Source organism: Micromonospora sp. CPCC 206060 (genome assembly GCF_036906895.1).
In the GTDB taxonomy this organism is placed as follows: domain Bacteria; phylum Actinomycetota; class Actinomycetes; order Mycobacteriales; family Micromonosporaceae; genus Micromonospora.
Genome location: NZ_JBAKHU010000012.1, coordinates 1 through 115343 on the forward strand (window position 1 = coordinate 1; position 115343 = coordinate 115343).

At 71.2% G+C, this 115343-nt stretch carries 101 protein-coding genes, 2 tRNA genes, 1 other RNA gene and 3 pseudogenes (1 of these 107 running past the window's edge); 59 read left to right on the plus strand and 48 right to left on the minus strand.

Annotated elements, in window-relative coordinates:
• The first annotated feature begins 519 nt into the window (after positions 1–519).
• Complete coding sequence (locus V6U90_RS11215) at positions 520–1380, plus strand: GntR family transcriptional regulator (protein ID WP_334434241.1); 861 nt, start codon at positions 520–522, stop codon at positions 1378–1380.
• Entirely contained in the window at positions 1377–1901 is a 525-nt protein-coding gene (locus V6U90_RS11220; RefSeq protein WP_334434243.1) for a phosphotransferase-like protein, read from the plus strand. The genes V6U90_RS11215 and V6U90_RS11220 overlap by 4 nt, the downstream gene beginning before the upstream one ends.
• A gap of 246 nt (positions 1902–2147) precedes the next feature.
• Here the strand turns inward: V6U90_RS11220 and V6U90_RS11225 are convergent, their stop codons facing one another.
• The 3 genes from V6U90_RS11225 to V6U90_RS11235 form a co-directional block, all read right to left on the minus strand.
• Positions 2148–2675, minus strand: a complete 528-nt coding sequence (locus V6U90_RS11225; RefSeq protein ID WP_442933566.1) for a hypothetical protein — start codon at positions 2673–2675, stop codon at positions 2148–2150.
• 12 nt (positions 2676–2687) lie between these two features.
• Positions 2688–3290, minus strand: a complete 603-nt coding sequence (locus V6U90_RS11230; RefSeq protein ID WP_334434245.1) for a hypothetical protein — start codon at positions 3288–3290, stop codon at positions 2688–2690.
• Between the two features lie 173 nt (positions 3291–3463).
• The gene (locus V6U90_RS11235; protein ID WP_334434247.1) at positions 3464–4462 is read right to left on the minus strand and encodes an NAD-dependent epimerase/dehydratase family protein; all 999 of its coding nucleotides are present in this window, start codon (positions 4460–4462) and stop codon (positions 3464–3466) included.
• A 263-nt stretch (positions 4463–4725) separates the two neighbouring features.
• On the opposite strand from V6U90_RS11235, the gene V6U90_RS11240 reads away from it, so the two are divergent.
• A complete protein-coding gene (locus V6U90_RS11240; RefSeq protein ID WP_334434249.1) occupies positions 4726–4863 on the plus strand; it encodes a hypothetical protein in 138 nt (45 codons plus the stop codon).
• 133 nt (positions 4864–4996) lie between these two features.
• On the opposite strand, the gene V6U90_RS11245 is transcribed toward V6U90_RS11240, so the two are convergent.
• Positions 4997–5081, minus strand: a tRNA-Ser gene (locus tag V6U90_RS11245).
• A 98-nt stretch (positions 5082–5179) separates the two neighbouring features.
• On the opposite strand from V6U90_RS11245, the gene ffs reads away from it, so the two are divergent.
• From ffs to V6U90_RS11290, 9 genes and pseudogenes are all read left to right on the plus strand, one after another.
• An RNA gene (ffs, locus tag V6U90_RS11250) (signal recognition particle sRNA small type) lies at positions 5180–5270 on the plus strand.
• Between the two features lie 194 nt (positions 5271–5464).
• On the plus strand, positions 5465–7837 hold the full coding sequence (locus V6U90_RS11255) for a DNA polymerase III subunit gamma and tau (protein WP_334434251.1): 2373 nt from the start codon (positions 5465–5467) through the stop codon (positions 7835–7837).
• 145 nt (positions 7838–7982) lie between these two features.
• Positions 7983–8291 (plus strand): YbaB/EbfC family nucleoid-associated protein, encoded by a 309-nt coding sequence (locus V6U90_RS11260; protein WP_334434448.1) that lies wholly within the window; start codon positions 7983–7985, stop codon positions 8289–8291.
• Positions 8292–8299: 8 nt separating this feature from the next.
• Positions 8300–8893, plus strand: a complete 594-nt coding sequence (gene recR / locus V6U90_RS11265; RefSeq protein WP_334434253.1) for a recombination mediator RecR — start codon at positions 8300–8302, stop codon at positions 8891–8893.
• 402 nt (positions 8894–9295) lie between these two features.
• Positions 9296–10957, plus strand: coding sequence for an ABC transporter substrate-binding protein (locus V6U90_RS11270; RefSeq protein WP_334434255.1), 1662 nt, complete (start codon positions 9296–9298; stop codon positions 10955–10957).
• A gap of 245 nt (positions 10958–11202) precedes the next feature.
• Positions 11203–12207, plus strand: a complete 1005-nt coding sequence (locus V6U90_RS11275; RefSeq protein WP_334434257.1) for an ABC transporter permease — start codon at positions 11203–11205, stop codon at positions 12205–12207.
• Positions 12204–13175, plus strand: a complete 972-nt coding sequence (locus V6U90_RS11280) for an ABC transporter permease (protein WP_334434259.1) — start codon at positions 12204–12206, stop codon at positions 13173–13175. The genes V6U90_RS11275 and V6U90_RS11280 overlap by 4 nt, the downstream gene beginning before the upstream one ends.
• Before the next feature lie 42 nt (positions 13176–13217).
• Positions 13218–14249, plus strand: a pseudogene (locus V6U90_RS11285) (ABC transporter ATP-binding protein); the annotation flags it as partial.
• Between the two features lie 236 nt (positions 14250–14485).
• Positions 14486–15589 carry an ABC transporter ATP-binding protein gene (locus V6U90_RS11290; RefSeq protein WP_334434261.1) on the plus strand — a complete coding sequence of 368 codons (1104 nt, stop codon included), beginning with the start codon at positions 14486–14488 and terminating at the stop codon, positions 15587–15589.
• A gap of 86 nt (positions 15590–15675) precedes the next feature.
• On the opposite strand, the gene V6U90_RS11295 is transcribed toward V6U90_RS11290, so the two are convergent.
• Complete coding sequence (locus V6U90_RS11295) at positions 15676–16026, minus strand: hypothetical protein (RefSeq protein ID WP_442933567.1); 351 nt, start codon at positions 16024–16026, stop codon at positions 15676–15678.
• The gene (locus V6U90_RS11300) at positions 16008–16625 is read right to left on the minus strand and encodes an HNH endonuclease family protein (RefSeq protein WP_442933568.1); all 618 of its coding nucleotides are present in this window, start codon (positions 16623–16625) and stop codon (positions 16008–16010) included. Before V6U90_RS11300 ends, V6U90_RS11295 begins: the two co-directional genes overlap by 19 nt.
• A 141-nt stretch (positions 16626–16766) precedes the next feature.
• Between V6U90_RS11300 and V6U90_RS11305 the strand changes: the two genes are divergently transcribed.
• A complete protein-coding gene (locus V6U90_RS11305; protein WP_334434263.1) occupies positions 16767–18221 on the plus strand; it encodes an MFS transporter in 1455 nt (484 codons plus the stop codon).
• 52 nt (positions 18222–18273) lie between these two features.
• Here V6U90_RS11305 and leuA read toward each other — a convergent pair whose 3' ends face one another.
• From leuA to V6U90_RS11320, 3 genes are all read right to left on the minus strand, one after another.
• On the minus strand, positions 18274–20025 hold the full coding sequence (leuA, locus tag V6U90_RS11310) for a 2-isopropylmalate synthase (protein WP_334434265.1): 1752 nt from the start codon (positions 20023–20025) through the stop codon (positions 18274–18276).
• A gap of 259 nt (positions 20026–20284) precedes the next feature.
• Entirely contained in the window at positions 20285–20809 is a 525-nt protein-coding gene (locus V6U90_RS11315; protein WP_334434267.1) for a nitroreductase family protein, read from the minus strand.
• 82 nt (positions 20810–20891) lie between these two features.
• Positions 20892–21809 carry a hypothetical protein gene (locus V6U90_RS11320; protein ID WP_334434269.1) on the minus strand — a complete coding sequence of 306 codons (918 nt, stop codon included), beginning with the start codon at positions 21807–21809 and terminating at the stop codon, positions 20892–20894.
• A gap of 261 nt (positions 21810–22070) precedes the next feature.
• On the opposite strand from V6U90_RS11320, the gene V6U90_RS11325 reads away from it, so the two are divergent.
• Together V6U90_RS11325 and V6U90_RS11330 are read left to right on the plus strand one after the other, a co-directional pair.
• Positions 22071–23336, plus strand: a complete 1266-nt coding sequence (locus V6U90_RS11325; protein WP_334434271.1) for an aspartate kinase — start codon at positions 22071–22073, stop codon at positions 23334–23336.
• Positions 23337–23341: 5 nt separating this feature from the next.
• A complete protein-coding gene (locus tag V6U90_RS11330; RefSeq protein ID WP_334434273.1) occupies positions 23342–24409 on the plus strand; it encodes an aspartate-semialdehyde dehydrogenase in 1068 nt (355 codons plus the stop codon).
• Between the two features lie 18 nt (positions 24410–24427).
• Here V6U90_RS11330 and V6U90_RS11335 read toward each other — a convergent pair whose 3' ends face one another.
• Positions 24428–25852 (minus strand): diguanylate cyclase, encoded by a 1425-nt coding sequence (locus V6U90_RS11335; RefSeq protein ID WP_442933569.1) that lies wholly within the window; start codon positions 25850–25852, stop codon positions 24428–24430.
• A gap of 213 nt (positions 25853–26065) precedes the next feature.
• Here V6U90_RS11335 and V6U90_RS11340 point away from each other — a divergent pair, with 213 nt between their 5' ends.
• Positions 26066–26896 carry a phosphodiesterase gene (locus V6U90_RS11340; protein WP_334434275.1) on the plus strand — a complete coding sequence of 277 codons (831 nt, stop codon included), beginning with the start codon at positions 26066–26068 and terminating at the stop codon, positions 26894–26896.
• 16 nt (positions 26897–26912) lie between these two features.
• Here V6U90_RS11340 and V6U90_RS11345 read toward each other — a convergent pair whose 3' ends face one another.
• Together V6U90_RS11345 and V6U90_RS11350 are read right to left on the minus strand one after the other, a co-directional pair.
• The gene (locus tag V6U90_RS11345) at positions 26913–27113 is read right to left on the minus strand and encodes a DNA-binding protein (protein WP_334434277.1); all 201 of its coding nucleotides are present in this window, start codon (positions 27111–27113) and stop codon (positions 26913–26915) included.
• 55 nt (positions 27114–27168) lie between these two features.
• Entirely contained in the window at positions 27169–27504 is a 336-nt protein-coding gene (locus tag V6U90_RS11350; protein WP_334434279.1) for a hypothetical protein, read from the minus strand.
• Between the two features lie 92 nt (positions 27505–27596).
• Between V6U90_RS11350 and V6U90_RS11355 the strand changes: the two genes are divergently transcribed.
• Positions 27597–27998, plus strand: a complete 402-nt coding sequence (locus V6U90_RS11355; RefSeq protein ID WP_334434280.1) for a winged helix-turn-helix domain-containing protein — start codon at positions 27597–27599, stop codon at positions 27996–27998.
• A 67-nt stretch (positions 27999–28065) separates the two neighbouring features.
• On the opposite strand, the gene V6U90_RS11360 is transcribed toward V6U90_RS11355, so the two are convergent.
• The 4 genes from V6U90_RS11360 to V6U90_RS11375 all read right to left on the minus strand — a co-directional run bounded on the left by V6U90_RS11360 (position 28066) and on the right by V6U90_RS11375 (position 29064).
• Positions 28066–28410 (minus strand): DUF6086 family protein, encoded by a 345-nt coding sequence (locus tag V6U90_RS11360; protein WP_334434282.1) that lies wholly within the window; start codon positions 28408–28410, stop codon positions 28066–28068.
• Positions 28411–28493: 83 nt separating this feature from the next.
• A complete protein-coding gene (locus V6U90_RS11365) occupies positions 28494–28667 on the minus strand; it encodes a hypothetical protein (protein WP_334434284.1) in 174 nt (57 codons plus the stop codon).
• On the minus strand, positions 28664–28882 hold the full coding sequence (locus tag V6U90_RS11370; RefSeq protein WP_334434286.1) for a hypothetical protein: 219 nt from the start codon (positions 28880–28882) through the stop codon (positions 28664–28666). Before V6U90_RS11370 ends, V6U90_RS11365 begins: the two co-directional genes overlap by 4 nt.
• Positions 28879–29064, minus strand: a complete 186-nt coding sequence (locus V6U90_RS11375; RefSeq protein ID WP_334434288.1) for a hypothetical protein — start codon at positions 29062–29064, stop codon at positions 28879–28881. Before V6U90_RS11375 ends, V6U90_RS11370 begins: the two co-directional genes overlap by 4 nt.
• A 131-nt stretch (positions 29065–29195) precedes the next feature.
• Here V6U90_RS11375 and V6U90_RS11380 point away from each other — a divergent pair, with 131 nt between their 5' ends.
• A complete protein-coding gene (locus V6U90_RS11380) occupies positions 29196–30368 on the plus strand; it encodes a helix-turn-helix domain-containing protein (RefSeq protein WP_334434290.1) in 1173 nt (390 codons plus the stop codon).
• Between the two features lie 113 nt (positions 30369–30481).
• Here the strand turns inward: V6U90_RS11380 and V6U90_RS11385 are convergent, their stop codons facing one another.
• The 3 genes from V6U90_RS11385 to V6U90_RS11395 all read right to left on the minus strand — a co-directional run bounded on the left by V6U90_RS11385 (position 30482) and on the right by V6U90_RS11395 (position 33561).
• The gene (locus V6U90_RS11385) at positions 30482–31348 is read right to left on the minus strand and encodes a T6SS immunity protein Tdi1 domain-containing protein (RefSeq protein WP_334434292.1); all 867 of its coding nucleotides are present in this window, start codon (positions 31346–31348) and stop codon (positions 30482–30484) included.
• 500 nt (positions 31349–31848) lie between these two features.
• Positions 31849–33210 (minus strand): hypothetical protein, encoded by a 1362-nt coding sequence (locus tag V6U90_RS11390; RefSeq protein WP_334434294.1) that lies wholly within the window; start codon positions 33208–33210, stop codon positions 31849–31851.
• A 153-nt stretch (positions 33211–33363) separates the two neighbouring features.
• Positions 33364–33561: a hypothetical protein gene (locus V6U90_RS11395; RefSeq protein WP_334434296.1), complete on the minus strand. Its 198-nt coding sequence runs from the start codon at positions 33559–33561 to the stop codon at positions 33364–33366.
• A gap of 151 nt (positions 33562–33712) precedes the next feature.
• Between V6U90_RS11395 and V6U90_RS11400 the strand changes: the two genes are divergently transcribed.
• The 3 genes from V6U90_RS11400 to V6U90_RS11410 all read left to right on the plus strand — a co-directional run bounded on the left by V6U90_RS11400 (position 33713) and on the right by V6U90_RS11410 (position 38455).
• Positions 33713–34765 (plus strand): RNA polymerase sigma factor, encoded by a 1053-nt coding sequence (locus V6U90_RS11400; RefSeq protein WP_334434298.1) that lies wholly within the window; start codon positions 33713–33715, stop codon positions 34763–34765.
• 1537 nt (positions 34766–36302) lie between these two features.
• Positions 36303–36638 carry a helix-turn-helix domain-containing protein gene (locus V6U90_RS11405; protein WP_334434300.1) on the plus strand — a complete coding sequence of 112 codons (336 nt, stop codon included), beginning with the start codon at positions 36303–36305 and terminating at the stop codon, positions 36636–36638.
• A 581-nt stretch (positions 36639–37219) separates the two neighbouring features.
• Positions 37220–38455, plus strand: a complete 1236-nt coding sequence (locus tag V6U90_RS11410) for a tyrosine-type recombinase/integrase (RefSeq protein ID WP_334434302.1) — start codon at positions 37220–37222, stop codon at positions 38453–38455.
• 85 nt (positions 38456–38540) lie between these two features.
• Here V6U90_RS11410 and V6U90_RS11415 read toward each other — a convergent pair.
• Both V6U90_RS11415 and V6U90_RS11420 read right to left on the minus strand, forming a co-directional pair.
• Positions 38541–38617, minus strand: a tRNA-Pro gene (locus V6U90_RS11415).
• Between the two features lie 97 nt (positions 38618–38714).
• Positions 38715–39608 carry a metallophosphoesterase gene (locus V6U90_RS11420; RefSeq protein WP_334434304.1) on the minus strand — a complete coding sequence of 298 codons (894 nt, stop codon included), beginning with the start codon at positions 39606–39608 and terminating at the stop codon, positions 38715–38717.
• 25 nt (positions 39609–39633) lie between these two features.
• On the opposite strand from V6U90_RS11420, the gene V6U90_RS11425 reads away from it, so the two are divergent.
• On the plus strand, positions 39634–40089 hold the full coding sequence (locus V6U90_RS11425; RefSeq protein WP_334434306.1) for a GatB/YqeY domain-containing protein: 456 nt from the start codon (positions 39634–39636) through the stop codon (positions 40087–40089).
• Between the two features lie 95 nt (positions 40090–40184).
• Here V6U90_RS11425 and V6U90_RS11430 read toward each other — a convergent pair whose 3' ends face one another.
• Positions 40185–42614, minus strand: coding sequence for a penicillin-binding protein (locus tag V6U90_RS11430; protein WP_334434308.1), 2430 nt, complete (start codon positions 42612–42614; stop codon positions 40185–40187).
• 406 nt (positions 42615–43020) lie between these two features.
• Between V6U90_RS11430 and V6U90_RS11435 the strand changes: the two genes are divergently transcribed.
• Positions 43021–43317, plus strand: a complete 297-nt coding sequence (locus V6U90_RS11435) for a WhiB family transcriptional regulator (RefSeq protein WP_208816049.1) — start codon at positions 43021–43023, stop codon at positions 43315–43317.
• On the opposite strand, the gene V6U90_RS11440 is transcribed toward V6U90_RS11435, so the two are convergent.
• Genes V6U90_RS11440 through V6U90_RS11450 form a run of 3 tightly spaced genes read right to left on the minus strand, consistent with a single transcriptional unit; the run spans position 43304 to position 46139 of the window.
• Positions 43304–44533 (minus strand): ArsA family ATPase, encoded by a 1230-nt coding sequence (locus V6U90_RS11440; RefSeq protein ID WP_442933570.1) that lies wholly within the window; start codon positions 44531–44533, stop codon positions 43304–43306. The two genes, V6U90_RS11435 and V6U90_RS11440, sit on opposite strands and share 14 nt — an antisense overlap.
• Complete coding sequence (locus V6U90_RS11445) at positions 44530–45504, minus strand: ArsA-related P-loop ATPase (protein ID WP_334434314.1); 975 nt, start codon at positions 45502–45504, stop codon at positions 44530–44532. The genes V6U90_RS11440 and V6U90_RS11445 overlap by 4 nt, the downstream gene beginning before the upstream one ends.
• A gap of 26 nt (positions 45505–45530) precedes the next feature.
• A complete protein-coding gene (locus tag V6U90_RS11450) occupies positions 45531–46139 on the minus strand; it encodes an Rv0361 family membrane protein (protein WP_334434316.1) in 609 nt (202 codons plus the stop codon).
• A 477-nt stretch (positions 46140–46616) separates the two neighbouring features.
• On the opposite strand from V6U90_RS11450, the gene V6U90_RS11455 reads away from it, so the two are divergent.
• The 7 genes from V6U90_RS11455 to V6U90_RS11485 all read left to right on the plus strand — a co-directional run bounded on the left by V6U90_RS11455 (position 46617) and on the right by V6U90_RS11485 (position 54543).
• Positions 46617–47081: a hypothetical protein gene (locus tag V6U90_RS11455; protein ID WP_334434318.1), complete on the plus strand. Its 465-nt coding sequence runs from the start codon at positions 46617–46619 to the stop codon at positions 47079–47081.
• A gap of 40 nt (positions 47082–47121) precedes the next feature.
• Positions 47122–47277, plus strand: a complete 156-nt coding sequence (locus tag V6U90_RS11460; protein ID WP_208814341.1) for a hypothetical protein — start codon at positions 47122–47124, stop codon at positions 47275–47277.
• Complete coding sequence (locus tag V6U90_RS11465; RefSeq protein ID WP_334434321.1) at positions 47274–47735, plus strand: RidA family protein; 462 nt, start codon at positions 47274–47276, stop codon at positions 47733–47735. Before V6U90_RS11460 ends, V6U90_RS11465 begins: the two co-directional genes overlap by 4 nt.
• Before the next feature lie 121 nt (positions 47736–47856).
• On the plus strand, positions 47857–48684 hold the full coding sequence (locus V6U90_RS11470) for an MBL fold metallo-hydrolase (protein ID WP_334434323.1): 828 nt from the start codon (positions 47857–47859) through the stop codon (positions 48682–48684).
• Entirely contained in the window at positions 48681–52427 is a 3747-nt protein-coding gene (locus V6U90_RS11475; protein WP_334434325.1) for an adenylate/guanylate cyclase domain-containing protein, read from the plus strand. The genes V6U90_RS11470 and V6U90_RS11475 overlap by 4 nt, the downstream gene beginning before the upstream one ends.
• A 90-nt stretch (positions 52428–52517) precedes the next feature.
• The gene (locus V6U90_RS11480) at positions 52518–52973 is read left to right on the plus strand and encodes a hypothetical protein (protein WP_334434327.1); all 456 of its coding nucleotides are present in this window, start codon (positions 52518–52520) and stop codon (positions 52971–52973) included.
• A 31-nt stretch (positions 52974–53004) separates the two neighbouring features.
• Positions 53005–54543: a serine/threonine-protein kinase gene (locus V6U90_RS11485; RefSeq protein ID WP_334434329.1), complete on the plus strand. Its 1539-nt coding sequence runs from the start codon at positions 53005–53007 to the stop codon at positions 54541–54543.
• 109 nt (positions 54544–54652) lie between these two features.
• On the opposite strand, the gene V6U90_RS11490 is transcribed toward V6U90_RS11485, so the two are convergent.
• On the minus strand, positions 54653–54985 hold the full coding sequence (locus V6U90_RS11490) for a hypothetical protein (RefSeq protein ID WP_334434331.1): 333 nt from the start codon (positions 54983–54985) through the stop codon (positions 54653–54655).
• Between the two features lie 90 nt (positions 54986–55075).
• Between V6U90_RS11490 and V6U90_RS11495 the strand changes: the two genes are divergently transcribed.
• The 3 genes from V6U90_RS11495 (at position 55076) to V6U90_RS11505 (ending at position 57708) form a co-directional block, all read left to right on the plus strand.
• On the plus strand, positions 55076–55555 hold the full coding sequence (locus V6U90_RS11495; RefSeq protein ID WP_334434333.1) for a hypothetical protein: 480 nt from the start codon (positions 55076–55078) through the stop codon (positions 55553–55555).
• Positions 55556–55732: 177 nt separating this feature from the next.
• Positions 55733–56686 (plus strand): transporter substrate-binding domain-containing protein, encoded by a 954-nt coding sequence (locus tag V6U90_RS11500; RefSeq protein ID WP_334434335.1) that lies wholly within the window; start codon positions 55733–55735, stop codon positions 56684–56686.
• 8 nt (positions 56687–56694) lie between these two features.
• The gene (locus V6U90_RS11505; protein ID WP_334434337.1) at positions 56695–57708 is read left to right on the plus strand and encodes a hypothetical protein; all 1014 of its coding nucleotides are present in this window, start codon (positions 56695–56697) and stop codon (positions 57706–57708) included.
• Positions 57709–57882: 174 nt separating this feature from the next.
• Here the strand turns inward: V6U90_RS11505 and V6U90_RS11510 are convergent, their stop codons facing one another.
• The 9 genes from V6U90_RS11510 to V6U90_RS11550 all read right to left on the minus strand — a co-directional run bounded on the left by V6U90_RS11510 (position 57883) and on the right by V6U90_RS11550 (position 68907).
• Positions 57883–59043, minus strand: a complete 1161-nt coding sequence (locus V6U90_RS11510; protein ID WP_334434339.1) for an acyl-CoA dehydrogenase family protein — start codon at positions 59041–59043, stop codon at positions 57883–57885.
• Positions 59044–59062: 19 nt separating this feature from the next.
• Complete coding sequence (locus V6U90_RS11515) at positions 59063–61102, minus strand: acetyl/propionyl/methylcrotonyl-CoA carboxylase subunit alpha (protein WP_334434341.1); 2040 nt, start codon at positions 61100–61102, stop codon at positions 59063–59065.
• 12 nt (positions 61103–61114) lie between these two features.
• A complete protein-coding gene (locus V6U90_RS11520) occupies positions 61115–62716 on the minus strand; it encodes an acyl-CoA carboxylase subunit beta (protein ID WP_334434343.1) in 1602 nt (533 codons plus the stop codon).
• Positions 62717–62744: 28 nt separating this feature from the next.
• Entirely contained in the window at positions 62745–63884 is a 1140-nt protein-coding gene (locus tag V6U90_RS11525; protein ID WP_334434345.1) for an acyl-CoA dehydrogenase family protein, read from the minus strand.
• Complete coding sequence (locus V6U90_RS11530; protein WP_334434347.1) at positions 63881–65581, minus strand: acyclic terpene utilization AtuA family protein; 1701 nt, start codon at positions 65579–65581, stop codon at positions 63881–63883. Before V6U90_RS11530 ends, V6U90_RS11525 begins: the two co-directional genes overlap by 4 nt.
• Positions 65578–66387, minus strand: a complete 810-nt coding sequence (locus tag V6U90_RS11535) for a TIGR03084 family metal-binding protein (protein WP_334434349.1) — start codon at positions 66385–66387, stop codon at positions 65578–65580. The genes V6U90_RS11530 and V6U90_RS11535 overlap by 4 nt, the downstream gene beginning before the upstream one ends.
• A gap of 112 nt (positions 66388–66499) precedes the next feature.
• Entirely contained in the window at positions 66500–67123 is a 624-nt protein-coding gene (locus V6U90_RS11540) for a TetR/AcrR family transcriptional regulator (RefSeq protein ID WP_334434351.1), read from the minus strand.
• Between the two features lie 245 nt (positions 67124–67368).
• On the minus strand, positions 67369–68118 hold the full coding sequence (locus tag V6U90_RS11545; RefSeq protein ID WP_334434353.1) for a metallophosphoesterase family protein: 750 nt from the start codon (positions 68116–68118) through the stop codon (positions 67369–67371).
• Between the two features lie 111 nt (positions 68119–68229).
• Positions 68230–68907 (minus strand): Crp/Fnr family transcriptional regulator, encoded by a 678-nt coding sequence (locus tag V6U90_RS11550; protein ID WP_007073398.1) that lies wholly within the window; start codon positions 68905–68907, stop codon positions 68230–68232.
• Between the two features lie 218 nt (positions 68908–69125).
• Here V6U90_RS11550 and V6U90_RS11555 point away from each other — a divergent pair, with 218 nt between their 5' ends.
• The 6 genes from V6U90_RS11555 to V6U90_RS11580 all read left to right on the plus strand — a co-directional run bounded on the left by V6U90_RS11555 (position 69126) and on the right by V6U90_RS11580 (position 74613).
• On the plus strand, positions 69126–69818 hold the full coding sequence (locus V6U90_RS11555; RefSeq protein ID WP_334434381.1) for an adenosylcobinamide amidohydrolase: 693 nt from the start codon (positions 69126–69128) through the stop codon (positions 69816–69818).
• 142 nt (positions 69819–69960) lie between these two features.
• Entirely contained in the window at positions 69961–71121 is a 1161-nt protein-coding gene (locus tag V6U90_RS11560; protein ID WP_334434383.1) for a CapA family protein, read from the plus strand.
• A 102-nt stretch (positions 71122–71223) separates the two neighbouring features.
• Positions 71224–72021, plus strand: a complete 798-nt coding sequence (gene nth / locus V6U90_RS11565; protein WP_442933572.1) for an endonuclease III — start codon at positions 71224–71226, stop codon at positions 72019–72021.
• Positions 72018–72620 carry a TlpA family protein disulfide reductase gene (locus V6U90_RS11570; RefSeq protein WP_334434387.1) on the plus strand — a complete coding sequence of 201 codons (603 nt, stop codon included), beginning with the start codon at positions 72018–72020 and terminating at the stop codon, positions 72618–72620. The genes nth and V6U90_RS11570 overlap by 4 nt, the downstream gene beginning before the upstream one ends.
• Entirely contained in the window at positions 72617–73318 is a 702-nt protein-coding gene (locus V6U90_RS11575) for an NUDIX hydrolase (RefSeq protein ID WP_334434389.1), read from the plus strand. The genes V6U90_RS11570 and V6U90_RS11575 overlap by 4 nt, the downstream gene beginning before the upstream one ends.
• A 116-nt stretch (positions 73319–73434) precedes the next feature.
• Positions 73435–74613, plus strand: a complete 1179-nt coding sequence (locus tag V6U90_RS11580) for a MarP family serine protease (protein ID WP_334434391.1) — start codon at positions 73435–73437, stop codon at positions 74611–74613.
• Positions 74614–75201: 588 nt separating this feature from the next.
• Here the strand turns inward: V6U90_RS11580 and mycP are convergent.
• Entirely contained in the window at positions 75202–76527 is a 1326-nt protein-coding gene (gene mycP, locus V6U90_RS11585) for a type VII secretion-associated serine protease mycosin (RefSeq protein WP_334434393.1), read from the minus strand.
• Between the two features lie 112 nt (positions 76528–76639).
• Positions 76640–80668, minus strand: a complete 4029-nt coding sequence (gene eccCa, locus V6U90_RS11590) for a type VII secretion protein EccCa (RefSeq protein WP_334434395.1) — start codon at positions 80666–80668, stop codon at positions 76640–76642.
• 118 nt (positions 80669–80786) lie between these two features.
• On the opposite strand from eccCa, the gene eccD reads away from it, so the two are divergent.
• Positions 80787–82190 (plus strand): type VII secretion integral membrane protein EccD, encoded by a 1404-nt coding sequence (gene eccD, locus V6U90_RS11595; protein ID WP_334434397.1) that lies wholly within the window; start codon positions 80787–80789, stop codon positions 82188–82190.
• 34 nt (positions 82191–82224) lie between these two features.
• Here the strand turns inward: eccD and V6U90_RS11600 are convergent, their stop codons facing one another.
• On the minus strand, positions 82225–82734 hold the full coding sequence (locus tag V6U90_RS11600) for an inorganic diphosphatase (protein WP_334434399.1): 510 nt from the start codon (positions 82732–82734) through the stop codon (positions 82225–82227).
• A gap of 520 nt (positions 82735–83254) precedes the next feature.
• Here V6U90_RS11600 and dacB point away from each other — a divergent pair.
• From dacB to folE, 7 genes and pseudogenes are all read left to right on the plus strand, one after another.
• On the plus strand, positions 83255–84676 hold the full coding sequence (gene dacB / locus V6U90_RS11605) for a D-alanyl-D-alanine carboxypeptidase/D-alanyl-D-alanine endopeptidase (RefSeq protein ID WP_334434454.1): 1422 nt from the start codon (positions 83255–83257) through the stop codon (positions 84674–84676).
• A 158-nt stretch (positions 84677–84834) separates the two neighbouring features.
• Positions 84835–85923, plus strand: a complete 1089-nt coding sequence (locus V6U90_RS11610) for a zinc-dependent metalloprotease (protein ID WP_334434401.1) — start codon at positions 84835–84837, stop codon at positions 85921–85923.
• Positions 85924–85933: 10 nt separating this feature from the next.
• A complete protein-coding gene (tilS, locus tag V6U90_RS11615; protein ID WP_334434403.1) occupies positions 85934–86917 on the plus strand; it encodes a tRNA lysidine(34) synthetase TilS in 984 nt (327 codons plus the stop codon).
• Positions 86918–86989: 72 nt separating this feature from the next.
• Positions 86990–88632 (plus strand): annotated as a pseudogene (locus tag V6U90_RS11620) (gamma-glutamyltransferase family protein).
• A 151-nt stretch (positions 88633–88783) separates the two neighbouring features.
• Entirely contained in the window at positions 88784–89359 is a 576-nt protein-coding gene (gene hpt, locus V6U90_RS11625; protein ID WP_208811175.1) for a hypoxanthine phosphoribosyltransferase, read from the plus strand.
• Between the two features lie 489 nt (positions 89360–89848).
• Positions 89849–91864: an ATP-dependent zinc metalloprotease FtsH gene (ftsH, locus tag V6U90_RS11630; protein WP_334434407.1), complete on the plus strand. Its 2016-nt coding sequence runs from the start codon at positions 89849–89851 to the stop codon at positions 91862–91864.
• Between the two features lie 44 nt (positions 91865–91908).
• Positions 91909–92574: a GTP cyclohydrolase I FolE gene (gene folE, locus V6U90_RS11635; protein WP_334434456.1), complete on the plus strand. Its 666-nt coding sequence runs from the start codon at positions 91909–91911 to the stop codon at positions 92572–92574.
• A 634-nt stretch (positions 92575–93208) separates the two neighbouring features.
• Here the strand turns inward: folE and V6U90_RS11640 are convergent.
• Positions 93209–93901 carry a hypothetical protein gene (locus V6U90_RS11640; RefSeq protein ID WP_442933571.1) on the minus strand — a complete coding sequence of 231 codons (693 nt, stop codon included), beginning with the start codon at positions 93899–93901 and terminating at the stop codon, positions 93209–93211.
• Positions 93898–96519, minus strand: coding sequence for an FtsK/SpoIIIE domain-containing protein (locus V6U90_RS11645; RefSeq protein ID WP_334434409.1), 2622 nt, complete (start codon positions 96517–96519; stop codon positions 93898–93900). Before V6U90_RS11645 ends, V6U90_RS11640 begins: the two co-directional genes overlap by 4 nt.
• Positions 96520–96720: 201 nt before the next feature.
• Here V6U90_RS11645 and V6U90_RS11650 point away from each other — a divergent pair, with 201 nt between their 5' ends.
• Entirely contained in the window at positions 96721–97281 is a 561-nt protein-coding gene (locus V6U90_RS11650) for a hypothetical protein (protein ID WP_334434460.1), read from the plus strand.
• A gap of 4 nt (positions 97282–97285) precedes the next feature.
• On the opposite strand, the gene V6U90_RS11655 is transcribed toward V6U90_RS11650, so the two are convergent.
• The 7 genes from V6U90_RS11655 to V6U90_RS11685 all read right to left on the minus strand — a co-directional run bounded on the left by V6U90_RS11655 (position 97286) and on the right by V6U90_RS11685 (position 105789).
• On the minus strand, positions 97286–97885 hold the full coding sequence (locus tag V6U90_RS11655) for a hypothetical protein (protein ID WP_334434462.1): 600 nt from the start codon (positions 97883–97885) through the stop codon (positions 97286–97288).
• Positions 97886–97901: 16 nt separating this feature from the next.
• A complete protein-coding gene (locus V6U90_RS11660) occupies positions 97902–99041 on the minus strand; it encodes a peptidoglycan DD-metalloendopeptidase family protein (protein WP_334434464.1) in 1140 nt (379 codons plus the stop codon).
• An 8-nt stretch (positions 99042–99049) separates the two neighbouring features.
• Positions 99050–99598 carry a hypothetical protein gene (locus tag V6U90_RS11665; protein ID WP_334434411.1) on the minus strand — a complete coding sequence of 183 codons (549 nt, stop codon included), beginning with the start codon at positions 99596–99598 and terminating at the stop codon, positions 99050–99052.
• A 2-nt stretch (positions 99599–99600) separates the two neighbouring features.
• Complete coding sequence (locus tag V6U90_RS11670; RefSeq protein ID WP_334434413.1) at positions 99601–101541, minus strand: MFS transporter; 1941 nt, start codon at positions 101539–101541, stop codon at positions 99601–99603.
• Between the two features lie 2 nt (positions 101542–101543).
• Entirely contained in the window at positions 101544–104960 is a 3417-nt protein-coding gene (locus V6U90_RS11675; protein WP_334434415.1) for an ATP-binding protein, read from the minus strand.
• 145 nt (positions 104961–105105) lie between these two features.
• The gene (locus V6U90_RS11680; protein ID WP_334434417.1) at positions 105106–105468 is read right to left on the minus strand and encodes a hypothetical protein; all 363 of its coding nucleotides are present in this window, start codon (positions 105466–105468) and stop codon (positions 105106–105108) included.
• Positions 105469–105480: 12 nt separating this feature from the next.
• On the minus strand, positions 105481–105789 hold the full coding sequence (locus V6U90_RS11685; RefSeq protein WP_334434419.1) for a hypothetical protein: 309 nt from the start codon (positions 105787–105789) through the stop codon (positions 105481–105483).
• Positions 105790–106174: 385 nt separating this feature from the next.
• Here V6U90_RS11685 and folP point away from each other — a divergent pair, with 385 nt between their 5' ends.
• From folP to V6U90_RS11720, 7 genes and pseudogenes are all read left to right on the plus strand, one after another.
• A complete protein-coding gene (gene folP / locus V6U90_RS11690) occupies positions 106175–107071 on the plus strand; it encodes a dihydropteroate synthase (protein ID WP_334434421.1) in 897 nt (298 codons plus the stop codon).
• Positions 107068–107424 (plus strand): annotated as a pseudogene (gene folB, locus V6U90_RS11695) (dihydroneopterin aldolase); the annotation flags it as partial. The gene folP and the pseudogene folB, both read left to right, overlap by 4 nt.
• Before the next feature lie 68 nt (positions 107425–107492).
• Positions 107493–108020, plus strand: a complete 528-nt coding sequence (gene folK / locus V6U90_RS11700) for a 2-amino-4-hydroxy-6-hydroxymethyldihydropteridine diphosphokinase (RefSeq protein ID WP_334434423.1) — start codon at positions 107493–107495, stop codon at positions 108018–108020.
• Positions 108017–108538, plus strand: coding sequence for a DUF3180 domain-containing protein (locus tag V6U90_RS11705; RefSeq protein WP_334434425.1), 522 nt, complete (start codon positions 108017–108019; stop codon positions 108536–108538). The genes folK and V6U90_RS11705 overlap by 4 nt, the downstream gene beginning before the upstream one ends.
• Positions 108539–108678: 140 nt before the next feature.
• On the plus strand, positions 108679–109968 hold the full coding sequence (locus tag V6U90_RS11710) for an ABC transporter permease (RefSeq protein ID WP_334434427.1): 1290 nt from the start codon (positions 108679–108681) through the stop codon (positions 109966–109968).
• Between the two features lie 104 nt (positions 109969–110072).
• A complete protein-coding gene (locus V6U90_RS11715; protein WP_334434429.1) occupies positions 110073–110387 on the plus strand; it encodes a hypothetical protein in 315 nt (104 codons plus the stop codon).
• Between the two features lie 60 nt (positions 110388–110447).
• Positions 110448–110939: a hypothetical protein gene (locus tag V6U90_RS11720; RefSeq protein WP_334434431.1), complete on the plus strand. Its 492-nt coding sequence runs from the start codon at positions 110448–110450 to the stop codon at positions 110937–110939.
• 61 nt (positions 110940–111000) lie between these two features.
• Here V6U90_RS11720 and V6U90_RS11725 read toward each other — a convergent pair whose 3' ends face one another.
• Entirely contained in the window at positions 111001–111945 is a 945-nt protein-coding gene (locus V6U90_RS11725; RefSeq protein ID WP_334434466.1) for an ABC transporter ATP-binding protein, read from the minus strand.
• Positions 111946–112049: 104 nt separating this feature from the next.
• Between V6U90_RS11725 and V6U90_RS11730 the strand changes: the two genes are divergently transcribed.
• From V6U90_RS11730 to V6U90_RS11745, 4 genes are all read left to right on the plus strand, one after another.
• Positions 112050–112739 carry an ABC transporter permease gene (locus V6U90_RS11730; RefSeq protein WP_334434433.1) on the plus strand — a complete coding sequence of 230 codons (690 nt, stop codon included), beginning with the start codon at positions 112050–112052 and terminating at the stop codon, positions 112737–112739.
• Positions 112712–113470, plus strand: a complete 759-nt coding sequence (locus V6U90_RS11735; protein WP_334434435.1) for an ABC transporter permease — start codon at positions 112712–112714, stop codon at positions 113468–113470. The genes V6U90_RS11730 and V6U90_RS11735 overlap by 28 nt, the downstream gene beginning before the upstream one ends.
• A gap of 311 nt (positions 113471–113781) precedes the next feature.
• Complete coding sequence (locus V6U90_RS11740) at positions 113782–114786, plus strand: glycine betaine ABC transporter substrate-binding protein (protein ID WP_334434437.1); 1005 nt, start codon at positions 113782–113784, stop codon at positions 114784–114786.
• A 174-nt stretch (positions 114787–114960) separates the two neighbouring features.
• A protein-coding gene (locus V6U90_RS11745) for a hypothetical protein (protein WP_334434439.1) crosses the window boundary here: on the plus strand, positions 114961–115343 show its 5' portion. Its footprint extends 145 nt past the window's final position; only the first 383 of its 528 coding nucleotides appear in the window; it begins with the start codon at positions 114961–114963; its stop codon lies off the right edge, out of view.

The following is a 115343-nucleotide window of genomic DNA, read 5'->3' on the forward strand; positions in this document are numbered from 1 at the left end:
ACCACGGACGCGATGTTCACGGTCACGACGACTCCTCAGTCAGTCCGAACGGGAGAGAAGAGAGGGAGGCCGGCGGCGCGGGCCACGACCCGGCCCAACGCCACCGCGCCAGCAAGAGATGAGCTGCACGGACATCACCCGTGCCGAGTAGTGCGCGCGGACATCGCCCTTGCCCAACACCCCGCTCGCCCCGGCTCTGCACCGGGGGTCGGCCACGCCGTGTGGCTCAAGGCAGGGGCCTACCGAGGGCGATTCTGTCCACGCTTCGTACGAAACGTCGCTATTGAGTTCTCACAGAACGACCAGGCACGGCGGTCCGTAGGCGTGCGGCACATCAGTGCCGCCTTCCCCGGGCTTCCGACCGGCTGTGACGCAGGCAACCTAACAACTGGTAGGCCGCCAGGTCAACTGTTATGCCCAAAGTTGGCTCTGACCAGGCAGGACGGCTGGCAGCGACCTACCATCTGATAGGTCGCTGATAGGCTCGTGGCTGCTGTGACGACGTGCGAGAGGACTGCCATGCCCACCCCTGAGCCCCGGCTTGCTAGATCTGAGGCACTGCACCAGCAGGTCGCGCGAAACATTCGCAACGACATCGAATCGGGCGTGCTGCGCGACGGTGACGTCCTCAAGACGACGCGTGAGCTGGCCGAACAGTGGGGCGTGAGTGTCTTCACGATCACTGAGGCAATGCGCTTGCTGGCTGAGGAAGGACTAGTGGTCAGCAAGTCGCGTTCTAAGCGGGTTGTAAACGCGCCGGATCAGGCAAAGCGGAAGGAGATTAGACTGCATGCGCCGCGTGTCCTGATTGTTGGAGGATATGCCGGCAGCGGAAAAACCGAGTTGGGCCGCATTCTGGCAAAGGAGACCGGGTGGCCGATGCTCGACAAGGACACGCTAACCCGCCCGATCGTTGAAGCTGGACTCGAAATTCTCGGACTGTCTCCAAATGACCGAGAGTCAGAGCAGTATCTCAAGCTAATGAGGCCACGTGAGTATGAGTGCCTGATGGCAGCGGCCAACGAAAACGTCTCCTGTGGAAACAGCGCCATAGTTACAGCGCCTTTTCTGATCGAATTCAGGGACCATGCTTGGCTGGAACGCACTCGGGCGTCATTCGCTGCAATGAACGCGTCAACGACGTTCGTCTGGGTGCACTGCGATGCAAGCACGATGCGCACCTACATTCGTCATCGTGGCGCGGCTAGAGATGCAGCCAAGTTGGCGGACTGGCCGGGCTACCTTGCGCGCATTGACGTTGATTTCCGGCCGCAGGTACCGCACCTAGTAGTGAATAACTGCACGTCTGGAGCGCCGCTACAGGCGCAAGCGCGGGAATTGCTACGTGAGGTGATCGGCGGAAACGGCGATACCCCGTGAGGAGAGGCGTAATTCTCTACGGTCCGCCAGCGGCCGGCAAGGACACGGTTACCTCTGTTTTGCAGCAGCTAGACGGGCGGTTCGCTCTGTTTCAACGGTTGAAGGCGGGGGCGGGGCGGTGCGACGGTTACCGGATGACCTCTCACGCGGAGCTATCTCGGTTGAGAGATCAGGGTGACCTGATCTGGGAAAATCAGAGGTACGAATCGGTATACGCGGTCGACCGCAGCGGGCTATCCGCCTTATTGGCGGAAAAGGTTCCGGTTCTTCATCTGGGACAGATCGCAGCAATCGATGCGGTGAAGCAAGCAACGCCAGACACTGACTGGCTGGTTGTTGGTCTCTGGTGTCCACGAGACATCGCAGAGCGCCGAGTCATTGACCGCAACACGGGTGACGCAGCTCAGCGCATGAGGGCTTGGGATGAGACCGAACGACCGGGCGGCGCGAACCTCATGTTCGACACGGCTCGCACGAGCGCTGAGCAGGTCGCGTCAGCAATCCTTGCGCGCGTGGCGTAGTGGTCTCAGTTGTGGTCTCATTCGCCACCGTGCGGGACCGTTCGCGGGTGTATCTGACGGAGCTGGACCGCAGGTCACGGACGGTGCTGGATGATGCCGGACGAGGAATCGCAGACCTCGAAAGCGTGTGAGGGTTTACGCCCTCCGCGGGTTCAAATCCCGCCGCCACCGCTCATGCGATGCGAGAACGCCCGGTCGGTCCTGACGGACTGACCGGGCGTTCCGCTTCTCGTCCCGGTTTTCGTCTCAGCAGGGGCTGTACCCCTCGTCGAAGAGTCTGCGGGCGTGTTCGGCGTACCCGGCGATGGTCTTGCGGACCGTCCGTCCGTCGTGGAGGAACAGGTACGCGCGGTCGCCGTCGCGGGCCAGCAGCCCGTCGAACCGGTACGTCCCGGCCGGTGCGGACAGCCCGGTGGCGTCCGGGTACGCGGCGCGTACCCGGTTGACCGGGGTGCCCACGGTGACGCCTTCCGGGGTCCGCATGGGTGGGCTGGCCCAGAGCAGCACCAGGCGCTCGTCGGCGAAGATCGGGCTGACCGTGTCGAGCCCGGCCAGGCCCGGACCGCAGGGCGCCTCCGGTTCGAGTACGCCCCGACGGGCCAGTTCCTGCTCGGTGTCGCCGAACTCGACGGTCCCCAGGCCGTCCAGGTCGATGACCTCCGGTACCGTGGCGTCCAGCGGTGGTGCTGCCGTCGGTCCGGGATTACCGCCGCTTCCGGCGATGGCTGCCGCAGTGAGCAGGGCAGCGATGAATGACAGTTGTCGTAGCTTCACGTGATCCCCCAGCTACCCAACGTGGCTGGATGGATATGGTTGCTGCCCATCTGGGAGGTTTTGCCGGGATTCCCACTCCTCGGCCAGTTCCTCGTAGTGGTCGGGGGTCAACCCGCGCCGCCCATGCGCGAGCCAGCCGTCCGTGTTCGACATCAGATGTAGTCCCACCTCGGCGAAGAGGTCGATCCACGGGCCCGGTTCCACGCCGAGTCGGTTCAGCGCGCCGTTGATCGGCCAGTCCGGGCGCGGGGCGGTGAACCCGTCGTCGAAGGCGGGACCCCAGACCATCCGGCCGTCCAGCCAGACGGTGGCCGCCTGGTACCCGGTGCCACCGGAGAACCCGGCCTCCAGGTAGCCGACCTGCCCCAGGTGCGACCACTCGGCGAGTACCCGGGTGAGGCCGGGCCCGAGGACCAGGTGGAAGGGGCGGTCGACGCTGCGTGCCTCGTTGTCGAAGTCCGGCAGGTGGCCGGTCAGTTCCTCGACCAGCAGCGGTGTGACCGGGAGCAGGACCATCTCCTGGCGCAGTTCGGCGAGTACTGCGTGGTCGAGATCCGCCGTCTGCCCGCGCAGCAGATCGGCGTCGGCGATCACCGCGCTGAGTTCGTAGCCCATCGTGCCCTCCACAGGTGTTGCCCACAGCCTGTGGATAGAACATGTGTACGACGGTGGTGGGTCCGGGTGGGTTCAGCCACGGGCGGCGAACCAGACCGCGAGCGCCAGCCCCAGACGGACAGCTCCGGGTCGGCCCCCGGCTCCGTCGCCGACGATTCGATCACCAGGGCACGTTACCGCCGGTGGGCGACAGCCGGGGCCGCTCCGCCGTCCAGAGCCTGCTCGTCCTCGGTGAAGTCGGTAGACGCGTCGGCCGGCGGATGGTCGAGGTGCCAACGTACCGAGGCGGCGATCGAGGCCAGCGGGTCCGCCGGCCGCCAGTCCAGCAGGGTTTCGGCCCTGCCGCTGGTGTAGAGGACGTGCTGGGCCAGGTTCCGGGTGAGTCCCAGGTCGGCGGGGACCAGGTCGTCCGGTACCCGGACCAGTTCGGCCTCGTGGCCGGCGGCGGCCAGGACCAGCTTCAGCCAGGACCGCATGCTGTAGGTGACGGACTCGCCCAGGTTGAACACCTCGCCCCGGGCGGCCGCCGGACGGTCCAGGGCCGCGAGCACCCCACCGGCCGCGTCGTCCACGTGCAGCCGGGTGAGCAGGGTGCCCGCCGAGCCGACCGGGATCCTGGTACGCCCGGCGCGTACCCGCCGCAGCACCGGTTCCTCGCGCCGCTGCTGGTCGTGTGGGCCGTAGACCATGCCGAGCCGCAGCACGGTGCCGCCCCGGGCCAGGTACGCCGGTTCGACGTCGAGCTTGTCGTAGTCGTCGAGGCCGGCCCCCCGGCCCCGGTATGGGTACCGTCCGGTGCGCAGCGGGGCGGTCTCGTCCAGCGGCAGCGGGGTGGGGGTGTCGTCGTCGGCGAGCAGCAGTTCCCACACCCGGTAGACGTCCACGCTGGAGAGCAGGACCAGATGTACGTCCGGCAGGTGCGGCAGCACCGCGTCGACGTCGGCCCGGCTCAGCGCGTACGAATCGACCACCGCGTCCGGCGCGAAGGCGCGTACCTGATCGGCAACGCTGGCGAAGTCCCGCCGGTCGACGTGTAGGTGGGCGCAGGGCGGCAGGTCCGCCGGCTCGGTGTGGCCCCGGTGGATCACCAGGACCTCGTCCCCCCGTTCCGTCAGCCGCTCGACCACCCGTCGTCCGATGAACTCGGTACCGCCGATCACCGCCACCCGCATGTCCGTCAGCCGACCACACGGCCCGGGCGGTTGCCAAGGTCGGTACGCCCCCAGCAGAACGCTGTCGAGCTGCACCGTCTGTGCGAGCGCGCCGGGACATGCACTGCGGTCGTCTGGCCATCCGCCGCGAAGCCGGGTAGCCGGGTAGCCGCCGTCGCCGTAACCAGACTGGTCCGTCACGACGTTTCCCGGGCGGCCGGGTAGCGGGTGGCCCCACCTTGTATCCCGACAACTGGCGGCGCAGCGTCTGCGGTCACCTCGTCATGACCGCACCAACGTCGATCATGGCGCCTGCGGACGTCTACGATCCCACCGCCGCCATGGAGTTGGCCGCAACCGCGTCACGCACCGAGGGGCGTGCTGTGGTGCTGCACGGGTACGACGCTCACAACTGGCACTGACACAGTTCGGTCGAACAGCTCGATGGCGGCGCGGTACCAGCACCTCGACGGTCCCGTACGAAGACTGGGACCGCAACGAGCGCCGGGCCGGCCCTACGAAGGACCGACCCGGCGTTTACGCTGCTCAGAAGAGCGGAGGATACGAGATTCGAACTCGTGAGGGTGTAAACCCAACACGCTTTCCAAGCGTGCGCCCTAGGCCTCTAGGCGAATCCTCCGTGGGACAGGATACAGGTCCCTCGCGGGTTGCCCACCCCACCCCACCCCACCCCACCCACCCTCGGAGATCCACAAGAGTACCGGGTAGACTCTGTGGTACCCCCCGTGCGGCGTGCATCTCGTGAACCTCCCCAGGGCCGGAAGGCAGCAAGGATAAGCGGGCTCTGACGGGTGCACGGGGGGCCTTTCTGTTTCCGGTGCCGGTCCGACCCGACTGACCCGGCCGGCCTCGTAGGGGCCCGGCCAGGAGCGATCGGGCCGCACCGGATGTCCGGCACACCGGTCACCCCACGGGCAGGATCATCGCGGTCGTGCCTGCGGGGCGGGTGGTCACCCAGGCCGGACCGGCGCAGAATGGCTCGGTCGAGAGGAGGCGGAACGGGTGGCACTGGCGCTCTACCGCAAGTACCGGCCCCGGACGTTCGCCGAGGTGATCGGCCAGGAACATGTGACCGAGCCGCTGTCGCAGGCGTTGCGCAGCGGGCGGCTCAACCACGCCTACCTCTTCTCCGGCCCCCGAGGCTGTGGCAAGACCTCCAGCGCCCGCATCCTGGCCCGCTCGCTCAACTGCGAGCAGGGCCCGACCCCGGATCCCTGCGGCACCTGTGAGTCCTGTCGCTCGCTGGTCACCGACGGTGGCGGGTCGATCGACGTCATCGAGATCGACGCGGCCAGCCACGGTGGCGTCGACGACGCCCGGGAACTGCGCGAACGGGCCTTCTTCGCCCCGGCCAGCAGCCGCTTCAAGATCTACGTCATCGACGAGGCGCACATGGTCTCGTCGGCCGGCTTCAACGCCCTGCTCAAGCTGGTCGAGGAGCCGCCGGAGTTCGTCAAGTTCATCTTCGCGACCACCGAGCCGGAGAAGGTGCTCGGCACGATCAAGTCGCGTACCCACCACTATCCGTTCCGGCTGATCCCACCCGGGGTGCTCCGGCCCTACCTTGAGCAGTTGTGCGAGGCCGAGGGGGCCCGGATCGACCCGGCGGTCTTCCCGCTGGTGGTGCGGGCCGGCGGCGGCAGCGCCCGGGACAGCCTCTCCGTGCTCGACCAGCTCATCGCCGGGGCAGGCCCGGAGGGGGTCACCTACGCGCGGGCGGTAGCTCTGCTCGGGGTCACCGACGCCGCCCTGATCGACGAGATGTGCGACGCGCTCGCCGCCGGGGACGGCGCAGCAGCGTACGCCACCGTCGACCGGGTGGCGGAGGCCGGGCACGATCCGCGCCGGTTCGCCTCCGACCTGCTGGAGCGGCTGCGCGACCTGATCATCATTCAGCAGGTACCGGATGCGGCGGCCAAGGGCCTGATCGACGGCCCGGCGGACCAGTTGGAGCGGATGGCCGCGCAGGCGCAGCGGCTGGGCCCGGCGACGCTGTCCCGCTGTGCGGACATCGTGCACAACGGCCTGGTGGAGATGCGGGGCGCCACCGCGCCCCGGCTGCTGCTGGAGTTGGTCTGCGCCCGGATGCTGCTGCCCGGGGTGGACGAGTCGACCGGCGGCCTGCTGCAACGGCTGGAACGGATGGAGCGCCGGTTGGCCTCCGCCGGTCCGGCGGCGCCGCTCTCCGCCACGTCCGCCACCGGATCCGCGCCCGCCATGTCCACCACTGTCGGACCCGCCGCGCCCGCGCTGGTGCCCGCTGCCGTCCCGGTACGTTCCGAGCCGGCTTCCGCCGTGTCCCAGCCTGGTCCGGTGGCCGGCCCGGAGTCGGCGCCGGCTGCCATTCAGCCGGCACACCCGGTACCGGCCGGCCCGTCCCTGGCTCCGGCGCGCCCGCCGGTGCCCCCGGCGGCGGTGATGCCCGACCCGGCCACCCCGCCCCCGCCCCGTCCGGGTGCCCAGCAGGCCGGCACGCTCGACGTGGTGACCGTGCGCAACGAATGGCCGGAGATCGTCACCCGGGTCAACCGCGTCAGTAAGCGGGCCGCTGGGCTGATGCGCGACGCGGTGGTCCGCAACCTGGACGGCGACACCCTGGTGCTCACCATGAAGTCGCCGCAGGTCGCCCAGATGCTGGCCAGCTTCGCGACGATGATGACCGACGCGCTCTACGAGGAGTTCGGGGTGCGCTGGCAGGTCCGCTGCGAGGTGGCCGGCGAGCGGGGCGGGACGGTGCTGTCCGGCCCTGCCCGGTCGGCCCCCGCGTCCCCCGCCCCCCGGGAACAGCCCCGGCCGGCCACGCCGCCACAGGCCCCGGCCATGCCGCCGGCCGGCGGAGACGACTGGCCCGAGGCGGCCCGGCCGGGTGGTGCCGCACCGGCACCGGTACCGGAGGGCGGCGCCGCCGACTGGCCGGAACCGGCCCGCCCCGGCGGTGCGGCCCCGGCCCAGCCGGCCTCCGCGCCGCCTTCCGCCCCGTCGGTGGGTACGCCCGGAGCGGCTGGTGCGGCGGCGACCGTGACCCCGCCCAACCAGGCCGGTACCGGCGGACCCCGGGCGGCGGCGGGCAGCGGCCTGGCGGCGGCCCGCGCGGCGGCAGCCGGTCGTGGCCCGCGCCCCCAGGCGGCGGCGCGGAAGACCGCGGACGCCGACTGGGCCGGTGAGCCGCCCTACGACCCGGAGTACGACGGTCCGCCGCGCGCCACAGCCGCAGCGGCTCCGGTCCCTGCCTACGAGGGGTTCGATCCGGGGGACGAGCCGCTCGACGACGTGATCGACGAGAAGACCGCCCGGCAGTCCAGTGAGCAGCAGGCCATCCAGTTGCTCCGGGACGCCCTGGGCGCCGAGCGGATCACCGAGATCGAGGTCCGCTGACCGCTGCCCGGTCGGGCGGGCGCGTGCCGGGCGCCGTCCGCCCTGCGGGTTAGGCTGGTCGGCGGTCGGTCAGACGAGTACGGGGACCGGTCGGTCGGACGAGTGCGAGAAGGAGCCATCCGTGCGCCCAGGTGGACAGCCGAACATGCAGCAGATGCTGAAGCAGGCGCAGAAGATGCAGAAGCAGATCGCCGCCGCGCAGGCCGAGCTGGCCGAGGCGGAGCTGACCGGCACGGCCGGCGGTGGGCTGGTCACCGCGACGGTCGCCGGTACCGGTGAGCTGAAGTCCATCAAGATCGACCCGAAGGCGGTCGATCCGGAGGACGTCGAGACGCTGGAGGACCTGGTCGTGGCGGCGGTACGCAACGCCAGCGAGGCGGCCCAGCAGCTGACCGAGCAGAAGATGGGTCCGGTCTCCGGCGGCCTGGGCGGCTTCGGCCTGCCCGGTTTCTGAGCCGTCAGATGTACGAGGGTGCCATCCAGGACCTGATCGACGAGCTGGGCCGGCTGCCCGGGGTGGGCCCGAAGAGCGCCCAGCGGATCGCCTTCCACGTCCTCTCCGCCGATCCGGCGGATGTCAACCGGCTGGCCGGTGCACTGCGCAAGGTGAAGGACCTGGTCCGGTTCTGCACCACGTGCTTCAACGTGGCCGAGTCCGAGCAGTGCCGGATCTGCCGTGACTCGCGCCGTACCGAAGAGGTGCTCTGCGTGGTCGAGGAGCCCAAGGACGTGGTCGCGATCGAGCGGACCGGCGAGTTCCGGGGCCGCTACCACGTGCTCGGTGGGGCGATCAATCCGTTGGAAGGTATCGGTCCGGACAATCTGCGCATCCGTGAGCTGCTGGGGCGGCTCGGCGGTGGCACGGTACGCGAGCTGATCCTGGCCACCGACCCGAACACCGAGGGCGAGGCGACCGCCACCTACCTCGCGCTGATGGTCAAGCCGATGGGGATCGCGGTCACCCGGTTGGCCAGTGGCCTGCCGGTCGGCGGGGACCTGGAGTACGCCGACGAGATCACCCTGGGTCGGGCCTTCGAGGGCCGCCGCGCAGTCTGAGGCCGAGGCGTTGGGCCTGAGGACGGGGGGCGCCGCGCGGTCTGAGGCCGAGGGGCGCCGGCCCGAGGGGCGCCACGCGGTCTGGGCCCCGAGAGGCTGCTGGACGGTCCTGAGGGGTGCCGCGCTGTCCGAGGCGTGGCCCGGTGTCCGGTTCGGGTCTGACATGAGGCGACCGGCCCGGGTCGGCGACGTAACAAATTTGTCTCGCTGAACCGGGACGTATCGTCATCTACTGCACACGTCGGCGCCGGTTCGGGCGCTCGCCGCAGCGGTAAAGACACGATCCGATACCAACCGGTTGGGCAACAGTTTCCGGGGGGTCCAAACGGAGGCTAAGGTCACCGCCATCGGTGACCCCTGTCACCACGTTGTCCGTACCCCCTAGGACGAGGTGAAAGCACCATGCGTGCACCCAGGCCGAAGGTCGCGCTAGCGGCCGTCGCGGTCGCGGCCCTCGCGGTAGCAGGCTGCGCCGAGAGCAACCGCGACGAAGGATCCGGCGAGAGTAAGAAGGACACCCTCGTCTTCGGCGTCGCCGGGGACCCGAAGGTGCTGGACCCGAGCTTCGCCAGCGACGGTGAGTCGCTGCGTGTCGCGCGTCAGGTCTTCGAAACCCTGGTCCGCCCCGAGGAGGGTGGCACCAAGGTCAGCCCCGGCCTGGCCGAGTCCTGGACCCCGGACGCAGCCGGTACGACCTGGACGTTCAAGCTCCGGTCCGGCGTGAAGTTCCACGACGGCACCGACTTCAACGCCGAGGCGGTCTGCGTCAACTTCAACCGCTGGTACAACGCCAAGGGTCTCATGCAGAGCCCGGACGTGACGGCGTACTGGCAGGACGTCATGGGTGGCTTCGCCAAGAACGAGAACCCGGACCTGCCGCCGAGCCTCTTCAAGTCCTGCACCGCCAAGGACGCCACCACTGTGGACCTGGCCTTCACCCGGGTCTCCAGCAAGATCCCGGCCGCCCTGATGCTGCCCTCGTTCTCCATGCACAGCCCCAAGGCGCTGGAGCAGTACGACGCCAGCAACGTCAGCGGCAGCGCGACGGACATCAAGTACCCGTCGTACGCGATGGAGCACCCGACCGGTACCGGCCCGTTCAAGTTCAAGACCTGGGACGTGGCCAACAAGACGCTGACCCTGGAGCGCAACGAGGACTACTCGGGCACCAAGGCCAAGCTGAAGTCCCTGATCTACAAGACCATCTCGGACGAGAACGCCCGCAAGCAGGCGCTGCGTTCCGGTGACATCCAGGGCTACGACCTGGTCGGCCCGGCCGACGTCGAACCGCTGAAGGGCGAGGGCTTCAACGTCCTCACCCGCCCGGCGTTCAACGTTCTCTACCTGGCGATCAACCAGAAGGGGAACCCGAAGCTGGCCGACCTCAAGGTCCGGCAGGCGATCGCCCACGCGCTGAACCGCCAGGCGCTGGTCGACTCCAAGCTGCCCCCGGGCGCGAAGGTCGCCACCAACTTCCTCCCGGACACGGTCGAGGGCTTCAACGGCGAGGTCACCAAGTACGACTACAACCCGGAGAAGGCCAAGCAGTTGCTGGCCGAGGCGGGCGCGTCGAACCTGACCCTGCGGTTCCACTACCCGACCGAGGTCACCCGGCCGTACATGCCGAACCCGAAGGACATCTTCGAGCTGCTCTCGGCGGACCTGAAGGCGGTCGGCATCAACGTCCAGGCCATCCCGCTCAAGTGGAGCCCGGACTACCTCAACGCCACCACCTCGGGCAGCGCGCACGACGTGCACTTCCTGGGTTGGACCGGTGACTACGGCGACGCCTACAACTTCATCGGTACCTTCTTCGACCGGCCGAAGGACGAGTGGGGCTACAGCAACCCGGCGCTGTTCGAAAAGTTCAAGAAGGCCGACACCACCGCCGACCAGGCGGCCCGGGTCGCGCTCTACAAGGAACTGAACGCGGACATCATGAACTTCCTCCCGGGTGTGCCGATCTCGCACTCGCCGCCGGCGATCGTCTTCGGTAAGGACGTGACCGGGGTCAAGGCGAGCCCGCTCACCGACGAGCGGTTCGCCACCGCCGAGTTCAAGTAAGAGTGACCGGCAACAGGTCGGTGGAGGCGAGGCGGGTTCTGGCCGAGGGTGGCAGGGCGGCGGAGGAGGTCATGCCGGTGTTGCATGGCCGACGACGACAACGCCGCCGGCCGACGCGCCAGGGCGCGCCGCAGCCCCGCCAGTCCTGTTGCCGGACGCTCTAAGTCCTGACCTGAGGCAAGGAATGCGGGCGGGCGCTGCACGGCAGCGCCCGCCCGCACCCTCCGCACCCCTTCGAGGCCGCCGTGTTCCGGTTCATCGTCAGACGCCTGCTACAGCTGATACCCACCCTGTTCGGGCTCTCCATCCTGCTGTTCATCTGGCTCCGCCGCCTGCCCGGCGGTCCCGAGACCGCGATTCTCGGGGAACGGGGCACGCCTGAGATGCGCGCCGCCATCCGCCGCAACCTTGGCCTGGACGAGCCGATCCTGGTGCAGTACGGACGGTTCATGCGGCGGATGCTCCAGCTCGACCTGGGCACCTCGATCTCCACCAAGCGCGAGGTCACCACCGAGTTCCTCCAGCGCTTTCCCGGTACCGTCGAACTGACCATCATGGCCATGGTCATCGCGATCGGGATCGGCATCCCGTTGGGCTACCTGGCCGCCCGCCGCCGGGGTCGGTTCCTCGACCACGCGTCGGTCGCCGGTTCGCTGATCGGTATCTGCATCCCGGTCTTCTTCCTGGCGTACGTCCTCAAGGCGATCTTCGCGGAGAATCTCGGCTGGTTCCCGTCGAGCGGCCGGCAGGACCCGACGATCGAAGCGACCCGGGTGACAAACTTCTTCGTCCTGGACGGACTGCTGACCCGGGAGTGGGACGCCACAGCCGACGCGCTCTGGCACCTGGTGCTGCCGGGCGTCGCGCTGGCCAGCATCCCGCTGGCGATCATCGTGCGGATCACCCGGGCCAGCGTGCTGGAGGTACTGGGCGAGGACTTCGTCCGTACCGCCGAGGCCAAGGGCCTGACCGAGCAGACGGTCCGCCGCCGCCACGTGCTGCGGAACGCGATGCTGCCGGTGGCGACCTCGATCGGCCTCCTCACCGGCGGTCTGCTCTCCGGTGCCGTGCTCACCGAGACGGTCTTCGCCTTCAGCGGCATCGGGGCGTTCGTCGCCGAATCGATCAGCCAGCGTGACTACCCGGTACTGATGGGCTTCATCATGATCATCGCGGTGATGTACGTGCTGGTGAACCTCCTGGTTGACGTCTCCTACAGCATCATCGACCCGAGAGTGAGGGTCCGATGACCATCACCAGCGGCAAGAAGGGCGAGAAGATCGACCGGCTCGCCGAGCTGGCGGCCGTCCGGGACGACGAGCGCGGGGTCAGTCTCTGGCAGGAGGCGTTCCGCCGGTTGCGGCGTAACCCGGCCGCCATCGTCGGCGCCGCCATCCTGGCCGTGTTCGTCCTCGTGGCGGTCGTCGGCCCGTTCTTCGTCCCGTACGGGCCGACCGACGCGATCGGCATCCGGGAGGGCGTGGTCAAGTCCGGTCAGGGCCTGATCCCGGGCTCCTCGGGTGAACACTGGCTCGGCTTCGACCACCAGGGCCGGGACGTGTTCAGCCGGATGATCGTCGGGGCCCGGCAGACCCTGCTGGTCGGCGTGGTCTCCACACTGATCGGTCTGGCCGTCGGCGCGCTGATCGGTGGCGTGGCCGGTGCCGCCGCCGGTCTCGGTGGCCGGTGGGGCCGCTGGATCGACACCACCCTGATGCGCTTCGTCGACATGCTGCTGGCGATGCCCAGCCTGCTGCTCGCGGTGAGCATCGCCGCCCTGCTGGGTGCCAGCCTGACCACGGTGATGATCGCCGTCGGCGTGGTCTCGGTACCGGTCTTCGCCCGGCTGCTGCGCGGCTCGATGATCTCCCAGGCGAACAGTGACTACGTGCTGGCGGCGACCTCGCTCGGGGTACGCAGGTCCCGGATCGCCCTGACCCACGTGGTGCCCAACTCGCTCGCCCCGGTGATCGTGCAGGCCACCCTGACGCTGGCCACCGCGATCATCGAGGCCGCCGCGCTCTCCTTCCTGGGCCTCGGCAACCCCGACTCGGCGGTACCCGAGTGGGGCGTGATGCTCGCCGACGCGCAGCCGTACCTGGGGATCCGGCCGGCCCTGGCGGTCTACCCGGCGGTCGCGATCATCATCACCGCGCTCGGCTTCACGCTGCTCGGTGAGGCAATGCGTGAGGCCCTCGACCCCAAGCTGCGGAAGTAGGTCTGCGGTGAGTGAAGAGTCGCGAACGGAGGGGTGGTTCTGATGGCACTGCTGGAGGTGAACGACCTCTCCGTCACGTTCGCCCGCCGCGGGCAGCGGACGGTGCACGCCGTGGACGGGGTTTCCTTCGCGGTGGACGCCGGTGAGGTGGTCGGTCTGGTCGGCGAGTCAGGCTGCGGCAAGAGCGTGACCTCACTGGCGATCATGGGGCTGCTGCCCAAGCAGCCCGGCCTGCGGGTGGGCGGGAAGGCCGTCTTCGACGGCACGGACCTGCTCCAGCTCGACGAGCGGTCACGCCGGGACATCCGGGGCCGGGACATCGCGATGATCTTCCAGGACCCGCTCTCCTCGCTGAACCCGGTGATCCCGATCGGGCTCCAGGTGACCGAGGTGCTCACCCGGCACCGGGGCATGAAGGGTGAAGCGGCGGCCAAGGAGGCGGCCGAGCTGCTCGACCGGGTCGGCATCCCCGACCCCCGGCGGCGCCTCAAGGAGTACCCGCACCAGCTCTCCGGCGGGATGCGGCAGCGGGCCCTGATCGCGATGGCGGTGGCCTGCCAGCCCCGGCTGCTGATCGCCGACGAGCCGACCACCGCCCTGGATGTGACCATCCAGGCGCAGATCCTGGAGCTGCTCAAGGACCTGGTCCGGGACTCCGGTACCGCCCTGGTCATGATCACCCACGACCTGGGTGTGGTGGCCGGCATGTGCGACACCATCAACGTGCTCTACGCCGGTCGGGTGGTGGAGACCGCACGCCGCCGGCCGCTCTTCGCCGCGCCGCGCCACCCGTACACGGTGGGTCTGCTCGGCTCGATTCCGCGCCTGGACTCCGGCCGGGGTGAGCGCCTGACGCCGATCCCCGGCTCGGTACGCGACCTGTTGCCCTGGCCGGACGGCTGTGCCTTCGCGCCGCGTTGCACCCGCCGGGTGGACGACTGCGTGGGCGCACCGCCAGAACTGGTACTGGCCCACGACGACCGCAGCTACCGGTGCGTGAACCCGGCGCCGGTACCGGGCCGGGAACCGGATCCGGCCTTCGCTCCGCCGGCCGGCGCGTCCGCCGCCGCCCCGGCAGCGGCAGCCCAGTCCGGCGCGTCCGCCGCCGCCCCGGCAGCGGCAGCCCAGTCCGGCGCGTCCGCCGCCGCCCCGGCAGCGGCAGCCCAGTCCGGCGCGTCCGCCGCCGCCCCGGCAGCGGCAGCCCAGTCCGGCGCGTCCGCCGCCGCCCCGGCAGCGGCAGCCCAGTCCGGCGCGTCCGCCGCCGTAGCCCCGGCAGCGGCGGAAGCCGCTTCGCGCGAGGAGGAGTCAGCGTGACCGAGAGCGAGAACCTCGTCGAGGTCCGTGATCTGAAGGTGCACTTTCCGATCAAGCGGGGGATGGTCTTCGACAAGGTCGTTGGCCACGTCAAGGCGGTCGACGGGGTCGATCTGAGCATCCCACGCGGCCGGACGTACGGCCTGGTCGGCGAGTCCGGCTGCGGGAAGTCGACCCTCGGTCGGGCCCTGTTGCAGCTCACCCCGCCGACCGGCGGTGAGGTCAGGTTCGACGGGGTGGACCTGACCACATTGCCGGCGGGCCGGTTGCGGACCATGCGCCGCCGGATGCAGATGATCTTCCAGGACCCGATGTCGAGCCTGGACCCCCGGCAGAACGTGGAGTCGATCCTGACCGAAGGGCTCCAGGCGCACGGCATCGGCGGCAGCCGGGACGAGCGGCGGCGGATCATCGCGGAGACGCTCGACGCGGTCGGCCTGCCCCGGTGGGCGCTCTCCCGCTATCCGCACGAGTTCTCCGGCGGCCAGCGGCAGCGGATCGGCATCGCCCGGGCTGTGGTGCTCGGGCCGGAGCTGATCGTGGCCGACGAGCCGGTCTCCGCGCTGGACGTCTCGATCCAGGCCCAGGTGGTCAACCTGCTGGACGAGCTACAGGAGCGGCTCGGGCTCACCTACCTGGTGATCGCGCACGACCTGGCGGTGGTCCGGCACATCTCCGACGTGGTCGGCGTGATGTACCTCGGCGCCCTCGTGGAGGAGGCGTCCGGCGACCAGTTGTACCAGGAGCCGCTGCACCCGTACACCCGGGCGCTGATGTCCGCGGTGCCGGTGCCGGATCCGGACGTGGAGGACCAGCGGGAGCGGATCCTGCTCTCCGGTGACCTGCCGTCGCCGGCCAACCCGCCGTCGGGCTGCCGGTTCCACACCCGCTGCCCGTGGGCCCAGCCGACCCGCTGTGCAGACGAGCGACCGATACTGCGCCAGATCAGTGGCAGCAAGGTGGCCTGCCACTTCGCCGAGCAGATCGCCAGCGGCGAACTGCGCCCGCACCAGGTCCGCGCCGAGGTGGTCCGGCCCGTCGACGAGGGCGACGCGCCGGGTGTGGTCTCCGCGCCCAGCGAGCCGGGTTCGTACGTGTAATTGAGTTAGGAAGGGCCCCTTCTTATCGCTTTCGGTAGAGGAAGGGGCCCTTCCTAACCACTCAGTCTGCCGGCGCGGTACGGCCCTCAGCCCTCCGGGCGGTTCAACAGCCCGACCGCGACCGTGTGCACCGCGTCCAGCCCGCCCGGGTCGGGCAGGGGTGCCCGGCCACCGGTGACGGTGTACCACTCGTCGGCGTCCCGGTACTGCACCCGCAGCACGACCTGCCCGCCGGTCGACTCGGTCCGCAGGGTCAACTCGCCGGTGACCACACCGACCTCGTCGGTCATCACCCCGCCCGGCCCAGGGACGATGTCGGCCGTTCGGCTCTCCCCGCCCGCAGCGGCGTCAGCTCCGGCGGCGCCGGGCACCCCGTTACCAGCCCTGGTGGCGCCGGAAGTCCCGTCGCCGGGGCTGGTCACGGCTGGGTCGTCCATGTGCAGCCCTCCAACATCTCGGTCAGCGCGGCCTTCTCAGCGCTGGTCACCGAGAGCCGCCAGTGGTGCTTGACCGTCACCCAGTTCGCGGCGTACTCGCACCAGTAGTCGTGGTTCGCCGGCTTCCACTGCGACGGGTCCTGATCACCCTTTGCCCGGTTGGAGGTGGCCGAAACCGCGATGAGCTGCGGACGGGTCAGATCGTTGGCGAACTCGCCCCGGCGGGTGTCGTCCCACTCGTCGGCACCGGACCGCCAGGCGTTGGCCAGGGGCACCACGTGGTCGATATCCACGTCGGAGGGATCGGTGAAGCTGCGGTTGTCGTACACGCTGGTCCAGCGACCGGCGACCACGTTGCAGCCGGAGAGCTTGATGTTCTTGCCGTCCCGTTGCAGCACCGAGTCGCGGACATCGCAGTTCTTACCGGTGTCCCGCCAGTGCGGGAAGCGGTTCCGACTGTAGCCCTTCATCGACCCGGCGGTGGCGACCGTCAACTGCCCGAGCCGTTCCTGGACCGAACCACTCGAAGGGGGTGGGGCGTTTTCCTCGGTCGGGGCGCAGCCGCCGACGAGGGCGAGCACCGCGGCTAGCGCGGCCACCGCCGGGAAACGGGACGCTGTTCTGGTACGCGGAGACGCCACCCTCCAAGCTTGCGGGCTGGCGGCGGTTCGCTCCAGTATTACCGGCCGGTTTCGGCGTTTCGTGGCGAGTGCCATATTCTGCGGGGCAGATTGGACAGCATGGCCGAATCCCCTCCACCGTCCGCGCTCCGGATCGGGACCGCCGCCGGTCGCGGTACCCTCCTCGCCGCGATCCTCGCCTCCGGGATGGTGTTCCTGGACAGCACGGTGGTCAACGTCGCGCTGCCCCATTTCGGCGCCGAACTGGACGCCACCGTCGCCGGCCTACAGTGGACTGTCAATGGCTACCTGCTGATGCTGGCGGCGTTCGTCCTGCTCGGCGGGGCCCTCGGGGACCGGTTCGGCCGCCGCCGGATCTTCCTGATCGGAGTCGTCTGGTTCAGCGTCGCCTCGATGCTCTGCGGGCTGGCGCAGAGCGTCGAGTGGCTGATCGCCGCCCGGTTCCTCCAGGGCGCCGGAGGCGCTCTGCTCACCCCGGGTTCGCTCGCCGTGCTCCAGGCGAGTTTCCACCCCGACGACCGGGGACGGGCCATCGGCACCTGGTCCGGACTCTCCGGGGTGTCCACCGCGCTCGGCCCGTTCCTCGGCGGCTGGCTGATCGACGTACTCTCCTGGCGCTGGATCTTCTTCATCAACCTGCCGCTGGCCGTGCCGGTCCTCCTCGCCGCCCTGCGCTGGGTGCCGGAGAGCCGTGACGAGGACGTGGCGCGGACCGGGCGCCGTCGGTTCGACATCGTCGGAGCGCTGCTCGGCGCACTCGGCCTGGCCGGTGTCACGTACGCGCTGATCGACGCGCCGCAGCGCGGTGCCGGCTCACCCGTGGTGCTGACCGCCGTACTGGTCGGCCTGGTCGCCGCGGTGTTCTTCGTGCTGGTGGAGCGGCGACGGGGCACCGGCGCGATGCTGCCCCCGGTGCTCTTCCGCAGCCGGCTCTTCTCCGTGCTGAACGTCTTCACCGTGCTGGTCTACGCGGCGCTCGGCGGATTCAGCTTCTTCCTCGCCGTCTACCTGCAGAACGTGGTCGGCTACTCGGCGTTGCTGACCGGGCTGGCCACCGTGCCGATGACGGTGCTGCTGCTGGTCGGATCCCCGCGCGCCGGGGCGCTCTCCGCGCGGATCGGGCCACGGCTGCCGCTCACCGTCGGCCCGGTCGTCGCCGCCATCGGGCTGGTGCTGCTGCACCGGGTCTCCCCGGGGGCGTCGTACTGGCTCGACGTGCTGCCCGGGGTGACCCTCTTCGGGATCGGGCTGACCCTGGTGGTGGCGCCGCTGACCGCCTCCGTGCTGGCCGCCGTCGCGGACCGGTTCGCCGGGGTGGCCAGCGGGTTCAACAATGCCGCATCCCGGGCCGGTTCGCTGCTCGCGGTCGCTGCGCTACCGCTGCTGGTCGGGCTGACCGGCGAGGGGTACGCCCAGCCGGAGGCGCTCACCGCCGCCTACCGGGGGGCGATGTACTGGTGCGCCGGGCTGCTCCTGGCCGGCGCGCTGCTGGCCGGCCTGCTCATCCATCGCCCACCGCGCGGGCACCCTGAGGAAGGCCCGCAACGACGTTAAGAAGGGCCCCTTCCTATACCGAAAGCGATAAGAAGGGGCCCTTCCTTACACCTCAGGCGCGGGCGCGGTTGACGGCGGCGGTGACCGCCTGCACCGAGGCGGTCACGATGTTGGCGTCCAGGCCGACCCCCCAGACCGTCCGGCCGTCGACCTCACACTCGACGTACGCGGCGGCCTGCGCGTCCCCACCGGAGGACATCGCGTGCTCGTGGTAGTCGAGCACCCGTACCTTCACGCCCAGTTCGGCCAGTGAGTTGACGTACGCGTCGATCGGGCCGTTGCCGACCCCGGTCACCGACCGGGCCTGCCCGTCGAGGCGTACCTCGGCCTCGATCTCGGCCTTCCCCTCCGCAGTACGGGTGCCGTAGCTGCCCAGCGTCAACGCCGGCTGCGTCTGGTGGGCGCAGAGGTAGTGGCCGGCGAAGATCTCCCACATGGTGCCCGGGTCGACCTCGCCACCAGAGTGGTCGGTGACCTGCTGCACCACGCCGGAGAACTCGATCTGGAGCCGGCGCGGCAGGTCGAGCTGGTGCTCGGTCTTCATGATGTACGCGATGCCGCCCTTGCCGGACTGCGAGTTGACCCGGATGACCGCCTCGTAGGTGCGGCCCACGTCCTTCGGGTCGATCGGCAGGTACGGCACGGCCCAGGTGAACGCGTCGACCTCCACCCCGGCTGCGGCGGCGTCGGCGGCCAGCGCGTCGAAGCCCTTCTTGATCGCGTCCTGGTGCGACCCGGAGAAGGCGGTGTAGACCAGATCGCCGGCGTACGGGTGGCGTTCGTGTACCGGCAGCTGGTTGCAGTACTCGACGGCCCGCCGGATCTCGTCGATGTTCGAGAAGTCGATCTGCGGGTCGATGCCCTGCGAGAACAGGTTCAGCCCCAGCGTCACCAGGTCGACGTTGCCGGTGCGCTCACCGTTGCCGAACAGGCAGCCCTCCACCCGGTCGGCGCCGGCCAGCAGGCCCAGCTCGGCGGCGGCCACCGCGGTACCCCGGTCGTTGTGCGGGTGCAGGCTGAGCACGACGCTGTCCCGGCGGGGCAGGTGCCGGTGCATCCACTCGATCGAGTCGGCGTAGACGTTCGGCATGGCCATCTCGACGGTGGCCGGCAGGTTGATGATCAACGGGCGGTCCGGCGTCGGGTCGATCACCTCGATGACCCGGGTGCAGACCTCCAGCGCGTACTCCAGTTCCGTGCCGGTGTACGACTCGGGGGAGTACTCGTAGTGGATGTCGGTGTCCGGGGTGTGGATCTCCGCGTACTTCTGGCAGAGCCGCGCGCCCTGGGTGGCGATGTCGGCGATGCCGTCCTTGTCCAGCCCGAAGACCACCCGCCGTTGCAGGGTGGAGGTCGAGTTGTAGAAGTGCACGATGGCCCGGCGGGCGCCGCGCAGCGACTCGAAGGTCCGCTCGATCAGGTGCTCCCGGCACTGGGTGAGCACCTGGATGGTGACGTCCTCGGGGATCAGGTCCTGTTCGATGAGCTGCCGGACGAAGTCGTAGTCGGTCTGGCTGGCCGACGGGAAGCCGACCTCGATCTCCTTGTAGCCCATCTGCACCAGGAGCTGGAACATCCGGCGCTTGCGCTCCGGCGACATCGGGTCGATCAGGGCCTGGTTGCCGTCCCGCAGGTCGACGGCGCACCACCGGGGCGCGGTCTCGACCCGGTGGCCCGGCCAGGCCCGGTCGGGCAGGTCGATGGTGAACTGCTGGTGGTACGGCTGGTAGCGCTGGTAGGGCATGCGGCTCGGCCGTTGCCGGGCGATCGGATTAGCGGCGTCGGCGTTGCTGGACTGGGCCATGGCGGATTGCTCCCGGAGGTCATGTGACGTCAGCGTCGGTCGTCTGAGCGGTAACGAGGTGGGCCCGGGGGCGTCCCGGACTGGGTCTGCGTGACCCGGACTGCTGGACGGCGCGCGTCAACCCCGCGACGAGGTGCCGGCCGGAGAGGCCTCGTCGCGGCAACGAAGGAGGAGCATCGCCTGCCACATGACACTGGTGACCCTACGTGGTCATCCGGGAGGGTGGAATGAATCTTCCACTTCTTGGGAACATGGCGGGTCAGCGCAGGATCAGCTCCGCCAGCGGGTGGCGCTGGCGTGGCGCGATCTCCCGCTCCCGCAGATCGTCGGGGAGGGTCGTCGGGTCGGCGAGCCGGCCGATCGCCACCACCACGTGCGGCTGCACCTCGGCCGGCAGGGCCAGGGTCGTCCGGAGGCCGTCGGCGTCGAAACCGGCCATCTGGTGCACGTGCAGTCCGAGCGAGGTGGCCTGCACGGAGAGGTGGGCCACCGCCTGACCGAGGTCGTACGCGCTGTGCGAGCCCGGCAGGTGCGCGCCGACCAGGAGCGCCGAGGCCCGGTCCGCCCAGCGCTGGTTCGCCCCGACCAGGTTCGTCAGGATCTGCTTGTGCCGCTCGTCGTCGCGTCGGCCGACCACGAACCGCCACGGCTGGCTGTTGCGGGCCGACGGCGCCCAGCGGGCCGCCTCCAGCATCGAGGCCAACTCGGCGTCGGTGATGTCGGCGCCCGGGTCGAAGGCACGCGGGCTCCAGCGGGTTGCGAGCAAGGGGGTCAGCTCCGCCATGACGTCGAGTCTGCCTGAGCGGAGGCCGGGTCGCGAAACCGGATGACCGAATGTGGTCAATCACGCCCTGAGCGTGAGCCGGTCAGGGCGTGGCGGTCACTCCGTCGGTCGGGACGCCGTCCGCCGGCGCGGGTGGCGCCGCCAGGCCCAGCGGCCCGCGGTCGACCAACTGCCCGGGCAGGGACACCGTCGCCGGCCCGGCAGCGGGCGTACCGGCCAGCGACAGCGATCCGAAGGCGGCCCGGACCCCGGTCAGCGTGCCGTCGGCGGCGAAGCAGTAGATCCCGACGTCGACCGGCGAGTTCAGGGAGGCGGAGGTCGACTCGACCGAGAAGCAGGTGCCGCTGGCACCGGGCAGTGGCCGGGTCACCGACACGGAGAGCGCCGACTGCCGGTCGGTCAGCACCCGCAGCCAGTCGGTGAACGGGTGCTGCACCCGCGGGTCGATCTCTCCCGGCAGGTCGCCGTCCGGATCGGCGACCCGGACGCAGCCCGGCGACGTGGGCAGTTGCCCGGATGGCAGTGCGCACTGGAAGAGCCCGTCGCCGGTCCGGGCCAGAGCGATGTCGGCCGTACCGCCGAGCGCGCTCTGCGGGATGTCGACCCGCCAGGTGTCGTCCGTGGCGTTGGTCACTGTCACGGTCCGCTCCGGCCGTCCGGGCACGTTGAACCGGTACGTGGCGGTCAGGTGGCGGTCCTGGGCCGCCGCCGCCAGCGCGGCGAGCTGGTCGCGGGCGACGTCGGCGCCGGGCGGGGCCCCGGTGGTGCTGGCCGGTGGGGGCGCCGGTGGCGGTGTCGGTTCCGTCCCGGTGCCGCAGCCGGACACCAGCGGCAGTGCGGCGGTGACCAGCAGCACCGGACCGGTGAGCGCCGGAAGTGCCCGACCACGCCGGACGGCCCGCCCGTCGGGGGCGGTGGCGGGTGGCGGGGCCGGCGGGGTGGCCCGGGGTACGGCGGGGCGGGCGGTACTCGGGACGTGGGTGTGGGCACCGGCGGGCACCCGGACATTGTCCGGTGCGGGGGCCGTTCCCGGGGGGCAACCCCCTGCCGCCGTCCGGTGGCGTGTCGCGCGGGTCGTCCCTCGGGCGGGCCCCGACGCCGACCGGTGTGCCGACCGCCACCAGCGTCGGCGAGCCGGATGGTGGGATCACCCGTCCCGCTCGTCGGCGGCGCCGGATACCCTGATGTCGTCTGACACGGCGCCGCCGGCATCACCCGGCGGCGTCGGCACGCTCAGGGCTGCTGGAGGGAGTGCGCCGTCGTGGCACTCGTGGTGCAGAAGTACGGCGGATCCTCCGTCGCGGACGCCGAACGGATCAAGCGGGTCGCCGAGCGGATCGTGGCCGCCCGCAAGGCCGGTGACGACGTCGTGGTCGTGGTCTCCGCGATGGGCGACACCACCGACGAGCTGATGGACCTGGCCCACCAGGTGAGCCCGGTGCCGGCCGGGCGTGAGCTGGACATGCTGCTCACCGCCGGTGAGCGGATCTCGATGGCGCTGCTCGCCATGGCGATCCACAACCTGGGGTACGAGGCCCGGTCGTACACCGGCTCGCAGGCCGGCGTGCTCACCACCTCGGTGCACGGCAGGGCCCGGATCATCGACGTCACCCCGGGCCGGCTGCTCGGCGCGCTCGACGAGGGCGCGGTCGCGATCGTGGCCGGGTTCCAGGGGGTCTCCCAGGACACCAAGGACATCACCACCCTCGGTCGGGGTGGCTCGGACACCACGGCGGTGGCGCTGGCCGCCGCACTGCGCGCGGACGTCTGCGAGATCTACACCGACGTCGACGGCATCTTCACCGCCGACCCGCGGATCGTCCCGAACGCCCGGCACATCAAGCAGATCACCTACGAGGAGATGCTGGAGCTGGCCGCCTGCGGCGCGAAGGTGCTGCATCTGCGCAGCGTCGAGTACGCCCGACGGGCCGGCCTGCCGATCCACGTCCGTTCGTCATACTCGACCAACACCGGCACCATGGTCACCGGATCGATGGAGGATCTTCCCGTGGAGCAAGCACTGATCACCGGGGTCGCCCACGACCGCAGTGAGGCGAAGATCACGATCGTCGGCGTGCCGGACGAGCCCGGTGCCGCCGCCCGGATCTTCGACACGGTCGCCGGCGCCGAGATCAACATCGACATGATCGTGCAGAACGTCTCCACCGAGGGGACCGGCCGCACCGACATCTCCTTCACGCTGCCCAAGGCCGACGGGCCGACCGCGATGGCCGCGCTCAGCAAGATCCAGGAAGCGGTCAAGTTCAAGGGCCTGCTCTACGACGACCACGTCGGCAAGGTCTCCCTGATCGGCGCCGGCATGCGCTCCCACCCGGGCGTCGCGGCCAGCTTCTTCGCCGCCCTCGGCGCCGCCGGGGTGAACATCGAGATGATCTCCACCTCCGAGATCCGGGTCTCCGTGGTCTGCCGGGACACCGACCTCGACGCGGCCGTCCGTGCCATCCACGACGCGTTCGAACTCGGGGGCGAGGAGGCGGCGGTCGTCTACGCGGGTACCGGGCGGTAACGGCGGTGGGGCGCCTGCCCACCCTCGCCGTCGTCGGCGCCACCGGCGCGGTCGGCACCGTCATGTGCGAGCTGCTCTCCGGGCGGAAGAACGTCTGGGGTGAGATCCGGCTGATCGCCTCCGAGCGGTCGGTCGGCCGGCAGGTGCGCTGCCGGGGTGAGGAACTGACCGTTCAGGCGCTCACCCCGGAGGTGTTCGACGGGGTCGACGTCGCGATGTTCGACGTACCGGACGAGATCTCCGCGCAGTGGGCACCGGTTGCGGTCAGCCGGGGCGCGGTCGCGGTCGACAACTCCGGTGCCTTCCGGATGGACCGGGACGTGCCACTCGTCGTACCCGAGATCAACCCGGAGCAGATCCGTAACCGCCCCAAGGGCATCATCGCCAACGGCAACTGCACCACCCTGGCGATGATCGTGGCGATCGCCCCGCTGCACCGCGAGTACGGCCTCCGGGAACTGGTCCTCGCCTCCTACCAGGCGGCCTCCGGCATCGGCAAGGCCGGCGTGGACACCCTGTACGACCAGCTCAGCAAGATCGCCGGAGACCGGATGCTCGGCTCCCGGCCGGGCAACGTCCGGCAGGCCGTCGGGGACGACCTCGGCCCGTTCCCGGCACCGCTCGCGCTCAACGTGGTCCCCTGGGCCGGCTCACTGCTCGACGGTGGCTGGTCCTCGGAGGAGATGAAGATCCGCAACGAGACCCGCAAGATCCTCGGGCTGCCCGATCTGAAGGTCTCCGCCACCTGCGTACGGGTGCCGGTGGTGACCGGCCACTCGGTGGCCGTACACGCTGTCTTCGGATCCGAGGTGGACGCCGAGGGCGCCCGCGAGGCCCTGCGGAACGCACCCGGCGCGATCCTGGTCGACGACCCGGCCACCGGAGAGTTCCCCATGCCGATCGACGCGGTCGGCACCGACCCGTCCTGGGTGGGCCGGATCCGCCGCTCGGTGGACGACCCCAGGGCGCTGGACCTCTTCGTCACCGGCGACAACCTGCGCAAGGGCGCAGCGCTGAACACCGCCCAGATCGCCGAACTGCTCGCCGCCGAGTTCCGGGCCGCGGCCCACTGAGCCGGCCGCACGCGCGGTTCACGCGGCGGCCAGGCGTACCCCGTCCCGGCCCTGCCGCTTCACCACGTAGAGCGCCTCGTCGGCCCGACGCAGGGTCAGCTCCGGTGCCTCACCGTGCCGGGGTAGGGCCACCCCCACGCTGATCGTCCGGCCGATCCCCCGGGCCGCCTCGACCAGCCGCTCGGCGACCCCCACCGCCTCGCCCGGTTGGCCCACCTCGACCACCGCCACGAACTCGTCCCCGCCGGTGCGGTACAGCTCGTCGCCGTGCCGCAGCGCACCCTCCAACGCCCGGGCCAGGCCGACCAGAACCTGGTCACCGGCCTGGTGGCCGTACGTGTCGTTGACCGACTTGAAGCCGTCCACGTCGATGGCGAGCAGCGCGGTACGCCCCGGCGTGGCGGTGGCGATCCGCTCCCCGAACGGCCCGGCGTGGCCCAGCCCGGTCAACGGGTCCGAGCTGGCCCGTTCCCGCAGCCGGGCCAACGTCCGTAGCCGGTCCAGACAGGTCCACGCCTGCCCGGCGAGCAGTTCCATCAGGTTCACCGTGGTCGGATCGGGGCGGCCCAGCCGCTCGTCCGCCACGAGCAGCATCCCGCCGGTGTCCGGTGGTCCCACCGGTACGGCGACCAGCGTGCGGACCCCGGCCCGGACCAGCGGCAGGTAGTCCGGTACGGGCGGCTGCCCCGGCTCACCGAGCGTGTACGCGGCACCGTGCCGGTGCGTCCGGGCCATGATCCGGCCCAGCGGGGCCTCGCCGGCCTCGACGAGTTCGGCCCGGATCCGGGACTCCAACTCCCCGGGGGTGCGGGTCGGGGCGCCGAGCCGCAGCCCGGCGGTCGGGTCGGTCAGCAGTAGTACCGCCGCCGAGAGCCCGGAGACCTCCCGCGCCGCGCAGCTGGCCCGCTCGTTCAGCTCCCACTCGGTGCCGGCGGTGGTGAGCGCAGAGGCGTGCCGGAGCAGTATCTCGCTGCGGCTCTCGGCCGGTGGACCGCCCAGCGCGGTGATCCGGGCACCGAGGCGCGCGGCGACCCGCTCGGCGGTCTCCCGCCACGGGCCCAGCTCCACCGACCCACTCCACTGGAGGTCGAGCACGCCCAGCGGGCGACCGGCCGGGTCGAGGACGGGTACGCAGACCTCGGCCACCACGTCGGGGCGTACCGGAAGGTAGTCGGGGTCCTCGGCGACGGCCGGTACGGTCACCCCGGTGCCGGAGGAGTAGACCCGCCCGAATATCCCCTGGTCCGGCGACACGGTGGAGAAGACCTGCCAGGAGCCGGTGGCGGCGACGCACCGCAGCCGGTCGTGCACGTGCAGCAGGACCGAGATGGTGGCCGGGGCGTGCCGGCCCAATGCGGTGACCGTCGACTGGCACGCCTCCAGCGCGGTCGACGCCATGGGCAGGCGGACCGCCACGTCACGGAGCACCCGTTGTTGATCCACGTCGGCGTCGTTCCAGCTCAGAGTGGGTGGGCAGGGGGAGGATGGCCGCGACCAAGCGTACCCACGGTCGGCGAGCGGGCCGGTTCGCTCGTACACATGTGCTATCCACAGGGTGTGGACACGGCCTGTGGGTTGCGGCGGGCGCCGACCACGACGGCGCTGTGGCGGGCGTCGCAGGACGGCTGCGCGGGCGCCCGGCGGGGACTAGCGTGAATGTCTCGCCGCGTGGAGGTGTCGATGCTCATCGCCCAGCTCAGTGATCCACACCTGACCACCAGCGCGTTGGCCAACGAGGCCGCCGCCGGCCTGCACCGGGCGCTCGGCCGGGTGCTGGCCCTGAAACCCCGCCCGGACCGGGTGCTGATCAGTGGTGACCTGACCGAGCACGGCAGCCCCGAGGAGTACGCCACGCTCCGGGAGATGATCGCCCGGTTCCCGCTCCCGGTGCACCTGGCCGCCGGTAACCACGACGGCCGGGAGGCGCTGCTCGACGCATTCGGCGGCACCCCCTGCCTGGGCGGGGGACACGAGCTGCACTACGTGGTCGAGGAGCCGGACCTGACGCTGGTGGTGCTCGACTCGCTGACCGCCGGCCGCCCCGAGTGGGGGCGCCCCGGACTGCTCGGTTGCGGCCAACTCGGCGAGGAGCAGCTCGCCTGGCTGGACGACGTGCTTGCCCGCCGCCCGGAGGTGCCGGCGGTGGTCTGCGTGCACCACCCGCCGGTGCCGGTGGGCATACCGTTCATGGACGGCATCCGGCTGCTCGACGGGGACGCCCTCGCCGAGGTGATCGGCCGGCACCCGCAGGTCGTCCGGGTCACCACCGGCCACCTGCACCGGGCGACCACCACGGCCTTCGCCGGTACGGTGCTGACCACCGCACCGAGCACCTTCCGGCAGGTCTCGCTCGCCATGCACGCCGACGACCAGCTCGGCTGGGTCGCCGAACCGACCGCGTTCCTGCTGCACTGGCTGACCGGCACCCACTGCGTCACGTACACCGTGCAGGTCAGCCACACCTCAGGGCTGATCGGCGTCTTCTGACAGCTCCGATCGGCGGCTAGCCCAGGGGCAGCCCGCGTACCTCCAGCGCCGCCTGAAGCTGGGCCAACGCCTTCGGCCCCATCCCGTGCAGCCGACGCAGCTCAGCGACCGGCACGCCGGCCAGTTGGTCGAGTCGGGTGTAGCCGGCTGCCGCGAGCGCCCGCCGCGCAGGTGCCGCGACGCCCGGCGGGAAGTCGTGATCCGGTCCTGTGGCCATCCGTCGATCCTGACAGGACGGTATGACGAAACCGGCAACGGCGCCGCTCGTGTACCTACCGGTCGTCCCGGTGATCCGCCCCGGCAAGATGACGGGCGACAGTCGACCCGAAGACGCCGTCGAGTTGGCCACAGCTCCGGCACTGGAAGTTGCGGTCGAGAAAGCCGCCGCAGCCGCCGCACCGGCCACAGTCGTCCGGATCGGCGTACCGATTCAGTACCTCCACCAGGGCCGACGCCGCCCGATGGGTCAGCGTGAAGGTCCGGTCCGCCGGACCGACCCGCATGGTGACGGTCATGACCGGCTGATCGGGCCGGCTGTCGAAGGGCGCGATCCCGGCGAGGAACTGTTCCATCGCCCTGGTCGGTGCGGGAACGTGGGGAGACGTCACCCGCCGAGGGTACTGCCGTCGCCGGACTCCCGGCGCCAGCCGAGTTCGGTGTTCGGCCGCTGAGCGCGTACTGAGCTGCATAGCATGATTCCGTGATCGACCCGGATGCGGATCAGGCGATAGTCGAACAACTCGCCGACCTGCTGCGGGACCGGATCCGCTCCGGCGACCTCGCACCGGGAGCGCTGCTGCCCGGCGAGACGCGGCTGACCGAGGAGTACGGCCTGAGCCGGACGGCGGTCCGGCAGGCGGTGGCGCTGTTGCAGGCCGAAGGACTGGTCAGCATCGACCCCACCCGGGGTGCCTTCGTCTGCTCCGGTGAGCCCGCCGAGACGATCACCCTGCTGAAGGGGGACACCGCCTCCGCCCGCCTGCCCACCCCTGCCGAGCAGGGGGAACTCGGCGCCGGTGACGGTGTGCCGGTGCTGGTGGTCTTCCGGGCGGACGGCTCCCGCGAGCTGTACGCGGCCGACCGGGTACGCGTCGGCCGCTGACCGCACGCGCCTCGACCGGAGGGACGCCGCGTGCCCCTGCCCCTTCCCGTCCCTTCGTCCCGTCCCGTCAGCGGATCAGGTCGAGTCCCTCGGTGAGGTAGCTGAACCGTTCAGGGACCGGTAGCCGCTCCCCGCTTGCCCGCGCGTCCAGGAATAGGGCAACGTGGATCACCCCGCGCAGCATCGCGCGGAGGGGGTACGAGCCACTGCTGTCGAGGTAGGCGAAGACGGCGTGCAGGAACGCCCGCAGGACCGGCGGGTCGATCTCCACCTCCGACCAGCCGGTGTCGTGCACCCCGCTCGGCGCGCCGACGAGCTTCTCCACCAGCAGGATCTGCCCACAGAACATCTGCCCGGTGTTCAGGCTCCGGTCCCAGATCTCCTCGCCGGCCACCGTGAAGATCATTCCCATCCGGTCTCCCTGCTGCCGTAGCTCTCAACCTGCTGACCGGCAGCGTAGATGGATCTTCCACGCAACTGCTGGCGCCTGAGCGGTCAGACCAACTGCCGAATCCGTACCGTGGGCCGCTCACCGGCCAGGTGCCGCTGCTTGTGCTGGCGGACCTGCTCGTCCCAGACCGCCTGGTCGAGATCCGGGTCGGGCGGGATCCAGCGGTGCGACCCGTCGCTGTAGTGGTACTTCTCGTCGCCGCGTTGCAGGATGCTCATCGCATCCAACCGAGGAAACGCCGGTGCAGCCGGCCGGCCGGGACCCAGGTCAGGTCGGCGCTGGCCCGGACCAGTTGGGCGCCCAGGTAGAGGGCGAGCGAGACCGGGGCGCCGTGGAACTCCGCGTGTAGCTCGCGCTGCCGCGTCGGGCAGGGCCAGGGCAGGTCGCAGCCGCCGCAGCTCCACAACGGAAGCACCGGTCCATGGCTGGTCACCGCTCCTCCTCTCGTGGCCAGTGGCCCCGGTTGATCGGTATGCGGTGCCGGGCGTGGCAGGGCAGGTCGGCTCCGCAGCGGCAGACCCGCCGCCAGCGACGCCAGGACCAGACCGGCCGGTGCCGCCGGGCGAGGGTCAGTGCCACCGCGAGCAGGTACTCCTCGTACGAGACGCGCCTCATGTCCTTCTCTTTCCGTCAACTGCTTGACTACTCACCGCTTTCTCCTGCACAGGTTGCGGCGGTAGCCTCAGGCAGTCGACGGGTTGCGGGTTGCCATCTGACGCCGGCAACGTGCAACGACGGGAGGTGCAATGACGCGCTCGTTCGGCTCGCAGATGCGGATGCTGCGGGAAGCCCGGGGGCTTCCGCTGAGTGCTCTCGCCGAGCAGGTACCGGCTGACAAGGGGCACCTGTCCCGGATCGAGAACGGTCGCCGTAAACCCACCGAGGAACTGGCCCGGCGGATCGACAACGCCCTCGAAGCCCGTGGTGAACTGATCGCCTGCCTGCACCTGGATGTCGCCTCGGCGGTGGACGCGCGGCCGTGGGAGACCGCCGAGCTGCTACGCCGACTCCAGGCCAGCGACACGACACCGGCCACGATCGAGACCCTCCAGGTCACCATCAACGAACTCTGTTGCGAGTATGGCTGGCGTGATGCCCGTCAGTTGCGGGCCGAGGGGCAGGGCTGGTTGCGGGAGGTCGTCCGCCTGCTCCAGCAACCGGTCGGACTGGTGCAGCACCAGGATCTGTTGGTGTGCGCCGGTTGGTTGGCTCTGCTGATCGGGTGCGTCGAGTACGACCTCGGAATGCGCGCTGGTGCGGAGGCGACGCGGGTTGCCGCCCGACGACTCGGCGAGGAGGCGGGGCACGCGGGGATCACCGGCTGGGCGTGGGAGATGAGCGCATGGTTCGCCCTCACCCAGTCCCGGCACACCGCCGTGCTCGCCGCTGCGCGCGCCGGGCAGGAGGTTGCCGGTTCCACGCCGGTCACTGTCCAGCTCATTGCGCAGGAGGCCAAGGCCCTCGGCCGGCTCGGCGACATCAAGGGTGTACGCGCAGCCCTGGACCATGGCCGCGAGCTGCTGGATCGCCTGCCGGCCGCCGACCGTCCGGACAACCACTTCGAGGTCGACCCGGCAAAATGGTTGTTCTACGCCATGGATGCCTATCGGCTCGCCGGGGATGATGTACTGGCTGAGCACTACGCCCGTGAGGTCATCCGGAACGGCGTGGCGCCGGACGGGAGCGAACGTTCACCGATGCGGTCGGCTGAGGCTCACCTGACTCTGGCGGTGACGGCGGCCCGTTCCGGCGACCTGGAAAAGGCGGTCGGCACCGGCATCACGGCCTTCAGCGGTACCCGCCGCTCGCTGCCCTCGCTGCTTCTGCTCGCCGGTGAGGTGGACGTCGAACTGCACCGTCGCTATCCCCACGAGCAGGCGACCGCAGAGTTCAGCGAAGCCCTCCGGGCGCTCCGCTGACCAGGTGCGTCATCGTCGGCGAGGAAAAGCGCCTCATGCCATTCTTCCGCGCAACTCAACCTGCTGACGTTGGGGAACGAACAGGAAAGTTGGCCCCGAAGCGCCGGCGACGGTTATGGCTGCTGTCGGCGCTGTGCTGCCGCCAAGGCCAGGTCCGTAGCCGGGGTGCGCTTGCCCGTACGCCACGTCTCGATCATCTGGTCACGTCCCAACGCGGACGTGCCGAACAGCAACGACTCGTCGTGACCGACGATCATCTGAGCCCCGCCGAAACCCAGCTGCCAGACGTACACCGCACGCTCACCAGGCAGGCGTTCGATGCCGAACTCAAGGCCTGACTGCAGCATGTCGAGGTACTGCTCGCCGAGCACGGCCAGCAGCTTCTCCTCATCGGTCAACGCGCCCGTGCCGCTGGCCACCCGACCACGCGGTCCAGGTACCTCCGGCGGATCGACCTCGTCGAGATCACGCGGCGCACCGCTGGACTGCACCAGGAACACCAGATGCTCCTTCAGCTTCCGGCGCACCACATTGCCCACGACCTCCGACCCGCCCATCGCCAGCGGTAGCTTGAAACCGAAGCATTCGTCGATCGCCGGTTCACCCAGGGTCGCCACCGCGTCGTCATAGCACTGACGTTGCAGCCTCGTCAGTTGCGACTGATGATCCTCCAGATCATCGAAGATCAAGTCTGTCACGATGCCGGAGTACTCCGTGTAGAAGCCGTAGCGGTACAGCGCGAGCACGTAGGTGTCGTCGTACTGGACCACGAGGTCGCCCCAGGCCGTCGTGAAGACCGGGATCGCGCCGGGATGCGACGGAAGGATCACCTCCATCACCGGCAGCAGGAGCCCCGGATCGATGAGGCGTACGAAGCCGTCCTGGGTCACGAGGGCGCCCTCATTCTTCCAGGCCTCTTCCATGCTGACCGGGACGATCTTGCCGTACTGCTCGACGACCTCGGTCGAGATGGTTCCCACTACCCGGTGACCGTACTGAAAGTGGCTCATGGCGCCTCTCTGACCGTGACGTTCGTGTGGATCACGCCTCGCAGCGATGATGGCGTACGGTGCAGCATCGCGAATACCTGCACCCCACGGCACCATGGACCCCAGGCCAGATAGAACCCGCCGGAATCTACGCAGTCCGGCGGCGTCCTGCACACCCGGGGCCTCGCGATCCACCTCGCCGGCACTCACCCCGGACCGGTAGTCACTCAGTTGGTCACCCGGGAAGCACTAGAGGGCACACCCAATGAACTGGGTGTGCCCTCTCACCTGGTCGGGGTGGCCGGATTCGAACCGACGACCTCTTCGTCCCGAAAGCGGATGGTTCGTCCCGCTCGGGATCGACGGTTGGCTTTGAGTGCTGCACAGTCAGCGCTTCGTGTCATCCGCTGTCGTTCGTTGTCGACGGCTGTCGCATGGTTTGCTGACTTCCTGCTGACGCCCGCCATGCCGTCAACGGTCGCCTTGGCTTCCTAAGCGGCCAGGCCCAGCAGCTCTCCAGCGCGGGCGTTGAAGTGCCGAACCTCGGAGAGGTTGCCGTACGGCTTCAACCGTCGTTGAAGGTCGCGCACTGTCTCGATGGCCCGAGACGAGTTGACGGACGCTGCCAGGTCGACAACCCTGGTTGCCCGCGACGCAGCGGCTTCTACGTTGGCCCGCCCGAGTTCGGCAATCGATAGCGCTGCCTCACTGAGTGCACCCCGGCGTGCCCGGCCCTGTCGTCGGGCGCCGGCTGCTGACTCGTTGGCAAAGCGCTCGATCTCTGCGGTTTGGCCAAGGTCGCGGAAGCAGTGGGCGGCTTCTCCGAAGACGTACGGCGCGTCGATGAACTTGGCCCACGCCGGTTCGTTTTCGTGCACCACGCGGCCGAACACCTGTTCCGCCTTGGCTACCGAAGCGGCTGCGGCAGTCGACTCGCCCAGGGCGGCCAGCGCTCGGGCTTCAAGAATGTGCAGGTCGGCAATGCATGCGGGTGAGTCGGCGTCAGTCACGCCGCGCCGGCCGGCGCGGGCCAGCATGAGGGCTTCCCTCGGGTACCCGAGCAGGTTGGCTTGGTCGGACATCCCGGCGAGCACATGAGCGCCGAGGGCGGCACTGTTCGCTGCCTGCGCCAGGCGTAGGGCTTGGATGAGATACCGCTGTGCTAGCCCGTGCTCTCCGTCGTCGTACGCCATCCAGCCGACAAGGTAGGACTGTTCGGCCGCAGCTTCGTAGAGTGCCTGCTGAACGGCCGGCTCGTGCTCGCGCTTCAGCAGCGGCAGAACATAGCTCTGCATGTACTCCACCAGGGCGGTGCGCGCATGCCCACCGCCGCGCATTACGTCCATGTCCTGGAAGAGCGCGAACATCTCCCGGATGCCGGCTACCTGACGCATGCCGACCTGTCGAGGGCCACGCTCGGTAGAGGTCTCATCAAGGGTGGACAGGAGCCAATCTCGGCTTGGCGCTCCGAGGGCGGCGAGTACGAAGGGTGCCTTCACGATGTCGCGTCGTCTCACGTCGGCTCTCCCGAGTTCGATGATCGTGTCGACAGCGGTGCGGGGGTTGTCCGAGTACTGCAACCCGCGTGACGCAAGGGTTTCTTCCTCCGGCATGCCGAAGTCCGAAGGGCTTACCCGGCGCCCGAGTCGTTCTGAGAGTGCCTGTGCAAGAAGCATGGGGACAGGCGAGCGAGGCTTCTCCCCGCGCTTCACCCACCGGTTGACCGCCGTGTAGTCGTACCGCAGCGCCAAGCCTTCGTTGGCGCCCAGGTCGTTGATGCGTCGCGCGAGCCCTGCCCACGAGAAGCCCGCTTGCACGACCAACGCGGCAAGTTCCTCGTTCGGATCGCTCATGTAACCGTCCCTCCCCACGGGCCTACCTGGGGACGGTACCGGGCGCATCCTGGCAAGGGATACGCCCACATGACCGCGCGAACTTCACATGGGTCTTCACATGGTGTCGACCCTGGCCGATGTCGGCTTTTCTCGTTGCATGACAACGACTTCTCAGCGAAGACCCCGGATCACAGTCTTGACGGTGGCCTGCGACACACCAGCGGCGTTCGCAATCTCGGGCACGGTGTGGTCCGTCGACAGGCGTACATCACGGATGAGTTGGTCTCGCTGCTGGCGCAGTGCTTCAAGGGCTTGCGTGGCCTCGCGGAGCTGGTCGGCAATCTTCTGAAGATCAGCAAGGGTCGTCATGACCGCAGTCTACCGACTAGCCGGCTACCGAAGATACGGCTAGACAGCTACCGACTAGCCGGCTACCGTATGTCCTACGTAAGAAGCCCCGGCGGGGTGGAGCCCGCCGAGGCCAGTGCACCTAACCGGACCCCTGTCGGAGGGAAGAAAGATGCTGGTCAAGCGTAGCTCGATGCTGCCCGGAAACGGTCGTCGGCTGTCCGAGTTGTCGGAGTTGTCGGTTCGTGAGTTGGCGTTGCTGGCGCGGTCTGGCCAGCGGGAGGCGTTCGATCCGTTGTACCGGCGGTTCTCGGATCGGCTGGTGGTGTGGGCGTTGCGGCGCACCAATGACCGGATGTTGGCCGAAGACGTGGCGTCGGAGACGTGGGCGACGGTGCTGGCTTCGATCGACGCGTGGGACGACAACGGCAGTGAGGACGGCTTCGCGCGGTGGCTGTTCGGTGTCGCGCATGGCGCGTTGTGTCGGCTGACGGTGGGCCGGTGGCGTGAGGTCTGCTCCGATGATGCCGGGGTGTGGGAGCAGGCTGCTGCTGACAGCGGCAGCGATGTGGAGCCGGTGGGTAAGCAGGCGATGGTGTCCGCGCTGCACGCCGCGATCGAGACTCTTCCGGCGTTTGAGCAGACGGTGGTGCGGATGCGGCTGGATGGACAGGGTCAGTCGGAGATCGCGCGGGAGCTTGGCTGTCCGTCGAAGCAGGTCGCTATCGCGTGGGAGACGGCGCAGCGCCGGTTGCGCCGCCAGCTCGCCGACACGGTGGACGTGGAGAACTGCTCGGAGTCCGAGCGTGTGCGGCTGCGTGGCCTGGCGGAGACGCTGGCCCCGAGCATGCGTCAGGTTGCGCTGTTGCGCTTGGAAGGGCTGCGTCCGTCCGAGGTCGCGGCCCGGGTGGGCGTGAGCGCGGACATCGAGCGGCAGACGTGGCGACGGGCGAAGGACGCGCTGGCTCGGATGCTCAGCGACCCGGCCGCGGCTGCCCGGCGGGCAGCCGCTCGCGGGTTCATCCCGGCTGAGCTGCGAGAGAGGCTGCGTGCTGCTGTGTCGACCCTTCCCCCTCGTCGTCGGCAGATCGCGTCGATGCGGTTGGACGGGACGGGGCCGGCGGAGATCGCCGCCCGGTTGGGCTGCTCCCCGGGCACGGTTCGTTCCTCGTGGGCGATGGCGAAGGAGTCCTTCGCCCGTCAGGGGTTGCTGGTCGGCGCCTGATCGGCCCGGCTACACCCGGCCTTGGGGCACTGTTCGTTGATAACTCCACAGCGCGCAAGAGGCCGGCACCTCGTCTCCGTGGAGGTGCCGGCACCATCGAACCGCATGCCCCTCGTGGTGGCGGTGGAGCTGTCCCGGACGGTGACAACCCCGGTTACCGCCGGACAGTGACAGGCTTTCGCCCGGTCGGTGTCGTCTCCGGTCGCCTCCGGATGCCATCAACCTGGGAAAACGGAGGTCTGGCAGGTGTCCGACCGGGGTTCGCCTGGATTCGTCCGGACGGCCATCAACCGGGGAAAACACCAACCGGTGGTTCAGCGGTGCCGTCCGGCGCGGATGGGTTATGTGGACCGGCTGACGCCGGACTCATTTCCGAAGACCATCCCGGGGTGATCTTCGTACCCGGGTGTCCGGCACTGCTGACCAGCGCCGGCACGATACGCGGGGTGTCGGCTCGGACCCGTTCGAGTCCGGGCCGGTCCGGTCACGAACCGGACCCGGACCCGGTGACGCCTGCCGGGTAGGTCGGTGGGTCCGGGTGGGTCCAGCATGAACCCGCCTGCCGGTCCGATCATCCTCGGGAACTCGGGTTACGACCGGTTCGTCTTCACCCTGGACCGGTCCGGCCACTGCCCGGGGCGCGCATCACCCGGCACCCCCGACTGCATGGGGGTGAGGGAACCCGCTGAACCATCTCCGCATCTCCGCATCTCCGCAGAAACCCGCCATGACCAGGAACAACACTCTGCGGAGATCCAACCGATAGAAACTCCTCAATCTCCGCATCTCCGCAGAGGGTTGCGGAGATGGCCGGTGGTTGCGGAGATGTAACCGGGGAAGGTCTTCCCATCTCCGCAACTGTTTGCCCAGCTCACAGCCCTGTTTGCGGAGATGCGGAGATGCGGAGATGGTTCAGCCCTCTCCACAACAAACGCGCCGGCCACCCGCACCGCAGCCCTTCTCAGCACAGGCACCCGGCTCCCCGCTCTCCGCACCCGCGACCCACCGACCCGTGTGGCCCCTGGTCTAAATGGCCGCAATGGTCAAAATCCGGGGCGCACAGAATTTCGACCATTCTCGCCATTTAGACCGGCGACTTACGCCGTGTCGCCCCGGGCCGGCAGACGAAGCCATCCGGCGACAACCCCGGTTGTCACCGCTCCCGCCAGCTCGCCCACGAGCGTTCCATCGTCGACCAAGTCGCGCACCGCCCGCGACCGGTCGCGCCACCGCGACCCGCCCCGCGACCGACCCGACCAGCACCAACAGCCCACGGTCGCGGGTCGCGGCCACCACCACCCACCCACCGAACCAGGCCGCCGAACACCCTCCCGGCCACCGCTGGCCGCGACCGCGACATGTAGCGGCGGGCCGCCACCAGGTAGCGCCAACGCTACATCTCCCCGCTACCGGGCCTAGCAGCCCAAACGGCCCGATGTAGCGGGTAGCGCCACCCCCGCCGACAGCCCGAAAACCCGCCCCGCAGCCCTGAACCGACCCGCAGCAGCCGCTACCGCTACCCCAGGAGGAAGCACCCGTGAGCACGGTCATCCCGTTCCCACAGCGCCCCGCCACCAACACCACCACCGGGACGGAGGGCATCCCCACCGGCCGACCCGCGCCGGTCGCCCGCGCCGTCTACACCGTCGCCGAGACCGCCGAAATCCTGTCGCTGTCCCTCGGTTCCACGTACGCCCTCGTGCGGTCCGGCGAGATCCCCGCGAAGAAGGTCGGTGGTCGGTGGCTCGTTCCCAAGGGCCGACTTCACCAGTGGCTTGACGAGCTGCCCGAAGCCACCACGGAGGACGTAGCCGCCGAACTGGACCGCATCGAACGCACCGCACAGCGCCAGCACCGCCGCAACGGCGCATGACCCACCGACAGAACTGACACAACCGCCAGAACCCCCAGCCGACCAAGGTTTTGTCAGTTCTGGCAGTTCTGTCACGCCATCTCTGGCGCCCCGCAACACCGCACGACACCCCCGCGCGTGCTGCTAGGTCTAGCCCCACCACCCGCTAGACCTAGCAGCACCGCTAGCAGCCCACCCCCGCCCGAACAGCCGACTAGCCGCCTATCCCCACCACCAGCCACCGGCCCACCACCCCCGCTGAACCACTCATCCCCGCCGGTGGTTCAGCCAGGGCTAGACAGCGCCACCAGCACACACCAGCCCAACCCGACCAGATACACGCTCCGTAACCGAACCAAGGGTCGGCACCGACCTAGCAGGGCTGCAATCGCCAGCACCCCGCGCTGCTAGCGATAGCAGACGTGCTAGCAGCAAATCACCGGGCCTACCAGCGGGCTAGCAGATAGCAGCCCACCAGCGGAAACACCCTCAACCCCCGCCGTGAGCCCGTTTCACACCCCCAACCGCCCTGCTAGCTAGCCCACCAACCCACACCATCCGCAAGCACTCTCCGTAACAACGATCAAGGAGCAATCCTCCCCATGGGACACATCATCAAGACCCCCGCCGGCACCTACCGCGCCAACTGGCGCGACCCCGCCGGCCGACAGAAGGCGAAGACCTTCCCCACCCGCAAGCAGGCCGCCGCGTACCTCGCCGAGACCGAAACCACGGTGACGCGCGGAACGTACGTCAACCCACACGCGGGCCGTATCCGCTTCGAGGTCTACGCCAGGAAGTGGGGCGCCGGGCGGAACGACGAGGCGATGACGACCGCTCGGGACGCGTCGGTGATGCGCGCTCGTGTGCTGCCGACGTGGGGCACGGTTCCGATTGGCCGCATCGACCATTCCGCGGTTCAGGCGTGGGCCAGCGAGTTGGGCAAGCAGCTCGCCCCGGCGACGGTTCGGGAGTGCTGTCGACTACTCAAAGCGGTGTTGACGCTGGCCGTTCGTGACCGAGTGATCGGCCAGAATCCGGCCGAGGGAATTCGGCTACCGAAGCGGCGCCGAACGGATGCAGACGAGCAGGTCATCACGCGGGAAGCGTTCGCGTCGAACCTGCTGCCCGAAATCCCCGAGCGCTATCGGGCGCTGGTCGCTCTTGCCGGCGGCACGGGCCTCCGGTGGGGTGAGTGCATCGGGCTGACGTGGGACGCCATCGACCTGGACGCGGGGACCGTACGGGTTTCCCGGGTAGCGATCGAGGTTGCCGGCAACGTGACCTTCAAGCCTTACCCGAAGTCGCGGGCCGGTCGCCGGGTGGTGCCGTTGCCTCCGTTCGTGGTCCGGCTTCTGCGGAAGCACGCGAACGCAGTGCCGCCCGGTCCCGCCGGGGAGGTCTTCACCAACGAGGCTGGCGGACCGATGCGGCGCACTGTCTTCCGTGCGTGGATCTGGCGTCCAGCGCTCGTCAGGGCGGGACTTCTCGGGAAGGTCGTACAGGTCGACGTGAAGCGCTGGCGAGCCACCTGGCGCGACCGGCAAGGCAACGAGGTCACCGAGGAGTTTCCGAACCGCAGGGTTGCTCGGGCACGGGTTTCCCGGTCGGCGCAGGGTGGCCTACGGTTCCACGACCTGCGGCACTCCTACGCGACCTGGCTGATATCCGACGGCGTGCCGCTGAACGATGTCGCCAGGGTCATGGGGCATGAGCAGATCTCCACCACGCTCGACCGGTACACGCACGCTTTCGATGCCGGCGCCGAGAAGGTACGGGAATCGTTCGCTGACTTTCCGCTGACTTTTGAGGCGGACGAGAGCGAAACCGGCGACTAAACGACCAGGATCTTCCATGTAGAAGATCGGCTATCCCAATGCAAAGGGCCAGGTGAGATGGTGTCTCACCTGGCCCTTTTACCTCTGGTCGGGGTGGCCGGATTCGAACCGACGACCTCTTCGTCCCGAACGAAGCGCGCTACCAAGCTGCGCCACACCCCGAGGCGTGCCGGGTAATAGTAGCCCACCCGTTCTGATGGTCAAACCGGGTACCCCCGGCCCCCGCGCAGGGCGGGGGCCGGAGGTCGAAAGCCAAAGGTCAGCGCGGGATCAGGGTGAGCAGCGACGCCTCCGGCCGGCAGGCGAACCGGACCGGTGCGGTCGGGTGGGTACCCACTCCGGCCGTGACGTGCAGCCAGGATTCCGAGCCGGGCCAGCGGTGCAGCCCCTTGGCCATGTGCCGGGGCAGACCGCAGTTGGTGACCAGGGCGCCGACCCCGGGTACGCAGACCTGCCCGCCGTGGGTGTGCCCGGCCAGCAGCAGGTCGAAGCCGTCGCCGGCCATCGCGTCGAGGATCCGGGGCTCGGGGGAGTGGGTCAACGCGATCGACAGGTCGGCCTGGGCGGAGACCGGTCCGGCCACGCTGGGGTAGTCGTCCTGCTCGATGTGCGGGTCGTCGACGCCGACCAGTTCGACCAGCCGCCCGCCGGCCTTGACCGAGGTGCGGGCGTTGTTCAGGTCGGCCCAGCCGGCGGTGACCAGCACCTCCCGCAGTTCCTCGAAGGGCAGCGTGGCACCCTCGGCGTACTCGCGGTCGGGCAGGAAGTAGCTGAACGGGTTCTTCCAGACCGGGCCGGTGTAGTCGTTGGAGCCGAAGACGAAGGCGCCCGGGTAGTCGAGCAGCGGCTGCAACGCCCGCAGCACCCCCGGTACCGCCCCGGGGTGGGCCATGTTGTCCCCGGTCACCACGACCAGGTCCGGGTCGGTGGCGGCCAGCGAGGCGACCCAGTCCTGCTTGCGGGTCTGCCCGGGGGTCATGTGCAGGTCCGACAGGTGCAGCACGCGCAGCGGCTCGGTGTCGGTGGCGAGCACCGGTACGTCGTACCGACGCAGGGTGAACAAATTGCGCTCGATGAGCGACGCGTACGCCAGGGCGGCCGCCCCGGCGGCGACTGTCCCTGCGGCGAGCCGGAATAGTGTGCGCTTTCGCATGCGGATCAGGGTAGTTTGACCGACCATGAGCACGCTGAAGGACCGGCTGACCGCCGACATGCGCGCCGCCCTGAAGGCCCGCGACGAGTTGACCACCTCGACCCTGCGGATGGCGCTGGCCGCCATCGGTAACGCCGAGGTCGCCGGCAAGGCCAAGCGGGACCTCTCCGACGACGAGGTACTGGCCGTGCTGACCAAGGAGGCGAAGAAGCGGCGCGAGGCGGCGACCGCTTTCGCCGACGCCGGCCGGACCGAGCAGGCGGCGAAGGAGAACGCCGAGGGCGAGGTGCTCGACCGGTACCTGCCGAAGCAGCTCGGCGACGACGAGCTGGCCGAGCTGGTCGCGGGGGCGCTGGCTGCGGGCGGGTTCACCGGCAAGGCCCAGATGGGCCCGGCCATGAAGGCGGCCCAGGCCGCGGTGGCCGGCCGGGCCGAGGGTGGTCGGGTGGCTGCCGAGGTACGCCGGCAGCTCGGCGTCTGACCGCCCAGCATCAGTGACGGCGCCGATTGCGCCGTACCGGACACAGAAGCGGGCGGGTACCTCCGGGTACCCGCCCGCTGTCGTTGTCGCTCCGGTCAGCCGTTGGGGCGGCCCGGCGGCCGGCCGGGGCCGGTGCCCGGGTTGCCACCGGTGTTACCACCCGTGTTCCCGCCGGTCGCTCCGCCGCTCAGCTCCAGGACGACCAGGCCACCCTTGACGGCCCGTCCCTCCGGGCTGGTCCGGGCCACGGTACCGGCCGGGCAGGTGGAGGGGACCTTGGTGTTGTCGACGGCGACCTCGAAGCCGGCGCCCTGGATGCGGGACCGGGCGGTCTCCACCGACTGGCACTTGACGTCCGGGATCGGCCGCTGGTCGCCGGTGATGGACTTGCCGTTCGGCGCCACGAAGTCGATCTTCTCCTTGCCCTTCATGGCGTCCCGCAGGGTCTCGTAGACCGGGGCGTTGATGCCGCCCTTCTCGTTGTGACCCATCTTCTGGTTGGTCTGCGGCCAGTCCGGGTCGGCCATGATGCCGGCCACGGAGAGCTGCTTGGTCATCGCCACCAGGGAGGCGCTCTTCTCCGAGTCGGTGGTACCGCTCTTGCCGGCCACCGGGTGTCCGACGGTGCCGCGCACGTTGGCGGCGGTCCGGCCCTTGCACTGCGAGGTCTTGGAGTTGTCACCCACCGGGCAGCGGGCGGCGTCCACCGCGGCCCGGGCCACCTCGGTCGCCACGACCTGCTTGCAACGCGGGTTGGCGATGTCGAGCTTCTTGCCGTCCTGGTCGCGGATCTCCTGCACCGGGATCGGCTCGCAGTACTTGCCGTCCGCCGCCAGGGTGGCGTATGCGTTGGCCAGCTCCATCGGGGTGGTCTGCGACACGCCCAGGGTGAATGCGCCCCACTGTTGGGCGCCCTTCTCCAGGTCGAGGTCCTCCTGGGTGCGGAAGGTGATGCCCAGCTTCTTGGCTGCGGCGACCACGTTCTCCGCGCCGACCCGCTGCTGGAGCGGGACGAAGTAGGTGTTCACCGAGGAACCGAACGCCGACCACATGTTGTGCGGGCCGGCCATGCTCTCGCTCGCGTTGGTCGGGCAGTAGAAGTGGGTGCCTGCGCAGGCCGCCTTGCTGCCCCGCTGGATGATGTACTCCGACTTGAACTGCTTCTCGGAGTTGATCGTGTACTGGAGCGGGATGCCCTTCTCCAGCGCGGCCACGATGGTGAAGATCTTGAACGTCGAGCCGGCCTGGTAGCCCTTGATGTCACCACCACCGGTGAGCAGCGGGTTGGTGGTGTTCGGGACGGTGCCCCGGAGCTTCTTGGCCCGCTTCTTCGGGTCGCTGGAGAGCTTGTTCTGCGGCTTCTCCGGGTCGTCGAGCTTGAAGACCCGGTTCACCGCCAGGGCACGGATCCGGCCGGTACCCGGCTCCACCCCGGCGACCATCGCCGCCTTGGTGCTGCTGACCGGCTGCGACCGCAGCACCGCCTTCTGAGCGCCGCGCTGCGCCTGTACGTCGAGCGTGGTCACGATGTGGTAGCCACCGCTCTTGAGCCGCCGCTCCCGGTCGTACGTGGTGGCGCCGAACGCCTCCTGCGACATCCACCAGCGGTAGAAGTAGTCGCAGAAGAAGCCCCAGTTGTCCTTCTTGTTGGTGTCGACGCAGCCGTTGGGGGCCCGCTTGCCCTTGACCACCAGCGGGGCCGCCGTCGCGGCGGCTGCCTCCTGCGCCGTGACCGTGCCGAGCTCGACCATGTTCTTGATGATGTAGTTGCGCCGGTCCAGCGCCTGCGGCTTGCCGCTCACCGTGGTCGGGTCGAAGGCGGTGGGGGCCTTCACCATGCCGGCGAGCAGGGCCGCCTCCTCCAGCTTCAGGTCCTTCGGGTGCTTGCCGAAGTAGGTCTGGCTGGCGGCGAAGATGCCGTACGCGCCGTTACCGAAGGCGGCGATGTTGAGGTAGCGCTCCAGGATCTCGTCCTTGGACAGATCCCGGTCGATCTGCATCGCGTACCGCATCTCCTTGAGCTTGCGGGCCGCGGTGTCCTCAGTGGCGGCGACCACGTCCTGGGGGTGGTCGGCCGAGTAGGAGATGGCCAGGCGTACGTACTGCATGGTCAGGGTCGAAGCACCCTGCTGGGAGGCGGCGCCCGAGCTGTTGTTGACGAACGCCCGGGCGATGCCCTTCATGTCGACGCCGTTGTGCTTGTAGAAGTCGTGGTCCTCGGCGGCGATGATGGCTTTCTGCATCAGCGGCGAGATGTCCTTGAGTTTGACGTCGCGACGGTTCTCGTCGTACATCGTCGCCAGCGGGGTCTTGCCGTCCGACGCGTACAGGTAGCTGATCTGCGGTGCCTTCTTCACCGTCAGCTCGCTGGGCAGCTTGTCGAACGTCTCCGCGCCGGCCTTCGCGGCCAGCCCGGACATCGCCACTGCGGGGAAGGCGGCCGCCGCGACCACCACGCCGGCCAGTAGGCCACACACAAGTAGCGATGCGGCGTTGGTCAGCACATTGTGGTCACGCTTCCGCATCCAGGTCACCTCGTCAGGGTACGTGAGTCGACAACGAGGAGCGCTCCGGCGTTCTTTCCCCATTTCCTGCCGGCGCTGGCCTCGTTGTGCTAAACGCACGACCCCTGGCACGGGGTTGCGTGGACCTGCCGCCGAGTCTCCCGCAGATGGCGAGGCTCCGCAGCGTTTTCACCAACCACGGTCGGGTAAGCGGCGCAAGCTTCGGTAGGAAGTCGGGAGTGTCCGGAATGATGGATTTAGCCGACAACGTTGCGTAATCGGCTGACTACGGAGCATGATGAGGGCGGCGACAAGCCGCATGTCGTCCGGTGCACCTTGGGGTAGGTGGCCCGGACGACCCGGGGGGTTACTGCCGACGGATCGGCACGGAGTCGGTAAGCGGGACTGCAAGGGGGGACGTGTACAGATGGGCATGATCACTGACTGGCCGACACTGGCGGCATGTCAGAACGGTGACCCTGATGCCTTGTTCGTACAGGGCGCGGAACAGAACGTGGCGAAGCGGATCTGCCGCAGTTGCCCGGTGCGGTACGAGTGTCTGGCCGACGCGCTCGACAACCGCATCGAGTTCGGGGTGTGGGGTGGCATGACCGAGCGGGAACGCCGGGCCCTGCTGCGCCGGCATCCCAACGTGCCGAGTTGGCGGAAGATGTTCGAGGCCGCGATGAAGAACAAGGACAAGGCCCTCGTCACGGCCGGCTGATCGCCACGCCTATCGCCCGCAGCCCGTCGACGTCATGGACGTCGGCGGGCTGTGCTGTCACCGCCACCACCGGCACCTGCGGGTACGCGTCGGTGAACGTCACCGCGACCCGCTGCTCGCGTACCGCCTGCTGGAGCAGCCCCGCGTGGGCCCGCAACGCCTCGACGGTGGCCTCGTGCCCACCCAGCGTGGTCAGCCGCTCGGCGGCGGCCAGGCTGGTCGCCGCGTCGGGCGAGTCGACCGCCGGCCGGTGCACCCGGTTGAGCACCAGCCCGGCCAGCGGCATCCGCTCCTCGCCGAGCCGACCCGCGAAGTAGGCGGCCTCCCGGACCGCGTCCGGCTCCGGCGCCGCGACCAGCAGGAACGCCGTCTCCTTCGCCTGGAGGATCCGGTACGTCTGCTCCGCGCGCTGCCGGAACCCACCGAACATCGAGTCCAGCGCGGCGACGAACCCGGACAGGTCGGTGAGCAGTTGCGCGCCGAGCACCTTCTGCACCACCCGGGAGAACATCCCGAACGACGCGGTCACCAGGCTGAACATGCTCCGACCCCCGCTCCGGGCCGGGGCCAGCAGCAGCCGCAGCATCCGGCCGTCGAGGAACCGGGACAGCCGGGCCGGGGCATCCAGGAAATCCAGCGCCGATCGGGAGGGCGGAGTGTCCACCACGATCAGGTCCCACTCGCCCCGGGCGTGCAACTGCCCGAGCTTCTCCATCGCCATGTACTCCTGCGTGCCCGCGAAGGTGGAGGACATGGCCTGGTAGAAGGGGTTGGCGAAGATCTCGGCGGCCTTCTCCGGGTCGGTGTGCGCGAGCACCACGTCGTCGAAGGTCCGCTTCATGTCCAGCATCATGGCGTGCAGTTCACCGCCGGTGGCCTCGATGTCGAGCCCCTTGACCTGGCGCGGGGTGTTGTCCAGCTCGGTCAGGCCGAGGGACTGGGCGAGCCGACGGGCCGGGTCGATGGTGAGTACCACCGTGCGTCGGCCGTGATGCTCGGCGGCGCGGAGCGCCAGCGCCGCCGCCGTTGTCGTCTTGCCCACGCCGCCCGCACCGCAGCAGACCACGATCCGTACGCCGGGATCGGCGAGGATCTGGTCGACATCGAGCCGTGGCGCGGCGCTATCCGGAGACACGAAACGAGCGTATCGGGACGGCACACTCTCCGCCGGTCGCTGGGGTGCAGGTGTGAGTGAATCGGCGCGGGCGGGCCTCATTCGACCGAGGCGAGTACCCCGGCGAGCGTGTCCAGGCCGGCCCGGTCCACCCCGTCGGGCAGCAACGGCAGCTCGATCAGGGGCCGGCCCAGCTCCAGCAGTTCCGCCCGGAGCGAGTCCTCCAGCGCGCGCCGGACAGCCGCATCCCGGGCCTCGGTGTGCAACCCGGCCACGGTGGCCCGGTCGGCGGGCAGGCCGGCGGCGACCAGCCCCCGACGCAGCTCGGCCTGCGAGACCCGGTCGGTCACCAGTGGCCCCCGGGTCGCGTTGACGATCACCCGACCGACCGGGAACCGCAGGGCGGTCAACTCCTCGATCGCGTCGACCGTCTCCTGGACCGGCATCTCCTCCAGCAGGGTGACCACGTGTACGGCGGTCATCGGCGAGCGCAGCAGCGCGGCCACACCCTCGCTCTGGCTCTTGATCGGGCCGACCTTGGCCAGCCGGGCGGTCTCCGCGGTGACGTTCAGGAAACGCCCGATCCGGCCGGTCGGCGGCGCGTCGAGCACCACCGCGTCGTACGTCCGGTTCTTGCCGCTGGTCCGGGTGGTGGCCTCCTTCACCTTGCCGGTGAGCAGCACGTCCCGCAGGCCGGGGGCGATGGTGGTGGCGAAGTCGATCGCCCCGAACTTGCGTAGCGCCCGCCCGGCCGCACCCAGCTTGTAGAACATGTCGAGGTATTCGAGGAGGGCCTCCTCGGCGTCCACCGCCAGGGCCCGTACCTCGCCACCACCGGGAGCGGTGACCAGGCGTCGTTCCTCGTACGGCAGGGGACCGGTGTCGAAGAGCTGGGCGATCCCCTGCCGTCCCTCCACCTCCACGAGGAGAGTGCGCCGACCGTCGCCGGCCAGCGCCAGCGCCAGCGCGGCGGCCACGCTGGTCTTTCCCGTGCCACCCTTACCGGTCACCACGTGGAGGCGGGCCGGCCATCCCGTACCGGCCGGGTCGGCCGGCCCCTCGTCTGCTCGCACCAGTCGAGCGTAACCAGCGGAGCCGGTCAGCCGACCTCGCAGACCCACCAGCCGCTGGACTGCACCACGGTGAACTTCAGATCCTGCCGGGAGACCTTCTCGTCACTGGTGGCCATCGTCACCTTCGTCGAGACGATCGCGCGTTCGGTGTTCTGGTCGTCCACCACCGGGTTGGACCAGGTGAAGCGGGGCGTCTTGTACGTGCCGGCGAGGTCCTTGACCTCCTTGACCCGCTTGGCGATGGCCTTGTCGTCCCGGGCCGCCGGGCAGACCAGCGCGGCTGCCCGCTTCGCGTCCTGGTCGGTGTAGACCGCGGTCAGGAAGCCGGTCACCGCCTCGGTCGGGCTGGGCGCACCCTCGCCGGTCTCCGCGTTCCGCAGCACCAGGAAGGCGGCGGTACCGCCACCACCGCAGAGCAGCAGGACCACCGCGAGCACGATCGAGGCGATGAGCAGGCCGCGCTTCTTCTTGACCGGGGCTACCGCACCGTAGGGCGGCTGACCGGGCGCGGGGAACCCGGGCTGACCGGGCGGCGGGAAGCCTGGCTGGCCGGGTGGCGGGAAGCCCTGCTGACCGGGTGCGGGAAAGCCCGGCTGGCCGGACATCGGTGGCCCGGAGGTGGGCGGCCCGGACATCGGCGGCCCCGACATCGGCGGCCCGCTGAAGGGCGCGCCGGACACGGGCGGCCCGGACATCGGGGGCGGTGGGACGGGCGTATCCGTGAACGGGGGTGGCGGCGGCGTGCCCGGCGGCGCCGGCGGCGGGACGGGCGCACCGGGTGCGGGTTGGAACGGCGGCCCGCTCGGCTGCTGATTCGGGTCGCCGTAGGGCGGCTGGGTCATTGGTTTCCCCCCAGGATGGACCTCGGTGCGTCAGTCGGTACATGCGTGTTCGACGGAGAGGTTAGCGGCCATCGCCCGATCCGTGCTGGCCCGCTCTGCCCGGGAGTGAGGATCAATCAGATTGGTGACTGATTGTCACCAAATAAGCGCGTCCAGTTGTCATTGTCGGGTTTCCTGCCTACCGTCGTCCCGGTGCGGGGGCCGGTCCGGGCAGGCGGCCCGGCCGGAACGCGGTTAGCGACGGACAGGTACAACGCCGGGAGGCACGGCATGCGCGATGCTGCGGACAACACCCCTCGTACCCAATTCACCGCCGGTGACGACGGACGTCGGGCGGTACCCGGGGCCATGCCGGTCAACGAGCGGGCGTACCGGCGGGTCACCGACCCGGCGGTCGACGGGCTGCGTACCCGGTCCCGACCCGCCCCTGCGGCCCGTGACGACGAGGAACCGGGGTACGTGATCCACCTGCCGGTCCGGGTCGACGACCTGGCCGCCGCGACCGGTCTGGCCTGCACCGTGGCCGTCTCGCTGGGCTTCATGTCCGAACTCGACCCGGGGGAGACCACCGTCTCCACCGTCGACGACCAGAACAACCGGCACCGGGTCTTCTGCGACCTGCTGCTGTCTGACCGTTCCCGTTGCCCGCAGCGGTACAACCACCGGGGGCCCTGCGGCGAGCCGCCGGCCGGGTCCGACCGTCGTCCCGCGCCCCGGCGGCCGGTCAGCCCGTAGGCTGTCGCCGACCATTCCACAGATTAGGAGCGCTCAAGCGATGCAGAAGTGGGAGTACGCCACGGTGCCGCTGCTGGTGCACGCGACCAAGCAGATCCTCGACAACTGGGGCGAGGACGGCTGGGAACTCGTCGGCGTGGTGCCCGGCCCGAACCCGGAGCAGCTCGTCGCCTACCTGAAGCGGCCCAAGGCATGAGCGGTGGTGCGCACGCGAAGCTGGCCGAGCTGGGACTGACCCTGCCCGAGGTGGTTCCGCCGGTCGCCAGCTACGTGCCGGCCGTACAGTCCGGCAAGCACGTCTACGTCTCCGGCCAGCTACCCATGGCCGAGGGCAAGCTGCTCGCCACCGGCAAGGTCGGTGCCGGGATCTCCGCCGAGCAGGCCAAGGACCTGGCCCAGCGCTGCGCCCTCAACGCCCTCGCCGCGATCGACTCGCTGGTCGGCCTGGAGAACGTGGTCAAGATCGTCAAGCTGACCGGGTTCGTCGCCTCGGCGCCGGGTTTCACCGGGCAGCCGGGCGTGATCAACGGTGCGTCGGACCTGTTCGGCGCGGTCTTCGGCGAGGCGGGCCGGCATGCCCGTAGTGCGGTCGGCGTCGCCGAACTGCCCCTGGATGCCCCGGTCGAGGTCGAGGTCATCGTCGAGGTCGGTTGACCTGGCCACCTGCCCCGCGATCTTGCACTGCTGGCCTGACATATACGCCTGAACGGCGCATAACGAGGGCCGGAACTGCAAGATCGCGGGGAGTTGCCGGCGGGGTCGTACGATCACAGCCATGGCGGGGCATGTGACGGCACCGGCGGCTGCGCTCGCCGACGGGCTCCCGGGCTGGGTGACGCTGCTGCGCGCCCCGAACCCGGGCCCGATGACGCTCGACGGCACCAACACCTGGGTACTGCGTCCCCCGGGCGGCAAGCACTCGATCGTGATCGACCCCGGGCCGGACGACGCCGGGCACCTGGCCCGGATCGCCGCGCACACCCCGGTCGGACTGGCGCTGGTCACCCACGGACACCCGGACCACACCGACGGCGTCCGTCGCCTGCACGAACTGCTCGACGGCGTACCCGTGCTCGCCGTCGACCCGGCGCACACCATTGGCGGTGCCCCCCTGACCGGCTCCTGGACGGCACCCGCCGGAGCCGGCTGCCGGATCGAGCTGGTCCCGACCCCCGGGCACACCGGCGACTCGGTCTGCTTCCTCGTCGAGTGCGCCGGTGAGCGGGTCGTGTTCACCGGGGACACCATCCTCGGTCGGGGTACCACCGTGGTCGCCCACCCCGACGGCGACCTGGGCGACTACCTGGCCAGCCTGGAGCTGCTCTCGACGTACCGGGGGATCCCGGCCCTGCCGGGACACGGCCCGGCGCTGGCCGACTGCGGTGTCGCCGCCGACTTCTACCTCGCCCACCGCCGGGCCCGGCTCGACCAGGTCCGGGCAGCGGTCGCCGGGGGCGCCAGCACCGCCCTGGAGGTGGTCGCCCGGGTCTACGCGGACGTGGACCGGGCGCTCTGGCCCGCCGCCGAGTGGTCCGTCCGCGCCCAACTCGCCTACCTGGCGCGGGAATCCGACCCCGGGGTCGGTGGGTTGGACCAGCCGTGACCTGCCCGGTGTGTGGAACCGTTGCTGTGCCCGGCGCCCGGTTCTGCCACAACTGCGGAGCCGCGCTGCCGGCCGCCGCGACCCTGCCGGCCGCCGAACGGCGGGTGGTCACCGTGCTCTTCGGCGACCTCTCCGACTTCACCTCCTGGTCCGAGGACCTCGACCCGGAACGGGTCGGCGCGGTCACCGACCGGGTGCTCGCCGCGCTGGCCGGCGCGGTGAAGACCTTCGGTGGACACGTCGACAAACTCACCGGGGACGGGATCATGGCCGTCTTCGGTGCCCCGGTCGCCCACGAGGACGACGCCGAACGCGCCGTACGGGCCGCGCTCTCCATGCAGCGGGCCGTCCGACGGGTACTCGACGACGAACGGGGCGGCGGCGCACCGCTCGGCCTGCGGGTCGGGCTGAACACCGGCGACGTCATCGCCGGCATCCAGGCCGCCATCGAGTACACCGTCATCGGTGACACCGTCAACACCGCCGCCCGGCTCGCCGACGCCGCCGCCATCGGTGCGGTCTACGCCGGTTCGCGTACCGCCGCCGCCACCCGGCACGTCGCCTCCTGGCGTGCCCTGCGACCGCTGAAACTCAAGGGCAAACGGGAGCCGGTCGAGGCGTACGAACTGCTCGGCCTGCTGGACGCGCCGGGTACCCGCTCCGGGCTCGGTGACGAGGCGCCCTTCGTCGGCCGGGAGACCGAGATCGGCCGGGTCGCCGGCCGGCTCGCCGAGGTCATCGACCGTGGTGAACCCCGGGTACTGCTGATGACCGCCGAGGCCGGCATCGGCAAGAGCCGGTTCGCCGCCGAGGCGGAACGGCTCGCGGCCGGGTACGACGTGGGCGCCGGCCGGTACGCCGCGCACACCGGTGCCCGGGTGCTCTCGGTCCGCTGCGTGGCGTTCGGCGAACGGCGGCGGCTGGCGCCCCTCGCCGACCTGGTCCGGGCCGCGGTCGGTCTGCCGGGTGACAACGCCACCGCGGTCACCCGCGCAGTGGTGGAGGAGCGGCTGCGCCGTCTCGGCCAGCGGCTGGCCCGGCTACGTCCCGACCCGCCACCGATCGCCGTCGACCAGCTCCTCGGCCTGCTCGGCTACGCCGAACTGCCGACCGGCCACGGCGGCACCGCCCCGGCCGGCGAATGGGCCTCGGCCGGGCCGACGCCCGACGCCGAGGCGCTACCCACCGCCGTGGCCGAGCTGCTCAGCGGGCTCGCCGCCGAGGCTCCGCTGGTGGTGATCGTCGACGATCTGCACGATGCCACCCCGGAGACCATCAACGCCCTCGGTGGCGCCCTCTCCAGGCTCACCGGGCCGGTGCTGGTGCTCCTCTTCGGCCGGCCCGAGCTGGTCCGTACCGCCGGCACGCTGACCCGGGTCGCCGACGCCGAGGTGCACGCTTTGCCGCCGCTGCGCGGCGCCGACGCCGCCCGGCTGCTCACCACCTATCTCAACGGCGGCAGGCTGCCCCAGGCCGACGCCGACCGGCTGCTCGCCACCGCCCAGGGCAACCCGTTCTACCTCGCCGAACTGGTCACGCTGCTGATGGAGCGGGGCGCGCTCACCCCGGTCACCGACCGGGCCGCGCTCGCCGACCGGGCCGCCCGCAGCGCCGGCGCCGACCGGGGTACCCGTGGTGCCGGCGCCGACCGGGCCGGGTCCGGGCCCAACGGGGTGGGCGCCGGGGGCACGACCCTCTGGCGCCTGGTCCCCGGGTCGCTCGGCAGCCGACTGCTCTCCCGGGACCTGGCCGCCGTGCTCGCCGCCCGGATCGACGCGCTCCCCACCGAGGCGCGGTCGGTGCTCCGGGACGCGGCGGTGGTCGGTGACACCGTGCCCGCCGGTGCCCTGGAGGCGTTGCAGGAACGCCGGTCCGGCCGGGACGGTCGGCCCGCCGCCGTGGTCGCCGTCGAACTGGACCGGGCCGTCGAGGAACTACTGCAACGCCGGATGCTGCACCGCACCCGCGCCGGTTACGCGTTCGCCACGCCGCTGATGCGGGAGGCCACCTACACCGGGATCAGCAAGGCCGACCTCGCCGAACGGCACGCCACGCTGGCCCGTTGGGCGGCCCCGCCGGCCGCCGGCACCAGCACCGGGGTGGCCCCACCGGCCGGCATGACCGAGGCGGTCCGGGACGCGTTCGTCGCCGATCACGTCGAACGGGCCACCACGCTCGCCGACGCGGTCGGGCTGCGACCGGACGCGGTGGCGCGTACGGTCGCCCCGCTGGGCGTGGCGGCACTCGGCCGGTCCGCCCGCCGGTCGCTCTCCGCCGGGGAGCCGGTCGCCGCGGTCGAGTACGCCGAACGCGCCGCCGCGCTCGCCGGGGAACTCGTCTCCGCCGCCGACCGGCTGGTGCACGCCCGCGCGCTGCTCCAGGTCGGCCGGACCGCCGAGGCCCTCGCCTACGCCGAGAAGATCGGCGCCAACGCCGGGGACGACAGCGGCACCCGGGCCAGTGCACTGCTGGTGGCCGGGCAGGCGTACCAGAGCCTCGGGGACCGGCCACGGGCCGTCGACACCTGGCAGGAGGCCCTACAGGTGGCCACCGCCGCCGGACTGCCGGGTCAGCGCGCCTCGGCGATGCGCCGGCTCGGCATGGCCGACTTCATCGGCGGCCGGCTCGGTCAGGCCAGCAGCCGCCTCGCCGCCGCGTACCAGGTCAGCCTGGCCGCGAAGGACGTACCCGGCCAGGCATGGTCGTTGCAGAGCCTGGCCTGGGTGACCACCACCCGGGGCGACTTTGCCGGTACCGACGCCGTGCTCGGCCGGGCCGCCCGACTCTTCGCCCAGCTCGGTGACCCGTACGGGCGGGCCTGGCTGCGCGGCACCACCGCGTTCGCCCGGCTGCTCGCTGGCCGGCTCGGTGAGGCGTGCCGGCTGGCCCGGGTGTTCCTGCCCTTCGGGGAGCGGGTCGGTGAGGCGTGGGCGGTCGGCACCCTGCGTGCGGTGGAGGCGTTCGCCACCGCCGAGCTGGGCGATCTCGCCGAGGCCGACCGGGAGGCACGGCGGGCGTACCGGGACTTCGCCGCCGCCTCGGACGACTGGGGTCGGGGCTTCGCGCTGGTCGTACGCGGTGTGGTGGCCCGTGGGCTCGGCGAGTCGGAACATGCCGCGGACCTGCTCACCGACGCGCTCGCGTTCGGCGGACGGACCGCGCACCCGCTGCTCACCGGGATGGCCGGCACACTGCGCGGTTTCGTCGCCCTGGACTCCGGTGACGTCGTCGCGGCGGAGCGGGACGCCCGGGCGGTACTGGCGGCGGTCGAGCCGCACAACCCGCAGGCACCGGCCCAGGTCGGGCCACGGGTGCTGCTCGCCACGGCCCGGCTCGCTGCCGGTGACGCCGGTACCGCCGTCGGGCTGCTCGCCCCGGTCGCGACCGCCGCCAACGTACCCGCCCTGCTCTTCTCCCGTCGGCAGACCCTGGCCCGGTACGCCTCCGCGCTGCTCGCCATCGGGCAGCGGGAACAGGCGCTGGACTGGGCCCGCCGGGCGGTGGCCGCACCGGCGGAGGACGTGCGCAGCCGGGTGATCGCCGCCGAGGTGCTGGCCGAGACCCTGTCCGCCAACGGCCACGACGACGACGCGCTGGCCGCCGCCGACGAGGCGGTACGACTGGCGTACGCCACCGAGCAGCGCGGCGAACGGGCCGGGGCGGACGCCCTGCGCGCCCGGCTGGCCGGGGTGTCCGCAGAGGCTGTCGGTTCCGGTGATGCCCCAGCCGGCGCGACCCGCTAGCGTGGCAGTTCCACACCGGTCCCACCACCGGTCGCAGGTGCTGTCCACAATGGTGTCGGCACCACCGTCGCCCCTCCCGGGAGGATCGCCATGTCGTTGCCCCGCTCCGTCGCGGGCTGGACGATCGCGGTCTTCGGCCTGATCGCCCTGGTGCTCGGGATCGTCGGTCTGGTCCGGCCGGAGACGTTGCTCGGTCTGCTCGGCTTCGAGGCCCTCGCGCCCGGGGAGCGGGCGTCCGGCGACCACACCCGGACGTTCATGGCGGCGTCCTCGATGGCGTCGCTCAACATGGGCGTCTACTACCTGGTCGCGGTGGCCACCGAGTGGCGTCCGTTCTACCGGTTCACGGTGCCCTTCCGCCTGCTCACCTGCACCGTGTTCCTGACCCTGGTACTGATCGGGGTGACACCCGGCCGGTTCGCGGGCGTGGCGGCCTGGGAGGGGGTCGGCGCGCTGCTCACCGGATGGGGACTCTGGTACGACAGCCGCCGTCCGCCGGGTCGCCCGTCGACCCCGCTCGTCGCGTCCATGGACGCGGGACGCTGAGCAGTCGGACCGGTTGGGTATTTTCAGAGCCGTGACCGACACCCCGCCCGGCGCGCTGCCGCTGCCCGTCGTGCCTGGATTGACGGATTTGGAGGTATTTGCCCGGGGCGGCTACGCCACCGTGTACCGGGCGACCCAGATGTCCGTCGGCCGCGAGGTGGCGGTCAAGGTGGAGAACCGCACCCTGGACAGCGAGCGGGACCAGGCCCGGTTCCTGCGGGAGGCCCGGGCGGCCGGCCGGATGTCGTCGCACCCGCACGTCGTGGACCTCTTCGATGTCGGGGTCACCCCGGACCAGCACCCGTATCTGATCATGGAGCTCTGCGACGGCTCGTACGCCGAGCGGATGCGTACCTCGCCGCTCGGCCCGGTGGAGACCCGCGACCTCGGGGTGAAGATCGCCGATGCGCTCGCCCACTCGCACGCGGCCGGGGTGCTGCACCGCGACGTCAAACCGGCCAACATCCTCTACTCGCACTTCAACCCGGCGGTCCTGGCCGACTTCGGGCTCGCCGTCCTGGCCGAGGTCCGGGATCCGACGGTCACGCTGGAGGTGCTGACCCCGGCGTACGCGCCACCGGAGATGTTCAGCCACCACGACCCGTCGCCCGCCGTCGACGTGTACGCGCTCTGCGCCACCCTCTACGCGGTCATGCACGGCCGGCCGCCCCGCTGGCAGTCGGAGCGAAACCCCAGTCTGGTCACCGTGCTGGAGATGTTCCACCAGCCGCTGCCCGGGCTGCCCGGGGTGCCGGGGGAGCTGATCGACCTGCTCCGTGCCGGGATGGCCAACGATCCGGGCGCCCGGCCGTCGGCCGTCGAGTTGCGTGACCTGCTGGCCCGTCTGCAACTCGGGCCACCGGCTCCCACCCCGCTGCCCACGCCGCCGGTCACGCCGAACTCCGGCGGCCCGACCGTCGGCTGGTACACCGGTGGGCAGCACACCCACACCACGACCGGCCGTCCCACCCCTCGGCCGCCGGTGGAGGACAGCCACCCGACGGTACCCACCCCGCCGGCCCGGCGCCGTCGACGCTGGTTCCTCGGTGGTGGCGTCGGGGTGCTGGCCCTGGCCGCCTCGGCCACCGCCGGGGCGTGGCTGGCCAGCGGCCCCGCTGAGCCGGGTCCCTCACCCAGCGTGGCCGGCAGCGTCGTCAACACGCCCTCGTACCGGGGCGGTGGTGCGCTGCCGGGCTGCCTGGTGACCCTGCCCGGCGGTGGTCGCTGCTCCACCGAACTGGAGTGTTTCGGTCCGATGGAGATCACCCGGCGGCGGGCCGAGGCGGAGCAGGTGCCCTGCCAGGGGACGCACACCTGGGAGAGCTACGCCGAGGGTGATCTGCCGCCGGGGGTGCCGGCGACCGACCACGGGCGGGTCACCGAGGACCCGACCGTACGACGGGTCTGCAACGTGGTCACCTTCCGGTTGACCACCGGACTGCTGACCACCACCGGCTGGCGGTTCGAGGTGCTCCCGCCGACCGGGTCGACGGCCGGCGACCGTACCTACCGTTGCCTGGCCGGCCGGGGGACCGACGCGCTCAGCGGACCGACGCTCACCAACGGCTGACCAGCGGCCCCGCATGGCCGGGCGTTCGACCGGTACCCGCACAGCGGACAGCATCCCCCACCATCGGCCTCATCACTGTCAGGTAGGGACGATATCGGTCGGTGACCGGTCAGGGGTGCCGCTGCAACGGCCCGGCGGGTCCGCGTCGACCCTGGTGGTCCCGGATCGGCGTGAGCGCCTCCAGCGTCGTCGCGTCGATCTGTGCGCCGGTCCGCCGGCCCGCCGGCCGTTCGACGGGCGCCGGAGCGGGCGGTTCCGGCTCGGGCGGCCGGTTTCGCGCCGCGCCGAGGGCCGCAGTGCAGACCATCGCGAGTAGTACGACGAAAAGGGACAGGGCGACCTTGGTCAGGCTGCCCTCCACCAGGACGATGGCGACCACCAGGCCGACCGAGCCGAGAGCGGCGAGGAGCGCGATGCTGCTGGCCGTACCGGGGCGCTTCACGATCCGATGATCCCCTGGTGGACGCGACTCGTCCACCCCACCTCCGCTACCATCCTGCCCAAGATCATTTGAACGGGAGGGGCGGGTCCGATGGGGCGTGCGGGGCGGAGGACCGGCGCCGTACTGGGCGCTGGGCTGTTGTTGCTGGTGACCGGCTGCGGGCCGGACACTCCCGGCACGTCGTCACCTGCGGTACCGGTGTCCGGCCAGCCGGGTGGTACGCCCTCTGGCACGCCCGGGCCGGGAGGCGGGTACCTGCCGTTCGTCGAGGCGGTCGACGCGTTCCTCGACGCCGGGAACCCCGGTGGTGACCATCGGTTCGTCGGCCGGTGCGCGGAGGTGACCCCGGTGCCCGGGGCATTCTGCGCGGTACCGGTCGGGCGGGTCGACGCCGGTGAGGTCTTCGGCATCGGGCTGTTCGAGAGCGAGATCGACGCGTACCTGCTGATGGTGCCGGGCGGTGACGACGGATGGCGGGTGGTCGACTCGTACAGCCTGCCGCCGCTGGGGGAGCGGGACGATCCGGCGAAGATCCCGGCCTGGGTCGCCGAGGTCGAGTCCGGTCGGTGACCCGGGAGCGGTCGGTGGCGCCCTCCGCTCGGCCTTTCCAAGATCATCACGGTGGGCGACGTTCCCGCAGGTCGGGCAGTCCACTGTGCCTCCGGCGGAGGTCCGTCCGGACGATCGCGCTCCGTGACGCGGGCCGCTACGCTGAGCGTTCGATTCGTCACCAGGACGAGGACGCCGATGAACAGAACACCGGCCGGTTTCCGGTCCATCGCCACCGCCCTGTCGGTCACCCTGACCCTGGCCCTCGCCGCCGGCGCCGGCTGCCAGGAGAATGAGCGCTCCATCCCGACCGTGCGGGAGAAAATGGAGAAGACCCACATCAACGGGCAGTCGAAACTGACCATCGGCATCGGGATCTCCCAACCGCTGCTCAGCGAGCAGCGCAACGGTGTCTACAGCGGGTTCGACGTGGAGATCGCCCGGTACATCGCCGAGTCGCTCGGCTACCGGGTCAACGGGGCGTTCGACGGTGTCGACGACGCGGTCACCCTGGTCCAACTCGGCACCGAGAAGCGGATCGAGGCGTTGCAGAGCGGCGATGTCGACTTCGTGGTCGCCGCCTTCTCGATGACCGAGGAGCGGGAGAAGGACGTCAGCTTCGCCGGCCCCTACCTGGTGACCACCCAGGAGGTGCTGATCCCGGTCCGGCTCCGGGACCGGATCCGCACCATCGACGACCTGAGCGGCGAAGGGGTCCGGGTCTGCGCCAGCGGTGGATCGACCAGCCAGCAGGAACTGATCAGACTCGGGATCAAGCCGGCGACGCGCGCGACCGTGCGGGAGTGCGTCGACGGCATCCTCAACAACCAGTACGACGTGGTCAGCTCGGACGAGACCATCCTCGCCGGGTTCCGCTACCAGCACCCCGGCCAGTTCGAGATCGTCGACATGCCCTTCGGCGCCACCGAGCTGCTCGGTGTCGGCGTGCCGAAGACCGATCCGCACCTGCGGGATCTGATCGCGTTCTTCCTGCACAAGAGCTACCTGGCGAGCCGCAGGGGGGAGGCCAACCCCTGGCAGGCGGCCTACAACGCCACGCTGGGCAACTACGTGAAACCGGGCCGGAAGCAGCCGCCCCCGCAGAACGTCCCGGAGCTGGTCGACTTCGACGACAAGACCCGCAGCCAATGACCGCGACGGTGGAACAACGTACCGGCCCAGCCCCGGCCGTCGACGATGCGGTGGTCCGCCGGGAACGCTCCAGTCAGTCCTTCTGGACCGTGGTGGTCGGCGTGCCGGCGGTCTTCTCGGTGCTGCGCCTCGGCGTGGAGGCCGGCGGCGAGTTGCAGACCACCCTGCTGCTGGTGGCGAACGTCGGCCCGGTGAACCTGGTCGCCGGCATGTTCACCACCGCCGCGCGGTTCGTCTCCACCGGCCTGGTGGCGGTCTTCTCCATCGGTTCGGTGCTCGCGGTCAGCGCCGCCCGTCTGGACGGCTTCCGCCGACCGCTCTTCGCCCGCTGGCTCGACATCACCCCGGCCTGGTTCATCGGCGCCAGCTTCGCCGTGGCCGTGGCCACCTGGCACATCCTCTACCTGCCGCTGCTGCTGCCGGCGCTCGCTGCGACCCTCCAACTCAGCCCGGACCGCCTGCACGAACGGCCGGTACCCCGGATCCTGCTCCTCGTCGTCCTGCTCGGCGGGTACTACTGGCTGCTGCTGCCCACCGTGCTCGACGCCTGGGTACAGGAGGAACTGGTCGCAGTGCTGCTGTTCGTCGCGCCACCGTTGCTGGCGCTCGCCATCACCGGACCGGTACCCCGGCTGGTGGTGCCGCCGCTCGCGGTGGGGACGCAGACCGCCGTCCTGGCGATGCTGGTCTGGGCGGCCATTCCGGTGATCACCTCACCGGTGCTGCCGTTGACGGTGACCACCGTCGACGACGGCACCGGCGGGACCGAGGACATCCGGGGACACGTGGTGACCACCGACGACGTCAACGTGGTGATCCTCCAGGAACGCGGCGGCGTGCGGTACGTGCCGGTGGACCGGGTCGGTGGGCAGGTGCTCTGTCCCACCGAGGCGGAACTGCCCCGCCACCGGCTCTGGGTCCGCGACTTCCACGTCGACGACTCGCTGCTGGAGGGACTGGGCCGCCGGGTCCGTCCGGTGCAGCGCCTGGACGCCGCCTGCCGCACCGCAGTACCCGGCTGAGCCCGGGCCGGGTCCACCCCTGCGGTCCGGACCTCGTGCCTGACGGCGTGGCCCCGACCTCCTGCTGACGGCGGCGACGCTGTCGAGCTGCTGGCACATCTGGAGCGCTCCATCGGTGCCAGCAGCTCGACAGTGCCGGGCTGCCCGGTGTGCAGCTCGACCTAGCCGCCCTGCTCAGTACGACTTGTCCTGGCCGAGGACGTGCTGGGCGACGAAGTTGAGGATCATTTCCCGGCTGACCGGGGCGATCCGACCGGCGCGTACCGCCCCGAGCAGGGTGGCCACGCCGTACTCGGTGGTCATGCCGGCACCACCGTGCACCTGGACGGCGGTGTCCACGGCGAGCGCGGCGGCCTCCCCGGCGGCGTACTTGGCCATGTTGGCGGAGACCCCGGCCTCCAGGTCCCGCCCCGCGTCGTAGAGGGTGGCCGCCTTGTAGATCATCAGCCGGGCCAGTTCCACCTGCACGGCCGCGTGCGCCAACGGGTGCGCCACCCCCTGGTGTGAGCCGATCGTCCGGCCACCCCACACCTTCCGGGTAGCGGTGTACTCCGAGGCGCGCTCGATGGCGTACCGGCCGGTGCCGGCGCCCATCGCGGCCACCGTGATCCGTTCCGGGTTCAGCCCGGAGAACAGTGCCGGCAGGCCGGAGTCGAGATCACCGACGAGCGCGTCGGCGGGCAGCCGTACGTCGTCCAGGTAGAGCAGGAACTGGTTCTCCGGGGAGACGATCTCCATGTCCAGCTTCGACCGGGTCAGTCCCGCCGCGTTGGTCGGTACGACGAACAGCGCCGGCTTGAGTTTCCCGGTGGTGGCGTCCTCGGTCCGGGCGACGACCAGCACGAACTGCGCCTCGTCGACGCCGGAGATGTAGCACTTACGGCCGGAGAGCAGCCAGTCGTCGCCGTCCCGGCGGGCCACCGTACCGAGCCGGTGGAAGTTGGACCCGGCCTCCGGCTCGGTGATCGCGAAGACCACCTTCAGCGAGCCGTCGGCGAACCCGGGCAGGAACTGCCGCCGCTGCTCCCCGGTGCCGTGCCGGGCGATCACCGTGGCGGCGATGGCGGGGGAGACCACCAGCAGCAGCAGCGGGCAGCCGGCCGCCGCCAGTTCCTCGCAGACGATGGCCAGTTCGATGATCCCGCCGCCGCCACCGCCGTACTCGGTGGGGATGTTGACCCCGAGGTAGCCGAGCCGGCCGGCCTCGTCCCACAGCTCGGTGGTGTGTTCGCCGGCCCTGGCCTTGGCCACGAAGTATCCGTGGCCGTACCGCCGGCCCAACGCCCGTACGGCGTCGCGGAGCTGGTCCTGTTCGTCGGTGAGGTCGAAGTTCATCGGGCACTCCCAGAGGTGTCTACTCGGACGAGACGACGGCGAGCACGGTGCCGGTGTCGACCTGGCCGCCCACCGGCACCGGCAGTTCGGCGACCACCCCGCCAGCGGGGGCGAGCACGGGATGCTCCAGCTTCATCGCCTCCAGGGTCAGCAGCAGTTCACCGGCGGCGACCCGCTGACCCGGCTCGACGTGCACCCGGCTGACCGTGCCGGGCAGCGGGGCGACCAGCGAACCCTCAGCCAGCTCGGCGGTCGGCTCGGGGAAGCGCGGCAGTTCGGTGAGGGTGACCGTCCCCTCCGCGTCAGCCACCAGGTGGTCGGCGCCCACCCGGTGCACCGTGCAGGGGCGGCGCACCCCGTCCACGTCCAACAGCACCCGCTCCGGGGACGCCGACACCAGCACCACCTCCGGCTCCGGGGACGCCGACACCGGCACCACCACCGGCTCCGGCGGAGCTGCCGGCCCGGTCGGCCGCGCCGGGAGGGACGGTCCGGGGCAGTCCGCCGACCAGCCGGCCAGCGCCCCGGAGCGGTCCAGCCGGTAGGTCACCTCCACCTCGCCGTCCGGGCCGGCGAACCGGCAGTGCTGCGGCACCGACGGCACGTTGCGCCAGCCGGACGGCAGCCCGGCCAGCACGGGTACGTCCGCCCGGCGGGCTGCGGCCCCGGCGAGCGCGGCGGCCAGCGCGGCGAGGCGTACGCCCCCGGCGGGCAGCAGCGGGGTGAACACCCCGGGATGCCGGTCGAGGAACCCGGTGTCGATCTCGGCGGCCCGGAATTCGTCGCTGTCCAGTACCCGGACCAGCAGGTCCCGGTTCGTGGTCACCCCGTGCAACTCGGCCCGGGTCAGGGCGCCGGCCAGCAGCCGGGCCGCCTCGGCCCGGGTCGGCGCCCAGGCGACCAGCTTCGCCAGCATCGAGTCGTAGTGCACGCCCACCACCGAGCCGTCGCGTACCCCGGAGTCGAGCCGCAGACCCGGTGCGGCCAGCGGGGTGAACTTGGCAGCCACCTGCGGCACGGCGAACCGGTGCAGGGTGCCGGTGGCCGGTAGGAAACCGGCGGCCGGATCCTCGGCGCAGAGCCGTACCTCGATCGCGTGGCCGATGGTCGGCGGCGCGTCGGTGACCGGCAGCGGTCCGCCCTCGGCGACCAGCAGTTGCAGCCGGACCAGGTCCAGCCCGGTGACACACTCGGTGACCGGGTGCTCGACCTGGAGCCGGGTGTTCATCTCCAGGAAGTAGAACTCCCCGTCCGGGGCGAGCAGGAACTCGACCGTGCCGGCGCCCACGTAGCCGACCGCCCGGCCGGCGGCGACCGCCGCGTCGGCGAGCCGTTGCCGCAGTTCGGGCGGGATGACCGCCGGTGCCTCCTCGACGATCTTCTGGTGCCGGCGCTGGATCGAGCACTCGCGTTCACCGAGGCTGACCACCGTGCCGTAAGTGTCGCCGAAGATCTGTACCTCGACGTGGCGGGACCGTTCGACGTACCGCTCGATGAAGACCGTGCCGTCGCCGAACGCGCCGGCCGCCTCCCGGCGGGCCGACGCCACCGCGTCGGCGAGTTCCGCCGGCTCGCGGACGATGCGCATGCCGCGCCCGCCGCCCCCGGCGGACGCCTTCACCAGCACCGGGAACCCGGTGATCTGGTCCGGATCGGTGAAGGTCGGCAGCATCGGTACCCCGGCCTCGGCCAGCAGTGCCTTCGCGGCCATCTTGTCGCCCATCGCGGCGATCGCCTTCGCGGGCGGCCCCACCCAGGTCAGTCCGGCGTCGACCACGGCGGCGGCGAAGTCGGCGTTCTCGGCGAGGAAGCCGTACCCGGGGTGCACGGCGTCCGCACCGGACCGCCGGGCCGCGTCGATGACCAGGTCCGCCCGCAGGTACGTGTCGGTTGGTGCGTTCCCGGGCAGCCGGACCGCCAGGTCCGCGTCCGCGACGTGCGGGGCGTCCGCGTCGGCGTCGGAGTGCACCGCGACCGTGCCGATGCCCAGGGTGCGGCAGGTGGCGAAGACCCGGCGGGCGATCTCGCCCCGGTTCGCGACGAGGAGTTTCCTGATCATGTTTGCTGCTCCTCACATCCGGAAGACGCCGAAGTTGTCGGCGCCCCGCACCGGTCCACTGTGGATGGCAGAGAGGCAGAGTCCGAGGACGGTACGGGTGTCCCGGGGATCGATCACGCCGTCGTCGTAGAGCCGGCCGGAGAGGAACAGCGCCCCGGACTGCGACTCGATCTGCTGCTCGACCATCAGCCGCATGGCCGCGTCGGAGTCCTCGTCGTACGGCCGGCCCTTCGCCTCGGCGGCCTGCCGGGCCACGATCGACAGCACCCCGGCGAGCTGTGCCGGCCCCATCACCGCCGACTTCGCGTTCGGCCAGGTGAACAGGAACCGTGGCTCGTACGCCCGACCGCACATGCCGTAGTTGCCCGCCCCGTACGAGGCACCGAGGTTCACCGTCAGGTGCGGCACCGTCGAGTTGGACACCGCGTTGATCATCAGTGCGCCATGCTTGATGATGCCGCGCTGCTCGTACTCGGTGCCGACCATGTAGCCGGTGGTGTTCTGGAGGAAGACCAGCGGGGTGTCGGCGGCGTTGGCGAGCTGGATGAACTGCGCCGCCTTCTGCGCCTCCGCGCTGAACAGCACCCCCCGGGCGTTGGCCAGTACGCCGACCGGATAGCCGTGCAGCTCGCCCCAGCCGGTCACCAGGGCGCTGCCGTACCCGGGTTTGAACTCGTCGAACTCGCTGCCGTCCAGCAGCCGGGCCAGTACCTCGCGCGGGTCGAACGGCACCTTCAGGTCGGCGCTGGCGATGCCGAGCAGCTCCTCCGGGTCGTACCTCGGTGCGGCGGGCCGCAGGGTGCGCGGCGGCGGGCCCTGCTTGCGCCAGTTGAGCCGGCGGACGCACTGCCGGGCCAGCCGGATACCGTCCCGTTCGTCCTCGGCGAGGAAGTCGGCGAGCCCGGAGGTGGTGGCGTGCATCGCCGCCCCGCCCAGCGACTCGTCGTCGGTCACCTCACCGGTCGCCATCTTCACCAATGGTGGACCGGCCAGGAAGACCTTCGCCCGGTCCCGCACCATGATCGTGTGGTCGCACATGCCCGGCACGTACGCGCCACCGGCGGTGGCGTTGCCGAAGACCACCGCGATGGTGGGGATCCGGGCGGCGGAGAGCCGGGTCAGATCCCGGAACACCCGGCCACCGGGAATGAAGATCTCCGCCTGACTGGGCAGGTCCGCCCCGGCCGACTCCACCAGGTTGACCATCGGCAGCCGGTTGGCCAGCGCGATCTCCCCGGCCCGCTGGGTCTTCCTCAACGACCACGGGTTCACCGCGCCGCCGCGTACCGTCGGGTCGTTCGCGACGACCAGGCACTCCACGCCCTCGACCACGCCGATGCCGGTCACCACGCTCGCCCCGACCGGGAAGTCGGTCTCGTACCCGGCGACCGGCGACAGCTCCAGGAACGGGCTGTCCCGGTCCAGCAGCAGCTCGATCCGCTCCCGGGGGCGCAGCTTGCCCCGGGCGTGGTGCCGGGCGACGTACTTCTCGCCACCTCCGGCGCGGGCCAGATCCAGCGCCGCCTCCAGCTCCCCGAGCCGCGCCAGCATCGCCGCCCGGTTCGCCTGGTACGCCGTACCGCGCGGGTCCACCGCGCTGGTCAGGACGGTCATCGCGGCATCCCCGGACCATCGGGTACGTTCACAGGCCCATTCCCTTCGCGATGATCTCGTTCATGATCTCGGTGGTGCCGCCACCGATGGAGAGGATCCGGGCGTCCCGGTAGTGCCGCTCCACCTCGGCGTCCCGCAGGTAGCCGAAGCCGCCGTGCAGTTGCACGGCCTGGTCGACCACGAAGTCGCAGGCGGCCACGGCGATGTTCTTCGCCATCGCCACCTCGGTCACCAGCGGTTCACCGGCCACGACCCGGGTCGCCGCCTCGTGCACGTACGTCCGGGCGGCGGCGATCCGGGTGGCCATCTCGGCGAGCCGGTGCCGGACAAGCTGCCGGCCGGCCAGCGGGCGACCGAACGTCTCCCGCTCCCGACACCACGACACGGTAAGGTCCAGGCAGCGCCGCGCGGTCGCGTACGCCTGGGTGGCCAGGGAGAGCCGCTCGGTGGCGAAGTGCCGCATCAGGGCGAGGAAACCCCCGCTCTCGTCACCGACCAGGTTGCCGGTTGGCACCCGGACGTCGGAGAAGAACAGCTCGGCGGTGTCCGAGCAGTGCCAGCCCAACTTCTCCAGCCGCCGCCCGACGGTGAACCCCGGCGTGTTCCGGTCGATCACCAGCAACGCCAACGGCCCGGCGCTCGGATGGCCGGTACAGACCGCGGTGGTGACGAAGTCCGCGCGTATCCCGCTGGTGATGTACGTCTTCCCGCCGTTGACCACCCAGTGGTCGCCGTCCCGGTGGGCGGTGGTGCGTACCCCCATCACGTCGGAGCCGCCGCCGGGCTCGGTGACCGCCAGCGCGCCGATCAGCTCGCCGGCCAGGGTCGGACGCACGTACCGGTCGATCAGGTCGGGGTTGCCGTGCGCAACGATGTGCGGCAGCGCGATGCCGTGCGTGAAGAGCGCCGCGACCAGCCCGGACGAGCCGCCCGACTGGATCAGCTCCTCGGTGACCACGATCAGGTCGAGCAGGTCACCGCCACTGCCGCCGACGGACTCCGGGAAGCCGATGCCGAGCAGGCCCAGGCCGGCGGCGCGGGTGTGCAGCTCCCGGGGTATCTCGCCGGCCCGTTCCCAGGAGTCCAGGTGCGGTAGCACCTCCTGCTGCACGAACCGCCGGGTCAGCTCCCGTAGCTGCCGCCGCTCCGGGGTGTCCACGATGGTCACCCCCCGGTCCCCGTCCCGTCGGTGGCGTCGCCCGGGGCGAGGACCGCCGGCAGGTCGACGATCCGGGCCCGGAGCAGCTCGCCGAGCGCCTTGGCCTGCGGGTCGAACCGGGTGGACGCGGCCACCCCCTGCCCGAGCAGGCCCCGGATGACGAAGTTGACCGCGCGCAGGTTCGGCAGGTCGTACCGCTCGACGGGCAGCCCGGCGGTCTCCGGCAGCAACTCCCGTAGCCGGTCGACGGTGAGCCAGCCGCGCAGCCAGGCGTACGCCGGGTCGGTGCGGGCCCAGACGCCGAGGTTGGCGTCCCCACCCTTGTCGCCGGACCGGGCGCCGACCAACTCGCCCAGCGGCCCGCGCCGCCGGCTGAAGTGTTGGGAAAGGCCCCCGCTTATCGGATCCGGTATAGGAAGGGGCCCTTCCCAACACTCCTGAGGGGGTGGGATGGTGACCCGTTCGCCGGACGGGAGCACGGCGACGTGCGGGACCGCCGGCTGTGGTACGGAGTCGGCGGTGAAGACGCCGTACGGGGTGGCGTCGCCGGGGAGCGTGGTCAGCGTGCAGCCGGGATAGGAGGCCAGGGCCAGCTCCACCGCCGCCGCCGAAAAGGCCCGACCGGCCCGCGCCTTGTCGCCGTCGCGCAGGTGTACGTGCAGCAGCGCGCTCGCCGTCTCGGTGACCGACGAGTCGGGGTGGTCGGTGCGGGCCAGGACGAACTCCAGCCCGACCGGGCCCACCGCGTCCTCGATCTGTGCCCGGACCAGGGCCGCCTTGGCTTCGATCTCCAGTCCGCAGAGGACGAACGTCATCGAGTTGCGGAACCCGCCGAGGTTGTTCACCCCCAACTTGAGCGTGGCCGGCGGCGGGAGTCCCCGGGTGCCGCGCAGCCGTACCCGGTCCGGGCCGTCCGGGGCGAGGGCCACCGTGTCCAGCCGGGTCACCACGTCCGGCCCCAGGTAGTACGGCGTGTCGATCTCGTAGAGCAGTTGCGCGGTGACCGTCTCCACGGTCACCGCACCACCCGTCCCGGGGTGCTTGGTGATCACCGCCGACCCGTCGGCGTACAGCTCGGCGATCGGGAATCCGGGCCGCCGGCCACCGTCGGGCAGCTCGGTGAAGAAGCTGAAGTTGCCGCCGGTCACCTGCGCGCCGCACTCGATCAGGTGCCCGGCCACGGTCGCCCCGGCCAGGGCGTCCAGGTCGTCCCGGCCCCAGCCGAAGTGTGCGATCGCCGGCCCGACCACCAGGGACGCGTCGGTGACCCGACCGGTGACCACGATGTCCGCCCCGTCGGCCAGGCAGGCGGCGATGCCGAAGGCACCCAGGTAGGCGTTGGCGGTCAGCGCGTCCGGCCGGGGCAGGGCGTCGCCTTCGACGTACCCGATCCGGGCGGTCAGCCCGAGCTTCGCGCAGAGCGACTCCAGCGCGGCGGCCAGCCCGGCCGGATTGAGCCCTCCGGCGTTGGTGACCAGCCTGACCCCGCGTTCCAGTGCGGCGCCGAGGCACGACTCGGCCTGCCGCAGGAACGTCCGTGCGTAACCGAGATCCGGATCGCGTAGCCGGTCCCGGCCGAGGATCAGCATGGTCAGCTCGGCGAGGTAGTCGCCGGTCAGCACGTCCAGTTCGCCGCCGTCGAGCATCTCCCGCCAGGCGGAGAACCGGTCGCCGTGGAAGCCGGAGGCGTTGCCGATGCGGATCATGTCGCCGTCCCACGGGGGACGGACCCGGCGGCTGGTTCGCGGCCGGCACCCGGTGGGCCGGCGAACGCCTGGGCCACGTTCAGCCACTCGTCGGCGACCGGGCCGGTGGCGAGCAGGGCCAGGTCCGCCCGGTGCCGGCGCTGGGTGACCAGGAGGCAGAAGTCCAGGGCCGGCCCGGTCACCCGGTCCACCACGTCCGCCGGCCCGTAGCTCCAGGTCGCGCCGTCGGGCGCGACGAGGTCGACCCGGACCGGCGCCGTCGGTTCGGCACGGCCGTGGGTGGCGAAACCGTGTCCGAGGGTACGGAAGCCGAGGTGCGCGACGTTCCGTAGGCGCGCGGTGGGGGTACGGGCGACACCGAGTGCGTCGGCCACGTCCTGGCCGTGCGCCCAGGTCTCCATGATCCGGGCGGTGGCCATCGAGGTGGCCGACATCCGGGTGCCGTACCAGGGCAGTTTCTCCCCGGCCGGGACCTGGCGCAGCGCTGTGGCCAGCCCTTCCCGGACCGCACGCCAGCGGGACAACAGCTCGGCCGGCGGGGCGAGGAACTCCTCGGCGCCCCGGTCGACGAACGTGTCCGGTTCCTCGGCCAGGGCGGCAGCCGTGCGGTAGAACGCGTCCGGGTCGGTGGCAGCGAGTAGGGACACCTGATCGGTCCAGGCCAGGTGGGCGATCTGGTGGGCGACCGTCCAGCCCGGTGCCGGGGTGGGACGGGCCCAGTCGGCCACCGGTAGCGGGGCCACCAGCGCGTCCAGTTCGGCCGACTCGTCGGCGAGATCCACGAGCAGCGTTTCCAGGTCCACCATCGGGCCTCCGGTTCGGGGCGTGCGGATCGCGTGGTTCGGGGCGTGCGGATCGCGTGGTTCGGGGCGTGCGGATCGCGTGGTGCAGGACGTGCGGGGTGTGCTGAGCGGTCGGTCAGGGTGTGAGGATCGCGGCGAGCTGGTGCTTCCAGGTGCACAGCAGTGCGGTACGGCGGGCCGAGTCGTCGGAGAGCAGGTTGGCCACCCCGAGCCCGCGCAGCAGGTCGAGGGTGGCCTGCACCGATTCGCGTACGCCGGGCAGCCGCTCGTCCGCCCCGAGCAGGTCGACGGTGAGCCGGTGCATCTCCCGGCCGACCCGCGCCTCCAGCGGGACGAGTGCCGCACGCAGTTCCGGGTCGGTACGCGCGGCCACCCACAGCTCCAGGGCGGCGACGAACAGCGGCCCGGTGAACGCGGCGGCCAGCATGTCGACCACCCGGTCCAGCCGCTGCGGGCCGGTGGGCAGGGTGCTCGCCTCGGCCCGCAGCTCCTCGGCCCGCCGCTCGGTCAGGTGCACGACCGCAGCGGTCACCAGCGCCGCGCGGGTGGGGTAGTGGTGCAACTGGGCACCCCGGGAAACACCGGCCCGGGCGGCGACGACGGTCGTGGTGGTGCCGGACCAGCCGTGCTCCACCAGGCAGTCGACGGTCGCCTCCAGCAGCCGGGCCCGGGTGGCACGGCTGCGCTCCTGCTGCGGTATCCGCTCCGGGGGAGGGACGCGGGTCGATGTGGACGGCACCGGGACAGCGTGCGCCGGAAAAAACAAACAGTCAAGCTTGACTTTTTCTCTCTGCCCGACGGGGCAGAGCGCGGAGGAGGACGGGCAACGGCTGTCGATTTTCAACCTGCGACCGGCCCAGGTTCCACTCTGCGGCCCTCGGCCCGCAGAAGGTCATACCCGGGTACTGTGACTGATGGAGCAGGCCGTGGCGGTCGGCGAGGCGAGCCCACCCACCTTGCGTTCCTGTCCTCTCCGGGCCCGGGTCAGCGGCCGTCGCGGGGGCCGAAGGCCCGTAGCGCGTCGACGTCCGAGGCGCGGGAGTGCAGGAAGTAGTCGGCCCACTCGGCGGCTGCGGGATAGCCGGAGTCGGCGGCCACCCGGGCACACGCCGCCTCGACATCGAACCCGGTGACCCGTAGCTGCACCCCCGGCCCCAGCAGCGCCCAGTTTGCACCCACCCGGCCGTACGGCATTCCGATGCTGCCCGGGTTGACGATCACCCGCCGGTCGACGAGCCGGGTGAACGGCATGTGGGTGTGCCCGCAGACGATCGTCCGGATCTGCTCCGGCACGCCCGCCAGCACCTCCGCCCAGCGTTCCAGCCGCGAGTCGACCAGCACCACCTCCTCGTCGTCGCGGGGCGTGGCGTGGCAGAAGAGCACGTCGCCGAGGCCGGCCACCGGCAGGGTGACGGTGAGCGGGAGAGCGGCCAACAGGGCGAGCTGCCCGCCGGTGAGCTGGCCGGCGGCCCATGGTGCGATCGGGTCCGGGATCGTGCACCCGCCACCCTGCCGGATCGCCACCAGTTCCCGGTCGGCGTTACCGCGTACCCAGACCACCCGGTCGCCCAACCCGGTCAGCAAATCGAGCACCGCCCCCGGCTGCGGGCCGGCGGCGATGTCGCCGGTCACCACGATCCGGTCGGCGGCGACGACATCCGGCTCGGCGAGTACCGCCTCCAGAGCCGGCAGCACCCCGTGGATGTCGGAGAGGACAGCTACGCGGTCGAACATTGGCCCAGACTGCCGGAGTGCCGACCGAGTGTCGAGAATGTCTGCTTCCAGCAGAACCGATCATGCGAAGTGGGGGCCGCCGGAAGGCGACCCCCACTGGCACTGATCAGGTCAGACGCGGGCGCGACGGGCCAGGCGCTCCGGGTCGAGGATGATGATGCTCTTGCCGTCCAGCCGCAGCCAGCCGCGCGAGGCGAAGTCGGCCAGTGCCTTGTTGACGGTCTCCCGGGAGGCGCCGACGAGCTGGGCGATCTCCTCCTGGGTCAGGTCGTGGGTCACCCGCAGCACGCCGCCGTCCCGGGTACCGAACCGGCCGGCCATCTGGAGCAGGTTCTTTGCCACCCGACCCGGCACGTCCGTGAAGATCAGGTCGGCGAGCGAGTCGTTGGTCCGCCGCAGCCGGCGGGCCAGCACCCGCAGCAACTGCTCGGCGATCTCCGGGCGGTTGTTCAGCCACGGACGGAGGGCCTGCTTGCGCAGCCGGACCAGGCGGGTGTCGGTCACCGCCGTGGCGGTCGCCGTACGCGGCCCGGGATCGAAGAGCGACAGCTCACCGACCATGTCCGAGGGCCCCATCACGGCGATCAGGTTCTGCCGCCCGTCGGCGGCCCGCCGACCCACCTTGATCTTCCCGGACAGGAGGATATAGAGACTGTCACCGGGCTCGCCCTCGTTGAAGACGACCTCGCCCTTGCGGACCTCGATCGTCTCCATCTCCTTCGCGAGCGCCTCGGCAGCCTCCGGGTCGACTCCCTGGAAGATCCCGCTGCGGGCCAGTACCTCGTCCATCGCGCACCTCCGCCTACGCGTGCCGTCCATCGGCCGGGTCCGCCGGTCGCTGATCCGTCGCGCGCCGCCAGTCTAGGCGCACGTGAGCAGCAATCAGAGCCGCACCCCTGGGAATCTTGATCCGGGGGCAACCGTCCTGACCTCGTCGCCCGTTATCATTGCCCACCTCCGCCCGGTCCGCACCACCCGGGTACGTCCGCAGGTCGTAGGGTCGCCGGGTGCTGACCGAGCCCTTCCTGACCACCCGGGTCGAGAACGATCGTGACATCCCCCTGCTCTGCTGGCGGGCCGAACGCCCCCTTCTGATGATCAGTTCCGGTCCGTTGGGTGGTGGCATCGGCCCCCGGAACTGGTTGATCAACGCGACCGTGCCGATGTCGTACCACCGCGACGACCCCGACGCCCATCTCGCCGAACTCGCCGACCGCCTGGGCCTCGCCGGTCCCGGGGTGGGTCTGCTGACCGGGGTCGACGTGGCCGAGGTCGTCCGTCGCGTCGACGCGGGTGTGCGGGTCTGGGCCACGGTGGGGCTGGGTACCCCGATCCGGGCCGCCGAACCGTCCCTCGACGCCGAGGTTCCCGGATTGTCGCCGGCCGGGCCGGCGCCCGAGCGGGTCGGTACCGTCAACATCGTTGCCTTCGTGCCCGCCCGGCTCAGCGACGCGGCCCTGGTCAACGCGGTCGCCACGGCGACCGAGGCAAAGGCGCAGGCGCTCGCGGACCTCGGCCTCGATGCCACCGGTACCCCGACCGACTCGGTCACCATCTGTTGCCCGGCCGACGGGCCGGTGTCGGCGTACGGCGGCCCCCGGTCCCGGTGGGGGGCGCCGCTGGCCCGCGCCGTACACGCCGCCGTCCTGGCCGGCGGCGCCGCCCCCGTCGTCCCGTGGTCCGAGCGGCGAGAACCGTGAACCGGTGGTCCGAGCGGTAAGGCCGGTGAACCGGTGGTCCGAGCGGGCGGCCGGTGAACCGGTCGGCGGGCGGCTGACAGATGTCCGTCTCGGCCGTTCGGCGGTCGTCGCGGATGGCGGGTGCCCGGTAGGGTCGCGGTCGATGTACGCCTCGTCCCGCTCCCGTGGCCCCCTCGCGCTCGCGCTCGGCGCGCTGCTCGCCGTGCTGGTCGGCTGCTCACCGGCCACCGACGACCCGAGCTGGCAGCCGGGTGGCTCCACCGCCGCACCCGCGCCCGCCTCCGGGGCACCCTCGGGCACGCCGAGCGGACCGGGCACCACGGCACCGGGCGGCCGGGCGATCTCGATGTCCGCCACCGGGGACATCATCATGGGCAACGCCCCCGGTCGGCTGCCGCCCAACGGCGGTAAGGGCTTCTTCGACTCGGTGAAGGAGGCGCTCGCCGCCGACCTGGTGATGGGCAACCTCGAAGAGCCGCTCACCGACGACACCGGTACCGGCAAGTGCGGTGCCAACTCCACCCGGTGCTTCCAGTTCCGCGCCCCGCCGTCGTACGCCGCGCACCTGCGCGACGCCGGGTTCGAGCTGCTCAACCAGGCCAACAACCACGGGTACGACTACGGGCCGGTCGGTTACAAGAACACCCAGAAGGCGCTGGAGAAGTACGGACTCAAGCACACCGGCGCCCCGGACCAGATCACCGTAATCGACGTCGAGGGCGTGAAGGTGGCGGTGGCCGGTTTCTCCTCGTACGTCTGGTCCAACAGCCTGACCGACATCGCTGAGGCCGAGCAGGTGGTGGCGAAGGCCGCGACCATGGCCGACCTGGTTGTCGTGCAGGTGCACATGGGCGGCGAGGGGTCGGAGAAGACCCGGGTCAAACCGGGCACCGAGATGTTCCTCGGCGAGAACCGGGGTGACCCGATGAAGTTCTCCCGGGCGATGATCGACGCCGGCGCCGACCTGATCGTCGGGCACGGCCCGCACGTCCTGCGCGGCTTCGAGTTCTACCAGGGCCGGCTGATCGCCTACAGCCTCGGCAACTTCGCCGGTGGCGGCAACTCGCTCAGCAACACCGGCCGGCTGGGCTGGGGTGGCGTGCTCAAGGTGTCCCTCAACCCGGACGGTAGCTGGGCCGGTGGGGAGTTCATCTCCACGTACATGAACGGGATCGGCAAGCCGACCATGGACCCGGACAACCGCGGCCTCGGCCTGGCCCGGCAGTTGACCAAATCCGACTTCCCGAAGACCGGCGCGGTCTTCACCGGCGACGGGAAAATCTCCCCGCCCGACGCGGGCTGATCCGGGCTTCCGGCCGTACCGTCGAACGGACCCCGCCCCGGGCGGACACGGACGGTCGGGCGGTCGGCCGGCGTCGTTGGAACGTCACCGGACCGACGTAGGCTGGCCGGCGTGACCGCTACCTCCCTCCGCCCCTCCGAGACCGAGCTTGGTCGCAAGCGGCGGGCCCGCCGCATCGGCCGACTGCTCACCGAGACACACCCCGACGCGCACTGCGAGCTGGACCACGCCAACCCGCTGGAACTCGCGGTCGCCACCATCCTGTCCGCCCAGTGCACGGACAAGAGGGTCAACGAGGTCACGCCGAAGCTCTTCGCCCGCTATCCGACCGCCGCCGACTACGCCGGGGCGGACCGGACCGAGTTGGAGGAGCTGATCCGGCCGACCGGGTTCTTCCGTAACAAGACCGACTCGTTGATCAAGCTGGGGCGGGCCCTGGTCGAGCGGTACGACGGCCAGGTCCCCGGCCGGCTCGCGGACCTGGTCACCCTGCCCGGCATCGGTCGCAAGACGGCGAACGTGATCCTCGGCAACGCTTTCGACGTCCCGGGCATCACCGTCGACACCCACTTCCAGCGACTCGTCCGCCGGTGGGGCTGGACCACCGAGACCGACCCCGTCAAGATCGAGCACGCGATCGGCGCGCTCTTCGAGAAGCGCGACTGGACGATGCTGTCACATCGGATCATCTTCCACGGGCGGCGCGTCTGCCACGCCCGCAAGCCCGCCTGTGGCGCCTGCACCCTGGCGGCACTCTGCCCGTCGTACGGCACCGGACCGACCGAACCGGCGGTGGCGGTCAAGCTACTCAAGGGCCCCCGGGCGCGGGACCTGGCCGCGGCGGCCGGCGTCGACCCCGGGCTGGTACCCACCCAGGCGGTCGTTGCGGAGGTGCCATGACCCGCCGGTTCCTCGCCCTGCTCCTGCCGCTGCTGCTGGCCACCGCCGCCTGCACCACGGATGACCCGCAGTCGGAGCCGTCCGGCCCGCCGCCCTTCGCCGACTGTGCCGCGCTGACCGCCGCCCCGGCCACCGGGGTACCGGTCGACCCCACCGGAAACCCGCCGCCCGGGGTGCCCGCCACCCTGCCGGACCTGGCCCTGCCCTGCTTCACCGACGGCGCAGCCGTCGCCCTGGACGGGCTGTCCGGTCCGGCGGTGGTCAACCTCTGGGCCTCCTGGTGCGCACCCTGCCGTAGGGAGCTGCCCGCCTTCCAGCGGCTGGCCGAGCGCTCCGCCGGGACACTGCACGTGGTCGGGGTCAACAGCCGGGACGGCCGCGAGGCGGCCCGGTCGATCGGGCTGGACTTCGGGCTGACCTTCCCGACCCTTGCCGATCCAGAGGAACAGCTTTCCCGGCAGCTCGGCCGCAACGCCCTCCCGTTGACTCTGTTCGTCGACGGGCAGGGCCGGCTCAGACACCTCGACAGCTCGGGCGCACTGGACGACGCCACGCTCACCGGCCTGGTCCGGCAGCATCTCGGGGTGGTGCCCGGGTGACCGATCAACGACCGCCGCAGTGGTTCCAGCCGCTGCTCACCCGGGTGGGCTCCGCCCGCGCCGAGGACTTCACCCGGCTGACCACCCCGACCAGCGGTGGCCGGGAGAGCGCTGTGCTGGTCCTGCTCGGCGAGCAGGACGGTACCGGCCCGGACGTGCTCATGCTCCAGCGGGCCGCCACCCTGCGTAACCACGCCGGCCAGCCGGCCTTTCCCGGCGGTGCGGCCGACCCGACCGACGTGGATGCCGCAGCCACCGCGTTGCGAGAGGCCAACGAGGAGGTGGACCTGGACCCGTCCACCGTCACCGTCCTTGCCGAACTGCCGAAGCTCTGGATCCCGGTGAGCGACTTCGTGGTCACCCCGGTGCTCGGCTGGTGGCACCGGCCGCACCCGGTCCACCCGAGGGAACCGGCCGAGGTGGCCCACGTGGCCCGGCTGCCGATCGCCGAACTGGTCGACCCGGAGAACCGGATGCGGGTACGGCATCCCAGTGGCTGGATCGGGCCGGCGTTCTCCGCCCGGGGGATGCTGGTCTGGGGCTTCACCGCCGGGGTGCTCGCCGCCCTGCTGGAGATGGGCGACTGGGCCCGGCCCTGGCCGCGTGACCGGGTGATCGACCTGCCGCCGCCCGGTGCCGCCCCGGCCCCGTCGGCCGGCACCGATCCGGCCGACGAGATGACCGGCCCCCTACCCTGAACGTCACCTGCCGGGAACCGGGAGCCGGCCGGAACCGGGAGCCGGCCGGAACCGACGGCCGGCCGCCCTCGGGTCGGCGCGGCCCCGACCGGGCCGGCTCCCCGTAGGCTGGACAGGTGTCCGCGGTGGATGTCATTCTGCTCCTGCTCATGCTGGTGTTCGCGATCAGCGGCTACCGGCAGGGCTTCGTCATCGGGGTGCTGTCGTTCACCGGGTTCTTTCTCGGCGCGCTGATCGGCCTGCAACTCGGTCCGCTGCTCGCCGAGCAGTTCAGCAGCGGCGCGATGCGAGTGGTCGTCGCACTCATCGCCATCTTCGGACTGGCGGTGCTCGGCCAGGCGCTCGCCGGCTGGGTCGGCTCCCATCTGCGGCACGCGATCACCAGTCGCGCCGCCCGTAAGGCCGACGACATCGGTGGCGCCTTCGTCTCCCTCTTCGCCGTGCTGCTCGTCGCCTGGCTGGTGGCCGTACCGCTCGGCTCGTCCTCACTGCCCTGGCTGGCGAGTTCGGTCCGGAACAGCGCACTGCTCACCGTCGTCGACCGGGTGCTGCCGGACCAGGCCCAGCAGCTCTCCACGGCACTGCGCGACGCCGTGGACACCAACGGCTTCCCGGACGTGTTCGGCGACCTCGCCCCGACCCGGGCCCGCCAGGTCGAGCCGCCCGACCCGGCACTCGCCGGCTCGCCGGTGGTCGCCAACGGGCAGCGGTCCGTGGTCAAGGTGCTCGGCTCCGCGCCGAGCTGCTCGCGCCGGATCGAGGGCTCCGGGTTCGTGTACGCCGACGACCGGGTGATGACCAACGCCCACGTGGTGGCAGGTACCCGGAGCGTGTCGGTGGAGCTGGACGGCGAGCGGTACGACGGTCGGGTGGTGGTCTACGACCCGGACCGCGACCTGGCCGTGCTCCACGTACCAGACCTGCCGGGGCCGTCGATGCGGTTCGCGGCCGGGCCGGCGCCGACCGGGGCGGACGCCATCGTCCTCGGCTTCCCGCTGGACGGGCCGTACAACGCCCAGTCGGCCCGGATCCGGGACGTGGACCGGATCACCGGGCCGGACATCTACGAGGCGGGCGACGTGACCCGCGAGGTCTACACCATCCGGGCCTGGGTGCGCAGCGGCAACAGCGGCGGTCCGCTGGTCGCCCCGAACGGGCTGGTGCTCGGCGTGATCTTCGCAGCGGCGGCCGACGACCCGAACACCGGCTTCGCGGTGACCGCCGCCGAGGCGCGACCGGTCGCGATGGCCGGCGTGGAACGCACCCGCGCCGTCGGTACCGGCAACTGCACCTGACCCGCGAGCCCGCCCCCTGGTTTTGGTACCCGTACCTCCCCGCCCACCTGTGTCGTGGGAGCCGGCTTCGCCGGTGTCAACGCTGTCCGGGAACTACGGGCCCGGGGGTGTCCCTATGGGTTTCGTCAAGCGGTGATCGGTGCGGTGGGGCGGTCCGTGGCGGGGGACGATCCGGTATCGCCCGGTCGACAGCCGCAGCAGACCTCTGACTTGCCGCCTGTCGAGCTGCACCGTCTGCGCCAGCACACGAGGGTCGACTGTCCCGCCGACATGACACCGGACACACCCGCTTCGGCCCTGATCGGCCTCGACCACCGCTCTATGATCCACTCGATTTCCTGGTAGCCGCGGTGTCAGCCCCGATCCGATAGCCCGATTTCCTGAGAACGGAGTGGATCGAGGGGGTCGTGGTCTGCGATCCGGCCAGGTGAAGCGGCTGGATCGGCTGCATCGACGGCGCTGCCGAGTCGGGGATGCGAGCCGCCCGGCAGGCGCCGGCCCTGAGCTGAGCGGACCCGGTGAGCGGTGCTCCCCGACCGAGCGGACCCGCAGACGGCGCGGCCGGTCCGGTCCTGGTGGGGCGGACCGTCACGGTCGCATGTCGGCCGGAAGTGACCTGCCGTTGCCCAGCGTCGGCCGGGTCGCCGGCCGGGTGCCGGTACCCGGGGACGCCGGGCCGGTGGAGTCCGGCAGGTCCGGCCGTGCGGAGGTGTCCGCAGCCGGTACCTTGCCCGCCACCTTCGGCGCGGAGCCGAAACCCGCCACCCCGGGCGAGCTCTGGTCGTCGAGGGGATTGCGCCCGATCTGGGACACCTCGCCGTTGAGCGCGGCGACCGGATCGACCAGGCCGTAGCCGAACCGGTTGTCCCGGCCGGCCGGACCGAGGTCACGGGCCGTGGTCAGGAGCCGGTTCACCACGTCACCGGCCGGCATCTGCGGCCAGCGGGCCCGTACCAGCGCGGCGGAGGCCGCCACCAGGGGCGCCGCGAAGCTGGTGCCCTGTACCCGCCAGAAGCCGCCGGGGCGGGCACTGACCAACCCGGTCGCCGGTGCCGTGAGGACGGTCTGCGGACCGGTGACCGATCCCGTCCAGAGCGCGTCGCTCTCCCGTTCCAGGCCGGCCACCGCGATCACCCCCGGCTCCCGGGCCGGGTACCAGACCTCGGTGCCCATCGAAGCAGCGACGTTGCCGGTGCAGGCGACCACCACGACGTCCCGGGCGAACGCGTAGTCGAGTGCCGCCGCCAGGGCCGGGCTGTCGCCGTTGCCGCCCAGGGAGAGGTTGATGACCCGGGCTCCGTTGTCGACCGCCCACCGCACCCCCCTGGCGACGATGAGCGCGTCGTCGTACCGGTTCTCCGCGTCGAGGACCCGGACCGGCAGGATCCGGGCGTCCGGTGCGAGCCCCACCGCGCCGTTCGGGTCGTCGCGGTGCCCGGCGATCAGGGTGGCCACCGTCGTGCCGTGCCCGACCGGGTCGTGCTGCCCGTTACCGCTGCCGGCGACCAGGTCGAGGCCGGGGAGCACCTGCCCGGCGAGATCGGGGTGACTCGCGTCCACCCCGGAATCGATCACCGCGACCGTCACGCCACGACCGGTGGAGACCTGCCAGGCGGCTTCGGCCCGGAGTTCGCGCAACTGCCACTGCTCGTCCCGGATCGCGTCGGCCCGGACCGGGAGGTCGAGTGGACGACCCGCCGGCTGGCCCGGCGAGGCGGACGCGCCGCCCTCTGGCCGGTCGACGGTGGGCACAGCAGCGTGCGGGCTGCCGGGGACGGCACCGGAAAAGTCCGGTGTGGTCCCGGTCGTCGCCACCGCCACCCCGCCGGTCACGACCACGACGAACGCCGTCGTGGCGGCGAACCGCCGGACGACGCGACGCCCCAGCCGTAGCCCAGTCACACCTTCAGCCATTCACCCGGGCGGACACATGACGATCGGAGGTTACCCGTTTTCCGGTCCGCTTCGGAGTGTTCCTTGGATACTCGTTCAGCGAGGTTTCCCACCGGTCCGACCTGGTGACGCCTCATGACGGCGGCAGGTACGCCAGCTGCACGAGGCGTACCCCCTCGGCGCGGGTGACCAACCGGCCCCGGCCCGGCGGCAGCGGACCCGGTCGGACCGGTCCCACCAGCGGCCCCTCCTCGGGCTTGCCGGCCATCACCAGCCCGGCCGTGGAGAGTTCGTGCAAGCGTTGCATGACCGGTTCGAACAGCCCCCGGGCGGCGCCGCCGGCCCGCCGGACCAGCACCAGGTGCAGCCCCACGTCCCGGGCCTGCGGCAGGTACTCCTCCAGCGGTCGCAGCGGGTTGGTCGGTCCGGTGGCCACCAGGTCGTAGTCGTCCACCAGGATGAACAGTTCCGGCCCGGTCCACCATGACCGGTCCCGCAACTGCTGGGGCGTGACATCAGGACCGGCGATCCGCCGTTGCAGGTAGCCCGCGGCGCTCTCGATCAGGTCGGCGGTCGCGCTGGCCGCCGTACCGTAGCCGATCAGGTGTTCGCTCTGGATCGCCCCGAGCAGGCTGCGCCGGTAGTCGACCAGGATCACCCGGGCCTGCTCCGGCGCGAACCGCTGGCCGATCGTGGTGGCGAGGGCACGCAGGAACGACGACTTGCCGCACTCGGCGTCACCGAAGAGCACGAAGTGCGGCTCGGTGGCGAAGTCGAGGACCACCGGCCGCAGGTCCGACTCGGCGATGCCGACCGGCAGCCGCAGGCCGGTGCTCCCCGAGCGGTCCAGGTCGGCGTACGCGAGCACCGGCGGGAGCAGCCGCACCCGAGGAGCGGGCGGTCCCGACCAGGCCCCGGCGACCGCCTTGACCAGATCCGCCGGTTCGCCACCCGCCAGCCGGGGCTGTGCGGTCAGGAAATGCAGACTCTCCCCGGTGACGCCCCGCCCGGGGGTCTTGTCCGGCACGTTCGCCGCCGCCCGGCGGGACACCACCGAGTCGGTGGGGTCGCCGAGCCGCAGCTCTACCCGGGAGCCGAACAGGTCCCGGATCGCCGGCCGGAAGTCCATCCACCGGGTGGCCGCAGCCACCACGTGCACGCCGTAGGACAGGCCCCGGGTGGCCAGATCGGTGATCGCCGGTTCCAGGTCGTCGTACTCGCCGCGCAGCGTCGACCAGCCGTCCACCACGAGGAACACGTCGCCGAACGGGTCGCCGGAGGGCTGGCCGGTGGCCAGCGCCGAGGCCCGCCGGCGCCGGTAGTCGGCCATCGACTCGACGCCCGCCCCGGCGAACCGGCGCTCCCGGTCGGCGAGCAGGGCGGTCAGTTCCCCGACGGTACGGCGTACCGCGGTGGTGTCGGCCCGGCCGGCGACCCCACCGACATGCGGCAGATCGCGCAGCCCGGTCAACGAGCCGCCACCGAAGTCGAGGCAGTAGACCTGTACCTCGGCCGGGGTGTGGGTGAGCGCCAGGGCACAGATCAGGGTGCGCAGCAGACCCGACTTCCCGCTCTGCGGCCCACCGACCACCGCCACGTGTCCGGCCGCGCCGTCCAGGGCCAGCCAGAGCAGGTCCCGCCGCTGCTCGAAGGGCTTGTCGACCAGGGCGACCGGCACCTGCAACGCGCCGTGCAACTCGGGGTTGCCGACCCCGAGCCCCCGCACCGGGTCGGCGCCGACCGGCCCGAGCAGGTCGTCCAGGGCTGGTGGATCACCCAGCGGTGGCAGCCACACCCGGTGCGCGGGCGGCCCCTGCCCGGCGATCCGGTCCACCAGCACGTCGAGCAGCGACCCGGCGGCCGGCTCGTCCGCGGCGGTCGCCTCCACCGGCTGCGGTGCCTCTGGTACCGGCACGAAGTGCGTGGAGAAGGCGAGCAGTCGGGGCGTACCCGGGGCCGGGCCGTCCGGGCCGGAGCGGCCGTGCCGGCGGACCGGCCCGGAGACGTACGCCGCCTTGAACCGGACCAGTGGCTCGTTGCCGAACCGCAGGTAACCGTGCCCGGGGGAGCGGGGCAGTTCGTAGGCGTCCGGCACGCCGAGCACCGCCCGGGACTCCAGGGCGGAGAAGGTGCGCAGACCGACCCGGTACGACAGGTGGGTGTCCAGGCCCCGCAGCCGGCCCTCCTCCAGCCGCTGGGAGGCCAGCAGCAGGTGTACCCCGAGGGACCGGCCGAGCCGGCCGATCTGCACGAAGAGCTCGATGAAGTCCGGCTTGGCGGCGAGCAGTTCGGAGAACTCGTCGCAGACGATCAGCAGGGACGGCAGCGGGGCGAGGGCCACCCCACCGGCCCGGGCCCGCGCGTAGTCCCGGAGGCTGGCGAAGTTGCCCGAGCGGCGGAGCAGCTCCTGCCGGCGGACCAGTTCCCCGTTGATCGCGTCGACCATCCGGTCGACCAGCGGCAGCTCGTTGGCCAGGTTGGTGATCATCGCGGCGGTGTGCGGCAGCCGGTCCAGGGTGGCGAACGTCGCCCCGCCCTTGTAGTCGACCAGGACGAAGTTGAGCGCCGCCGAGCTGTGCGTCGCGGCGAGCCCGAGGACCAGCGTACGCAGCAGTTCGGACTTGCCGGACCCGGTCGCGCCGATGAGCAGCCCGTGCGGACCCATGCCGTCCTGCGCCGACTCCTTGAGGTCCAGCTCGATGGCGCCCCCGTCGACCCCGACCCCGATGGGTACCCGCAGCCGGTCCCGGTCCGGTCGGGGCGCCCAGCCCTGCTCGGTGCCCCAGTTCTCCGGGTCGCCGAAGCCGAGCAGCTCCGGTAGCCCCGGCTCGGCCCGGAGCGGCGTATCCGGCCCCTGGCCGGTGGCGGCGAGCCGCAGCGGCGCCAGTCGGCGGGCCACCGCCTCTGCCTCGGTGACGTCGAGCCGGTCCGCCGTTCCCACCTCCGCGCGGCCGTCGGCGGTCGTGCTGACCAGCCGGCCGGCGTGCAGCTCCAACAGCAGGGTGGCCCGGTCGGGTGATCGGGGCGGCGGACTGTCCAGGTCGATGACGGTGACCGCATCGATGCCGCCCTCACCGCCCAGCGTGGTCGAGCCGGTCAGGTCGCCGCCGTCCAGGACCACCACCAGGTGCGGGCCGTCGGTGGCCGGGCCGGCCGGACTGAACCGGGACCGGCTGGCCAGGACGTCGTCGAGCAGCCGTTCCAGCTCCACGGCGGAGCTGGCGACCAGCCGGGCCGGGCCGAGCGCGTCGGTCCGGGTGGGATGCTGGGCGTGCGGCAGCCACTTGACCCACTCCCAGACCGCCCGGCGCTCCGGGCCGGCGCAGACCGCGATCAGCAGCTCCTCCGGGGCGTGGAAGACGGCCAGCTGGGTCAGCGCCGCGCGGGCCAGCGCCTGCGCCTCTGCGGGCCCGGTCGTTGCCGTGACCGGTCCGGCGGTCGTGGTCACCATGACCGGTCCGGCCGTCGTTGCCATCGGCGCGCCGCCCGGGTCGCCGACCGGCACCGATCGGACGAAGACCCGGGCGAAGCTGCGCAGCGACAGGGCCACCGGCAGGTCCGGCACCACCGCGTACGCGTCCAGGAAGCGCCGGAGCGCACCGGCGGTCATCGGCTCCAGGTCCTCCAGCGGTCGGGTGACCGGCGGAACCAGCGGGGTGGCCAGGGTCTGCGGACCGAGCCCGACCCGGACCACCGCGAAGTCCGGATCGCGGGGACGGCGTTCCCAGACCCGGTGGCTGTCCACGGTCGACCAGAGCCGGGCCGGGTCGGGGTGCCGGTAGAAGAGCGCGGCCCGTTGCCGGTCGGCGGTGGTGCGTACCCGCCGACGCAGGGTGGCCAGGTGCCGGAGGTACTCACGCCGGGCGGCCATCAGCTCCGACTTGTTCGGCGAACCGGAGGCACTGCCCCAGGAGGTGACCAGCATGGCCAGCGAGGAGAGCCCGAACATGGCACCGACCACGTAGGAGTAGGCCCCGCCGCCCCGGCCGAACATCATCGCCATCGCCACCGAGCCACCGAGCATCGGCAGCAACATCAGTGCCTGCTGCCACCGGCCCCCGGTCACCGCCGGGATCTCCGGGGGCGGCTCGACCGGCACCTCTCCGACCGGGATCTCCGGTGCCGGTCGGCGTGGTGGTCGCTTGATGACGACGGTACCCAAGAGTCCTCCCAGTGCGCTCGGTAACCCGAGCCTGGCTCATGGTAGGTAAAGTTTCGTCGTCCGCGCAGCCGCCACTGATATAGAGCGACCTATTGCCGGTCGCTCTGAGGGAGAGTCGATGGGTACGGGGCTCGCCCGGGTCACGATCAGCGCACCGCACCGCCGGGTCGACGTCGCCCTGCCCGAGCAGACACCCCTCGCCGAACTCCTCCCCGAGGTGCTACGGCACGCCGGCGACGGGCTGGCCGACGACGGGGAACAGCACGGCGGCTGGGTGCTGCGGCGTACCGACGGTGTGGTGCTCTCCACCGCACAGGCCCTGCTCACCCAGGGCGTCCGGGACGGTGAGGTGCTGCATCTCGTACCGGCCCGGGCCCAGTGGCCGGAACTGGAGTACGACGACGTGGTCGAGGCGATCGCCGACGGCGCCCGGCGCCGGGGCGGCGCCTGGTCCGGCCCGGCCACCCGGATGGCCACCCTGGTCGGCGCGGGGGTGCTGCTGGCCGTCGGACTGGTCGCCGTACTGGCCGGCGGACCGGGTCAGCGGGGTGGTGGACTGCCCGCCCTCGCGGTGGCCGGGATGCTCGCCGTCGCCGGTGCCCTCGCCTCCCGCGCCTACGGCGACGCCCTGGCCGGGGCCACGCTCGCCGGGTACGCCCTGCCGTACGCCTTCGTCGGCGGGGCGCTGCTGGTCGGCACCGGCGACCCGGTCGGCCTGCCGGGGCCGCTGCGCTGGATCGGTGCGCCCGAACTGCTCGCCGGATCCGTGGCACTGCTGCTGGTCGGCGTCTTCGCCCTGGCTGCGGTGGCGTCCCGGGTACGCATCCTGGTCGCCGGTGCGACCACCGGTCTGCTCGGTGCGGTGGCGGCGCTCGGCGGGCTGGTCCTGCCGCCGGCCGGTGCGGCAGCAGTGCTGCTCTGTGCCCTGGTCCTGCTGGTCGCCGCGGTTCCGTTGCTGGCGATCCGGCTGGGCCGGGTACCGATGCCACCGATCGCGCTGCCGACGACGACATCCGACATCGGGTCCGACGGCGCCCGGGAACTACCCGACCGGGCCCGGGTCTTCACCGCCGTGGCGCGCAGCGAGGAGATGCTCAGCGGCCTGCTGACCGCGCACGCGGTCCTCGCGGTGGGCGCCATGGCCGTACTCGTCACGACGGGCGGCACCGCCGGCCGACTGCTGGTGGCGGTCTGCGCCGCCACGCTGCTGCTGCGTTCCCGGCTCTTCGTCGCGCTCCGGCACCGGGTGCCGCTGCTGGTCGCCGGGCTGGGCGGGGTGGTGCTGCTCGGCGCCGTCCTGGCCGGCGGTACCGGGCCGACCGGTCGGCTGGTGCTGATCGGGGCCGCGCTGCTGACCGCCCTGCTCACGACAGCGGCCGGTGCGACGTACGCGCACCGGCCGGCCTCGCCGTATCTGGCCCGCGCGGCGGACCTCACCGAGACCGCCCTGGTGGTCTCGGTGGTCCCCGTCGCCTGCGCGGTCCTCGGTCTCTACGCCCGGGCCCGGGGCCTGCTCGGCTGACCGGGCCGGGGCGTGCCGCGCCACGGGAGGAACGTCAGTGGTGCAAGCCCTCACCGGAGGCCTGGGACTCCTGGTGGCGCCGGTACGACGCCCGGATCTCGGCCTCGGCCTCGGTCCGACCGACCCAGGTGGCGCCCTCCACGGACTTGCCCGGCTCCAGGTCCTTGTAGACCTCGAAGAAGTGCTGGATCTCCAGCCGGTCGAACTCGCCCAGGTGGTGGATGTCGCGCAGGTGCTCCTGACGCGGGTCCTCGTAGGGCACGCAGAGGACCTTGTCGTCGCCACCCTTCTCGTCGGTCATCCGGAACATGCCGATCGTGCGGCACCGGATCAGGCAGCCGGGGAAGGTCGGCTCGGGTACCAGCACGAGCGCGTCCAGCGGGTCGCCGTCCTCGCCCAGGGTGCCCTCGATGAAGCCGTAGTCCGCCGGGTACTGGGTGGAGGTGAAGAGGGTGCGGTCCAGCCGGATCCGGCCGGTCACGTGGTCCACCTCGTACTTGTTCCGGTGACCCTTCGGGATCTCAACCGTAACGTCGAAATCCATCTCACGCTCCCTCGTTTGCCCACGCTGGCTGACGGAACCTGTGTCGGAACCGGACGGGCGAATGCTCTCCACCGGCTCCGGGCGCCACATAGTGTTCGGACCGAAGTAGTGTCACCTAGCCGGATTTTCGGATGGTGAGGAGGGGCCGGTGGGGAGGGAAGATTCACACTACCGCCCGCAGGACGGTGCGGGACCGGAGAATGGCCGGTCCGGTCCGTGGCAACAGCCGGGCGGCCCGTACCCGCTGCCACCACCCGCCGCCGGGGCCAACCAGCAGCCGGGGCCGGGGCCGGCCGCGCGACCGGCCGGGCCGCAGCAGCCGGTTCCGGCGTCTCCCGGTCGGGTCTACTCGGCCCGGGCCGCCGTTCCACCCGGCCCGCCTCCTGGTTCCGTTCCGCCCAGCCCACCGGCCGGTTCCGTTCCACCCGACCCGACTCCTGGCTCCGTTCCGCCTGGCCCGCCGGCCCGTTCCGTTCCGCCGGCTGAGCCGCCCGGCCCGGCGCCCCGGCGTCGCGGTCGCCTGCTGGCCGTGCTGGCGACGGTACTGCTGCTCGCGGTCGCGGCGGTCGGCCTGGTGGTGGTCCGGCCCGGTCCGGTGGACGGCTGGCTGGGCGGGTCGGCCGCCGGACCGGAGCCGACCGCGCCGCCGGTCGAGCCGAGCCCGTCGCCGGTGCTCGGCGAGCCGGTGGCGGCCGCCCCGTCGCCCACCCCGGAAGGGGTACGCGCAGTGCTGGACCCGCTGGTCCGGGCCGCCGCGCTCGGCGACCGGGTGCACATCTCGGTGGTCGACGTACCGTCCGGTGCCTCGCTCTACGACAACGGCGGCGACGCGCCCACCGTGCCGGCCTCGGTGACCAAGCTGGTGACCGGGGTGACCGCGCTTGCGGCTCGGGGCCCCGGTTACCGCATCCCGACCCGGGTGGTGGCCGGGCAGAACCCGGGTGAGGTGGTGATCGTCGGCGGCGGTGACCCGACCCTGGCGATCAACGCCACCGGCTTCTACCCCGGGGCCGCCCGACTGGACAAGCTGGCCGAACAGGTCAAGCAGGCGCTGGGCGGTACCGCGCCGACGGCGGTCGTGGTCGACTCCACGCTCTTCCCCGGTCCGGTGTACGGCCCCGGCTGGGACGCCGACATCCCCACCGGTGGCTTCGGCGGTGCGGTGACCGCCCTGATGACCGACGGTGCCCGCCGGGATCCGAAGGCCGGGCCGAAGTACGCCGAACGGTTCCCCGATCCCGACCTCGCCGCCGGTCAGGCGTTCGCCCGGTTGCTCGGTCTCTCCGGTGCCGCCGCCAAGGTCAGGAAGGGTGGGGCGCCGGACGCCCCGGCCGGTTCACCCGCCGCCGGCACCGCCCCGGCCCCCGGCACCGAACTGGGCCGGGTCGAGTCCCCGCCGCTGGTCCGCCTGGTCGACATCATGATCAGCAGCAGCGACAACATCATCGCCGAGGCGCTGGCCCGGCAGGTCGCGCTCGCCCGCAACCAGCCCGGGTCGTACGCCGGGGCAGCCGCCGCGATGGACGCCGTGGTCGCCGAACTCGGCCTGCCCGCCGACGAGCTCACCCTCTCCGACGGCAGCGGGCTGTCCCGCCGGAACCGGATCAGCCCCTCGCTCCTCACCGACCTGCTGGTGCTGGCCGGCAACGGGAGCCGCTCCGAACTGGCCGGCGTCTTCAGCGGCCTGCCGGTGGGCGGCTGGTCGGGCACCCTCGCCGGCCGGTACGACACGGCGGCCGGCACCACCGCCGGGGCCGGGGTGGTCCGGGCCAAGACCGGTACCCTCACCGGCGTACACGCCATCTCGGGGCTGGTCACCACGGCCGACGGGCGGCTGCTCGCGTTCGCGGTCCTGACCGACAGGGTGCCCGGCGGATCGGAGACCGCCCAGCCGGCCCTGGACCGGATCGGCGCTGCCCTCGCCGGCTGCGGGTGCCGTTGACCGCGCCTGCGGCCCGCCAGTGAGCGGTCCAGCGGGTGCCGTTGACCGCTCCTGTGCTGCCCCGACCGGTTCTGCGGCGCTGCTGACCGACCTTTCGGGTGGGTACGTCCCCACCTGAGCGGGGTTGGGGCTGTTCCGGCCCGGGTACGGTGGGGTGCATGGCGCAGTTCGTGGACTGGGATCTGGCCGCCGCCACCGCGGGGGCACTGGGCAAGTCGGGGCCCCGGGTCTCGTTCGCCGAAGCGACCGAGGTGGTGGCCGACCTGCGACGGTTGACCGACGAGGCGGCCGGGCACGTGACGACGTACACCGGGCTGCGATCCCAGGTGGAGCATCCGCCCGTCCGGGTGGTCGACCGGCGGGACTGGGCGGCGAACAACATCGCCGGCCTGCGTGAGGTGATCAACCCGCTGGTCTCCCGGCTCTCCGGCGACAAGCAGCCCGGCGCGTTGACCGAGGCGGTCGGATCCCGGCTGACCGGCGTGCAGGCCGGCACGATCCTCGCCTACCTCTCCGGCCGGGTGCTCGGGCAGTACGAGGTCTTCTCCTCCGATCCGGGTCAGTTGCTGCTGGTCGCACCGAACATCGTCGAGGTGGAACGGAAGCTCGGCGCCGACCCACGTGACTTCCGGCTCTGGGTCTGCCTGCACGAGGTCACCCACCGCACCCAGTTCACCGCCGTGCCGTGGATGCGTGGCCACTTCCTCGGCGAGGTGCAGGCGTTCGTCGACGCCTCGCAGACCGGCGGCGAGAACTTCCTCGACCGGCTCCGGCGGGGCATCGGTACCCTCTCCGACGCGGTCCGGGACCCGGAGAGCCGCACCAGCGTGCTGGACCTCGTGCAGACCCCCGGGCAGCGGGCCGTACTGGATCGGCTCACCGCCCTGATGACCCTGCTGGAGGGGCACGCCGAGTTCGTGATGGACGGCGTCGGACCGGAGGTCATCCCGAGCGTCGAGCGGATCCGGGCCGGCTTCAACCGGCGCCGCGAGTCGGGCAACCCGCTGGAGAAGGCGATCCGCAAGCTGCTCGGCGTCGAGGTCAAGATGCGCCAGTACGCCGAGGGGCGCAAGTTCGTGCACGGCGTCGTCGAACGGGTCGGCATGGCCGGCTTCAACCGGATCTTCAGCTCGCCGCTGACCCTGCCCCGGCTGGACGAACTGGGCGACCCGGATGCCTGGGTCGCCCGGGTGCACGGCCCGGTCCCCCCGTCGCCGCCGGCCGCCGACGGTCCGGTCGTCGCCTGACCCGGCCGCTGTGGCCGCGCTCGCCCCACCGGTCGCCGCGATCCGCGTCGCCGTCCGGCGGGCCCTGACCGGCGTACCCGGTCCAGGGCCGGTCCTGGTCGCCTGCTCCGGCGGAGCAGACTCACTCGCTCTCGCCGCCGCCACGGCGTTCGTGGCACCCCGGCTCGGCCGACCGGCCGGGCTGGTCACCGTCGACCACGCCCTTCAGCCCGGCTCGGCCGAGCGTGCCGGCGCCGTCGTCGAATGGGCCCGGGCGACCGGCCTCGACCCGGCCGAGCAGGTCCGGGTGGAGGTGGCCGGCCGACCGGGCGGCCCCGAGGCAGCCGCCCGGCAGGCGCGCTACGAGGCACTGGTGGCCGTCGCCCGTCGGCACCGGGCGGCAGCCGTCCTGCTCGGCCATACCCGGGACGACCAGGCCGAGACGGTGCTGCTGGCGCTCGCCCGGGGCGCCGGCCCACGGGGGCTGGCCGGGATGCCGACGGTGCGGGACCTCGACGGGGTGACCCTGCTCCGGCCACTGCTCGACATCAGCCGCGCGGAGACCCGCAGGGCGTGCAGTGTGCTCGGACTCACACCCTGGGAGGACCCGCACAACGTCGACCCGTCGTACGCCCGCGCCCGGGTACGCGCCGACGTGCTGCCGGTGCTCGTGCGGGCACTCGGCCCGGCGGTGCTGGACAACCTCGCCCGTACCGCCCGGCTCGTCGCCGCCGACACCGCCGCGCTCGACGATCTCGCCGAGGCCGCCCTGGACCGGGTGCGCAGTGCCGACGGCGGGCTGGACGTGGCCGGGCTGGCCGGGCTGGTACCGGCGGTCCGTACCCGGGTACTGCACTCCTGGGCCCGGGAACTCGGCGCCCCACCGGCTGCCCTTTCCCACCGGCACGTCGCAGCCCTGGACGCCCTCGTCACCGCGTGGCACGGCCAGGGGCCGGTGCACCTGCCCGGAGCGCTCACGGTCACCCGGCGGGACGGTCGGCTCACCGGCGGATAGCCTGCCCCCCAGGGAGGGTCTCGCCCCTCGGGGAGGATGGAGCCGTCCGCCGGTGCCGGGTAGACATGGTGGATGCCGTACCCCCGTCATCCGCTGTACGCCCCGCACGGCGCCGTCGCCACCAGCCACCCGCTCGCCGCGGCAGCCGGCCTCGCGGTGCTGCGGTGCGGCGGTAACGCCGTCGACGCCGCGCTCGCCACCGCGATCGCCCTCACCGTGGTCCAGCCGGGCAGCAACGGCATCGGGGGTGACCTGTTCGCGATCGTGTGGCACGACGGGCGGCCGTACGGGCTGAACGCCTCCGGCCGGTCCCCGGCGGCGCTGACCCGGGAGGCGGTGCTCGCCGCCACCGGTGGCCGGGGCGTACCACCGGTCGATGCGCTCGGCGGCGCCCAGTCGGTCGGACCGGCGGTCCCGGCCCGGGGCTGGCTCCCGGTCACCGTCCCCGGGGTCCCGGCCGGCTGGCGGGACCTGCACGACCGGTTCGGCGTGCTGCCCTTCGCCGACCTCTTCACCGACGCCATCGGCTACGCCGAACACGGGCACCCGGTCTCCACCGGCGCGGCGCAGGCCTGGAGCCGGGCGGCCGACGAACACGCCCGGTTGACCGGACCCGAGTTCGCGGAGTGGAGCCGGGTGTTCACCATCACCGGCCGGGCACCCCGACCCGGACAGCGGTGGCGGAACCCGGACCTCGCCGCCACCCTGCGCCGGATCGCGTCGACCGGTGCCGCCGACTTCTACACCGGCGCGACCGCCGAGGCCCTCGGCGCGTATGCCGCCCGGACCGGTGGCCTGCTCACCGCAGCGGACCTGGCCGCCCACCACTCCACCTGGGTCGACCCGGTGAGCGTCGACTACCGGGGGCACCAGGTGTGGGAGTTGCCGCCGAACGGGCAGGGCGTCGCCGCGCTACTCGCCCTCGGCATCCTCGACGGGACGGACCCGGCCGGACTGCCAGCCGAGGAGCGGGTGCACCGGCAGATCGAGGCGACCAAGCTCGGGTTCGCCGACGCGCACGCGTACGTCGCCGACCCGGACCGGGTGGACGTGCCGCTGGCCGGTCTGCTCGACCCGGGTACCTGGCCGCCCGGCGGGCGCTGGTCGGCGACCGGGCCGGCGAACCGGACGCCGGGGAACCCGAACGGGGTGGGACGGTCTACCTCTGCACCGCCGATGCCGACGGCATGATGGTCAGCCTGATCCAGTCCACCTACCTGGGTTTCGGGTCGCACGTGGTACTGCCCGGCCACGGGTTCGGGTTGCAGAACCGGGGCACCGGTTTCCGCCTCGACCCGGACCACCCGAACGTGGTCGGGCCGGCGAAACGCCCCTTCCACACCATCATCCCCGGTTTCCTCAGCCGGGAGGGTGCGGCGGTGGGTCCGTTCGGGGTGATGGGCGGGCACATGCAACCCCAGGGGCACGCCCAGCTCGTCTCGGCCACCCTCGACCAGGGGCTCGACCCGCAGGCCGCGCTGGCCGCACCCCGGTGGTACTGGCACGCCGGCCGGACCGTGCTCGTCGAGCGGGAACTGCGGGACGACGCCGGCGGCGCCGAACTCGTCAGCCGGCTCCGGGCCCGGGGACACCAGGTAGCCGTCGTGGACTCGCCGGCCACCTTCGGGTACGGCCAGGCGATCTGGCGCCTCCCCGGGGGCGGGTACGTCGCCGGCTCCGAGCCCCGGGTGGACGGCTGCGCCCTCGGCTGGTGACCGGGCCGGAGGCCCGGCACGACCGTTGGACCGCGCCGACCAGGCGTCCCGACCGGTTGCGGCGGCGACGGTCGGTGCCGGAGGTGTGACGTGCCGGCAAAGGGGGCGCCCCGGCGACGACGGCCGACCGGCGTACGGCAGGCTTAGTCACATGGCTGACGGCTCCTGGTACGACGCCGACATCGACCACGTGATCATTTCGGAGGCGCAGATCCGCGACAAGACCGCGGAGCTGGCCAAACAGGTATCGGCGGACTACGCCCACGTGCAGGACGGTCTCCTGCTCGTCTGCGTGCTCAAGGGCGCGGTCATGTTCATGGCCGACTTCGCCCGCGCCCTGGGTCGGCAGGGGCCCCCGGCCGAGCTGGAGTTCATGGCCGTCTCCTCGTACGGTCAGGGCACCACCTCCTCCGGGGTGGTCCGCATCCTCAAGGACCTCGACCGGGACATCGCCGGCCGGCACGTGGTGGTGGTCGAGGACATCGTCGACTCCGGTCTGACCCTCTCCTGGCTGCTGCGCTACCTGGAGTCGCGCTCTGCGGCGAGCGTCGAGGTGGTCGCCCTGTTCCGGAAGCCGGACGCGGTCAAGGTGCCCGTCCCGGTGAAGTACGTGGGCTTCGACATCCCCAGCGAGTTCGTGGTCGGCTACGGTCTCGACTTCGGCGAGCGGTACCGCGAGGTGCCCTACGTCGGCGTCCTGAAGCCCGAGGTGTACGCCCGCGCCTGAGCGGGGGCCGTGCCATCCTCACCCGGAGCTGCACCGAGCTGACGTACAGCGCGCTTTCAGAAATCCGGGCTACCGTATGGGGTGGTGGCGCGGAGGTTACTCCGCGCCGGGCCGCACCGCCGGTGTGACCGGATCGGCGGGGTGACCTGGTACGGATCCGTCGCCACGCCGGCACGACGGGTGCAACCACCGGTTGCGCGAATCGCAGGACCGCTCCTCGCGCTCACGGTGATCATCGGGTTCGCGACTGCGGGGCTCGCAAGCTCACTCCTCGCGCTCACGGTGATCATCGGGTTCGCGACTGCGGGGCTCGCAAGCTCACTCCTCGCGCTCACGGTGTACCGTCGAATGACCGCGGCGCGGCATTTCGCGCGCCTCGGGGTCGAAGCCGGCCCGTACGGCGGCTCCGGCGCCGCTACCGGCGGCGAACCCATCAGACGGTCAGGACGTCGATCAGGAGGGTCCGGGCGCTCGGCGCTCGACAACAGCATGGAACGTACGCGTTTCTTCCGCCGCCCGGTGGTCTGGATCATCCTGGTGATCGCCGGCGCGATTCTGCTCAGTCAGTTGTTCACCGGTGGTCCGAGCTACCACAAGGTGGACACCTCCATTGCGCTCGATCAGCTCAACACCGGCCAGATCGAGAAGGCCGTCTTCCAGGACAAGGAGCAGACGCTCCAGCTCGACCTGAAGGACAAGGCCAAGTTCGGTGACACCACCACCGACAAGATCCAGGCCCAGTTCCCGTACGAGGTGGGCGACGAGGTCTGGAACCAGGTCCTCGCCGCCAAGGCCGCCAACCGGATCACCGGTCCGGCGAACACCGAGGTCTCCAGCGACAGCATCCTGGTGAGCCTGCTGGTCAACCTGCTGCCGATCGCGCTGCTCGTCATCCTGCTGCTGTTCTTCATGTCGCAGATGCAGGGCGGCGGCTCCCGGGTGCTCAACTTCGGCAAGTCCAAGGCGAAGATGATCACCAAGGACACGCCGAAGACCACCTTCGCCGACGTGGCCGGTGCCGAGGAGGCCGTCGAGGAGCTGCACGAGATCAAGGACTTCCTGCAGAACCCGGCGAAGTACCAGGCCCTCGGCGCCAAGATCCCCAAGGGTGTGCTGCTGTTCGGCCCGCCCGGTACCGGTAAGACGCTGCTGGCCCGTGCGGTCGCCGGCGAGGCCGGGGTGCCGTTCTACTCGATCTCCGGTTCCGACTTCGTGGAGATGTTCGTCGGTGTCGGCGCCAGCCGGGTCCGTGACCTCTTCGAGCAGGCCAAGGCGAACGCCCCGGCCATCGTCTTCGTCGACGAGATCGACGCGGTCGGCCGGCACCGGGGCGCCGGCATGGGTGGCGGCCACGACGAGCGGGAGCAGACCCTCAACCAGCTCCTCGTCGAGATGGACGGCTTCGACACCAAGGGCGGGGTCATCCTGATCGCCGCCACCAACCGCCCGGACATCCTCGACCCGGCCCTGCTGCGCCCCGGCCGGTTCGACCGGCAGATCCCGGTCGACCAGCCGGACATGGAGGGCCGCAAGGCGATCCTCCGGGTACACGCCAAGGGCAAGCCGTTCACGCCCGACGTCGACCTCGACGCGGTGGCCCGGCGTACCCCCGGCTTCAGCGGCGCCGACCTGGCCAACGTGATCAACGAATCTGCACTGCTGACCGCCCGTCGGGACGAGCGGGCGATCACCAACGACGCCCTTGAGGAGTCGATCGACCGGGTCATCGCCGGCCCGCAGCGGCGGACCCGGGTGATGGGCGACCAGGAGAAGAAGATCACCGCGTACCACGAGGGTGGCCACGCGCTGGTCGCCTGGGCGCTGCCGCACGCCGCGCCGGTGCACAAGGTGACGATCCTGTCCCGGGGCCGCTCGCTGGGCCACACCCTGGTGCTGCCCACCGAGGACAAGTACACCCAGACCCGGGCCGAGATGGTCGACACCCTGGCCTACGCGCTGGGTGGCCGGGCCGCCGAGGAACTCGTCTTCCACGAGCCCACCACCGGTGCCGGCAACGACATCGAGAAGGCAACCCAGCTGGCCCGTGCCATGATCACCCAGTACGGCATGAGCTCCAAGCTCGGTGCCATCAAGTACGGCACCAGCGGCGATGAGCCGTTCCTCGGACGCAACATGGGTCACGAGCGCGACTACTCGGACACCGTGGCGGCCGAGATCGACGCCGAGATGCGGGCCCTGATCGAGCTGGCCCACGACGAGGCCTGGGAGATCCTGGTCGAGTACCGCGACGTGCTGGACAACATCGTGTTGGAGCTGATGGAGAAGGAGACCCTCTCCACCGCCGACATGGCCCGGATCTGCGCCCGAGTGCGCAAGCGGCCGCCGATGGCCCCGTACAACGGCTTCGGCAAGCGGCAGCCCTCCACCGAGCCCCCGGTGCTCACGCCCGCGGAGAAGGAAGCGCTCAAGGCTCAGGCCGCCGCCGACGGTGTCCAGGCCAACGTTGGCAGCAGCCCCACCAACAACTCGGACGGTACCCACTGAACACCGAGCACGACGACGCAGCGGCCAGCCAGGGTGAACCTGAGCTGGCCGCTTCGTCCACCGAACCCGACGGCGACGAGACCCTCGACTACCTCGCCGCCAGACTCGTCAACGGCAAGCTCACCGGTCGCCCGGTGGAGCAGGCGGTCGACCTGTCCCGGATCGAGAAGGCGGTCCGGGAGATCCTGATCGCAATCGGGGAGGACCCGGACCGGGACGGACTGGTGCAGACCCCCGCCCGGGTGGCCCGTGCCTACGCGGAACTCTTCGCCGGCCTGCGGGTCGACCCGGCGCAGGTGCTCACCACCACCTTCGAGGCCAACCACGAGGAACTCGTGCTCGTCCGGGACATCGACGTGATGAGCCTCTGCGAGCACCACCTGCTGCCGTTCCGGGGCAGTGCTCACATCGGGTACATCCCCGGGCCGGACGGCCGGATCACCGGCCTCTCCAAACTGGCCCGCCTGGTCGAGGTCTTCGCCCGCCGCCCGCAGGTCCAGGAACGGCTCACCGCGCAGGTCGCCGACCTGCTGATGGACCGGCTCGGGGCGCGTGGCGTGGTGGTCGTACTCGACTGCGAGCACATGTGCATGGCGATGCGGGGCATCCAGAAATCCGGCGCCCGGACGATCACCTCGGCGGTCCGGGGCATCCTGCAGCGGGACGCCAAGTCACGGGCCGAGGCGATGGCCCTGATCATCCCGCGCTGACCGGTTCCGGCTGTCAGCCAATCTGCCAGAACTCACAGGCACCGTCCAAGACCCGCTCGAACCGCCGCCAATGTTCCACCCGAGGCCTGCCTCCCCCTTCCACAGCGGCCCTACCAACGACGCACGCCTATGCCGTGCTTCAAGCCCGATGTTCCTCACGAAGCGTTTACGCGCCGTCGTGGTCTACATCGAGGGTCACCCTCCCACGCTGCCGCATGGTTGCCCAGAGCGCCAAAGAATGCGAAGGTGGCCGCGCAGCAGGCTGCCGCCCGGTCAGCGGCAACGTGGTCCGTCAGAGCAAGGCCCGCAGGTCCTCGGCCACGTCCGCGGCGTCGAGCAGCCGGGCGCCGTCGGGAAGCAGGATCAGGCGCCCGCGTGGACCCGCGCCGCGATTCGTGCTTGCTCCCACATCAGGACGATCTGAAGAACGACCGCCTCGTAAGCATGAAGGGCCTCGCTTCCGCCGGGCTTCCCGCAGCGACGATGGAGCTCCTGGTCCACACGACTCTGGGCTTGCTCACGTCCAAGTCCGACACCTGCGAACGTCGCCACGAAGGTACCGGCGGCGAGAGAGACGATCTCCTCTCCGGCCTGCTGCCCGACGTGCCGTTCCACGGCCGCCGACGTCTCCGGCTCACCCCAGCAGCAGTGTCACCCCGATCCACACCACGGTCACCAGGGTCGGCGCCAGACACACCGCGACGCCGAGACCCGGGGTACGGTCCACCTGCCCGCCAGGTTCCGACCGGAACAACCGCCCCACCAGCAGCCAGCCGGCGAAGAACGCGACCAGCGGCATCGGCAGTCCGCCGACCAGCGCCACCACCGACACCCAGCCACCACCGGCGTACCCGTGGACCAGTAGCTGGATCACCGGCACCAGCAACGCCAGCGGGAGGTACACCAGCAGGTTCCGAACCGGGGCCAACCACCGGGCTCCGCGAGCCCCCAGTTCGGTGTCCGCCGCCCGCACCACCGCGCCCGCATCCCGCAACGCGGCGAGTACCGCGTCCGGCCCGGCCGCCATCCCCCGCACCGCCACCGACACCTCCGGCGGGGACGGCACCAGGTTCATCGCTGGTACGCCCAGCTCCCGCAGCCGCGACTGCTGCGGCGCCAGCTGCGCGCGTACCCTGGCCAGCTCCTCCCGGGCGGCCTGCACCGACCGGGCCTGCTCGCCCGCCGCAGTGGCCGCGCCACGCCGCACCGCGTCCAACTGCTGGGCCGCTGCCACGTACTCCGCCCAGGCGTCGACGGTCCCCGCCGCGTCCTCCAGCGGTCCACTGCCGGACCGCTGGTGCCCAACGCTGATCGTCTGCCCGGTCACCCGTCCACCCCGCTCTCCGCGTACGGCACCAGCACGGTCACCCGGTCGGCCAGCACGTCCCGGAACAGCGCCCGACCCGGCCGGAGCCGGCCCGGCACCACGTCACCGAACAACCCGGCCAGTTGTGCGGGCGGCAGGTCCACGGCGATCAGGCCACCGAAGCCCGGGTCGCCACCCGCAGCCTCGATGGACCAGGCCGTACCCGCAGGCGCCTCCCGCCCGGACACCAGCAGGTGCATCCCCCGGGCCGGGCCGTCCCGGAGCACGCCGGTGAGCCGGTCGTCGGCCGGATCGGCCGGTTGCAGCTCTTCCATCCCGAAGACGATCAGGTACGCCGGCTGATCGCCGTCCACCGCGGCGAGCAGCCCGTTCGCGTCCACGGTGGTCACCTGATGCCGTTCCGCCAACTCGTGGGCGAGACCGGCGGCGATCCGCCCGGTCGTGGCGGCCAACGGGGCGATTACGAAACGGGCCGTACCGGACTCGTGGTGAGCGGCGACCGTCCGGACCGCCGTCGCCAGTAGCCGGGCGGTGGCCCCGGTCCCACCGAGCACGGCCAGGTGTCGGCCCGGCGCGGCGTCCAGGCGGAACATGACCGACGACCGGGGTACGTCGACCGCCCTGCCCAGCAGCGCGGCCGGTCCGTCGGCTCGGCCGGCGAGTGCCGCTCGGTAGGCCGGATCGTTTCCCAGGTGCGGCCGGGCGTAACCGGCGAAGACGGCCGGCGGTCCGGCATCCTCCGGGCGGGCCGTCCAGAGCCGGTGCCGCAGCGCGCCGACCACCGCCGCGTCCCCCAGCGGGTCCGGGAAACGCACCAACCGCTCGTGCCCCCGGACGGCGCCCCGGGGGCCGCCCAGACCACCCGCCGTGTTCACCACCGCCGTGCCCAGGGGAAGACCGGCCGCCGCGTCGTTGGTCGGGGCGAGGACGCCACCGCCGCCCGGCAGGGCCACCCGGACCGGGAACTGACCGAGCAACGGATCCCGTCGATCCTTACCCTGTCCGGTGCCGGTGCCGGTGCCGGTGCCGCTCTGCCTGCTTCCCGTCGGGCCGTCCCCGATGGTGCCGTCACCGGCCAGCACCAGATGGATCCCGTACGGTCGCGCCCGCCGGGTCAACGCCTCCAACCTGGTCGTGGCCTCAGTGGACAGCCGGTCCCGCTCGGCGAGAAGCAGTTGGAAGTTCTCGATCACGCAGACCAGCCGGGGTGGCCGGGTCTCCGGCGGCAGGGCGGCCAGCCGGGGTACCCCCGCCCGCCTGCACAGGTCGGCCCGTCCGTCGAGTTCGGCGTCCAGTTCAGCCAGAACCGCGAGAACGTACTCGCGGTCGGCCTGGAGCCCCGCTGCCCGCACCTGCGGCAGCCACGCCCGGTCCCAATCGGTCTGCAGGCACTCCGCGAACGACTCGCCCTCACCCAGGTCGACCAGGTAGAACGCGAGCTCATCCGGACCGTAGCGGGCGGCCAGACCGAGGATGACATTGGTCAGGAAGGCCGTCCGGCCGGAGCCCGACCGGCCGCTGACCATCCAGTGCGGAGTCAGATCGGCGAAGCCGAGGTCGACCGCCCGACCGGCGGCGAACCCCACCGTCGTGGTCAGCCCCTCCGCACCGCTCTCCGTCCACTGGTCGCAGTCCGGGGCCGGAAGCAGATCCGGCAACTGCGGTTGGCGGCCCGCATCGATCTGCGTGGCACGCTCCCGGCACACCCGGTCGATCAGTTCCGCCCCGGGATCGGCGTCGACGAAGACCGGACAGTTGAGACCCGTCGTCGGCCCGGACCCTGGCACACCGAGCATCGTGCCGGGCGGGTTGCCGATCAGCGCGTACGGGTTGCGCATCGTCACCGGGGTCGCGTACGCCAACGGGGGTCTGGTCAACTCCGGGGTGAGCGGTGGTGGCGGCCAGCCCGCGACCACGAGATGCAGACCGGCGGCCGGTCCGTGCTCCGCCAGCGCGCTGATCCGCTCCAGGTCGGCGGGCTCGGTCAGCTCGGGCAGCGCCGCGACCACCAGCAGCATGATCCGGTCGTGCGCCGGCCGACGACCAGCCGCGCCGGGGCGTACCCACTGTTCCGCCTCGGTCAGTACCGCCCGCAGGCCGGCGTGGTCGGTCGCCGGTGGCGGCAGTAGACCCGCATCGGCCAGCGTGGCGAAAGGGGCGAAAACTTCCGTGGTACCCGAACCCTGTACGGCCCGTACCAGCAGCGAGCCGGCGGGCGCCGAGGCGAGCAACCGGAGAAGGACCGCACGGAGCAGCCCGGCGACCCGGGGATCCCGGGCATCGGCGTCGATCGTCAGATGACCCGAATTGAGCAGTGGAACGATCGCCGGGAACCAGGCATCGTCCAGCGGCCTGGCCACCCCGACCCGGACGAACGACGGCGGTTCCTGGCCGGCCGGTAGCAGTGCGCTGGCCACCTCCCGCAGGTCGGTACCCGCCCACCCCGGGACGAGCATCGCGGCAGCCACACGGAGGCGTTCGGCAATCTGGTGCTGCCGTACCTGGTCCGCCAGAGCCGGACGGGTAGCATCCAGGGTCGCCGAGGCAGCGGCCACCAGGGCGGAAGCCTGCCGGTGCAGCGCGGCGGCGCGGGCGGTCCGTGCGGTCAGGCTCGCCACCGCTCCACCTCTTCCCTCGTGGCCGGCAACCCCTATGAGCAGAGACGGTATCCCAGGTGCGACGCATCTTCCGGGAAGCGCCGCAGTGGCCGGGGCGGGTTGGCCGGTGGCAACGGACGCTGGAGGGTGCGGGTGACCAATCGTCAGCTTCGGGGCATTGGGTACGGCGCCCGGAACCGATAGCCTCAGGGGGTGGAATCAGTGCAGCCCCCCGCCGGTTCCCAGGTCTCCCGCGTACCGGCGCAACGGACCCCGTCGGAGCAGTACGCCCCGCCCCCGGTCGCACCGCCGCCGGTACCCAAGCCACGACGGGTGCGACGGGTTCTCGCGGTGGTTGCGGGTGTGCTGGCGTTGCTCTGCGTCGGCGGTACCGCAGTTGGCTATGTTCTCTACGACCGCGCCACCACCCCCGACCGCAGTTCACCAACCATCGTTGTAGATAGTTTTCTTCGAGCTTATTTTATCGATCGTGATGACGTTTTGGTGGAATTGTACACTTGTCCCGATTCGCTCGATCGGCTGGCTGCAATTCGTGACTTGCGTGCCGATCTTGAACAGCGCCAAAATAAGTTTCAGATTCAAATGCTCGTAAGCTGGGGCAGGCTTCAGGTTGAAGAGCGCTCTAGCGCAACGGAAGTCCGCGTAGACATTATCTTCTCAGCCTATGTGAACGGCGTCTCTCAGAGTGAGCGCCAAGCTTGGGTGTTTGAGACGCGCTTCATTGAAGAGTGGCGAGTGTGTTCAGCCACCCGTGCTGGGTAGCGCTTCATTCGATCCAGAGTAGATGTACCGGGATTTCAAGGGTTGTAGGCGCCTGTCCGCGCCATGCCCATCGGTACCAGTCCAGTTCGTTGGTCACCCGTACGCAGAGGTCGCCGTCGGTACCGGTGTAGGTTTCGGTAACCGCTCGCAGATCCCGGCGTTCCACGGCGTCGGCAACGTGCACCACCCGACGGCCGGTTACTGAGTCGGCATCCATGACCGGTGTCGGGGGTCGATGGGTCGGCGAGTCCAGGGACACGAGCCGATCCAGAAGATTGCGCGACGTTTCTCGGCTACCCCGTTCACCGACAGTCTCGACCCAGACCCGATCGGCCGGGACCAGCGGTGCGAATACCTCGATCCGTTCGGCCTCGGCCCGGTACCACTCGTGCTCGGCGATCACCGGCACGAATGTCCGGCTCGCCTGCACGACCCGCTCGTCTGCCCTCAGGTCAGCCCGCCAGCCCATGCCCGGCAGTCCGATGGCTACCCGTCGGCCCCGGAGCTCGATCTGTCCGGTGGCGGGCACCAGCACGACCGGGCGGGGCGGCTGAGGCGCCCAGTCGGGATGATCGGCGAACGGGTCGGGAACTGGTCCGGTCATTCCTGTGCCAGATAGGTCATGGAGCTCCGTTGAGTGGAGCACCCCGGGAGCGCATGAAGGGTACCGGATCGACTGCGCCACGGCTGCTCCGGTCCGCGCTGACATGCACCTCGAAGTGCAGGTGGGGGCCAGACGAGTTGCCGCTGCTGCCAACCTCGCCGATAACCTGTCCGGCTTGGACGGTCTGCCCCACGACCACCTGCGGTTTACGGATCATGTGGCAGTAGCGGGTGATGTAGTCGTTGGCGTGCAGGATGTCCACGAACCAACCGCAGCCACCCTTGCCCGGATACCCGTCGACGTTGCAGCTCTCCCGACCCCGGCTGTCCGGGTCGCAGCGGGAGACGATCACGCGACCGGTGGTGGCGGCCCGGATGAGAGTGCCCTTCGGGGCGGCGATATCGACGCCGTTGTGGGCCGGCCGTTCGGCGGTGCGGAATCCCGAACCAACGCCGCCGGGGATCGGCGCCGTCCAGCCCGACGCCGCAATGTCGCCCCGCGTGGCGGCCTGGCAGGCCCGACGATTCCCGATCTCCACCGTCTGCGCAGCGCCGTCGGCCAGTGCATCCACAATCTTCGTGGCCAGCGGTTCGTGCTTCGCATAGGCGTCTGGGAAGGCGCTCCGTTGGACCCGCTGGGCGGCCCGGGTCAGGCTCATCTGCTGCCAGTTCTTGACGGTGACCAGCTTTTCGTAGAACTTTCGCGCAGCGTACGCGGGATCCTGTAGCTGGGCAGGTGTGCCCCAGCCCTGGCTTGATCGCTGCTGAAACAGGCCGAGTGAATCGTGGTCGTTCCGTGATCCAAGGTGGCCCAGGTTACTCAGCCGCGATTCCTGCATCGCCGTGGCGACGGCGATGACCCAGCCACGGGGCGGGACCTTCATGTCCGTCCCGACCTTGATGATGATCGCCGCGTTGCGGATTTGGCTGTCGCCGTAACCATCGATCCGGGGCATCTTCCCGCGGACATCGATCACGCCGCCGCGACCACACCCTTCCAGGGAGTTGGTCACCGGATCGTCGGTGTCGCCACCCAACTCGGTCAGCAGGAAGGCCCCTGCCCCACCCGTGCAGCAGAGTAGTAGCAGCGCGCCGGTGAGCGCGGTGGCGAGAGCCGCCACCCGGACCGGACGGCGCGGGCCGGTAGAACCCTTCATCGGATCACTCATGGCTGCTCCCAGTCCACCGCGTCCACCAACCAGGATCCGTCCGGTGCGACCAACTCAAGCCTCAGTCGCCCGTTGTCCAGCGGGATCGTCACCTCGACGAACGACGCGGTCCGGGGTACGAGGTCCGGCTCTCCCGCCGTCCGCTCCGCAGGAACCGTCGCCGGATCGGACTCCGCCAGTTCCTCATTGAGTGTGGCGGTCGACAGCGGCCGTAGCGCGGCCCGCCACTGGTCGGGTGTGGTACCGGTACGACCGAGCCATGCGGTGGTAAACCGCTGCGCCATCTGCTCCGGGGTGGCAGCGCCTGGCCTCGTGGACGGCGAGGGCGGTGGACCTGTCGCGATCAGACCGTCGTCACCGGTCGTCGGATCCACCGTTGTGATCGGTCGGCTGGGTCGGTTACCCAGTCCGGCGTCGGGATCAGCGGTCCCTGAGACGAGCCGCGCCGCTCCGATGATGCCGAGCACCACCACGGCTATCCCCAGGGCGACACCCAGCCGGGACCGGAGAACCCGGGTCACGAGGAATTCCACCGCAGCCCGCATTACTACCTCGCCTCGGACCGCACCCGGGGAGCCGGCTTTGCCGGAGCGCGCTCCGCAGAGTCGGGCCGGTAGATCACGAAGGAGGGACTCTCCTCGGGCACGTCGGGCTCGGCCCAGGCGGCCGGTTCCCGCCGGCGCTGGCGGGGTGGTGCGCCGGGTCCACCCCGGCTCTCCGGGCGTTCACCCGGGCTCACCTGCTCGTCGGCGCCTTCGCGGCCGTCGGAGCGTGGTGCCGGACTCTCGGCACGGGGTGTCGCAGAATGCGCCGGATCTTCGAGGCGGGCCTCCGGACGCAGGTTGGTCTGCTCCGCCTGCACGGCCCGGCGCCGTCCGGATTTCGTCTCGACCTGTTCCGGCTCGCTGGCATCGAGTCGTGAGGCGGCCCGCATGTCGCGGAAGAACCGGCGATGCCAGGAGGAACCCGCCGATTCGCTGCTCTCCTTGCCACCGAGTTGGGTGATCCGACGGTAGGGACGGAGCAGCAACCAGCCGACCACGCCGCAGAGCCAGACCAGCACCACCTGTAGCCAGCCCGGCAGGGTGGGTGTGCTCATCACCAGGTCCACGGCGAAGAGGTAGATCGCCGCTCCGGTACCGAAGATCGCGATGTTGAAGATGGCCGAAACCACCGCGTTGGCCAGGCGACGCAGACCGGCGCTCGCCGGACGCATCAAACCGACAGTGCCGAGGATCGGCGCAGCGATCACCGCCCACCGGAAGATCAGGAAACCGAGGAGTACCAGCAGCGAGGCGGTCAGGTCGAACATCGCGAAGAGCACTGCGGCCAGGGCCGCGATAAAGCCGGCCCCGATCCGGTCCATGTCACGAACACCTTTGAGGTACTCGTACGCCTCCGGATCCTCGGTCTTGATGAGATCGGCGACTTTGGCCCATTGCTGCTGTTTTGCTTTGATGGTTGAGTCTCGGAGTTCCGGGTTGGCGCGGAGCTTTTCAGCCTCCTCCCAGGACAGGGACTTGGCATCGTAGAGCGCCTGCCCGTACTTCTTGGCTGTCTCGCTGTCTGCGGAGCCGAGCACGCCCCGCAGCCAGTTGCGGTAGAGCATCGATTCGGCTGCGGTGTCACTGGCCCGGACGGCTGGGGGCCGCTTATCGACGCAAGCGTCCTTGCTGGGCAAGACACATTCTTCAGGGGGTGTGTCACGTGCAGCTGGACCGACCGCGTCGTGGACCACGCCGAGCGTGGTCACCAATGTGCTGTCAGCGATGTTTGCCGACTTGACCGGCCAGGCTGCGAGTGCGGTGACGGCCACCATCACCAGTAGGGCCCACCCGGCAGTGGTGATCGCGTTGCTCATGTCCGACTGGCGTGACCGCCAGAGCAGGTAGAGGCCCACCACACAGAGCGTGATGATGCCGAAGACGCTGAACACCTTCTGGTAGATGGCCTTGGTGGCCTGCTCCACCAGGGGGTCGGCCCAGCTCCACATCGATCCGGGGTCCCAGGCCCGCTCCCGGAGCGCGTTCGATGCCCCGATCACCGAGGTGGCGAACATGAACTCGCCGTTCGCCACCATGGTGGTGAAACGGTAGTCCGGATGGAGGACCGCAGAGGCGCAGCCCTCGTCGATGTCGTAGGTGTTGTAGCTGTATCCGGCGTATCCGTAGTCGCTGTATAGCCCCTTAGGGCCGGATAGCTTCGATGACTCAGGACGGGCGGCGAACCAGCCGGCCAGACCCGAATCAGGTGTGTCCGGGACCGGGGCGTTACGGCACTCAACCGTGTCCTCGCTGATTTTTTGGATTTTGTCCACGCAGGCCCGGAAATCAGCCTGCCACTGCTCAGTGGTGCAGAGGTTGCTGAGGGCCTGGGCGGGTGGTGGAGCGGCGGCGGCCGGGGCGACCACCGGCCAGGCGATCGTCATCACCGCAAGTACGGCGATGGCGAGGATCAACGAGGCGATGCGTGCTCCGGCCCGCGCCATTTTCACGCCTCCAGGTCCGACACGATGGACGGCAGGTTGGCGGCGGCCGCCGCCACGGTGGTGGGGGTGGTGTCCAGGTGTTCGAGCAGCCCGTCGACGTACGAAACATCGACCCGTACCTTCTGCACGCGCCCGTCGACGTCGCGCATGACGAACTCGCGGAAGCCCAGCCGGGAGGCGGATGAGGCGTCCACGCTCGACAGCGAGGCGAGGGTGGCCTCGTACCCGTCGTTGACGGGGACGCGGAGCAGACGTAGCGCCTCGGTGGCGATCTCGGCGTCCTCGGCGATCCGGCCGACGAAGACGGTGGAGACGAGGTTCTGCACGTCGAGCCCGAGGATGTCGCGCGGGTTCTGGGAGGCGACCAGGGCGGCGAGGTTCCACTTCCGGGAGTCCCGGGCCAGCCGGACCAGGAACGACCGGCCGGAGCGCCAGCCCTCCATGAAGTGCGCCTCGTCCAGACCGACCATCTTGCGGGACGACATTGAGCCGCCGTAGCAGCGCCGTACCGCGAGCCGGTGGGCGGTGTGCAGCATCGGCAGGGCCAGCGCCTCCTCCGCCGACCAGTACTCGCGCTCGATCTTGAGGTCGGGCAGTCGGAGGCCGGCCATGGTGATCACGGTGAGGGCGGCGTCGGCGCCGAGCAGCCCCTCCGGCGGTCGGCCGAAGAAGAGCAGCGCCAGCGGCATCTCCGCCGTGTCGAGGAGCAGGTTGGCCAGTTCCCGTCCGGCGTCGTCGTCGAGTTGGCTGAGGCAGGTGACCACGTCGTCGAGCGTGGAGGTCTCCTCGGCCGGCACCTGGCGTACGGCGTGCCGGAACAGGGTGGCGGTCGACGCCTCGCGGGCCACCTGGGGTGGCACCAGCATCATGCAGATGTCCTGCACGAGCATCCGACGTTCGGCCCGGGCGTTGGAGATGGCGATCTCGAACTCCCGGTCGCCGGCGGCCCCGGCGGGGAACTCGCTGCGCAGTGGTGTCGGGATGAGCGAGTACGGCGCCAGGGTGCCGTGCTCCGAGCCGGTCAGGTTGAGCACCCGGGAGTACGGGCGCAGTTCGGGCATCGCGCAGAGCCGGGCGAGTGGACCGGAGGGGTCGAGCAGGGTGACCTGTACGCCCCGCCGGGCGGCCAGGTAGCCGAGCGCACCGAGCAGGGTGGACTTGCCACCACCCGGCTCGGCCACGAAGACCGCGAGCCCGGAGCGTTCCCGTACCTCCATCGGGAAGTGCAGGTCGAGGAAGACGGGCCGGCGGCACGTGCCGGCGGTCCGGCCGATCAGGTCGCCGCGCCGGTCGCCGACGGTGGAGGCGGCCTGCGGCAGTGCCGCCGCGAGCAGGTTGACCGGCATCCGGCGGATGTAGCCGGTGTTGGCGATCGGTTCGCCGGGGATGAACTCGCGGGCCAGCCAGTCCTGGTTCTTCGGGTGCTGGAGCGAGATCCGCAGTTCCCGGGAGTAGAGCTGGATCAGCCGGCGGGCCCGTTCCAGGCACTCCTCGCGAGTACGACCGCCGACCGCGATGCGGTGCCAGCCGTGCGCACGGGCGGAGTCCACCGGCAGGCCGGTGGTCATCTCGTCACCGATCACCAGCGCCCGCTTGGCCAGTCGTTCCAGTTCCGGTGGGGCGTCGATGCCGTGCTCGGCGTAGTCGAGCTGCTGAGAACGGATCATCCGGAGCCGGTGTTCGAGGTTGCGGAAGGAGTCACCGGAGCCGAGGATGTCGACCCGGGTGGAGAGCTCCATCGGCCAGGGCAGTCGCTCGTGGAAGTGTAACCACGGCTCGTGCCGTTCCGGGATCTCCAGCGGCTCCATCCGACCCACGGCGAGTACGGCGACGTGCCGTTCCTCGCCGGTCATCCGGTTGACCAGCTTGACCGTCGACCCGTACGGGGTCCGGTACCGCTCCACCTGCTCGGTGAGGGCGAGCAGGTCTCCCCGCTCCCAGTGGCCGTTGGTGACCGGGGAGAGGGTGCCGGGCGGCGCCATGCAGAGCGCGACGGAGCGGTAGAGCAGCCACTCCAGTTCCTGCGGGGTGACCTGCCGGCCGCGCATACCGAAGGCCCCGAGTACCTCGTCGAACTGTTCGACGGTACGGCCCAGTTTGCGCCGTTCCCCCTCGGCGACGCCCCGGCCGAAGGTGCGCAGCAGCCGCTCGGTGAAGGAGTCGCCCAGCGAGCGGCGCGCGAAGGTGACCCCGAGGTAGGTCTGCCCTTCGGCGTGGTTCACCGAGAGCAGGTGCCGCTGGGCGGCGACCAGGTGGTCGGACCAGGTGGGGGTACCCGGCACCTCGGGCAGGGGGTGCGGGGTGTGCGCGTCGATGGTGCGGGCCCACTCGTCGGCCGGGAAGGGCCGGGTGGTCCGGCGCAGGTGCAGCCGGAAACCGGCGAGACCGGCGTACTGCTCGGAGATGGCGGCGAGCAGGGCCTCCCGTTCGGCGTCCGGGCGGAACGCCCAACGCACCTCTGGGAGCCAGTACCAGGCGGTGACCGTGTTCGGGGTGAAGGTGAGGTGCCCGGCGATCTCGGTGATGGCGAGCTCGATGGCCGGGTCGCGGTCACCGAACTTGATCTTGGGTGCCCGTACCCGGGTCGGCTTCACCGGCGCGGACTTCCGCCGTTGCTTCGCGGTCGGCGCTGGTTCCCTGGTCGGTGGCGCTGCCTGGGGTGGCGCTGCCTCGGGCGGCGCCGGCGGCGGGCCGGCCTCGGGTGCGGGCCGGGGCCGGGGGGCTCGTGCCGACGGCGTCTCGTCGGCGGGCACCACGGGTGGTGGGGGCACGGCGGCCACCGGGTACGGCCCGGGCTCGTCGAAGGTGGTGTCGGCGGGCGGCACGGGCGCCGGTGGCGTGGGCTGCCGGGGTGGCGGGGGCGGGGTGATGACCGGTGCCGGCTCGGTCGCTGGTGCCGGGTACGGGACCCGGTCGGTCACCGGCTGGCGGGACCGGGTGACCGGGGTGCGCTCCGGTGCCGTCGGGTGGGCGCCCCCACGGTGCTGGTGCGGGACGGCCGGGTGGCGTTCCTCCCGGTGCGCCGGGACGGTGTCGGCCGGGCGGCCCGCCTGCCGGCCGGGCGGCCCGACCGGTGGGGGTGCGGCCGGCAGGGGGGCGGGGGTCCGGGCCGCTGCCGACCCACGCGGGCGTGCGCGGCCACCGGAGAAGAGGTCGAGGAACGGCGAGTCGATGTCGGCGTGGTCGGGCGGACCGCTCCGGCTGGCCGGTTGCGCGGTGCCGCTGGTGGCCGGGGTGCGCCCGCGTAACGGTTGTGGCGCCTGGAACACCCCCACCCGGCCGTGCGCCGGGCTGGTGACCAGGGCGGTTTCCTCATCACCCTCGACGTCTTTGTAGTCGTGCGAACGTGTACCGTGACCACGGCGGTCAGCCGGACGTTCGGCCGGGTACGGGGAACCCGGCGGTGGGGAGTGGGTCATGCCATCGCCTCGCCGGGCCTAGTGGGGGTTTCCCCGGGACAACGCCACATGCTCGACTCCCGCCTGGATTCCGCTGGGTGCCACCGTCGGTGCCGTACCGGTCCGGTCCCGGCGGCGGGTGCCGTCGGGCTGGCCGTCGTCGTGGTCATACCAATTCCTCCCGGACCCGGATCCGGGTGGCGATCAGCCGTGGGTCGCGTTGCTCGACGGCGGGCTCGCGGGTCCGCCGCCAGTCGGTGAGGGCGGTCCGGATGACCACCCGGGCCGGCCGGTCCGGGTCGACGTGCCGGAACACGAACGACGTGGTCACGATCGCCAGGGCGATCTCCCAGGCCGGGAAGAGCTCGACGGTGAACGTGAACAGCCAGTGGATGAACATGTAGAGCGGGACCAGCAGCATGAACAGGCCGTACTGGGCGTATGGGAGATGGACGGGCAGCGTGTATCCCGGCGGCCCGAGGTAGACCAGGCGCGCCCGGTAGATGTCGTCGTCGGTGCGTAGCCGCATCTCGTACCCGGCCTATTCGAAGATCAGGTCGATCAGGTAGTCACCGATGAAGAACAGTGTCGCCGCGCCGGCGATGAAGGCCAGCCCGACGATCGCGATGGCGGAGCTGGTCAGCACCTTGGAGATCTCGCCGCGGCTGGCCCGGCCGATGAAGATGACGCCGAGTACGGCGAGCAGGATGGGCGCGATCTTGCTGGCAAAGAAGGTGACGACACCCTCGGTGTCGATGCCCTTCGGTGCCGGCTCGGCGAGCGGCGCCAGCGCGTGCAGGGTGCTGGCGGCGGTCGCCCGCACCGTCTCCACGAGCTCTATGGCGATCACTGGATTACCTCCCCAAGGCGCGGCTGGCGGGGCCGCGGCGGTGCAGTTTGGTGAGCCTGGCGGGATCCGGAAGTCGCCACGTCGTTGACGGCGAGTTCCATTCGCGTCACTGGAGGTGACGATTTTTGGGGGATTCTTCCCGCTTTGGCCCTCCTTCCAAGCTTCGCCGTCTCTCTGCTGGGCAATTCCAAAGCGTACGGGGCGCCCTCCTTTGGAACAAGCCGCGAAGACCGTGCCCGATCCGGGGCGAAAGACCGATCGTACACCTGTTCCAAATCCCTCGTCAGCGCTGGTGTTGCACGGCGCAGGCCTGGCTGGAACTGATCAGCCGGAAGTTGCCGGACCGTCCGGACCGGCCCGCCGGTGGGCTGGGTACCGTCTAGCGGTGACTGATCTGGTGCGGGCGGACTTTCCGGTCGTGATGGGCGTCCTCAACGTCACGCCCGACTCGTTCTCCGACGGCGGCCGGTACGCCGGCCTGGACGCCGCCGTGACGCACGGTGTCGCGCTGCACAGGGCCGGGGCGCACCTGGTGGACATCGGTGGCGAGTCCACCCGCCCGGGTGCCGACCGGGTCGACGCGGAGACCGAGGCGGCGCGGGTACTGCCGGTGATCCGGGCACTCGCCGACGCCGGCGTGCCGATGAGCATCGACACCACCCGGGCCGGTGTGGCGGCGGCGGCACTGGCCGCCGGGGTCGCCGTGGTCAACGACGTCTCCGGCGGGCTGGCCGATCCCGACATGGCCCGGGTGGTCGCCGACGCCGGCTGCCCCTGGGTGCTCATGCACTGGCGGGGACACTCCCGCCGGATGCAGGAACTCGCCGACTACCGGGACGTGGTGGCCGACGTACGCGCCGAACTCGGCCAGCGCATCGACGCCGCGCTCGCCGGTGGGGTGGCCGCGGACCGGATCATCATCGATCCGGGGCTCGGGTTCGCCAAGAACGCCGACGACAACTGGCGGCTCACCGCGCGGCTGCCGGAACTGCTGGCGCTCGGCTACCCGTTGCTGTTCGGGGCGAGCCGGAAGTCGTACCTCGGTCGGCTGCTCGCCGACCCGGACGGCACCCCGCGACCCCCCGACGGGCGGGCGGCGGCGACCGTCGCCACCAGCGTCCTCGCGATCGCCGCCGGAGCCTGGGGGGTACGCGTGCACGACGTCCGGGCCACTGTCGACGCGCTGGCCGTCTGGCAGGCGAGTGGCCGCCCCCGACTGGCCGTCGCACCCCCGCCGCCGGCGGTGGGCGACCACGAGCGGACGACCGGAGGGACACGATGACAGCCGACCGGATCACCTTGACCGGCCTGCGTGCGCACGGCCGGCACGGGGTGTACGACTTCGAGCGGGCCCAGGGACAGGACTTCGTCGTCGACGTCGTCCTGGAACTCGACCTCGGCCCGGCGGCCCGCTCGGACGATGTCACCGACACGGTCCACTACGGCGAACTCGCCGGTCAACTGGTGGCCGTACTGACCGGTGAACCGGTCAACCTGATCGAGACGCTCGCCGACCGGCTGCTCACGGTCTGCCTCGCCGACGCGAGGGTGGACCGCGCCACGGTGACCGTGCACAAGCCCCAGGCCCCCATCCCGCACGACTTCGGCAACGTGGCGGTCACCATGACCCGGACCCGGAAGCAGGCCGGGACCGGGACGGCGGAACCAGTCGCCGGGAGCCCGGGGAACCGGGAGGGGCGGTCGTGACCCGGGCGGTGCTCGCCCTCGGCAGCAACCTCGGTGACCGGATCGGACACCTCCGGTCCGCGGCCGGCTCGTTCCGGGGCAGCACCCTGGTCGCCTCCGGCGTGTACGAGACGCCGCCGTGGGGGGACTCCGACCAGCCGCCGTACCTCAACGCCGTCCTGCTGGTCGGGGATCCGACGGCCGGTACCCGGGACTGGCTGGACCGGGCGCGGGCGGCGGAGGCGGCTGCCGGCCGGTCCCGTGACCCGCACCGCCGGTTCGGCCCGCGCACCCTGGACGTGGACGTGATCGCGGTCTGGACCGACGATGGCGAGCCGCTGCTCAGCGACGATCCGGAACTCACCCTGCCGCACCCCCGGGCCCACCTGCGGGCGTTCGTGCTGCGTCCGTGGATCGACATCCAGCCGTACGGGCGGCTGCCCGGGCATGGCTGGCTGACCGACCTGCTCAACGCCGAACCGGTGGCCGCCGACGCCCTGGATCTCCGTCCGTGCCCCGATCTGACGTTAGAGTCGGATGTATGACCCGACCGCAGTCCCGTCCACCACGCGGGCCGGCGCCGCAGCGTCCCAGCATGGGTCCGACGCGGCCGGCCACGCTGGTCGTGGCGGCGCTCGCGGCTGCGGCGCTCGCCTGGTTGCTGATCAGCAGCTTCTACCGGGACATCCCGCCCCTGCCCTGGTTGCCGCCGGTGACGGTGACGGGTCTCGCCGTGCTGGAGGCGTACGCCGCGGTCACCACCCGGGCCCGGATCGAGCGCAAGCCCGGCCGTGACCCGGTCGACCCGCTGGTCGTCGCCCGGTTCGTGGTGCTGGCCAAGGCGTCCTCCCTGGCCGGCTCGATCTTCGCCGGTTTCTACGCCGGTGTGACCGCGTGGCTGTTCATCGAGCGCACCCGGGCCGCCTCGGAGGACCTGCCGGCGGCCGGTGCCGGCCTGCTCGCCTCGCTCGCGCTGGTCGCGGCGGCGCTCTGGCTGGAACGCTCCTGCCGGGTGCCGAAGCGGCCCGACGAGGACCGTGAGGAACCCGACCGCGCGGGGTGACCGCCGGCTGCCAACGGTTTGATCACGAGGGGTGACGGGCGCGCCGGACGCGGGTACGGTGCCAGCGATCGGGTCCGATGCATGGTTGTCCGCCGCGTGGGCCCGCAGGGCCGCTGGACGACCATCGAAAGGCGCGCGTCATGGGGTACGACGAAGCGGAGCGCCAGCGTCGCGGTACACCGCCGGAGTCCGGCCGGCAGACCGGGCGTCACACGGCTACGGAGGGGCGGGACCAGCGGACCACGGCGGCGGTACCCGATCCGGGGCTGGTCCCCGCAGCCGTACTCGATGACGTCTTCGACGACCCGGCACACGGCGAACCGGGCCGGGACCGGATTGCGGTGCACCTGGTCTGGGAGATCCTGCTCCTGATTGCCACCGCCGTCCTGGCCGTCGGGCTGTACCGGGAACGGCCGGCCCTGTTCCGGGGCCTGGAACTGCGTACCCTGCTCGTCGCGATGGTGGCCCTCGGGCTGCTCACCCTCGCCGCCGGCCTCAGCCTGCGGACCGCCGCGCCCAACCTGGCCGTCGGGCCGATCGCGGTCGCCTCCGCCCTGCACTTCGCCGAGCAGGCCGACCGGGGGTTGTCGGAGGTGGTCGGCTGGTCGTCGCTGGTCGCCGCGGTCGGCGGCCTGGCCCTCGCCGTGGTGGTGGTCGGCCTGCACGTACCGGCCTGGGCGGCCAGCCTCGCCGCTGCCGCCGGGGTCGTGGTCTACATCGAGCGCCGGCCGGGCCCGGTGCTGCTGCAGAGCGACTACGACCCGGCCGGTAGCGCGCTCTACCTCGTCGCCGGGTTCGCGGCGGTGGCGGTACTCGGCGGATTCTTCGGCACGATCAAGGCGGTGCGCCGGTCGGTCGGGCGGTTCCGTCCGGTCGGTGACCCGGCGCGGCGGCGGGGCCTGGTCGCGGCGGTCCTGACCACGCTCGCCCTGGTCGTCTCGACCGTGTTCGCGATGTTCGGCGGGATGCTGCTCGCCGCGAACGGGTCGGGGCCGGTGACGCCGACCCCCGGCTTCGACCTGACCCTACTCGCGTTCGGTGCCTCGCTGCTCGGCGGGACCAGCGCCTTCGGCCGTCGCGGCGGGGTGACCGGCACCCTGCTGGCGGTCGTCCTGGTCACCCTCGCGGTCCGGTACGCGGCGGAACGCGACTGGGAGGTCAGCCGGTACCTGGTCGCGGGCGCGGCGCTCGCGGTCGGCCTGCTGGCGACCCGCCTGGTCGAGTCGTTCGGCCGGCCCCGGTCGGCCGGCGAGCGGACCGCCCGATGGACCGACGGGCGGGCGAGTACCGACTGGAGTCTGCCCCCGGCGGCCCCCGCCAACACCTGGACCCCGGTCCTGCCGGAACAGCCGGCGGAGCGCCGGCCCGACCCGTGGGGCATCGAGCGCTGGGACACCGAGCCCGGGCGGTGGGACGGCCCGGACCGGTGAGCACGCCGGTGCGGTGTCGCCGCCCGACCGGAAGCCCGGCCGGGACCGGTGGACGCGCAGCGGCCCGGCGCGCCTGTACCGATCTCTGCGGTTAGGCTCGGCCCATGACCGAAACACCACGTCCGGGCGCGGGCGGCCCCACCTTCGCCGAACTGGACGCGCTCTCCACCGAGGATCTGCGGGAACGGGCGTTCGCCCTGGCCCGTGAGCGACGTGACGTCGGGTTCTTCTGGGATGTGCTGCGGCACCTGCCGGACGCCGACGAGGCTGCCTCGCTGGACGGCTCGCCGAACTCGGTCGGCCCGACCATCGACGAGGCGGTGGCCCTGTGGCGGGAGTTCACCGGTCACGGTTACGAGGAGTCCGCACCGCTGCTGCGGGCCGCGTTCATCGACTATCTGATGGCGCACCACCGGTAAAAGGGCGCATACCGTACCCGCAGGTTTGCTGACCGGAAGCGGTTGGAAAGTGAGCGCAGCATGGCTCTCACCAACCGATACAGATCCGCGACCGGGACGGGCACGGTCGCCGCGTTCGTCCTGGTTCTCGTCTTCGGCAGCCCGTGGTACGCCGACTGGGCTGCGCACAACACCGACCCGAACACGGCCGGTGGCTGGTTCCTCCGGCTGCTGACCTGGCCCGCCTGGCGGTTCGACTCCGACGACTCCGTGCAGGACGTCTTCGCCGCCGACCTCCGGGCGATCCTGGTGGTCGTCCTGACCGCGCTCTTCCTGTTCCTACTGCCCGGATCCCAGCTCGCGCGGGCCCGGGGGACGCTCAGCCAGTTCTTCGCCGGCTGGGCGTCGTACATCTTCGCCGGGGCGTTCGCCGCCCTCCTCGCCACCCTGTTCCGGACGAACCCGTCGCTGCTCGGTGCGTTCCAGGCCGCCGGTTCCGGAGCGACGTACGGCCTCTTCGTGGGCTGGATCATCGGCATCGCCACCCTCGGCGCCTGGCGCGGTCGCCGCTGACCCGTCGGTCGGGCCGGTGCTGTGCTGATCCGCCGGGTGCCACCCCGGTGGCCCGACCCGCTCAGGCCGCCGGGCCGCCGCTGCCGAGCAGCCGGTCCCGGTCCAGCATCCCCACCGGCCGGCCGTCCTCGGTGACCACCGCCCGGTCCACCCCGGCGGTCAGCATCACCGCGAGTGCGTCGTACGCCGACGCGCCGAGATCGACCGTGGGCAGGCCGTCCGCGCCGGTCAGGGGGGTCACCGCGGCGCGGGTGATCGCGGTGACCGCGAGCCGCCTGATCCCCCGGTCGGCGCCGACGAACTCCCGGACGAACGGTGTGGCCGGGGCGCCGAGCAGGGCGGCCGGGGTGTCGTACTGCTCCAACCGGCCACCCTGGGAGAGCACCGCGATCCGGTCACCGAGCCGTACCGCCTCGTCCAGGTCGTGGGTGACCAGGACGATCGTCTTGCGTACCTCGGCCTGCAGGCGCAGGAACTCCTCCTGCAACCGGCCCCGGGCGATCGGGTCCACTGCGGAGAACGGCTCGTCCATCAGCAGCACCACCGGGTCGGCGGCCAACGCCCGGGCCACCCCCACCCGTTGCCGCTGCCCGCCGGACAACTCGTGCGGGTAGCGGCGCCCGAACTGCGCCGGATCCAGGCCGACCAGGTCGAGCAGTTCGTCGGCGCGCGCGGTGATCCGCTGCTTCGGCCAGCCCAGCAGCTTCGGTACGGTGCCGACGTTGGCGCGTACCGTCTGGTGGGGGAAGAGCCCCACGTTCTGGATCACGTAGCCGATCCGGCGGCGCAACCGGACCGGATCGACCCGGGTGACGTCCTCGTCGCCCAACCGGATCCGGCCCTCCGTGGGCTCGATCAGCCGGTTGATCATGCGGAGCACGGTCGACTTGCCGCAGCCCGACGGGCCGATCAGCACGACCAGTTCGCCCGCGCCGATCTCCAGGCTCAGGTCCCGTACGGCGACCGTACCGTCCGGGTACTGCTTCCGGATGTGGTCAAGGGTGATCGCCGAGGCACCGGGCCCGCCGGCCGGCGCCGGACCGGGTCGGGTGGCCGGCGCCGCACCGCCACCGGCGGCACCCGGGTTGCTCTCCGGGGTAACGTCCACGTATGTCCTTCCGCCTCGGCTACCGGGAAGACCCGGCGAACCCGTGGTTCTCCTGGCAGTATGTGCGGGACAATTCCGACACCATCCTCGCCGCGCTCCGGGAGCACGCCTTGCTGACCGGACGGGCGGTGCTGATCGCCGCGCTGGTCGCGGTGCCGCTCGCCGTCGCCGGGTACTGGTTCCGGTCGCTCACCGGGCCGATTCTCGCACTCTCCGGGGTGCTGTACACGGTTCCGTCCCTGGCGCTGTTCGCCTTCATCGCACCGTACTTCGGGGTCGGGGCCACCACGGTGCTGATCGCGCTGGTGCTCTACGCCCTGCTGCTGATCGTCCGGAACGCGCTCGCCGGCTTCCACCAGGTCCCGCCGGAGGTACGCGAGGCGGCCGAGGGCATGGGCTACGGCCGGCTCGGCCGGCTCCTCCGGATCGAACTGCCGCTCGCCCTGCCCGGCATCCTCACCGGCATCCGGCTCGCCACCGTGTCCACAGTGGCGCTCGTGACGGTCGGGGTGCTGGTCGGCCACGGCGGGCTCGGCCAGCTCATCTTCGCCGGCTTCCAGAACAACTTTTACAAGGCGGAGATCCTCACCGGCACGCTGCTCTGTGTCGGACTGGCGCTCGTACTCGATCTCCTGCTGGCCGGGACGGGCCGGCTGCTGACCCCGTGGCTGGCCCGCCGGGGCGCCCGGTGAGCGCCCGCTCGAACCCGGTCGAGCAGGCCGTGGTCTGGCTCAACGACCCGCTGAACTGGACGAATCCGGGCGGCATCCTGGACCGGCTCGGGGAGCACCTGACCATCTCGGCCGCCGCCGTCGCGCTGGGCTGCCTGGTCGCCTGGCCGATCGGGCTCTGGCTGGGGCACCGGGGCCGGGGCGGTGGACTGGTCGTGCTGATCTCCAACGTCACGCTCGCCATCCCGACCCTGGCCCTGCTGACCATCCTGCCGCTGACCTTCCTGGGTTTCGGTCGGCCGCCGGTGATCATCGCGTTGGCGGTCTTCGCGGTACCGCCGCTGCTGGCCAACGCGTACACCGGGGTCCGTCAGGTGGATCCGGAGGTCCGGGACGCGGCCCGGGGGATGGGGCTGTCCGGTGGACGGCTTCTCCGTCGGGTCGAGCTGCCGCTCGCCGTGCCGTACCTGGCCGCCGGGTTCCGGACCGCCGCCGTGCAGGTCGTGGCGACCGCCGCGCTCGCCTCGTTCGTCAACGGCGGCGGGCTCGGCCAGATCATCCGGGCCGGCTTCGGGCTGGACATCGCCGCCGGTGGGGGCCAGATCCTCGCCGGTGGTCTGCTGGTGGCACTGCTGGCGATCGGTGTGGAACTGCTGCTCGCCGGGGTCGAACGGGTGGTCACCCCGCGCCCGCTCCGCCGGGTACGGCACCGCGCCGCCCGCCGGGCTGCGGACGCCACCGCCGGGGCGTGAGGGGGCAGGTACCTGAAGGGCCCCGCCCGCTGGCCACTTCGGCGCCGATCATGGAGTTGTGTGGGCGACAAAGGGGATTAATAGCCCCTAAAGGGTCACCATAAGTCCATGATCGACAGGGGCGGGTCCGACACCGACCGTGATGGCCCGGTGCACGCGTTATGACGATCTGGTGACAACAACCCGCTCCGGGTTGGCGCCATCGGCTGCGAGGATGTTTCGTGGAAGCTGCGGGCGATCAAGACGAAGGTTCGCCCGTCGGACACGCGGCCGGCCCCTCGGGCCGCGCCGGGACACGGAAGGCGGGCGACATGCGCGCACGTACACGTCTGGCTGTCGGCGCTGTCGGCGCCCTGGCCGCGGCCGGTCTCCTGACCGGCTGCGGGGATGCCGGCTCCTCGGGTACCGAGGCACCGCAGTCCGCGGCGGCGGGCGCTGGTTGCGCCCCGATCGCCGGGGACAAGCTGGTGGTTCTGATGGACGACCGGAAACTCCAGAACACCGACAACATCCTCCCGGCGATCAACGCGAAGGTGGCCAAGCCGGAGCTGATCGCCGCACTGGACAAGGTCTCCGGTGCCCTCGACATGACCAAACTCATCCAGCTCAACAAGTCGGTGGACGTCGACCGTAAGACCCCGAAGGTGGCTGCGGAGGAGTTCGCCGCCACCAACAACCTGACCTCGGGCATCGCCAAGGGGCCGGGCGGGGCGATCGTGATCGGTGCCGGCAACTTCAGCGAGAGCCAAACCCTCGCCGAGCTGTACCGGATCGTGGCGACCGCCGCCGGATACCAGGTCAAGGTGCAGCAGATCGGTAACCGGGAGCTCTACGCCCCGGCGCTCCAGTCCGGCGAGATCCAGGTGATCCCGGAGTACGCCGCGACGATGGCGGAGTACTACAACACCAAGGCCAACGGGCCGAACGCCACCCCGGTCTCCAGCCCCGAGCTGAACACCACCATGACTGCTCTGAAGACCCTGGGCGAGAAGAACGGCGTCGTCTTCGGTACCCCGGCGGCCGCCCAGACCCAGAACGCCTTTGCGGTGACCCAGGCATTCGCCGACAGGTACGCCGTGGCCACCCTGACCGACCTGGCCAAGAAGTGCTCCGGCGCGGCCACCGTGCTCGCCGGCCCGCCGGAGTGCCCGCAGCGGCCGAAGTGCCAGGCCGGGCTGATCGAGGTGTACGACTTCAAGGCCGGCTCGTTCAGCTCACTGGACGCCGGTGGTCCGCAGACCAAGAACGCGCTGAAGACCGGTGCCGCCAGCGTCGGCCTGGTCTTCTCCTCCGACGCGGCGCTCGCGGCAAGCTGACGCCGTAGCGGAACCATCGCCCCTGCCGGGCCGGACGGTGCCGTGCGGCACCTACCCCATCGGCCCGTCTCGGCTTGTCGCTGCACTCACGGCGCCCGGCCCACCACCGATGGTGGTGGGCCGGGCGCCGTTCGGCATTCCGGTCCGCCCGAACTCTCGGTAGGCTGCACCTCCATGCCAGTCCGGCGGAGCACCGACGACGACAACGCCGCTCCCTCCCTGCTGGCCGCGTTCTTCTGGGTGGGTGTCGGGCTGGCTCCGCTGGCCGCGATCATCCTGCTCGTCGCGGACACCAACGCGCCGCTGCGGATCGCCGCAGTGCTCGGCCTGACCTCGGTGGTGCTGATCGGGCTGTCGATCGCCCTCCGCCGCGACAGCGGGCTGCCCGATTCGGGGGTCGAGGACCGGCTCCTCGACGAGATCGAGGCGTTGCGGCGCGAACTCCGCAGCGGGCTCGCGACGATGCCGGTCCAGGCCGGGCCACGGGCCGCCGGTCGGGCCGGGATGCCGGCGGGCCGGGAAGCCGCACCGGGGCCGCGTGGCGTAGCGCCGGCCGG

Coding starts and splice junctions, on each gene's coding strand:
- V6U90_RS11215 (WP_334434241.1), top strand. CDS start 520: ATGCCCACCCCTGAGCCCCGGCTTGCTAGATCTGAGGCACTGCACCAG.
- V6U90_RS11230 (WP_334434245.1), bottom strand. CDS start 3,290: ATGGGCTACGAACTCAGCGCGGTGATCGCCGACGCCGATCTGCTGCGC.
- V6U90_RS11235 (WP_334434247.1), bottom strand. CDS start 4,462: ATGCGGGTGGCGGTGATCGGCGGTACCGAGTTCATCGGACGACGGGTG.
- V6U90_RS11240 (WP_334434249.1), top strand. CDS start 4,726: ATGACCGCACCAACGTCGATCATGGCGCCTGCGGACGTCTACGATCCC.
- V6U90_RS11260 (WP_334434448.1), top strand. CDS start 7,983: ATGCAGCAGATGCTGAAGCAGGCGCAGAAGATGCAGAAGCAGATCGCC.
- recR (WP_334434253.1), top strand. CDS start 8,300: ATGTACGAGGGTGCCATCCAGGACCTGATCGACGAGCTGGGCCGGCTG.
- V6U90_RS11270 (WP_334434255.1), top strand. CDS start 9,296: ATGCGTGCACCCAGGCCGAAGGTCGCGCTAGCGGCCGTCGCGGTCGCG.
- V6U90_RS11280 (WP_334434259.1), top strand. CDS start 12,204: ATGACCATCACCAGCGGCAAGAAGGGCGAGAAGATCGACCGGCTCGCC.
- V6U90_RS11295 (WP_442933567.1), bottom strand. CDS start 16,026: ATGGACGACCCAGCCGTGACCAGCCCCGGCGACGGGACTTCCGGCGCC.
- V6U90_RS11305 (WP_334434263.1), top strand. CDS start 16,767: ATGGCCGAATCCCCTCCACCGTCCGCGCTCCGGATCGGGACCGCCGCC.
- leuA (WP_334434265.1), bottom strand. CDS start 20,025: ATGGCCCAGTCCAGCAACGCCGACGCCGCTAATCCGATCGCCCGGCAA.
- V6U90_RS11315 (WP_334434267.1), bottom strand. CDS start 20,809: ATGGCGGAGCTGACCCCCTTGCTCGCAACCCGCTGGAGCCCGCGTGCC.
- V6U90_RS11340 (WP_334434275.1), top strand. CDS start 26,066: ATGTCTCGCCGCGTGGAGGTGTCGATGCTCATCGCCCAGCTCAGTGAT.
- V6U90_RS11345 (WP_334434277.1), bottom strand. CDS start 27,113: ATGGCCACAGGACCGGATCACGACTTCCCGCCGGGCGTCGCGGCACCT.
- V6U90_RS11360 (WP_334434282.1), bottom strand. CDS start 28,410: ATGGGAATGATCTTCACGGTGGCCGGCGAGGAGATCTGGGACCGGAGC.
- V6U90_RS11365 (WP_334434284.1), bottom strand. CDS start 28,667: ATGAGCATCCTGCAACGCGGCGACGAGAAGTACCACTACAGCGACGGG.
- V6U90_RS11375 (WP_334434288.1), bottom strand. CDS start 29,064: ATGAGGCGCGTCTCGTACGAGGAGTACCTGCTCGCGGTGGCACTGACC.
- V6U90_RS11380 (WP_334434290.1), top strand. CDS start 29,196: ATGACGCGCTCGTTCGGCTCGCAGATGCGGATGCTGCGGGAAGCCCGG.
- V6U90_RS11390 (WP_334434294.1), bottom strand. CDS start 33,210: ATGAGCGATCCGAACGAGGAACTTGCCGCGTTGGTCGTGCAAGCGGGC.
- V6U90_RS11395 (WP_334434296.1), bottom strand. CDS start 33,561: ATGACGACCCTTGCTGATCTTCAGAAGATTGCCGACCAGCTCCGCGAG.
- V6U90_RS11400 (WP_334434298.1), top strand. CDS start 33,713: ATGCTGGTCAAGCGTAGCTCGATGCTGCCCGGAAACGGTCGTCGGCTG.
- V6U90_RS11410 (WP_334434302.1), top strand. CDS start 37,220: ATGGGACACATCATCAAGACCCCCGCCGGCACCTACCGCGCCAACTGG.
- V6U90_RS11420 (WP_334434304.1), bottom strand. CDS start 39,608: ATGCGAAAGCGCACACTATTCCGGCTCGCCGCAGGGACAGTCGCCGCC.
- V6U90_RS11425 (WP_334434306.1), top strand. CDS start 39,634: ATGAGCACGCTGAAGGACCGGCTGACCGCCGACATGCGCGCCGCCCTG.
- V6U90_RS11430 (WP_334434308.1), bottom strand. CDS start 42,614: ATGCGGAAGCGTGACCACAATGTGCTGACCAACGCCGCATCGCTACTT.
- V6U90_RS11435 (WP_208816049.1), top strand. CDS start 43,021: ATGGGCATGATCACTGACTGGCCGACACTGGCGGCATGTCAGAACGGT.
- V6U90_RS11440 (WP_442933570.1), bottom strand. CDS start 44,533: ATGAGGCCCGCCCGCGCCGATTCACTCACACCTGCACCCCAGCGACCG.
- V6U90_RS11450 (WP_334434316.1), bottom strand. CDS start 46,139: ATGTCCGGGCCGCCCACCTCCGGGCCACCGATGTCCGGCCAGCCGGGC.
- V6U90_RS11455 (WP_334434318.1), top strand. CDS start 46,617: ATGCGCGATGCTGCGGACAACACCCCTCGTACCCAATTCACCGCCGGT.
- V6U90_RS11460 (WP_208814341.1), top strand. CDS start 47,122: ATGCAGAAGTGGGAGTACGCCACGGTGCCGCTGCTGGTGCACGCGACC.
- V6U90_RS11465 (WP_334434321.1), top strand. CDS start 47,274: ATGAGCGGTGGTGCGCACGCGAAGCTGGCCGAGCTGGGACTGACCCTG.
- V6U90_RS11470 (WP_334434323.1), top strand. CDS start 47,857: ATGGCGGGGCATGTGACGGCACCGGCGGCTGCGCTCGCCGACGGGCTC.
- V6U90_RS11480 (WP_334434327.1), top strand. CDS start 52,518: ATGTCGTTGCCCCGCTCCGTCGCGGGCTGGACGATCGCGGTCTTCGGC.
- V6U90_RS11495 (WP_334434333.1), top strand. CDS start 55,076: ATGGGGCGTGCGGGGCGGAGGACCGGCGCCGTACTGGGCGCTGGGCTG.
- V6U90_RS11500 (WP_334434335.1), top strand. CDS start 55,733: ATGAACAGAACACCGGCCGGTTTCCGGTCCATCGCCACCGCCCTGTCG.
- V6U90_RS11510 (WP_334434339.1), bottom strand. CDS start 59,043: ATGAACTTCGACCTCACCGACGAACAGGACCAGCTCCGCGACGCCGTA.
- V6U90_RS11515 (WP_334434341.1), bottom strand. CDS start 61,102: ATGATCAGGAAACTCCTCGTCGCGAACCGGGGCGAGATCGCCCGCCGG.
- V6U90_RS11520 (WP_334434343.1), bottom strand. CDS start 62,716: ATGACCGTCCTGACCAGCGCGGTGGACCCGCGCGGTACGGCGTACCAG.
- V6U90_RS11530 (WP_334434347.1), bottom strand. CDS start 65,581: ATGATCCGCATCGGCAACGCCTCCGGCTTCCACGGCGACCGGTTCTCC.
- V6U90_RS11535 (WP_334434349.1), bottom strand. CDS start 66,387: ATGGTGGACCTGGAAACGCTGCTCGTGGATCTCGCCGACGAGTCGGCC.
- V6U90_RS11545 (WP_334434353.1), bottom strand. CDS start 68,118: ATGTTCGACCGCGTAGCTGTCCTCTCCGACATCCACGGGGTGCTGCCG.
- V6U90_RS11550 (WP_007073398.1), bottom strand. CDS start 68,907: ATGGACGAGGTACTGGCCCGCAGCGGGATCTTCCAGGGAGTCGACCCG.
- V6U90_RS11560 (WP_334434383.1), top strand. CDS start 69,961: ATGTACGCCTCGTCCCGCTCCCGTGGCCCCCTCGCGCTCGCGCTCGGC.
- V6U90_RS11570 (WP_334434387.1), top strand. CDS start 72,018: ATGACCCGCCGGTTCCTCGCCCTGCTCCTGCCGCTGCTGCTGGCCACC.
- mycP (WP_334434393.1), bottom strand. CDS start 76,527: ATGGCTGAAGGTGTGACTGGGCTACGGCTGGGGCGTCGCGTCGTCCGG.
- eccD (WP_334434397.1), top strand. CDS start 80,787: ATGGGTACGGGGCTCGCCCGGGTCACGATCAGCGCACCGCACCGCCGG.
- V6U90_RS11600 (WP_334434399.1), bottom strand. CDS start 82,734: ATGGATTTCGACGTTACGGTTGAGATCCCGAAGGGTCACCGGAACAAG.
- V6U90_RS11610 (WP_334434401.1), top strand. CDS start 84,835: ATGGCGCAGTTCGTGGACTGGGATCTGGCCGCCGCCACCGCGGGGGCA.
- hpt (WP_208811175.1), top strand. CDS start 88,784: ATGGCTGACGGCTCCTGGTACGACGCCGACATCGACCACGTGATCATT.
- ftsH (WP_334434407.1), top strand. CDS start 89,849: ATGGAACGTACGCGTTTCTTCCGCCGCCCGGTGGTCTGGATCATCCTG.
- V6U90_RS11655 (WP_334434462.1), bottom strand. CDS start 97,885: ATGACCGGACCAGTTCCCGACCCGTTCGCCGATCATCCCGACTGGGCG.
- V6U90_RS11660 (WP_334434464.1), bottom strand. CDS start 99,041: ATGAAGGGTTCTACCGGCCCGCGCCGTCCGGTCCGGGTGGCGGCTCTC.
- V6U90_RS11665 (WP_334434411.1), bottom strand. CDS start 99,598: ATGCGGGCTGCGGTGGAATTCCTCGTGACCCGGGTTCTCCGGTCCCGG.
- V6U90_RS11670 (WP_334434413.1), bottom strand. CDS start 101,541: ATGGCGCGGGCCGGAGCACGCATCGCCTCGTTGATCCTCGCCATCGCC.
- V6U90_RS11675 (WP_334434415.1), bottom strand. CDS start 104,960: ATGACCCACTCCCCACCGCCGGGTTCCCCGTACCCGGCCGAACGTCCG.
- V6U90_RS11680 (WP_334434417.1), bottom strand. CDS start 105,468: ATGCGGCTACGCACCGACGACGACATCTACCGGGCGCGCCTGGTCTAC.
- V6U90_RS11705 (WP_334434425.1), top strand. CDS start 108,017: ATGACCCGACCGCAGTCCCGTCCACCACGCGGGCCGGCGCCGCAGCGT.
- V6U90_RS11710 (WP_334434427.1), top strand. CDS start 108,679: ATGGGGTACGACGAAGCGGAGCGCCAGCGTCGCGGTACACCGCCGGAG.
- V6U90_RS11715 (WP_334434429.1), top strand. CDS start 110,073: ATGACCGAAACACCACGTCCGGGCGCGGGCGGCCCCACCTTCGCCGAA.
- V6U90_RS11720 (WP_334434431.1), top strand. CDS start 110,448: ATGGCTCTCACCAACCGATACAGATCCGCGACCGGGACGGGCACGGTC.
- V6U90_RS11730 (WP_334434433.1), top strand. CDS start 112,050: ATGTCCTTCCGCCTCGGCTACCGGGAAGACCCGGCGAACCCGTGGTTC.
- V6U90_RS11740 (WP_334434437.1), top strand. CDS start 113,782: ATGCGCGCACGTACACGTCTGGCTGTCGGCGCTGTCGGCGCCCTGGCC.